Origin of the sequence: Streptomyces manipurensis (assembly GCF_049570255.1) — a bacterium.
Taxonomy (GTDB): domain Bacteria; phylum Actinomycetota; class Actinomycetes; order Streptomycetales; family Streptomycetaceae; genus Streptomyces; species Streptomyces manipurensis.
Genome location: NZ_CP186950.1, coordinates 7574402 through 7684091 on the forward strand (window position 1 = coordinate 7574402; position 109690 = coordinate 7684091).

A 109690-nucleotide genomic window follows, 5' to 3' on the forward strand; every position below is an offset into this window, starting at 1 on the left:
TCAAGCCGGCCGACGGGTCCCGCGGCCCCGACCGTCCCATGGCCAAGGTCAAGCAGCCCGCGTTCGCCGAGGACGAGCGCTTCGACGGCGCACGCCCCCACCGGGTGCCCACCGACGGTGCGGCGGGCGTTCCCGGCTGGCTGCTCGCCCACGGCACCGCCCTGCTCACCCCGGCCCGCGCCGCGTCCGCGGTGAGCAAGCTGGGACCCCGTACGGACGCCGCGGAGCTGGCCGCCGAGATCGTCCGGGACGCCGCCGAGGACACGGACCACGAGGTCGGCGGCCTCGACCCGGCGACGCGGCGGGCCCTGGAGGCCGCCCTGGGTGCCGGAGCGCTCGCCCTGGCCCGCTTCGACGCGGCCGACCGCGCAGGCCGCTGAGGCGGGCCCTCAGCCCCGTACGGGACCGCTCGGCGCGGGACCGTTCGGCGGCAGCCGGGAGTCGACGCCGATCCGGGCCGCGAGCAGGGCGATGTCGTCGTCGGCGGACGCCGGGACCAGGTGGGCGATCAGCGAGTCGCACAGCTGGTCCAGGGGCTGGAGCGGCTCGGTGAGGAGCCCGGTCAGCTCGCCCAGGCGCTCGTCGATGTCGCGGGTCCGGGCCTCGATCAGCCCGTCCGTGTAGAGCACCAGAAGACTGCCCGGGGGCAGGGTGATCTCCGTGGTCGTGAACGTGATCCCGCCGACCCCCAGCGGGGCGCCCGGCGGGGTCCCGACCAGGTACACGGTGCCGTCGGGCTCGGCCACCGCGGGCGGCGGATGCCCGGCCCGGGTGACCGTGCACTGCCCCGTCGCGGGATCGCACACCACGTACAGGAACGTGGCGAGCATCGGCTCCGCCAGGTCGGCGAGGGTCGCCTCCAGGTGCTGGAGCAGCGCCGCCGGCGGCATGTCGAGACGGGCCAGCGCACGGACCGTCGCGGACAGCCGGCCCATCACCGCGGCCGCGGCGATGCCGTGTCCCATGACGTCGCCCATCAGGAGCGCGGCCCGGCCCCCGGAGAGCGGCAGCACGTCGTACCAGTCGCCGCCGACCTCGTTCACGTCGCTCGCGGGCAGGTAGCGGTGCGCGATCTCGATGCCGGGCGGCGGCGTCACGTGCTGCGGGAGCATGCTGCGCTGGAGGACCACCGCGGTCTCGTGCTCGTGGTGGTACAGGCGGGCGTTGTCGATGCCGATGGCGGCCCGCGCGGCCAGCTCGCTCGCCAGCGTGACGTCGTCCGACCCGAACGGGCCGTGCGGCCGCGTGCGGTAGAAGGTCGCGACCCCGAGGACCAGACCGCGCGCGATCAGCGGCACCATCAGGAACGAGTGCACGCCGATCTCGATCAGCTGGGCGGGCCGGGGGGTGTGCCGGGCCGCGGAGGCGACCGCCTGCGCGTCGAGGTGGGCGATCAGAAACGGCTGCCGGGCCGCGAGGGCCTGCGTGTACGGGGCGGTCGAAGGGAAGGTCAGGGTCCGGCCGAGCGGCGCCAGGACCTGCGTGACCGCGGAACCGGTCAGCGGCGCCCTGCCCAGACGGCGCAGCGCCACACCGCCGGTCAGCCCCATGCCCGGCTCGTTCCCGCGGGCCAGGGAGTCCAGCACGTCGACCGTGACCGCGCTCGCGAGGTGCGGCACGGCGAGGTCGGCCAGCTCCTGCGCGGTGCGCTCCAGGTCGAGGCTGGCCCCGATGCGGGAACTGGCCTCGTTGAGCAGGGCGAGCCGGCGGCGGCCGGCCTCGGCCTCGGTGTGGTCGCGCTCCTGGTCGGTGATGTCGAGGAGGGAGGCGATCACCCCGATCGGTCGGCCACCGGGATCCTCCACCCGGACGTACGAGCACGCCCACACCCGGTCGTGGGCGGGATCGGCCGGCGTACGGCCGGTCCGGCGCCGGTCCAGGACGGGCTCGCCCGTGTCCAGGACCTGCCGCATCGCCTCCTCCATCTCGCCCGCGTTCACCTCGGGCAGCAGCTCGGCCAGCCGCCGTCCCACGTGGGCCGACTCCGCCATCCCGTTCATGGCCTCCAGCGCCGGATTGACCTGGAGGAACCGCAGCTGGGTGTCGAGGATCCCGATGCCCACCGGCGAGCGGGCGAACAGGCCGTCCCACACTGCGGATGACCCCCGGATCCGGCGGGCCGCGTGCGCGTCCGCGGCGAAGACCAGCACGGCCGAGGCGCCGTGCCGCCGGTCGGGGACGGGGCAGGCCCAGATCTCCAGCTCCAGCGGGTGCCCGGCCCGGTGCCAGGCGGTCACGGTGCCCATCACGCCCCGGCCCGACGCCGCCGTCTCCCACAGGGTCCGGCCGAGGCTGCGGTCGGCGCCGGGGTGCAGGAGGTCGGCGATGTGCCGCCCGAGGACCTCGGGCGGGGTGTAGCCGAGCAGCTCCTGCGCGCCGTGGTTCCAGCGGACGACGGTGCCTTCGCTGCTGGTGGCCACCAGGGCAACGGGCAGGGCGCCCAGCCATCCGCCGGCGTCCTGCGCGGCGCTGATGACCAGGTCCTCCAAGCCCCTCTCGTCATGCATCCCGCACCCGCTCCTTCCGGGCGGTCCCGGCCTCGTGGCGCGGCGGCGCCGGACAGCGGCGCAGCCCCTGTCCGCCGCCCGCCCGGTGCGGCCCGCGTCTGCGTTTCGTCATCACCTTCATGGTCGCGCGGCCCGCCCCGGCGCGCCGTGCAGGACCCGCCGGGTTCACCCGGTGCGCGCCCGCCCGCCGCGGCGGGTCACCCGGCGGGGTTCATCCGGTCGGCCGAGCACAGCGGGCCCCCCGCGCCGCACCGGGCCACGCTGTGGGCAAGGACCGACTCCACCGCACAGACGAGGACCGCACCATGTCCCACAGGCGACGTATCGGCATCACCGCGGGGGCCGTAGCACTGCTGCTGGGCGCCACAGCGTGCTCGGGTCTGGGGCGCAGCACCGTCGGCCAGCTCAGCTTCCGCGGCCACGACTCGCCGGTCGAGATCAACTACAACAACACCCTCGTCACCGGCTGCCACCGGATCGCCATCCCGGACGGGGCCACCCACGTCGAGAACAACACCCTCGTGGACGTCATCCTCTACCAGAACTACGACTGCAAGCAGAACGACGAACCGAACAACGAGATCTACGTGGCCACGACCCTCTCGAACGTGACCGCTCCCAGGACCCGCCCCTGGCGGAGCTTCAGCGTCGTCCACTGACGCGCGGCGCCGCGGGCGCCCGGTCCCGTACCGGCCCGGGCCCTGCCGCGGGAGCGGCCGGGTCAGGCGGACTCCGGCCGCGCCGCGCGGCGGATCGCGTCCAGGGCGCGCCCGACGTCGGCGTCGGTCGTGGACCAGTTGCTCACCGAGATCCGCATGACGCGCCGGCCGTGCCAGGTGGAGCCGCTGATCCAGGCCGTCCCGTCCTCCAGCACCCGGGCCAGCACCCGTTCGGTGCGGGCGTCGTCGCCGAAGTCGGCGCAGACCTGCGTGAACACCACGTCGTTGAGCACCCGTGCTCCGTCGATCCCGGCGATGCCGTCGGCGAACGCGCGGGCGTGCCGGCAGAGGCGGTCGACCAGGTCGGCCACTCCGGAGCGGCCGAGGGAACGCAGCACCGCCCAGACCGGGAAGGCCCTGCCGCGCCGGGAGAGTTCGGGGACCTTGTCGACGGGGTCGCCCTGTTCGTGCTGGATCAGGTAGTCGCCGCGCAGGCCCATCGCCGCCCGGAGCGCGGACGGGTCGCGCACGACCGCCAGGCCGCAGTCGTAGGGGACGTTGAGGGTCTTGTGCGCGTCCGTGGCCCAGGAGTCGGCGCCGCCGCAGTCCCGCACCAGGTGCGCGTGCCGGGGGGACGCGGCCGCCCACAGGCCGAAGGCACCGTCGACGTGGATCCACGCGTCGGCCGCGCGGGCGGCCCGTACGGTCTGGGTGAAGGGGTCGAAGGCGCCGGAGTGGATGTCGCCCGCCTGGAGGACCACGAGCGTGGGGCCCGGCCCGGCCTCGTCCAGGGCCGCGCTCAGGGCGTGCGGCAGCATGCGCCCCTGATCGTCCGCCTCCACCAGGCGGGGCGTGCCGAGCCCCAGGTAGCGCAGGGCCAGGTCGACGGCCATGTGGCGGTCGCGGCCGGCGAGCACGCGGACGGCGGGTCCGCCGGCGAGCCCGTCGCGGGCCACGTCGCGGCCGGCGCGCCGCAGGACGGTGTCCCGTCCGGCCGCGAGGCAGGTGAAGTTCGCCATCGTCGCGCCGGTGGTGAAGCCGACGGCGCTGCCGCCGGGCAGGCCGAGCAGGTCGAGCAGCCAGGCGCCGGCGATCTCCTCCGCGGCGGTGTAGGCCGGGGAGACGGTGCGCATCACGCAGTTCTGGTCCCAGGCGCTGACCAGCCAGTCGGCGGCCAGCGCGGCCGGTTCGGTGCCGCCGACCACGAATCCGTAGAAGCGGCCGCTGGGGAAGGCGGTGAGCCCGGGTTCACAGGCCCGGGCCAGCAGGTCGACGACGTCGGCGGGGGCGCTCGGACCGGCGGGCAGTTCGGCGCCGAGCGCGCGCACGGTCTCGTCGACCGATGCCCGTGCGGGTATCCGGCGGTCGGGCAGGCTCGCCAGCCAGCGGACGGCATGCTCGTGCGCCCGCCGGAGCGCGGCCTCGCGCGCGTCCATACCTCGGACTATGGGACCGGACCCGCCGCCCCGCAAGCGGCGGCCCGTGCTCCCGTCCGTCCCCCGGCGGGCCGGATCAGATCTGGACGGCGCTCTGGTCGAGGGAGTCCAGGGCCGCGGTCCACGGGAAGGGGGCGGGCACCTCCGCGGGGCTGTTGTCGTGCTGGAGGAGCCGGACGCCGGCGCCTCGCAGGGTGGCGAGGGAGACCTCGTACTGGGGGTGCGCGGTGAGGGCGGAGTTGGCGCACGCGACGGCGGTCGAGGGCGTGCTGTTGCCGAGCGCCTCGGCGGCGAGACCGATGGTGAGGCGGTCGGTGAGGCCGAGGGCCCAGGCGTTGACGGTGTTGAAAGTGGCGGGGGCGTAGAGGAGGGCGTCGGGCGCGGGCCACAGGTCGGGTTCACCGGGCATCCGGTACTGCCAGCGGACGGCGTGGCCGGTGAGGGCGGCGAGTCCGTCCAGGCTTCCGGCCAGCCAGTGCGCGGCGGTGGGGGTCAGTCCCAGGCACACGTCCCAGCCCCGGGCCTGGGCGTCCTCGATGACGGCGGCGACGTCGAAGACGGGTGGTGCGGCGGAGCAGAGCAGGTAGAGGGATTTCGTGGTCATGCGGCATTATGATCATATTGATCAACCTCAAGTAAGGCTGAGGCGCACCGTTCAGGCCCGTCGGACCGCATCCGTCGGCCACGCGCCGCCGAGCCGCCGGTACGAGACAGTGGTGCTGTGGTCGATGTCGACGCGGTGACGACCGAGCTGTACGGGCTGCTGCCGGAGGAGTTCACGGCGGCCAGGGACGCCCGCGCCGCGGCGGCCCGCCGGGACGGCGACCGCGCCGCGGCCGAGGCCCTCGCGGCCCTGCGCAGGCCGACGCTCGCCGTGTGGGCCGCGAACCTGCTGGCCCGCGCCGAGGAGGACCAGGCCCGGCGCCTGCTGGAGCTCGGGCAGGGGTTGCGCGACGCGCACCGGAACCTGGCGGGGGAGGAGCTGCGGACCCTCTCGCACCAGCAGCACGTGGTCGTCGCGGCCATGGCCTGCGAGGCCTGCCGGCTGGCGGGCGAGGCCGGCAAGCCCGTGTCCGGGAGCGTCCGGCACGCGGTCGAGCAGATCCTCCGCGCCGTTCTCACCGATCCCGCGACCGCCGAGGCCTGGGCGCGCGGCGTCCTGGCCGAAGCCCCGCCCCCCGTCGTCGGCTTCGCCGAAACGGCGCCCGCCCCCGGCACGCTCCCGCGCCCGGCGAAGCGCCGTACGGCCGGGGCTCCGGAGGTGGAGACCCCGGACCCGGAGGCCACGGATCCGGAGAGCCAGACCCCGAAGACCTCGGCCGCGAAGGGCCGGGGCCGGAAGGCCCGGGACGCTCAGGCCAAGAACACAAAGGCCCGGGACGCGAAGGCTCGGGAGCGGGCCCGCGCCGAGGCGGACCGTGCCCTCGCGGCGGCCGAGCGCGCGGACGAGGCGCTCGCGCGCGCGGAGGCGGAACGCTCGCGGGCCCACGGTGCCCTGGCCGCGGCCGACGCGGAACTGGCCGGCCTCCGCGCCCGCCTCGACCGGGCCGGCGCCGAGCGGGACCGGCTGGCCGCTGCCGCCGAGGACGCCGACCGCCGCCGACGACAGGCCGACGGGGAGGCGCGCACGGCACGTACGGCGGCAACCGCGGCCCGGCGCGCCGTGGCGGACGAGGCCCCCTCCGGCGGCTGACGTTCCGCCCCGCCCCGGACGGGCCACGCCCCCGCCGTCCGGCGGTCGTTGGACCTTCCACCGACGGGGTCGCACCCGCATGGTCGGGAACGCGCCTTGCCCGCGGGGGCGCGGAGGCACTGGAATACCACGATCGAGTCGGTTCGGCGGCGCCCCGCGCCGGCCGACCGGCCTCCGCTTCGAGACGCGGACGGAGGGAAGGGCATGGCATCCGTCCTCGAGGGCTGTACACCCTGGCCCCGGGAGTTCGTCGACCGCTACGGGGCGGCCGGCCACTGGCGCGGCAACACCCTCGACAACCTGCTGCGGGGCTGGGCCCTGCAGTACGGGCCGAGGACCGCGCTCGTGCACGGCGACACCCGCATCACCTACGCGCACCTCAACCGGCGCGTGGACCGCCGGGCCGCCGGATTCCGGCTGCGCGGAATCCGGCCCGGCATGCGGGTCGTCGTACAGCTGCCGGACGTCCCCGAGTTCGCCGTCACCGTCTTCGCCCTGATGCGGGCCGGCGGATCAGGTGGCCTTCCTCATGGTCGCGGACGGGGCCGTCACCGGGCCGCGACCCCTGCTGGTGCCGCGCACCCACGACGACCACGCCTACCAGGCACGCGCGGCGGCCGCTGCCGTCCCGCTCACCGCGGACGACGTCCATCTCGTCGCGCTGCCCGCGGAGTCCGCCCTCGCCCTGGGCTGCCCCGGCATCATCGGCACCCTGTCCGTCGGCGGCACCCTGTCCGTCGGCGGCACCGTCGTCCTCGCCGAGGACCCCGGCCCCGACACCTGCCTGACGGCCCTGACCCGCGAGCGGGTCACCGTCGCCTCGGTCGCCCCGGGCGCACTGCGCCGATGGCTCGACGCCCTGCCGGGCTCCGGAGCGGACACCCGGAGCCTGCGGCTGGTGCAGACCGGCGGCGGCGAACCCCTGGACCGGGCGACCGCCGGACGGGTGGGCGCCGCACTGGGCTGCCCGCTCCAGGAGGTCCACGGCGGACCCGAGGGGCCGCTCGTCCTCACCCGCCCCTCCGGGGACCCGCTCACCGCGCGCGGCCGGTTGCTCTCGCCCGACGACGAGGTCCGCTTCGTCGACGCGAACGGCGCGGACGTGCCCGACGGGACCCGCGGCGCACTGCTCGCCCGCGGCCCGTACACGCCGCGCGGCTACTACCGGGCTCCCGACCACGACCGCCGCCGCTTCACCCCTGACGGCTGGTTCCGCACGGGCGACCTGGTCCGGCGCGCTCCCGACGGCAGCCTGGAGCGGGCCGGCCGTACGGAAGGGGCCGGGGCCGGAAGGGCGTAGGGTCATGCGCATGATCACTTCGACGCAGTTCAGCGAGGCCTTCCTCGACGAGGCCGAACGGCACGCGGCCTGGGGCGCCGCCCAGCTGGAGGCCCTGACCGGCTTCCTGCCCGAGGGCCCGTGGACGGCCGACCTCCCGTCCTGCCTCTACCGCCAGGGCGGGCTGGAACTGCGGATCGCCGTACTCGGCACGTACGACCTGAGGGAGCAGTCCTGGATGTGGGGCTGGGCCAACCCCGGGCTGCGCGGCACCGAGGTGGTGGCGCTCACCGCCGGGATCGAGCGCTACGGACGAGGGCTGGGGATAGCCGAGTTCACGGAGGAGGTGCTCGACCTGTCCGGCTTCGCCGACCCCCGGCGGGCGGCGGAGACCCTGGCCTTCGCCGGCATGGGCGTGGCGGAGGCACCCGGCTACCTGGGCATGGAGGCGGGGCCGGACACCCGGGTCTACTTCCTGCCGGACGACCCGCAGGTCCCGGGGGCACAGCTCGACGCGGTCGCACTCCCGCGGGAACTCATGACCGGTGCGGGCCTGTTCGGCCGCTCCGCGCGACGCGTGGTGCGCGGATACCTGGACCACCACGGTGTGGTGGTGCGCGAGGAGGCGGACCGGATGGTCGCCGAACTCCCGGGCGGCGGCTCGGCGGAGGTCGAGTTCGACGCCGTGGGCCGCATCGGGGGCGTACGCGTGACGGCGGTCTGAGCGCGGCCCCCCGGAGGGTGACCGGGGGAGGGGAGGCGCGGGAGAGGTAGTTTCGTGATCATGGAAAGACCGATACGCACCCCCCTCACCGATCAGGCCCCCGCCGACCCGGCAGCCCCCGACGACCTCCTGGCCTCCCAGCCCGTCGGGTACTGGACGGGCCTGGCGCACGCCGCGGTCATCCGCCAACTCCGCGACGCCATGGCCCGGATCGACGTCACGCAGCCCCAGTACTGGGTGCTCAACCGGGTGGGCGGCGGCGCGCCGGCACCGACCCGCGAGGAAGTGGGCGCCGGACTCACCCCGTTGGCCGACGGACCCCATGAAATCGCGCGTGTGGTGGACCAGTTGCTGCACCGGGGGTGGCTGTCGTCCGACGACGGCGGGCGCCTGTCCCTCACGGCGGCGGGGGAGTCGGCCCGGGTGCGGCTCCGGTCCCTGGTGACCGAGATGCGCGCGGTCGTGCACCAGGGCATCAGCGACGACGAGTACGTCACCACCCTCAGGGTCCTGCGCAGGATGATCGCGAACGTCGAGGCGGCCACCTGAGCGGCGCCGTGAGCGCCCGGGGGCACGAAAAACAAAAGACGAGACGGTTCGGTTCGCAGTAGGCTGATCCCATGCGTGTCCACCACCTCTTCCCCTGAGCCCGGAACACCGGACGGGCGCGGCCCACGCCGCCCCGCCCGGCCCCACCGTGCCCGGAAGCAGGCCCACGCACCCAGAGGACCCCCATGAGCCCCAGCGCCCCCACGAGCCGCAGCGCCCCCACGAGCCACGTCGCCCTCACCGCCACACGGGCCACCCCCGTCGCACAGCTCGCCCTCAGCGGCGTCACCAAGGCCTACGGCGACCGGCTCGTCCTGGACCAGGTCTCCTTCAGCCTCCGCCCCGGTGACAAGGCGGCCGTCATCGGCGAGAACGGCTCCGGCAAGTCGACCCTGCTGCGGCTGATCGCGGGCACCGAGTCCCCCGACCACGGCCACGTCACCCTCGCCTTTCCCGGCGGCACCGGCCACCTCGGACAGACCCTCGCCCTCGGCCCGCGACGCACCGTCCAGGACGCCGTCGACCTGGCCCTGCACGAGCTGCGGACCCTGGAGGCCCGCATCCACGCCGCCGAGCACACCCTCGCCGACGCCGGCCCCGCCGAGCTCGACGCCTACGGGGAACTGCTCACGGCCTTCGAGGACCGGGACGGCTACACCGCCGACGCCCGCACCGACGCGGCCCTGCACGCACTCGGCGTCGGACACATCGGCCGCGACCGCCCCCTGGGCACGCTCTCCGGCGGCGAACAGTCCCGGCTCGCCCTGGCCTGCGTACTCGGCGCCGCACCCGAACTCCTGCTCCTGGACGAGCCGACCAACCACCTCGACGCGCCCGCCGTGGCCTGGCTCGCGGACCGGCTGCGCGCGCACCGCGGCACGGTCCTCGTCGTCACCCACGACCGTGCCTTCCTGGACGCCGTGGCCACCACCGTGCTGGAGGTGGACCGGGACCGGAGGGCCGTGACCCGGTACGGCGACGGCTGGAGCGGCTACCGGGCCGCCCGGGCCGCCGCCCGCCGGGGCGAGGAGCAGCGCCACCAGGAGTACGTCGACACCCTCGCCCGGACCCGGCAGCTCGTCGACACCTCCGGACAGCGGCTGTCCAGCACCGGCAAGGACCCGCGCGAGGGGTTCGGCAAGCACCGCCGCTCCCACGAGGCCAAGCTCTCCGGCCAGGTCAGGGCGGCCCGCCGGAACCTGGAGCGCCTCCTGAGGGAGCCGGTCGCGGCCCCGCCGGAGCCCCTGCGCTTCGCCTCCCGGATCGACCGGGACGCCACGCCCCTCCCCGAGGACACCCCCTACGTCGCGGAACTGGCCGGCGTCGCGGTCGACGGGCGGCTGTCCCTCCCCGAACTGGCCGTCGGCCCCGGCGCACGGCTGCTGATCTCCGGCCCGAACGGCGCCGGCAAGTCGACCCTGCTCCGCGTACTCGCGGGCGACCTCACCCCCGACCACGGCACCGTGCGGCGCCACACGTCCGTCGGATACCTCCCGCAGGAGGTCGCTCCGGACCCGGGCTGCGGGACGCTCCTGCACGCCTTCGCCGCCGGACGCCCCGGGGACCCCGAGGAGCACGCGGAGGAACTGCTGTCCCTCGGCCTGTTCCGCGAGGACGACCTGCGCGTGCGGGTTGCGGCCCTCTCGGTGGGCCAGCGCCGGCGCCTGGACCTCGCACGGCTCGTGACGCAGCCGGCCGGACTGCTCGTCCTGGACGAACCGACCAACCACCTGGCCCCGGCCCTCGTCGAGGAACTGGAGGAGGCGCTGACCGCCTTCCCCGGTGCGGTGGTCGCGGTCTCGCACGACGAGCGGTTCCGCGCGTCCTTCACCGGTCCGCGGCTCGAACTGCGCGCCGGTGTGCCCGTCGGCGATCCCGTACTGCGCGCGTAGGCCCGCCCGTCAAGTCCCGAAATCTCGGAACGTGACCTGATCGCGGCGCCGGGGCCTACTCGAGTCACGGACCCACGCGCACCGCGTGGGGGCCGGATTTCCCCGACCCACGCGTCCAGGACGCGGAGGTATATTGGCGATTAGGAGCGAGAAAATGCGAATAGCCATGAATCTCCCTATGGCCCATGGCGGGGGGAGAGTGTCGTGACTTCCCTGCCTCCTCCTTCAGAGCGCCCCACCGGACCTCCGTCCGGCCCGCTGTCCGGCCGCCCCACGAGCGAGCTGCCCCCACCGGCACCCCCCGGCCCGCCGCCACCGGGCAGCGGCCCCCACGGCCCGCCGGGGGACCCCGGTGAACCCGAGCCCGGCCGCGGGGGCCCGCGCCGCGGATGGCGATCGCGCAGGACCGTCCTGAGCGCAGGCTCCGCGGTGGCCATCGCGACCGCAGTGGTGCTGTTCACGATGATGGGCGGCAACAACGCGGTCGGCGGCGAGGTGTTCCTCCAAGCGGCCTCGGAGGCCGGCCCCGACCCGTTCACCGCCTCCACCGCCGCCGCGGCACAGGACACCGGGGTGACGCCGGTCGCCGCCGCCGAGCCGCAGCGGAGCACGACGTCCGGCGCCCGCACCCTCGAGGTCAACGGTTCGTACCCCGGCCTGTACGGGGGCACCCGGAACCTCGTGAGCTGCGACGTGGAGAAGCAGATCAAATTCCTCGCCGAGCACCCGGACAAGAGCCGGGCCTTCGCCGCCCCGCTCAACATCCGGCAGTCCGAGGTCCCTTCGTACCTGCGGTCGTTGACGCCCGTCCGGCTTGGCTGGGACACCCGGGTGACGAACCACGGGTTCAAGAACAACGGGCCGACCAGCTACCAGGCGGTCCTCCAGGCCGGCACGCCGGTCCTGGTCGACGACCGGGGCGTACCGCGGGTCCGCTGTGCCTGCGGAAACCCGCTGGCTCCGCCCGTCGCGGTCAAGGGGAAGCAGACGTACAGCGGAAAGGAGTGGCAGGCCTTCCGCAGGGCGGACCTCGTCGCGGTCAAGCCGGCTGCCGAGCCGGTGAAGAAGGTGACGATGTTCGACCACGACCGGAAGGACTGGTACGAGCGCCCGAGCGGGGACGCCCAGGGCAAGCACGACCACGAGGTCCCCGCGCCGAAGGGCCAGACCGCGGACGCGCCGTACCCGGTGCTGCCCCCGGCACACCCGGCCCCGGTGGAGAAGCCGGCGGACCGGGACCGGGGCAGGCACCCGGAGCAGGAGCCGGAACAGGTCCCGCAGAAGCCGGACCGGCCGGAGCAGCCGGACCGGCCGGAACAGCCCGAGAAGCCGGAGAAGCCGGCCGAGGAGCCGGACGGGATCCCCCCGAAGGTCCCGGACAAGCCGGACCGGCCCGAGAAGCCGGCGGAGGAGCCCGACAAGGTCCCGGACAAGCCGAAGCCGGAGAACCCGGACAAGCCCAAGGAGCCTCCGGCGAAGGAGCCGGACAAGCCTGCGGAGCCCCCGCAGAAGCCGGCTGAGCCTCCGGCCAAGGTGCCGGAGAAGCCCGCTGAGCCTCCGGAGAAGCCTGCGGAGCCGCCCGCCAAGGTGCCCGAGAAGCCCGCGGAGCCTGAGAAGCCCGCTGAGCCTCCGGCCAAGGTCCCGGACAAGCCTGCTGAGCCGGAGAAGCCGGCCGAGCCCCCGGCCAAGGAACCGGAGAAGCCGGCCGAGCCCCCCGCGAAGGTCCCGGACAAGCCTGCGGAGCCTGAGAAGCCGGCCGAACCTCCGGCCAAGGAACCGGAGAAGCCCGCTGAGCCTCCTGCCAAGGAACCGGAGAAGCCTGCCGAGCCCGAGAAGCCTGCCGAGCCTCCCGCGAAGGAGCCTGCGGAGCCTCCGGCCAAGGTGCCGGAGAAGCCTGCGGAGCCTGAGAAGCCCGCTGAGCCTCCGGCGAAGGTGCCGGACAAGCCTGCTGAGCCCCCGCAGAAGCCTGCTGAGCCTCCGGCCAAGGAACCGGAGAAGCCGGCCGAGCCTCCGGCGAAGGTGCCGGAGAAGCCCGCCGAGCCCCCGGCCAAGGTGCCCGAGAAGCCGGCCGAGGCGCCCGCTCAGGAGTCGGGGCAGAACCCGGGCCAGGACTCGGGGCAGAACCCCGGGCAGGACTCCGGTGACGGCTCGGACGGCGGTGGCGGCGGGAGCGGTGACGGCTCCGGGTGACCCGGCCGGTCCGGGCAGAGCGCGGGATCGGTCAGGATCGGAGAAGCGCCGGGCCCGCGCCCGGACCTAGCGTGGTGGGCATGGAAAACATCGCATCCGTGACCCTGGACGTGGCCGACATCGAGGCCGCCGAGCGCTTCTACTCCGCCGCCTTCGGCCCGGACACCCCGCTCCGTTTCCGCGCGTCCCAGGAGCCGAGCACCGGCTTCCGCGGCTTCACCCTGGCCCTGACGGTGCCCCGGCCCGCCGACGTCGACCTCCTCGTGGACCGTGCCGTCGCCGCGGGCGCCACCGTGCTGAAGCCGGTCACGAAGTCGATGTGGGGGTACGCCGGCGTGGTGCGGGCCCCCGACGGGGCGATCTGGAAGATCGCCACCTCGGCCCGGAAGAACGCCGGCCCCGCCACCGGGCGGATCGACGCCTTCGTCCTCCTGCTCGGCGTCGCGGACGTCGCCGCGAGCAAGCGCTTCTACACGGAGCACGGCCTGACCGTGTCCAAGGCCTTCGGCCGCGTGTACGCGGAGTTCGACCCGCGCACCGGCCCCGTCACCCTCGCGCTGTACCGGCGGCGCGCCCTCGCCAAGGACCTCGGCGTCGCCCCCGAGGGCACCGGATCGCCCCGGCTCACCGTCGGCGGTTCCGGAACCGGTTTCACGGACCCGGACGGCTTCGCCTGGGAGGCGGCCTCGCCCGCCCTGAGCGCCTGACCGCCCCGGCGCCCGCGCTCGTGGCGGACGGGTGGTACCGCCCCGGCACGGCGTCCGCCGCCGTCTCCGCCCGGCGGGCCCGGCGTGCGGTCCACGGATGAGCACGATCAGACGTGTCGTCGGCGGTGCCCTCTTCCACGTACCGCACCCGCACCGGCCCGAGCAGCCGCATTCCGGCCCGGGTCCGGGCGCGGCGGCCCGGACCGGAGCCGTCACCGCGGTCTCGGCGGCGGCCCTGTTCCTGCTCGGCGTGAACACCACCGGCATCAACACCGCCCTGCGGGCCATCGCCGCCGACCTCGGCGTCGGCACCACCGCGCTGGGCTGGGCGGTCGGCTCCTACATGCTCGCGGTCGCCGCCCTGGTGGTGCTCGGCGGCCGGCTCGGCGACATGGCGGGGCACCGCTTCACCCTGGTGACGGGCTCGGCGGTGTTCGCCGTCGGAGCGGTCGTGGCCGCCGCCTGCGACGGCGAGGGCATGCTGATCGCGGGCCGGGTGCTGCAGGGGGTCGGGGCGGCCGCGCTGATGCCGTCCACGATGGCCGTGCTGCGCCTGACCTGGCCGCCGGAGCGCCAGGGTGTGGCCCTCGGCCTGTGGGGTGCCGTCGAGGGGCTGGCGTTCGCCGTCGGCCCGCTCATCGGCGGGGCGTTCACCGACGGCCCGTCATGGCGCTGGCTGTGGTGGACCGGAGCCGTCTGGGCCGTGCTGGTCGGCTGCGCGGCGGCGGTGGTGCTGCGGCCGCTGCCGCGCGGTCCGGCGAACGCGGGGTCGACGTTCCCGGGGTGCTGCTGCTGTCGGTGGGGCTGACGGCCCTGCTGGTCGGGCTGCAGCAGATCCCCGCGTGGGGTGCCGCGTCGGCGGCCACCGTGGTGTCCTTCGTGGTGGCGGCCGTCGCGCTGGCGGCGCTCGTACGGGTCGAGGCGCGGCGCTCCGCCCCGCTGCTGCACCTCTCCATGCTGCGCAGGCCCCCGCTGCTCGCCGCGTGCATCGGCACGGCGGTGAACACCCTGTTCCTCATCGGCTTCCTGTACTTCTTCAACCTCTACGCGTTGTCCCCCGACACCCTCGACTACTCCGCCGTGCGGGCGAGCCTGGCGCTCCTGCCCTACGGGGTCTGCGTGTTCGCGGTGTCGATGGCGATCGGCCCGCTGTGCGACCGGGTCGGATACCGGTGGCCGGTGGCCGCCGGCACGGCCCTTTGCGGCGCCGGCGCCCTGTGGCTGGCCGGTGTGGACGCCGACAGCGGGTACGGGGCCGTGTGGCCGGCTTCGCTCGTCCTGGGGGCGGGAGTCGGCATCACCCTGTCCGCGCCGTCCGCCGCGGGCCTGCGCGCGCTGGACAGCGCCTTCTCCGGCGAAGCGGCCGGCATCATCAACGTGGTGCGCTACGTGACGGCCGCCCTGGTCGTGTCCGCGGGAACGCTGGTCTTCCTCGGCGAGGGAGCCGCGCGGCTGGGCGCCGTCCTGCGCGGGGCGGGTGTCGCGGAGCCCGGAACGCACACGACGGACCAGCTGCTGTCGGGTGCGGCCCAGCCGGGCGGGCAGGCGGCCGGCCCGGCGGTGCGCGAGGCCTTCCACCGGGCGACGGCCGCCGGCCTGGCCGAGGGTTTCTCCTCGGTGATGCTGTGGCTCGGTGTGCTCGCCCTGGCCGCGATCCCCGCATGGCTGATGTTGATGCCGGGGCGGTCCCGCTCCGCGGACGGGGACGCCGCCTCCGGCTGAGCCGCCGGGACCGGGCCGGGGAACCGCCCTCGGAGCGGGAGGGCGGCGCCGGGGCCGGTGCCCGTCAGGCGGTGCCGACGGCCAGCGGGCCCCCGTCGGCGAAGGCGAGGCGGGCGAAGCGTTCGCCGATGAGCCGGTGGGTGGCCGCGTCGGGGTGCAGGGCGTCGGGCAGCGGAAGCTCCGCGTGGTCGGCCGCACCGTACAGGTCGAGGCCGTTCAGGTGGTGCAGGTGCGGGTCGGTGGCCGCCCGGCGGCCGACGATGCGGGCCAGCTCCTCCCGGATCGTGCCGAGCGTCAGCTTCCCTGCGGCGGTCTCCGCGGGGTCGCCCGCCGCGACGAACCGCAGCCGTCCCTCACGCAGCGCGCCGGGGTCGGGGGCGCTGGGGCCGGGGGTGTCCTCGTGGATGGGGCAGTGGATCGGGGAGACGACGAGCAGCGGTGTGTCCGGGTGCCCTTCGCGGAGGGTGTCGAGGAAGCCGTCCATGGCGGGTCCGAACGCGCGCGACCGCATCAGGTCGAGGTTCACGAGGTTGATGCCGATCTTGACGCTGATCAGGTCGGCGGGGCAGTCGCGCATCGCGCGGGCCGTGAACGGGTCGAGCAGGGCGCTGCCGCTGAATCCCAGATTGACCAGCTCCACCCCGCCGAGGGCCGCGGCCCGCGCGGGCCAGGTCCCGGTCGGTGTGGCGGCGTTGGATCCATGGCTGATGGAACTGCCGTGGTGCAGCCAGACCTTGCGGCCGCCCGGGGGCGGAACGTGTACGGGGGCGTCGGTGCGCAGGGCGACGAGCAGGGTGGCCTCGTCGTGCGGCAGCCAGATCTCGACGTCCTTGTCGTGGGCCGGCAGGCCGGTGAAGCGCAGTGTCCGCACCGGCCCGGGCCGGGTGCGCCCGGCTCCGGTCGCCAGGTCGACGGTCAGGACGTCACCGTCCGGGGCGACGGCCCGGCCCGTCAGCCGCCCGTCGACCAGCAGCTCGTACACCCCGTCGGGGCGCGGCGGGGTGCCCGGATAGACGCGTTTGGTGGCGATGACGTCGAGCTCGACGGTCGTGGCGCCGGTCCGGAAGGCGAGCCGCACCCCGGAGGGCTGGGACTGCGCCATGGCGAGCTGGGCGTCGGGGATCTGCCGCCGGGCGGTGGCGGGCAGCCGGTGGGGCAGGACGCCGCGATCGGTGTGCTCCACGTCGAGCGCGCCGCGCAGGAGGCGGGCGGTGACGGGGGTGGTGGTCCAGGAGCGCTCGGTGTTCATGGCCTCGGTCGATTCGACGGGGACGGGTCGGTGGGAGAGGCGCCGGCCGCGCTGCCGGGGGTGCCGGGCCAGGTGCGCAGCAGGACGTCGAGCGCGCCGAGGATCTCGGTCCAGCTCTCCTGCGCGTCGGGTGCGCTGTGGCTGAAGCCGCCCGCGCCCTCCAGCTCGACGTAGCCGCTGAACACGCTGCCCAGCAGTCGCACGGCATGCGTGGCCTGCGGCTCGGGCAGGCCGTAGCCGTGCAGCACCGCCCGCATCATCTGCGCGTGCCGTACGCCGGCACTCGTGGCGGCGGTCTGCGGGTCCAGCCGGAAGCGGCCGGCGGCGAAGCGGCCGGGGTGGGCGCGGGCGTAGTCGCGGTAGACGTTCGCGAACGCGGTCAGGGCGTCCTTCCCGGACCGTCCCGCCACCGCCGCGGACACCCCGTCGGCCATCTCCTCGAGGGCGAGGAGCGCGATCCCGGTGCGGAGCTCGTGGGCGCTCTTCACGTGCGAGTACAGGCTGGCCGTCCGGACGCCGAAGCGGCGGGCGAGCTCGGCCGGCGTCACCCGGTCGAAGCCGATCTCGTCGGCCAGCTCGGCCCCCGCCGCCACCAGACGTTCCGTGGTCAGCCCCACCCGTGCCATGCCCGTCCTCCGTATCGCACCCGACGCTTCCTCACGTGAGTATGCATTTGCCTAACAGTATTAGGCAAGCCGGAAAAAGCGCGGGTGGGCCACGGACCGCGCCCGCTACGATCGGCGCCTCACCCGATCAAGGCGGCCCGACGGAGGCACCGATGACACAGGCCCCCTCGCGGACACCCGCCCATCCCGGCCGGCTGGAAGACGGGCATCCCTTCCGCCAGTGGAAGACCTGGCGCATACCCGGGACCGAGCTCACGCTCACCGGGTACTCACGCGCCAATGACAAGACCTTCTTCCACGTGCCGGAACTGCGGTGCGCGCTCGACGCGGGGCTCGCCGAGGGCCGGCAGCCCGAGACCGTCTTCCTGACCCACACCCACCACGACCACTCCAAGGACCTCGACTACCTGGCGGCGAGGCCCGCCGGGGTGGACGTCCACCTGCCCGCCGCGGCCGTCCCGTACGTGGAGACCTTCCTGCGGGCGTCCGCCGAGCTCAACCACGGCACCGCCTACGACCCGGCCCTCGCCGCGAACTGCCGCCTCCACGGGGTGCGCGGGGGCGACGAGTTCACGTTCGGGCGCCGCGGCCACCGCGTGCGCGTGGTGGAATGCGTCCACAAGGTGCCGTGCGTGGGGTACGCCTTCGCCGAACGCCGCCGGACCCTGCTGCCCGAGTACGAGGAGCTCAGGCGCCGATACGCCGAACAGGGCCGCGGCGGAGCGGAGTTCGGGCACTTCCTCGCGCAGCGGCGCAAGGAGGGCGCCGAGGTCGAGCACGAGGTGGACAAGCCGTTGTTCGCCTTCCTCGGCGACACCCACGTGAGCGTCTTCGCGGACAACCCCTGGCTCTTCGACTACCCGGTGGTGATCACCGAGTGCACCTACCTCGACGACGCCGAACTGGAGCGGGCCGACCGGGTGGGACACACCGTCTGGAGCCGTCTGAAGCCGGTGGTCGAGGCGCACCCCGAGACCCTCTTCGTGCTCACCCACTTCAGCCTGCGCCACTCCGACCGCGAGGTCCTCGCCTTCTTCGGCGAGGACAAGCCCGACAACGTGCTGCTGTGGGTGCACCCGGACAGCCGGCTGCCCGAGCAGCACCAGCACGGCGCCTCCCGGGCCTGACGGGGCACGGCGGCCGGCACCGTCCGCCGCGCCACACCGGGACGCCGTGCCACCGGGTCGGCGGGACCCACGGGTTCCGCCGGCTCAGCCGGCGGCCAGGGTGTCCCGCAGCCGCCGGGCCTCCTTCAGCAGCCGCGAGGAGCCCGGCCGTTGCGCCAGCGCCGTCACCTCGGGCAGGGCGCCGCGCGCACCCGACAGGTGCGCGGCGTCCGCCGCGACGCCCAGCAGCAGGCCGTGCACCTGCGCGGGCGTGCACGCCAGCAGGCCCGGCAGGGCGGGAGCCAGCACCGCCCACACCGCCGGAGCGCCCTGCGGGGCCGCGACGGCCGTGCGCAGCGACTCGCCCAGCAGGGTGGCCTTCAGGGTGCCCAGCCCGACCAGTTCGACGAGTTCGCGCCCCAGCAGTTCCCCGTCCAGTGCGCCCCGCGCACCCAGCCGGACCAGCGCTCGCACGGCCTCCTCCCGGTCCCGCTCGGGCGCCGACGCGAGCCCGTAGGCCACGGCGAGGTGCACGGCCGGTCCGGCCGGACCGTCCGCCGCGGCCAGCGCCTCCAGGAAGCCCGGGGCGCCGGGGCCGTTCTGGTCCGCCGCGGACGCGACGCCCGTCAGCAGGCGCGCCGCGGCGATCTCCGGATGCCACGGCAGCACGGCGACCGTGTGCGCGTCCCGGTCGTCCGGCATCGAGGCGTGCGCGCAGCCGATCTGCGGCTCGAACGTCCGGAACAGCGACCAGAACCGGCGGGGGAACGCGCCCCGGCCCTCGATCGCCTCATGTCCGACCAGGATCCGGCGGCCGGCCCGCGCCCCGCGCCGCCTGCTCGGACGTTCCGCCGCACCCGACTCGCGGTCCCGCCACCACACCGGCTGCGGCAGGCCGCCCCCGCGCAGCCAGTCGGCCACCCGCGGTGCCTCATCCGTCCCCAGCCGCTCGGCCGCCCGGACGGCTGCGGGATCGACGGGTCCTCCGCAGCGCAGCAGGGCCTGTCCCAGGTCCGCCGGCCCCGGCCGCACCCCGAGCCGCGCGTACTCCGCGAGCCGCCGCACCAGGTCGTGCGGCTCCACCGCACCCGTCGCCCGGCTCGGGGCGGACAGCAGGAACGGCACCGTGTCCCCGGTCCGCACGCGCGCGGTCACCTCGACCGTCCGGGCGTCCGCGACGTAGTCCAGGGCCACGTGCTGGCACAGCTCCAGCCAGCCCCCTCCGGCGTTCTCCCAGTACTCCTCGGCCCGCACCGGCCCCACCGCGGCGGCCACCAGAGCCCCGACGGACCACACCGCGCGGTGCGGACGCACCCGCTGCTCGCGCGGTATCCCGCCGAGCGCGGCGGCCAGCGCCTCGCGGTCCGTATGACAGTGGCCCACCACCGCGTTGAGCAGGCGTTCGTACGTGACCACACCGGGATCACGGCGGTCGGCCAGCACGGCCGCGACCTTTTCGGCGAGCGCACCCGGTGCGGGCGCGGCGCATTCCCCCTCGATCATGTCCCGCAGAGTAGGGGGAGCCACCGACACCCCGGTGACCGGGGCACGCACGAGGCCGCTCCGAAGGCCCCTCTGAGGGAGCGTCGGACGCCGCGCGCACGCGTCCGGCGGGCCGCGGCCGGAGCACGGGTAGCCGGCCAAGGCGGGGGTACACGCGCCCGCATGACATCGAGATTCGCGCGGTGGCGCGGTGAAGGGCCGGACGCGTCCGACGCGCCGGCGGAACGGAGCGAGGCCGTCGTCGGGGCCGGGCGGCCGCCGGTGCATCCGGCCGTACGGGCGCTCGCCATGGTGGCCGCCTTCTTCGGGACCGTCCTGTTCAGCGTGGTCCTGGCCCGGCTGACGCTGGAACCGTCCGCCGCCTCGGTGGCCCTCGTCCACAGCAACGTACGGCCCGGCCATTCGATCAACGCCTACCTGGAGGGGGCGTCGACCCTCGAAGCCGCCCGCCAGCTGGGCGGGAACCTGCTGCTGGGGGTCCCCTTCGGCCTCCTGCTGCCCGTGCTGCTGCCTCCGGCACGCGGGCTGCTCAGGGTGGCCGTCGTGACGGTCTGTCTGATGACCCTGGTCGAGCTCACCCAGGGAGCCCTGGTCACCGGCCGGGTCTTCGACATCGACGACGTCATCCTCAACACCTCCGGCGCCCTGCTCGGCTATCTGCTGGTCGGCCGCCGGCTGGGGCGGGCCGTGCACCCGCGCCGCCACCACTGGTGGCACCGCCTGACGCGCCGTCGGCAGGAGGTCCCGGCGCCCCGCCATTCGGCCGACACCGTGGTGGAGGGCAAGGCGGCCGCCGGGTAGGCGACGTGCATGAACCCTCACGCTCACAGTGCCCGCACGAAGGTGGTCACGGCGTCGGCCGCCACCTCGGCGGGCTGGCTGAAGACCCTGGACCGGCTCGAGAGGACCACCGTCGCGGACCCCGCGGTGCGGGCCCTGCAACGGCTGGTGCGGTCCATCCCGCTGGGTGACGTACGGGACCTCCTGCGCGGCGGCCCGATCGGCCACCCGCTGCACCCGGTGCTGGTGCAGGTGCCGGTCGGCTGCTGGCTCTCGGCCGCCGTGCTGGAGGTCGTACCGGGTACGCGGCGGGCCACCACCACCCTCATCGCCGTGGGGCTCGCCGGTGTGGCGCCGGCGGCGGTCACCGGATGGGTGGACTGGGCCGACCTGCCGCCCGAGGAGGCCCGGGTGGGACTGGCCCACGCCGTGTCGAACGCCGCCGCGGTCGGCTGCTACGCGGTCTCCCTGGCGGCCCGCCTCGGGGGCCGCCCCGGGAAGGGCCGCCTGTGGTCGCTGGCCGGTCTGGCGGCGGTGGCCGTCACCGGCGCGCTCGGCGGCCACATCGCCCACCGCCGGGCCCTGGGAGCGCGTACCGCGGCGTGACGGGGGAGGGGCGGCGCGGGCGGTACTCCGGTGAACCGGGCCGCCCGTAGGCTGTGCCGCGGGCGGCGCTCCGGAACCCTTTCGCGTGACATACCGTCCGCGGGCGGCGGGGGCCGCCCCCGTACGTAAGGGCACGACCGACGAGGGGGCCGGAATGCCGGCGGAGGACGAAGACGGCCACGGCACCGCCGGTCACGGCGCGGACCGGCCGGGGCACGGGATGCTCCACCACGTGGAGATCTGGGTGCCCGACATCGACCGGGCCGCAGATTCCTTCGGCCCGCTCCTGGAAGCTCTGGGGTACACGCCGTTCCAGAGCTGGGACGGCGGACGCAGCTGGCGGCTCGGAGCCACCTACCTGGTCTTCGAACGCTCCCCTGCCCTCACCGCAGACCGCCACGACCGCTGCCGACCGGGCCTGAACCACCTGGCCTTCCACGTCGAGGACGCCGACACGGTCGAGACTCTGGTGACCCTGGCCCGGCGGCACGGATGGACGCTGCTGTTCCCCGATCTGCACCCGCACGCCGGGGGCGAGCGGACCTACGCCGCCTACCTGGAGAACGAAGACGCCTTCGAGATCGAACTCGTCGCCCTCCCCGCACCCCGCCCGGAGCTCCGCCGGCACCCGTGACGGGCACCCCCTCCGGGATGGCACACTGCGCCACGGCTGTGGTCCGTCCGCGCGGACCGCTACGACCTTCCCGCCGTCGCGTCCCGAGAGGTGCCTCCGTGTCCCAGCCCGTCACCGTCGAGGTCACCGTCCGGGGCGTCGCCCGCACCGTGCACCGCGAGCAGATCGAAGCCGCGGCGTCCCGCCTCACCCCCGTCCACGGCAGCACCGCGCTCCACCACTCCTGGTACGCGCTGGTCGGCGGCGGCCTGCACTACGTCGGAGCCCTCGCCGCGGCCGCCGGTGCGGACGTGGACGTCAGGACCGCCCGTCTGCTGCTGCACGACCTCGGATTCCCCGTCATGGCCTATGCGTGGACCCGGGCGACCGTCGCGGCCCCCCACCCCGACCACGGCTGACCCGGACGTGGCCCCCGGCCGGCGCCCCAGGCCTGCCGTGCCGGCCGGGCTAGGAGGGGGCCAGGAGGACGGCGCGCTCGACCGCGGCCGTCGTGGCGTCCGCGTCGGCCACCCCGTAGTAGATCATCCAGGCCGAACGGGCCCCCTCCTCGGTGAGTTGGCCGAGCCCCGCGACGGTCCTGCCGTCCTTGCGGAACATCCCGCCCTCCATGTCCCCCACCTCCACGTCCCCGCCCTCGCCCATGGACGCGTACTCCCAGCCGAGCACGGAGCGGTAGGAGGCCGCGGCGGCGGGGACGCCAGGGGCTCCCAGGTCCAGCCAGCAGGGGGATCCCGGCACGAAGTCGGTGGTGATCATGACTGTTTCCCTTCCGGAGGTCGCCGTGACCCCAGCCTGACACCGGCCGCCGGCCCCAGCCCCCGGCCCGGAGCCGTCCCACATGCCGGACGACGCCGGACCCGGGTGCGTGAGCCGCCGGGGACGGGGCATGCGCGTGCCGTAAGGACAGTTCGGGTTCCACGGAGGAGCTGAGACATGAGCAACGCCAACGCCAACGACGACATGTGGGCCTACCGGTCCGGCATCGTCCACCCCACGGGCGAGGACCTGACGGGCTACCGGGTGGAGGCCACCGACGGCCACATCGGCAAGGTGGACAAGCACTCCCACGAGGTGCAGGACGCCTATCTGGTGGTCGACACCGGAGTGTGGATCTTCGGCAAGGAGGTCCTGCTCCCGGCCGGGACGATCACCGCAGTGGACCGGGAGAACAAGACGATCCACGTGGAGCGCACCAAGGAACAGATCAAGGCGGCACCGGAGTTCCACCACGACAACCACCTGCGCGACCCGGACTACCGCCAGGAACTCAGCAAGTACTACGGCGTCACCGGCTCGCTGGGTTCGATGGGCCGCCCCATCATCTGACGCTGCCGCCGGGTGCTCACAGCAGCTTCGACAGGTCCACCGAGTCGGACGCGGGCGGCGGCTTCGCCGACACGGGCTCGTCGAAGGCGGAGAAGGTGGCGTCCACCCGCTCCCCGGAGGTGTCGGACCCCTGGATCCGCAGCAGGTACGGCTGGTCCTCGGTGGAGACCGCGAACACCCCGGACTTGCCGTCGCCCGTGCTGCTCACCGTGATGGCGGGGCGGCCGTCGACGGTGGTCCGCGCCCCCTTCTGCAGACTCGCGTCCGCCGGCTTCGCGGAGAACTCCTCCCGGAAGAAGTCGAGGTCGCAGAAGTCGGCGAAGTCGCTCAGCAGCGGGCTGCTCGTCGTGCCGTGCAGATAGCGGCCGTTGATCAGCGCGACCGCGTCGTCCGCGGCGGCCGGGGGCACCTGGGAGCGCAGCAGGTCGTCGTCCAGTTTCATCCACACGTCGTCGCCCCGCTTGATGACACTGGCCTTGCCCGCCCCGCCGGGAGCGGTGACGGTGCCCACGCAGTCGCCGGCCTCGTCGAAGCGAAGGTCCAGGCCGGTGGTGCCGTTCTTGTCGGACACCTTGGCCACCATGCGCATGGACGTGAGGTCCGCCATCGCCTTGCGGGAGGCGTCGGCGATGTCCTGGGCGCTCTTCCCGGCGAGGCCGTTGTCGTCGGCCGCCGCGGTTCCCGCGCCGAGGGCCGCGCACACGATCAGACAGACGGTTCCGGCGGCCGTGCGGCGGGCCGCGGCGGCCCTGGCCGCCTTGGGCGCGGTGCGCGCCCTGGGTGCCCTGGGTGCGGACATCCGGCATCACCTCCTCCGGACGTCTCCGCGGGGCATCGGTCACGGCCTCCGGGGCGTCCGGTCACCTGATCAGCGTAGGCCCGCTCCGGGGAAGGCGCAGGAGGGGATCCGTCCGGGCCCGCACGGCCCCCTCGTGCCGGGCCTCCGGATCGTGCAGAGTGGTGCCCGCACCGCAGCCCGTGTCACCGCGGCACCCGACCCCCGGAGTTCCCCAGTGCCCACGACCGCCGAGCCCCGGGGGACGGTCCCCGCCCGCCCCGAGTCCGTCCGGACCGAGGGCGAGGGTCCCGTCCGTACGGTGATCCTCAGCCGCCCGGAAGCCAGGAACGCCGTCGACGGTCCGACCGCGGCCCGGCTCGCCGACGCCTTCCGCGCCTTCGAGGCGGACCCCGAGGCCTCGGTGGCGGTCCTGTGGGGCGAGGGCGGCACCTTCTGCGCGGGCGCCGACCTCAAGGCCGTCGGCACCGACCGCGGCAACCGGGTCCTGCCCGAGGGGGACGGCCCCATGGGACCCACACGACTGCGCCTGACCAAGCCGGTGATCGCCGCGATCGCCGGGCACGCGGTCGCGGGCGGACTCGAACTGGCCCTCTGGTGCGACCTGAGGGTCGCCGAGGAGGACGCGACGTTCGGGGTGTTCTGCCGCCGCTGGGGCGTCCCGCTCGTCGACGGCGGGACGGTGCGCCTGCCGCGCCTGATCGGCGAGAGCCGCGCGATGGACCTGATCCTCACCGGCCGCCCGGTCGGGGCCGACGAGGCGCACGTCATGGGGCTGGTCAACCGGCTCGTGCCGCACGGGGAGTCGCGCCGCGCCGCCGAACGGCTGGCGCACGAGATCGCGGCCTTCCCGCAGCTGTGCCTGCGACACGACCGGCTCTCCGTCCGCGAACAGCACGGCCTGACCGAGGCCGAGGCGCTCGCCGGGGAGTACCGCCACGGTCTCGTCCCGCTCACCGCGGGAGAGACCCGGGACGGGGCCGCCCGGTTCGCGGGCGGCGCCGGCCGGCACGGCTCCTTCACCGGCTGACAGGACCTAGTCTTCTGAGTCGGGAATTCTGTTCAGATATGAGGCGAGGCGTTCGAGGATCTCGTCCGCGGTCTTGGTCCAGATATAGGGCTTGGGGTCGGTGTTCCATGCTGCGATCCAGGCCCGGATGTCTTGTTCCAGGGCCTGGACGCTCTTGTGGACGCCTCGGCGTATCTGCTTGTTCGTCAGCTCGGCGAACCGGCGTTCCACCAGGTTGAGCCAGGACGATCCGGTCGGTGTGAAGTGCAGGTGGAACCGGGGGTGGGCCAGCAGCCAGGTCTTGATCGCCGGGGTCTTGTGGGTGGCGTGGTTGTCCAGCACCAGGTGGACCTCGAGACCGGTCGGTACTTCCTTGTCGAGTTTGGTGAGGAACTTCTTGAACTCCTCAGCGCGGTGGCGGCGGTGGAGTGAGCCGATCACCTTGCCGGTGGCGACCTCGAGGGCGGCGAAGAGGGTGGTGGTGCCGGCGCGGACATGGCCGTGCGTGACCCTTTGCGGGACGCCGGGCATCATCGGCAGGGCGGGCTGCGAGCGGTCCAGGGCCTGGATCTGCGACTTCCCGTCCACGCAGAAGACCAGTGCCCGCTCGGGCGGGTCCAGGTAGAGCCCGACGACGTCGTGGACCTTGTCGATGAAGTACGGGTCGGTGGACAGCTTGAAAGTCTCCGAGCGGTGAGGCTGCAGGCCGAAGGCCCGCCAGATCCGCGAGACCGTCGACTGCGACAGGCCTGTCTCCTTCGCCATCGACCGTGTCGACCAGTGCGTCGCGTTCTTCGGGGCGGACTCCAGCGTCCGGGCGACCAGCGCGGCCACCTGCTCGTCCGTGACCGACCGGGGGCCACCCGAACGTGGCATGTCGCCCAGGCCGGCGATCCGATGCTCGACAAACCTTGCCATCTGAACAGAATTCCCGACTCAGAAGACTAGAGGGCCAGGCGGTAGCGCACCTCGGGCAGGGACACCCCGTCGTACTCGTCCGCCTGCACGGCGCCGTCCGCCGCGTAGCCGGCCCGTTCGTAGAAGCGGCGCGCCCGGGCGTTGTCCTCCAGGACCCACAGCAGCAGCCGGCCGAGGCCCAGCTCGCGGGCTCGCGCGTGCACGGCCTCGATCAGGGCGCGGCCGACGCCGGATCCGACGAGGGCGGGCAGCACGTACAGGGCGTACAGCTCGCCCGTACGCGTACCCGTACCGGCCCCCTCGTCAGGGCCGGGCCCCAGACAGGCCCAGCCGACGACCGCCCCGCGCGCGTCGACCGCCACGAGGTCGTACACGCCGCCGGGGGCGCTCGCGAAGCGCCGCCTGCGCTCGCGGGCGTCCTCCTCGACGGTCATGCGCTCCAGCCAGGTCCGCGGCACGATCCCGGCGTACGCCGTACGCCGTCCGCCACCCGGTCACCCGGATCGCGGAGACGGCCTCGATGTCGGTCCCGGTCATCGCCCGTACGGTCACCATCCGGGCAGCATAGGGGAACTACGGGAACCGGCCCCGGTCAGCGGTGCAGCTGACGGGTCCAGTCCGCCGGGACCCGGCCGGCCGGTCCAGGAGCCGGCTGGTCCGCCGGGCGGGCGCCGGGGGGAGCCAGCTCCGGCCCCGCGTCGTACAGGGCGTTCGTGTCGTAGTTCCAGAACCACTCCTCGCCCGGCTCGAAGCTCTGGACCAGCGGATGGCCGCTGGACTTCCAGTGCGCCGTGGCGTGCTGGGCCGGCGAGGAGTCGCAGCAGCCGACGTGGCCGCACTGCGCGCAGCGCCGCAGGTGGAACCACCAGCCGCCCACCGCGTCGCAGTCGGTGCAGCCGGAGCCGGAGGGCGGGACGCCCGGGGCGATGCCGTCGATGTCGGTCATGCGGTCTCCTCGGCGGTGTCGTGGACGGATGCGGAATCGGACGCGGGCCCGGGCTCGGGCGCGGTCAGCGGCAGCAGCACCTGGAAGCGGGTGTCGCCCGGCTCGGACTCCACCTGGAGGCTGCCGTGGTGCTTGCTCACGACGATCCGCCAGGAGATGTCCAGGCCGAGTCCGGTGCCCTCCCCGACCGGCTTGGTGGTGAAGAAGGGGTCGAAGATGCGGCTGCGGATGTCCGCCGGGATGCCCGGCCCGGTGTCGCGGAACTCCACCAGGAGCCGGTCGCCCTCCCGGGCCGTGCGCACCGTCAGCGTGCCGTCGCGGCCGGTGCTCCCGATGGCGAACACCGCGTTGTCGATCAGGTTCGTCCACACCTGGTTGAGCTCCGCCGGATAGGCCGGCACCGGCGGCACGGACCGGTCGTAGTCCTTGACCACGCGCACGTTGGAGCCGATCTTGCCGGACAGCATCAGCAGGGTGCTGTCCAGGAGTTCGTGGACGTCGACGACCCGGTGGGGAGCGCGGTCGAGTTGCGAGTACTGCTTGGCCGCGTCCACGAGGTGGGAGATGCGGCTGGTGGAGTCGTCGATCTCGTCCATCAACAGCTCGGTCTCGACGGTGTAGTTGAGCCAGCCGATCGCCCCCGGCAGGAGGTCCTCGGACACGGACGCCGCGACCTGGTCCAGCCAGTCCGTGTCCAGTCCGGCCTGCACGAACGTCGGCGCGATCCGCCAGCCCTCCACGATCCCGTGGTCGTCGAGCCAGTCGGACAGCTCGTCCTCCCGGTCCGAGGCCTCCAGCGGGCTCAGCGCCGTCGCCTTGGCCACCCGCTCGACCGTACGCTCCTGGATCTCGATCAGGTCCGCGATGGACTCGCGGGAGAACTGGCCCTGCGAGATGTGGGCCAGCTTGTGCCGCATCTTCCCCACCCGCTCGCGCAGCGTGGCCGTGGCCCGGACGGCGGCCGCGGCCGGGTTGTTCAGCTCGTGGGTCAGCCCCGCGGACAACGAACCCAGCGCCAGCAGCCGTTCGCGCTGCCCGATCGCCCGCTGGGTGTTCTTCGAACCGAAGAAGAGACCCTCCAGCAGGTGCGCGGCCATCGGGAACCACTCGCGCATGATGTCCGCGAACGACTGCGCGGGCAGCACGAAGAAGCGCGTCCGCTCGGTCACCCGCATCGAGTTGGTGTACGTCTGCGGCACCCGGTCGCCCAGGTAGGCCTGCATCGCCCCCGCGTACACCCCCCGCTGGGAGGTGCGGCTCACCTCGACGTCGTCCCCGCCGACCCGCCGGGACAGGACGACGGTGCCCTCGATCATCACGTAGAAGCAGGTGGCCGGATCGCCCTCGGTGTACACCGGGCCCTCCTCGAACCGCTCCACGCGCCCCTCCCCGCAGAGCCGCCCGAGCTGCTCCGGCGTCAGCTTCTCGAACAGGAACAGCGAGGCGATCTCCTGCGGGCTGCAGGGCATGACCTGCCCGCTCATGACTGCTCCAGGTACCGGTGGACGAGCATCACGGCCATGGCTCCCTCTCCGACGGCCGACGCGACCCGCTTCGCGGACTGCGAGCGGGCGTCACCCGCCACGAACACGCCGGGAACATTGGTCTCCAGGTGGTACGGCGCGCGGTCCAGCCCCCACTCGCCGGGCGGACTCCCGTCCGCCGTCAGGTCCGGCCCGGCGAGGATGAAGCCGTGCTCGTCGCGCAGCACCGTCCCGTCCAGCCAGTCGGTCAGCGGAGCCGCGCCGATGAACACGAACATCCACTGGGCATCGACGAGTTCCGTCGAGCCGCTGTCCACGTCGCGCAGCGTCAGCTGCTCCAGGTGCCCGTCGCCGTGCGCCTCCTCCACCACGGTGCGGGTGCGCACCCTGATGTTCGGCGCGTCCTCGATCTGCTGGATCAGGTAGTACGACATCGACGCCGCCAGCGACTCCCCGCGCACCAGCAGCGTCACCGACTTCGCGCCGCGCGCCAGGTACATCGCCGCCTGGCCGGCGGAGTTGGCGCCGCCGACGATGTAGACGTCCTGCCCCTGGCAGGAGGCGGCCTCGGTGAGCGAGGAGCCGTAGTACACCCCGCAGCCGGTGAGGGAGTCACAGCCGGGGGCCCGCAACTGCCGGTAGGACACGCCCGTCGCCAGGATGACGCTGTGCGCCGCGATCGCCGACCCGTCGGAGAAGCGGACGACGCGCGCCGCGCCGTTCGCCTCCAGGCCCGTCACCTCGCGCGCGGTGAGGATCTCCGCGCCGAACCGGCCCGCCTGCCTGCGGGCCCGCTCGGTCAGCTGGGCACCGGACACGCCGTCCGGGAAGCCGAGGTAGTTCTCGATGCGGGAACTCTGGCCGGCCTGCCCGCCGGTCGCCGACCGCTCCACCAGCACCGTCCGCAGCCCCTCGGAGGCCCCGTACACGGCGGCGCCGAGACCGGCCGGGCCGCCGCCGATGACGACCAGGTCGTAGAAGTCCGCGGCCGGAGTGGTCGCGAGCCCCACGTGGGCGGCCAGCTCGGCCGCCTCCGGCTCGACCAGCGCGGTGCCCTCCGGCGTGATGACCAGGGGGAGCCGCTTCCCGTCCGCGCCCGCGGCCTCCAGCAGCCGCTGCCCCTCGGGCTCGTCGGAGGAGTACCAGCGGTACGGCACCTGGTTGCGCGCCAGGAACTCCCGTACGTGCGAGGACCGCGCCGACCAGCGGTGGCCGACCACCTTCGTGGCGGGCACCGGCCGGTAGTCGCTCGAACGCCAGGCCGTGAGCAGGTCGTCGACGACCGGGTAGAGCTTCTCCTCCGGCGGGTCCCACGGCTTGAGGAGGTAGTGGTCGAGGTCGACCACGTTGATCGCGTCGATCGCCGCGTTGGTGTCGGCGTACGCGGTCAGCAGCACGCGCCGCGCCCCCGGATACACCCCCAGGGCCTGTTCGAGGAAGTCGATGCCGTTCATCTGCGGCATGCGGTAGTCGGCGAGGATCACCGCCACCAGATCGCCCCGCAGCTTCAGCTCGCGCAGCGCCTCCAGGGCGGATTCGCCGGACTCCGCGCGCACGATCCGGTATCCGGCGCCGTAGCGGCGCCGCAGGTCACGGGCGATCGCCCGGGAAACCCCCGGATCGTCGTCCACGGTCAGGATGACGGTCCGCGCTGCGTCGGCGGCCTGAGTCATGCGTACGTCTCCACCCCGGGTGTCGTGGGCGGGCACGGAGGACCGGCCCGCGCCGTTTTCCCGCCCATCGTATGTTCGATCGTCCGGGTCCGCCCCAGGGCGCGGCGGACCGTGCGCTGCGGGTGCAGGGCGGTTCGCTCTCGGTCAAGTGCGACCGCTCGCGGTCGCCGGACGGGGACGGAGGGTGACCGGATCGGGCCGCCCGGGACCCCCGTAGGGTGGCCGTACTGATCGCGTGCCGCCGAACGGAGTTGCCGCTGTGTTGACCGCCTTGACGGGTGCCTTCGGGGACCGCGCGGACGCGGTGTCCGTCGCGGGCCGCAGCACGTCCTACGAGGAGTTGCTCGGCGCCGCCCGCGCGGTGGCCCGCGATCTGGCGGATACCGGGACGACGGCGTTCGCCGTGGACGCGACGGCATCCCTGGAGACCGTGGCGGCCGTGGTCGGCGGCCTCCTCGCCGGTGTGCCGTGCGTCCCACTGCCGCCCGACGCGGGACCCGCGGAGCGGGGCCACATCCTGCGGGACTCCGGGGCCCGCGTCGTCGAGGTGGACTTCGCCCGGCGGTCCGCCGCCGGTCCGGAGCTCCCGCCGCCCGGGTCGGACGGCGCCGCCCTGATCCTCTACACCTCGGGTACGACGGGCCCGCCCAAGGGCGTGGTCCTCACCGGGTCGGCGATCGCCGCGGACCTGGACGCGCTGGCCGGAGCCTGGCAGTGGGACGCGGACGACACCCTGGTGCACGGACTGCCGCTGTTCCACGTCCACGGGCTCGTCCTCGGCGTACTGGGTGCCCTGCGCACCGGGAGCCGGCTCGTGCACACCGGCCGGCCGAGCCCGCAGGCGTACGCGGCGGCGGGCGGCAGCCTGTACTTCGGGGTGCCGACGGTGTGGTCCCGCGTCGCCGCCGATCCGCGGTCCGCGGCGGCGCTCGCCGGAGCCCGGCTGCTGGTGTCGGGCAGCGCGGCCCTGCCCGCGCCGGTCTTCCGGGACATGGAACGGCTCAGCGGGCACCGCGTCGTGGAGCGGTACGGGATGACCGAGACGCTGATCACGGTCAGCGGCCGCGCCGGAGGCCCGGCCCACCCCGGTACGGTCGGCACGCCGCTCCCGGGCATCACCACCCGCATCGCGGCGGAGCCGGGAGCCGAGATCGGCGAACTCCAGCTCACCGGGCCGACGTTGTTCGCCGGCTACCTGGGCCGGCCCGAGGCGACCGCCGCCGCCCACACCCCTGACGGATGGTTCCGCACGGGCGACATCGCCGCCGTCGACGAGAGCGACGGCACACACCGGATCGTCGGCCGGGCCTCGACGGACCTGATCAAGTCGGGCGGGTACCGGATCGGCGCGGGCGAGGTGGAGAACGCCCTGCTGGACCACCCCCGGGTCAGCGAGGCCGCCGTGGTCGGCGTCCCGGACACCGACCTGGGCCAGCGGATCGTCGCGTTCGTCGTGGCGCAGGGGGTCACCGGGGGAGAGCTCACCGACTTCGTCGCCGCGCACCTGTCGGCGCACAAGCGGCCCCGGGAGGTCCGCTTCGTCGCGTCGATCCCGCGCAACGCGATGGGCAAGCCACAGAAGCGGCTGCTCCTGGAGGGCTGAACCGGCACGGGCCGAACCCCCACGGGCCGAACCGCACTCCCGTCACACGAGGGCGGCGTGCCGCGGCAGGTCGCCGCGGCACGCCGCCCTATGCGGGGCCGGGTCGCCACAGGGGCGCCCGGACGGGGTCAGCGGCCGCCGTCGCGCCGGCCGCGGTTGTCACGGTTGCCCCAGGAGTCACTGTCGACGAGGTTGCCGCGACGGTCGCGCAGGGTCGCCGTGTCGTTCCGGTCCCAGATCTGCTGACGGCGGTTCTGGTAGACGTCACGCTGGGTGTTGCGGCCCTGCCCGGTGTGCACGCGGACGCTGGAGCGGCCGTCGAGGCGGAAGCCGGAGAAGCGGTAGCGGTTGCCGTCGCGGTCGCTGAGGGTGAACCCGCTCAGGTCGACGCCGTGGCGTCCGTTGTTCCGGATCTCCACCCACTCGCCGTTGAGCGCGCGGTTGGACCGGTCGCCGCGGCCGCCGGCGTCGTGCCGGACGTCGCTGATCACGAGGGACTGCGACCCGCGGTGGTCGCGCCGGTGGTCACCGCGCCGGTCGTCGGCGGAGGCCGGGACGGCCGCCGCGACGGTGAGGGTTCCGGCGGCCAGGACGGCGGCGAGGGTACGGCGCGTGGTGGCAGAGACGGTCATGGGCACAACCCTTCACGATGGGCCCCGCCGGGGGACGGGGCCCCGGGCGGCGGCTTCGAACGGTTCCCGGCGTCCGGCCGGGCAGGCACACTCTGGCGCCCCCCCATCCACGAAAGCCACCAGATCTGCCCGTGTTGCCCCATGCGGATATTTCCGTGACGCTCGCCTGTACCGGGCACCGGTCAAAGCGGGGTTGACCGCGACCGCGTGCGGCCCCGGTGCCACCCGGCTTCCCCCGGGCCGCCGCCGCGGCGGCGCTTCGGCCGAACGGGTTCAGCCGCTCGTCACAGCGTCGCCGGCCGCGGGCCGGCTGCCCCAAGCGGTGATCATCCCGGGCGACATCGCCGCGCAGTCGGGGGAGCCGAGGTACCGGATCGCCGCGTCGACGCCCGCCTCGTCCACCAGCCCGGTGGCCGTCATCGCCTCACGGGCGCGGTCCCAGGTCTCCGCCCAGAAACGGCTGATGGGACTGCCCGGCACGAGGGGCGGCACGTACAGCTCGGCCGCCGTGGAGACCAGCCCCAGGTCCCGCAGCAGCTCCGGGTAGCGGGGCACCCAGGAGACGTCGGTGCCGATGGTGTCGCGCAGCCCCTGCCACATGGCCTGCACGGCCACGGTGTACGGGCTCCCCGGGACCGCGTCCGTCGTCAGGTCGGCCGCGTCGCTCAGCACCAGCACCCCACCCGGAGCGAGCAGCCCGGCCAGCCGGGCCATCAGCTCCCGGCGGGCGGGCAGGTGCATCAGTACGAAACGGGCATGGACCAGGTGGAAGCGCCCGGGGTCGAAGCCCGGTTCGCAGACGTCCGCCTCCAGGACCTCCAGCCCGGACCGCGGGTGGGCGGCGAGGAAGCGGACGTCGCGGTCCACCGCCAGCACGCCGTCCACCCGGAGCTCGTCGAGGAGGCGCCGTGCCACGCTGCCCGTGCCGGCCCCCACGTCGAGACAGCGCCAGCCGGGCCCCGCGCCCAGCTCCCGCATCCGTGCGAGGGAGACGTCGTCGTAGGCGAGGGCTCCGAGGTCGATCCGCTCGTCCTCGCCGGCCTGCCCCGGAGGGAAGACCGTCTTGCCGTACCGGCCGGGGCCGGCCGGAACAGGTGGGTACACGGCTGGCCACCGCCTCCCTGCGCGCAACGGGCCGGGTGGGCCCGCCGGCAGTGCCCGGCACGGGCCGGGACCACCGCCGGAGGGTCCCGTCACTCCAGTATCGGCCGGGGCCCGGGAAGCGCCCGGCGAGCGGGCTCAGGAACCGACGGGGACCGCGTCACGCAGCCGCGCGGTCCGCAGGGCGTCCGCCCACCACACGAGGTCGTCGGTCATGGCCGCGGCCGCCTGTGCTGCACCGTCCCCGTCGAGCGGCCGGCCGTCGTCGCCGAACGGGAAGCGGTGGAAGCTGACCGTTTCGCGGATGGTCGTGGCGTGCAGCTCGGCGAGGACCGGACGCAGCTGCTCGACGGCGCGCAGGCCGCCGGAGAGCCCGCCGTAGGAGACGAAGCCGACCGGCTTGCGGGTCCAGACCGGCCCGGCGATGTCGATCGCCTGCTTCAGGGAGGCGGGGAAGGAGTGGTTGTACTCGGGGGTCAGGATCACGAAGCCGTCCGCGTCGGCCAGACGCTGCACGAACGCCCGGGTGCGGGGAGCCAGATCGGTGGTCCAGTGGGCGGGGAGATCGGCGTCGAGGAGGTCGAGGGTGTCGAGTTCGATGTCGGCGCGGGCCGCGGAGACGGACTCGAACCAGCGGGCGACGACGGGGCCGAAGCGGCCCTCCCGGGTGCTGGCGACGACAAGTGCGATACGCAGTGCGGAAGTCATGCACCAGGTCTATTGCCTCAAGTGCGGTTGAGGTCAACTCCGCCTGGTCCGCGGCCGCGGGACCGCCGTCCACGCACCTCGCGCCCCCGGCCGCGAACCCCGCGCCCCCGGCTTGTGACTCGTGAGTACTGCACATCCCACGAGTGACGCAGGTGACTGTCGCCGCCCCCGCCCGCCGTGACACCTTCGGGTCTGCCGCCGACCGAGGGAGCAGGAGTGAACAAGGGGTACGCCGCCTACTGCGACGCCGACCGCTGGTTCTACGACGCGCCGTACCTGCGGGCCGGGGAGAGCTACCCCGCCGCCCTCGCCCCCGCCCCCGAGGGATGGCGCACGCACCGCACCGGCGACTGGCTGGCCCTGCGGCCCGAAGGTGCCGAACTCCCCTCCCAGGGCTGGAAGATCCACGTCTCGGCCACCCTCGACAACGCCGAGGGGACCCTGACGACCGTCCACGACTACTGCACGGCCCGGCGGATCGCCTTCAAGTTCATCCCGAGCCGGTACCTGCTGCACCTGCGCAATGCCAAGTACGCCGACCGCGCGGCCAGCGGCAAGTTCATCACCGTCTACCCGGCCGACGAGGAGCAGTGCCGCACCGTCGCCGAGGACCTCGACACCGCCCTCGCCGGCGCGGCCGGCCCGTACATCCTCAGCGACCTGCGCTGGGGAGCCGGACCGGTCCACCTGCGCTACGGCAGCTTCACCCTGCGCCACTGCTACGACGAGCACGGCGAACTGGTGCCCGCCGTCGAGACCCCCGACGGACGCCTCGTACCGGACCGCCGCGGCCCCGCCTTCCACCTGCCCGAATGGCTCGAGGTGCCCGCCTTCCTGGAGCCCCACCTCGCGGCGCGTTCGGCCGTCACCCTCGCCGGCCTCCCCTTCACGGTGGAGCGGGCCCTGCACTTCTCCAACGGCGGCGGCGTCTACACCGGCAAGGACACCCGCACCGGCGAGAACGTGGTCCTCAAGGAGGCCCGCCCCCACGCCGGACTCGCGGCCGACGGAGCCGACGCCGTCACCCGGCTCGAGCGCGAACGGGCCGCGCTGGAACGGCTGGACGGGCTCGACTGCGTACCGGCCGTGCGCGGGACCTTCGACGTCGGCGACCACCGCTTCCTCGTCCTGCAGCACCTGCCGGGCAAACCCCTCAACACCTACTTCGCCCGCCGCCACCCGCTCATCGAGGCCGACCCCGACCCGGCGGAGCTCGCCGCCTACACCACCTGGGCCCTGACGATCCACCAGCGGGTCACCGAAGCCGTCGACGCCGTGCATGCCCGCGGGGTGGTCTTCAACGACCTCCACCTCTTCAACATCATGGTCGCGGAGGACGAGAACGGCGAACCCACCGTCGCGCTTCTGGACTTCGAAGCCGCCGCACACGTCGACGAGGGGCTGCGCCAGACCGTCGCCAACCCCGCCTTCGTCGCACCGGCCGAGCGGCGCGGCTTCTCCGTCGACCGCTACGCCCTCGCCTGCCTGCGGCTCGCCCTCTTCCTCCCGCTGACCAGCCTGCTCGTCCTGGACCGTGCCAAAGCCGCGCACATCGCCGCCGTCATCGCCGAACAGTTCCCCGTGCCGCAGCAGTTCCTCGACGAGGCGGTCCAGGAGATCCTCGCCGGCACAGGCACAGGCACAGGCACAGGCACAGGCACAGGCACAGGCACAGGCACAGGCACAGGCACAGGCACAGGCACAGGCACAGGCACAGGCACAGGCACAGGCACAGGCACAGGCCGCACCGCGCCCGCCGATCCGTACCTGCCCGCCGACCCCGCCGACTGGCCGGCCGCCCGCACCTCGCTCACCGCCGCACTGCGCGCCAGCGCCACCCCCGGCCGCGAGGACCGGTTCGTCCCCGGCGACATCGCCCAGTTCGCGACCGCCGGCGGAGGCACCGCCTTCGGCCACGGCATCGCCGGAGTGCTCTACGCCCTCGCGGAGACCGGCGCCGGCCCCTGGCCCGAAGCCGAGGAATGGCTGCTCGACCGCACCGCCCGGCCACTGTCCGGCACCCCGCTCGGCTTCTACGACGGCCTGGCAGGCACCGCCTGGACCCTGCACCGCCTCGGACACCACGACCGGGCCCTCGCCCTCACCGACCGGCTGCTGCTCCAGCCCTGGGAGAGCACCGGACCCGACCTCCACGGCGGACTCGCCGGCATCGGACTGGCCCTCGACGCCCTCGGCACGGCCCGGGGCGAGAGCACCCTGCACGCCGCCGCCCTGCGCTGCGCGGAACTCCTCGCCCGACCCGGCCACCGGCCGGGGCGCGCCGGGCTGCTGTACGGCAACTCCGGAGCCGCCCTGCTCTTCGTACGGCTCTACGAGCGCACCGGGGACAAGGAGCTGCTGGCCCAGGCCGCCCAGGCCCTCCACCGCGACCTCGACCGCTGCGTCACCAGCGCCTACGGCACCCTCCAGGTCGACGAGGGCTGGCGCACGATGCCGTACCTCGGCGAAGGCAGCGCCGGCATCGGCATGGTCCTCGACGACTGGCTCCTGCACGCCCCCGACGACCGCTTCGAACAGGCCCGCCGCGAGATCGTACGGGCCGCCCAGGCCACCTTCTACGCCCAGCCCGGCCTGATGCGCGGCGCCGCCGGAATGATCCTGCACCTGGCCCGGACGACCACCCCGGGCCCGGACACCGGCCCCGGCGCCGTCGCCCGCCAGATCGAGGCGCTCTCCCGGCACGCCGTGCCCTACCAGGGCCATCTGGCCTTCCCTGGCGAACAGATGATGCGCCTGTCCATGGACCTCACCACGGGCACGGCCGGAGTCCTCCTCGCCCTCGGCAGCGCCGCGCCCGGCGGGCGCGCCCAGCTGCCGTTTCTCCCGCCGCCGCGCCACCGCGCCGCGGCCCCAGAACCGGTCCCGTCCGGGACCGAGATCCACCGCACCACACGACAGAAGGAGAAGAACCCGACATGACGCTTCTTGACCTGCAGTCGCTGGAGACCCCGAAGGAAGAGACCACCGAGGCCGCGATGACGGGGGGCGGCAGCCGGGCCAGCCTGCTGCTCTGTGGTGACAGCAGCCTGAGCATCACCACCTGTAACTGACCGGGGTATCCCGAAGGGCCCGGGCGGACCACCGCCCGGGCCCGTCCCGCACCCCTGGAGGCAACCGCCCCATGAGCCCATCCGACGCGGCCGCCGCCCCGGACCGGGAGCCCGCCCCGCAGTCGGCCCCGGCAGCCGATGCCGAACTCGCCCGCACCGCCGACCGCGCCCTCGTGGCCGCCGCCCGGCACAGCGCGGGCCGCACCGCGGCCGTTCTCGGATGCACGCTGGCGGGCGCCGCCGCGGCCCTCGCCGAACCGGCCGTCCTCGGCCACGCCCTCGACCTCCTGCTGCGCGGGGACCCGGCCGGCCCCGCCTGGACCCTCCTGTGCGCCGCCGTCATCGCGGCCGACGTGGCACTGGACGCGGCCGCCGCCCGCCTCACCGTCGAGGTGGACGGCCGTTCCACCGCCCGGCTGCGCCGACTCGGACTCGCCCGACTCCTGGGCACCTTCCCGCACCACGCGGCCCGTTCCGCACCGGGGGAGACCGCCGCCCGGCTCACCGCCCACGCCGCCGAGGCCGGGAAGGGCCCGGCCGCGGCCGCCCACGCCGTCGCCGCACTGCTGCCACCCGCCGGAGCGGCCGTCGCACTCCTGCTCATCGACCCGTGGACCGCACTCGCCCTGCTGCTGGGCCTCCCCCTCCTGGTCCTCCTGCTGCGCGCCTTCACCCGCGACACCCACACCAGCGTCGCCCGCTACCAACAGGTCCAGCTCGACACCGCCGGACGGCTCGCCGAGGCCATGGCAGGCGCGCGCACCATCGCCGCCGCCGGAACCGCCGCGCGCGAACGCGCCCGGATCCTGTCCGGTCTGCCCGAACTGGGCACCGAGGGCCGGCGCATGTGGCGGGTCTACGGCCGCACCACGGCCCGCTCCGCCACCCTCATGCCCCTCCTCCTCTACGCCGTCCTCGCCGTCGGCGGCATCCGGCTCGCCGCCGGGGCCATCGGCGTCGGCGAACTCCTGGCCGTCCTGCGCTACGCCGCCCTCGCCGCCGGAGTGGGCGCCGTACCGGCGGCCCTGGCAGCCGTCGTCCGCAGCCGGGCGGCTGCCCGCCGCACCGCGGCTCTGCTGGCCCTCCCCCCGCTCGGCCATGGCCGCGCACGCCTGCCGGACGGCGGCCCCGGCACCCTGGAACTGCGCGGCGTCCACGTCGTCCGCGGCGGATCGCCCGTACTCCACGACATCAGCCTGGTGATCCCCGGCGGGACCACTGCGGCCCTGGTGGGCCGCTCCGGCGCCGGCAAGTCCCTGCTCGCTGCGGTCGCGGGACGGCTCACCGACCCCGACCGGGGCCTGGTCCTGCTGGACGGCGTCCCCCTGGGCGACCTCGCGGCCGAGGAGCTGCGCCGCGAAGCCGGCTACGCCTTCGACCGGCCCGCGCTCGTCGGCGACACGGTCGCCGCCGCGATCGGCCTCGGCGCGGGCCCCGCCCCCGCCCCCGCGGCCGTCCGGGCCGCCGCCCGCGCCGCGGGCGCGGACCCCTTCGTCAGCCGCCTGCCCCACGGCTACGCGACCCGTCTCGCCGACACCCCCCTCTCCGGCGGCGAAGTCCAACGCCTCGGCCTGGCCCGGGCGTTCTGCCACGCCGGCCGGCTCCTCGTCCTCGACGACGCCACCTCCAGCCTGGACACCGTCACCTCCCGCGAGGTCGAACGCGCCCTCGCCCACGAGGTCCGGCCCGGCACCCGGATCGTGGTCGCGCACCGGCTGTCCTCCGCGGCCCGCGCCGACCTCGTCGTCTGGCTCGACCACGGACGGGTGAGGGCCGTCGGCACGCACGAGGAGCTGTGGCGGAGCCACCGCGGCTACCGGGAGGTCTTCGCCGCCGCGGAACCGGCCACGACCCCCACCGCACCACGACACCCGGGCGCGAAGGAGCCGTCACGGTGAACGAGCACGCCGCCCGGCAGGGCGTGGCGACCGAAGGCCGCCGCTTCCTGCGGGCCCGCACCACCGTCCTCGCCCGGCTCGCCGCCTGGTCGCTGCTGGAGGCCGCGCACACCTTCCTCGGCGGCTACGGCGTGGCACGCGCCCTCGACGACGGCTTCCTCGCGGGCAGCCCCACCACCGGACTGGCCTGGCTGGCCGCCGCAGCAGTGGGCGCGCTCCTCGGGGGACGGGCCCTGCGGGGGGTCTTCGACGCCCTCGCCGACCTGGTGGAACCCCTGCGCGACGGCCTGGTCCGCAGGGCCGTGCGCCAGGCACTGGACCGGGCCCTCGCCGACCCGGCGCGCGCGCCGGGCAGCGGCGCGGTCTCCCGGCTGACCCAGCAGACGGAAATGGCCCGGGACTCCTTCGCCGGGCTGGTCCTCACCGCCCGCTCCTTCGTCTTCACCGCCGTCGGAGCCGTCGCCGGCATGGCCGCGCTGGCCCCGGTCCTGCTGCTCGTCGTACTGCCCCCGCTCCTGCTGGGAGCCGTCGCCTTCCTCGCCACCCTCCGCCCGCTGGCCGCCGTGCAGCGCAGCTCCCTGGACACCGACGAGGCACTCTCGGACCGGGTGGGCGAACTGGCGCACGCCCTGCGCGACATCGTCGCCTGCGGCGCCGCACCGACGGCCGGGGCCCGGGTGGAGCCCCTGATCGCCGCTCAGGAGGCACTCGCCCGCAGGACCGCCCGCTGGGCCGCCCTGCGCACCCTCGCCCTGGGCGCGGCGGGCCGGCTGCCGGTGGTCGCACTGCTGGCCGCGACGCCGTGGCTGCTCGCCCGCGGAGTGACCGCCGGCACCCTGGCCGGCGCCTTCACCTACCTGGTCACCGCGCTGCTGCCCGCACTGGCCGCATTGATGACGGCCCTCGGCTCGGCCGGAACCCGGCTGCTGGTCGTCCTGGAGCGGTTCTGCGACCCGGCGCCGCCCGGTCCGGCTTCGGGAGCCGCCCCCGCGCCCCCGGCGCCGCCCGCCACCCCTCCCACCGGCCCGCCCGGCCCCCGCACGGCCGCGCCGGCCGCCGCCGAACTGCGGGGCGTCACCTTCGCCTACGGCCCCGGCGCGACCCCCGTACTGGACCGCCTCGACCTCGTGGTGCGGCCGGGGGAGCACCTCGCCGTCGTCGGGCCCAGCGGCATCGGCAAGTCCACCCTCACCGCGCTGCTCGCCGGGCTGCTGCCCCCCGGCGAGGGGAGCGTCCTCGTGGCCGGAGCGCCCGCCCGCCGCCCCACCGGAGCGCCCGGACCCGACCCGCGGCGGACCCTCCTCCCGCAGCAGGCCTACGTGTTCACCGGGACCGTCCGGGAGAACCTCACCCTGTTCTGCCCGACCACCGAGACCGCCGCCCCGGAAGACGCCCGGCTGCTCCGGGCCGTCGACGCCCTCGGCCTGCACGACCTGCTGGAGCGGCTGGGCGGCCTGGACGCCGAGGTGTCCCCACGGCTGCTGTCCCGGGGGGAGGGCCAGCACCTCGCCCTCGCCGCCGCCTACCTCTCGCCGGCCCCGCTGCTGCTGCTCGACGAGGCCACCTGCCACCTGGACCCGCTGACCGAGGAACGCGCCGAGCGGGCGCTCGCGGACCGCCCCGGCACCCTCGTCGTCGTGGCCCACCGGGTCTCCTCCGCGGCCCGCGCCGACCGGGTCCTCGTACTCGACGGGGCCCGGGCCGTCTGCGGCACCCACGCGGAACTCCCGTACCGCTCGGCCCTGTACCGGGATCTCGTGGGGCACTGGGGGGCGCCCACCACCGGATGAGGCCGCAAGGCCGGGCCCGCGGTCAGACCCAGCCCTCCTGCCGCGAGATGCGGATCGCGTCGATGAGGTTGCGCGCGCCCGTCTTGCGGGTCGCCGCGGCGATGTAGTTGCGCACCGTCCCGCTCGCCAGGTGGAGGGTACGGGCTATCTCGGCCACGGAATCCCCCTCCGCGGCCCGGGCCAGCACACTGACCTCGCGGGGACTGAGCGGGACGGGGTCGGCCCGCATGAAGGCGGACGCCAGCGACGCGTCGACGAAACGTTCCCCCGCGGCGACCTTCCGCACAGCGCGGACCAGACGACCGGGCGAACCGTCCTTGTCCACGTACCCGCGCGCCTCGGCCCGGAAGGCCCGGTGCAGGGACCCGGGTGCCCCCGCCGACGCGAGCACCAGCATGGGGGAAGGCACCACCCCGCCCCGGCACTTCGCACGCCGCTCCCCGGTCAGCACGGTCGTGGTCCCCGGACAGTCCAGGTCCACGACCGTCACGTCGGGCCGTAAGGACTCCGCTTCGCGCGCGGCCGTGCGCCAGCCCGCCGAACGGACCTCGAACGACCCCTCGGATCTCAGCAGGGCGGCCAGCGCGGACCTGACCAGACTGACGCTGTGCAGAACGAGAACCTTCGTCATCGCGTGCCCCTCCTCGGTGGACGAACCGACAGCACCACGCGGCTGCCCCGGCACAGGCGTTCCGGAACGTCACCGCGGGGGGCGTGGGGGCGCACAACCACAACTTGGCGGGATGACGGAGGTCCCGGCGGCCGGATTCCTTCCCGGACCGCCGGAACCGGCACCCGCCGTCAGGGCAGCAGACGCGCCGGAAGGTATTCGGGGAAGGCCGAGGCCTGCTCCTGCGTGGTCCGGTCGACCAGGTCCCACACCGGGTTGCGCACGTGCTCCGGCTCCGGCTCCGGCTCCGGACCGACCTCCTGCGAGGAGGTCCCGAGCCGGGTGGCGACCTCCTTGCGGAGCGTCGGCAGCAGCGCGTAGAGACGGTCGCCCGGACAGGAGGTGGCGTTGAAGTCGCGGTGGCCGTAGATCTCCGACGCCGGCAGACCGTACTGCGCGCAGATGTGCGTGCACAGGTCCGCCAGCGCCGAGAACTGCGCGGCGGGCGGGGCCAGCGAGGTGTACGTGCCCTCGTTCTCGATGCCGATCGAGAGCGTGTTCTGCCCGACGCAGTGCGCCGCCCGCACCTGGCGGGTGCCCGCGCGCAGTTCCGCCAGACTGTGGTGGCGGCCCTCCAGCACGAAGGCCCCGCGGCTGATCGTGAAGTGCTGGCCGGTGTCGATCCAGCCCTGGGCGTCCATGTGGTACGTCTGGATCGCCTTGGCCAGGGCGTACGCGCGCTGCCGCGAGTAGTCCGTCACGTTCGCCGTCGCCGTGTGGTGGACGATGATCCGCTCGGGCCGGTTGCCCAGGATGGCGACCGCCTCGGACGCTGCCCGCGCCCCCCAGGTCGCGCACCCGATGATGTCCGGGACGGCGGCGGCCTGCGCCCGCCCGGCCCCGGCGAGGGGCAGCGCCGCCCCGGCCGCCAGGGCGAAACCGCCCGTGAGGAGGGCCCGCCGGCTGTACTGCGACGCTCCGGGCGCCGAGGGCCGGGGCCGTAGGAGGAAGGTCATTCACTGCCCGTTTCGTAGGAGGGTGCCCATTGAAGGGACTCCCGCCGCACGGGCCGCGCCGACACACCGCACCGGGGCCGGACAGGCCCCGGCCGGCCGCGTCACCTCAGCCGCACGTACGTGCCACCCGCTCCAGCTCGTCCGCCCACACCCCCGCGTCCCGTGGACCGATGTGCGGCACGGCCAGCGGCCGTACGCGGAACCGGTTGTGGGGAGTCGTCAGGTCCGCCTCACGGATCATCAGGTCCTGGAGGGCGGGCGGGACGGCCCGGTCCTCGTCGAAGCGCAGGTACGTACGGGGCACCCGCCCCCACCGGCCGGGCAGCCCGCGGGCGTCGGCGGCGCCGATGGCCGCCGACTCGTCCGGTTCGAGGATGTTCAGGAGCGTGCGCACCTCCGCGTCCGACCAGTCGGCCGCCAGTGCCTCCTTGACCGCGGCGAAGAACGCCGGGTCGCCGGAACGCCAGTTGACGCGGTTGACCCCCAGTTCCGGAGGGGTCCTGAAGCCGGGGATCCGGAACAGGGCGCTGGAAGCGGCCTCCGGGGTCGTCATCAGCTCCACGACCGAGCGGTGCCGCGTGGGGCAGAACGCGGACGCGTACACCAGGTGGGAGATCAGCTCCGGCACCTCGTTGGCCACCGCGTTCAGCGTGACCCCGCCCAGGCTCTGGCCGACCAGCACGACCGGACCGCTGCGGTGCGCGGCGCGCACCGTCCCCACCACGTGGGCCGCGAAGTCCGCCAGCGTCACGGCACCGATCGGCGAGGGCTCCGTGGCGAGCCGCTCCAGGTCCTGCGGCGCCTGGTAGGAGACGGGGAAATAGGCGCCGGGCCCGTGTCCGGGCAGGTCCACCGCGACCGCCCGGTGCCCGCGCAGGCCCAGCTCCCGCAGGACCGGGCTCCACCCGTAGGAGTTGCTCCCGGAGCCGTGGACGAGCACGAAGACGGGAGCGCCCCACCGCCGCGACCGCTCCCGCCCCGGCGGCGGCTGCCCGCAGGAGCCCGCGCCGTGACCGCCCGCCGGGACGCTCCGCGTCACCGATGTCACTCACACCACTCACGTTACGCATGAGCAAGACCCTAGGCACGGGCCCGGACATGACCGGCTGGTTCCGGACACCCCGATGCCCCGGCCAGGCTCGGCCCGGCCCGTGGCGCCCGGCTCGCCCCGGCTCGGTCAGCGGGGCGTGGCCGGGCGGGACCACACCGCGCCGCGCGCCTCGTACTCCAGCATGGTCTCCAGGCCCGTCGCCGCGTCGGCGCCCAGTTCCCGCCGGACCAGCCACAGGGCGAGCTCCAGGCCCGAGGTGATGCCACCGGCCGTCACCAGGTCGCCGTCGTCCACCACGCGGGCGTTCTTCAGCACACCGCTCTGCCGCTCCAGCTCGGGCGCGCCCGGTGGTGGGTCGTGCAGGGCTGGCCGCGGGTCAGCCCGGCGGCGGACAGCAGCATGACGCCCGTGCACAGCGCGGCGACGGTGAGCCCCGGCCGGGGTGCCGCCTCCAGTTGCCCGCGGCAGGGTGCCCCGCCGCATCTCCGCCCACACCCCCGGGTCCTCCCGCCGGGCGTACCCACCACCCGGCACCACGAGCACGTCGGCCTGCCGCGGGTCCCAGCCGTGCTCCACGGCGAGGCGCGTCCCGTACGTACCCGGGCCCGGAGGCGGCGACGTAACGGACCTCCACCGTCCGGTCCGTGAAGAAGCGGGCGGCCGAGAACACCTCGTAAGGGGCGGCGAAGTCGAGCTCCTCCACCCCGTCGAACCGCACGACGTGCACCCTCAGGGGTGCCCCGGCGCCCGCGGCCGCCGGTGCCGGCGCGGCCGAGGCGGCCGGGCCCGTGCCGAGCACGGCCGTCCCGGCGATGGCAGTGGTGGCACCGAGGGCGGTCGAGGCTCATGTGGAAACTCCCCGCAGGGGTCTGAACGGATCGGTCGCGGTTCGCGGTGGCACCTCGGCGAGGGGGTCGCCGGCCCGAACGACCCGGTTCCGCGGGGCTCCTGTGGCCTCACTCACGGAGCCGGTCGGTCCAGGCCAGGTCGGGAGCCTGCTCGACCGTGCTGGTGCCGCTGCCCTCGTGCGACTCCCAGCTCCATGTCTCCTCCAACCGGAGCCTTCCGTCCGGCAGTTCCACGACCCGCGAGACGCAGTGGCCGGAGGCGGTGGTGCCGTCGAGCCGGAGCTGGACGTAGCGGAAGTCGACCGTGTCGTCCGTCCGCGTGCCGACCAGGTGCCCCCTGACCACGTCCCCGCCGCGGTAGTCGGCCCAGACCGCGCCGTCCCGCTCGTGGTACGCGAAACGGGTCTGCCGGCCGACCTGGCCGGGCGCCTGATCGGCGACCGGCACGAACACGAGGCCGTCGAGCGAACGCGGCATGGATGACTCCCCACTGGAGGCGGCCGGCGCCCCCACGGAGCCCCCGCCGCACCGACTGTCCGACTCACCCTAGGCGGGCCCCGCCGCCCGGCCCGGACCGGGGGCTGCGGCCGGGTCCGGGCGGGTGACGTCCGGGCGGCCGTCGGCCGCGTACGGCCTGCTCCGGGCGGGTGCGCGCGAGCATGCACGGGTGCGCCCGTCGCCTCGCCGCCCGCCATCGGGCGGACCCGGGCGGAAGAAGGAGGAGCGATGCCGGACCAGGACCCCGCCGAGCGACCGGTCACCGAGCTGGACGCCCGCTACAGCTCCGCGCTCAACCCCCGCCCGGGTGCCGAGGACGTCACGGCCACCGACTGGTCCGTGGCCCGCCGGATGCTGGAGTCCGCCGAGATCTTCTGGCTGTCCACCACCCGGCCCGACGGCCGGCTGCACGTCACCCCCGTCATCGCGGCCTGGCACGACGGGGTGCTGTACTTCTCCACCGGCGGGGAGGAACAGAAGGCGAAGAACCTGGCCCACCAGGCGCACTGCGCCCTGACCACCGGACGGAACGCGCTCACCGAAGGCCTCGACGTCGTCGTCGAGGGAACGGCGGAACGCGTCCGCGACGCGGCGGCGCTGGAGGAGGTGATCCGGGCGTACGAGACCAAGTACGGCCGCCACATCACCTCGCCCGAGGGCACCTTCCACGGGATCGGGGACGCCTTCCGGTCCGGCGCGGCGCTGGTGTTCGCCGTGGCGCCGGCCACCGCGTACGGCTTCGGCCGGGACGACGGCGTCTACAGCCACACGCGGTGGACGTTCTGAGCTCAGCTCCCGGACGGCCCGACGACCGCGCCGCCCTGCCGGACGTGCGTGCCCCAGTCCACGATCCGCACGGCCGCCCCGGCGGCCTCCTCGCCCCGGCAACGGGCGTGGTGCCGCTGCACGATGGCGTCCAGGTCGAGGTGCGGGCCGAAGGCGGGGTGGGCCGCCAGCCGCCGCGCGTAGGCCCACACCCGCGGGTGGTCGGTGATGCGGTAGACGGCCGCGGCGTCCAGGTGCCAGCGGTGGACGGTGTCCAACTGCACCAGCGCCACCCACACCTGCACGTCCGCGGCGCTGAGGCCGCCGTCCAGCACGTGGTCCGAGGAGCCGAGCAACTCCTCCAGGGTGCCCAGTGCGCGCAGCAGGGCGGCGAGGGCGGCGTCCCGGTCGGCCCCGTCGATACCGGACCGGCCCGCGCGCTGCGCGGCCTCGTGGATGCCCTCGTCACAGAGGCGGCCGAGCGCCTCGATGCGCTCCTCGGAGCCGGCGGGGTGGAGGTCCGGGCCGGCGGAGCCGAAGCGGCGGACGAGGTCCTGGAGGATGTCGGGTGCGTGCGTGCTGACGATCCGTCCGGTCCAGTCGTCGCTGAGGACGGGGGCCGCGGCCGGTCCGGGGTGCTGGTGGGCACTGGACTCGTACAGGGGGCGCAGTGCGAGGTGGCCGCCGTCGTCCGCGTCGGGCACCGGACGCAGCACGGTGACGGGCAGGACGTCCTGGAGGCCGAGGAGGCTGTGGGTGACGGCGATCCGCAGACAGTCGGGACAGGAGGGCGAGAGGTGGAGCCGGTAGCGGTGGGGCACGGCAGGGTAGCCGCTGTGCGCGTCACGCCCGATCCTGCTGCGCAGGGACGGCACGGTGTGCGGGGAAGTGGCGTACATACGTCTCCCTGGGAGTGCTCGGTCACGGGCCGGGGGCGGGGCCGAACGCCCGCTGGTTTCCTACCAGTTCGCTAGGATTCGCCGTTCTGGAGTCTCGGTGCGCCTCGTGCCCCTGTCAAGGGTGCCGGGTGCGGGCGGCTTCGACAGGGGCACGAGGAGAGGGGCGCGGGCCCCGGGGCGCCGGTGGGCGCCGGTGTGGCGCCCACCCGCCCGTGGAGCGGTGGGCGGGCCGCGGGGTTACTTGGCGGCGAGGCCGGCGTCGGTGACCTCGGGCTTGCCGGCGGCCTTGAGGACCTTGTTCAGGAGGGTGAGGTCGTAGATGCCGGTGAGTTCGGGCTGTTCGATGAGTTTGGCCTTGACGGCGTGGTCGGCCTGGGCCTTGAGGGTGGAGGCGAGGGGGTCGTCGGTGACGAGGATGCTCTGCCAGGCGGGGTCGATGATCTTGGCGTCGAGGGGCTTTCCGCTGTCGGCGGCGAGTTTGGCGTTGGCGGAGGCCTTGGCCTTGTCGGGGTTGGTGTTGATCCAGTCGTTGGTCTTGACGGTGCCGCGCAGGACGGCTTCGACGACGTCGGGGTGTTCCTTGAGGAACTTCTGGCTGACGATGATGTTGGTGATGACGAACTTCTTGTCGGGCCAGAGGGTGGTTTCGTCGAGGAGGACGGTGCCGCCGTCGGAGACGAGTTTGGAGGCGGTGGGTTCGGGGACCCAGGCGCCGTCGATGGAGCCCTGCTTGAAGGCGTCGGGGGTGACCTTGTTGTCGGTGCGGACGACGGAGACGTCGCCCTTGCCGGATTCGGGGTCGACGGTCCAGCCCTTGTCGTTGATCCAGTTGAGGAAGGCGACGTCCTGGGTGTTGCCCTTCTGGGGGGTGGCGATCTTCTTGCCCTTGAGGTCGTCGAGGGTTTTGATCTTGTCGGGGTTGACGACGAGTTTGACGCCTCCGGAGGCGGATCCGGAGATGATGCGGAGGTTGGAGCCCTTGGACTTGACGTAGCCGTTGATGGAGGGGGAGGGGCCGATGAAGCCGATGTCGAGGGAGCCGCCGTTGAGGGCTTCGATTTCGGAGGGGCCTGCGTTGAAGGACTGGGGCTTGACGGTGGTGGCGCCGAGTTCCTTCTGGATGAGGCCTTCCTGGAGGCCGACCAGGGCGGTGGCGTGGGTGAGGTTGGGGAAGTAGCCGATCCGGACCTCGGGGGCGGACAGCTTCTCGCCCCCGCCGGTGGCGGCGGCCGGCTTGGTGTCGCCCCCGCCCTTCGCCTCGGAACCGTAACCGCAGGCCGTCAGCAGGAGGGGGAGAGTTGCCGCGACGGCGAGTGCACGCAGTGAAGTGATCGGTCTCGAGGCAGACACGGAGGTGTCCTTTCACGGGGTGGGTTGGTCTTCGGGGACGTACGTGAGCGGCGCGGTACGAGGTCGTCGGCGCGCGGTGCGGCCACTGCCGGCGGACACCGGTGGGACCGCGGCGGCAGGGTGTGCCGGAGGTGGAGGGGGTGCCGCGTCGGCGGCGGCGTGGAGGCCGGCCGGGACCCGCGCACGGCGCGCCCGGCGGGTGCCGGGGCGCGCGGGGCGTCGGGGCGGGAGACGGCGGAGGGTGGCGGCGCCGGTGCCGGCGGCCCGTCCTGGGCCGCGGCCCCGCTGAGCCGGGGCGGGCGCCGGACCGGATCCGGGCCCGGTGTCAGGCCGTTCGACAGATGGAGCTGGACGTACGGACCAGGTCGATGTGCCGGCGGGTGGTGAGCAGGGGCAGCGAACGGGCTGCGTCGCACTGCGTCCGCATGGTCCCCCCTGAATCCCTAGTTTTCCTACCTGGCTGGTAGGCATCTTGACAGACGGCGGCAGCCGCCCCAAGAGGGCGTTCACATCGTGGACGAACTCGTCTCGCGATCCGGGAAGTCGCAGCTGGGAAGGTGTGCCCGCAAGGGGGCCGAGGGTTCGCCGGACCGGGTCAGGGATTGGTCCAGGCGTCGGGAACGTGCGTCAGGGCCGAGACGTCTGCGGGCAGTTCCGACGAGGCGACGTCCGCCAGGGAGACCCCTTCGAGGATCTCGCGCACGTTGGACCGCAGGGCGATCCACAGGGGGAGCAGCGCCTGCGCGGGGCCGGTGTAGGAGAGGTCCGGCGGCCGGACCCCCCGGACCGACACGAGCGGCCCGTCCACGACGCGGATGACGTCCGCGATGCTGATGTCCCCGGCGGGCTTGGCCAGCCGGTAGCCGCCGTTCCCCCCGCGCTGGCTGAGCACGAGCCCGCCCCGGCGCATGTCGTTGAGGATGCCCTCGAGGAACTTGTGCGGGATGTCCTGGGCGTCGGCGATGGCCTCGGCCTTCACCGGCCCGCCGTCCCGGGACGCGGCGAGCTGCAGTGCGGCGCGTACCGCGTAGTCCGCCCTGGCTGAGATCCGCATGCGGACATTATCCCGTACGGGCGGGCCGGTGCCGTAACCGGCGGCCGGGCCGCGGCGGACGGCCCGCCCGCCGGGCGCGCCAGGGCGTCCGGCAGGCCGGCCGGCGGTGTCAGTGGAACGCGGCCGCCACCGCGCGGTGGGATCCGTTGAGGTAGTGCTCGCCGATCGAGCGCAGGCGGTGCGCGGCCGGGCGGTGGGCCGTCAGCACGCGCGCGTTGCGCCAGAAGCGGTCCAGGCCGGGCGCGTCAGCGAGCTCCAGGACCCGCGCGGTGATCTGCAGGGCGGCCTGTGAGGTCACCGTCTCGGCCGTGGCCACCAGCGCCGCGACGCCCGCCGGTTCCTCCGCGTCCAGGCGCCCGCCCGCGTCGAGGGCACGGGCCGTCACCTCCGTCGCCCGGTCGACCACGGCGCTCGCGGTGTGGGCGGCGGAGGCGAGTTCCCCGTACGTGAGCAGCAGGTCGGCGTCCTCACCGGGCGGCCGTCTGGCCCGCCCGCCCCTGCTGAGGTCGCGCGCCTCGGTGAGGGCCCCGTCGGCGATGCCGAGGCCGACGTGGCACAGGGCGAGCCGCAGCGCGGGTTCGGCGAGCGCGGTGAAGGGGGCGCTCGATTCCTCGTCCTGGGGTCTGCGGCCCAGTACCTGGCCGGTTCTGACGGCGACGCGGTCGAGGGCGACCTCGCCCGCGCCGGCGACCCGCTGCCCGAGGCGGTCGGGGGCGCTCTCGACGCCGACGCCGCGGGCGTGGGCCGGGACCCGTACCACCAGGACCTCACCGGTCACGGCGCAGACCGCGTCGAGGACGATCTGGTCGGCCACCGCCACGGCGGTGTCCAGGGCCCGGCGCCCGTTCAGCACGTACCCGCTGTCGCGCGGTCTCAGCACGAGGTCGGGTCCGTCCGGATCGCCCTCGGGCGCCGGCGCGCGGACTGTGCCGGCCCACAGCCACTCCTCGCGCACCGAGGCCTCCTCCAGGAGGGCGGCCTCGTGGTGACCCGCGTAGAAGCGGCCGCTCCAGGAGTGCACGTAATGACGGGCCAGCAGGTCCCCGACGGCGCTGTCGGCCGTGGCGATCTCCCGTACGACGGCGCAGGCGGTGCGCCAGTCCGTACCCCGGCCCGGGCCGGGCGGGGTGAGGGCCGCCAGCAGGCCGGCCTCGCGCAGCCGGGCCTTCTCGTCGACGGGCGGAAGACCGGCCCGGTCGCGGGTGATGGCGTCCGCGGCGAGGTCCTCCGCCACGTCCCGCGCGGTCCGCAGCAGCGTGCTCGGTGTCGTCGGCACGGGCGTCACCGACAGGCCGGGGTGCCGTGGCGGAGTGCGGGAGCGGGAGGCAGCGGGGAGCCCGGTGGAACGGCGGTGGTCATGTCGGAATCTCCGGAACGTCGGCGGACGGTGGTGGGCGGTGCGGATGACGGTGCGGGTGCGCGGCAGGCCGTCCGGGGCGCGTCGGGGCGGGCCGTCCGAGTCAATCCCATATTTCCCATCGGATTGATAGGGATACTCGCGGACGAGGAGGGGGCCAGCAAGACCATGGTCGGATCGTGGACAAGCGCGTCTCGTATGAAGAGACGTCATGGCTCGAGGGAGGCCGCCGTGTCCGGAGATGGATCCGCCGCCACGGGGTATGCGGAGGGGAGTGGACGGGCCGTAGGGGCCCGCGAAGGAAGGGGCCCACCACCGATGACCCAGGAGACGGACGCGGCGAACGCACCGCACGAGCCGACACCGCGGGAGCGCACCGCGCGTGACCGGGTGCGCCGACGGGCCACGGGCATGACGCACCACCAGAGCGCCGAGGCACTGGAAGCGGCCGAGGAGGCCGCGGGGGACCTGGCCGCGGCCGACCCCGGCACACGCGCCGAAGTGGCGGAATGGCAGCGCATCACCGACCTGCTCTTCGACCACGGCGGCCCCTACACGCCGGAGACCGACGCCTTCGTGCAGGGGCAGCTCACCGCCCGGGACAACCGCAGGGCGGCCTGCTGACGGTTGCCCGCGAAGGCGCCGGGTCCCCCGGGCGGGGCGCCGGAGGCCCCGGGCCGGCGGCCTACGCCGTCGCGCGCAGACGGGTGGCGGCCGCCTCCGCCTCCCGTACGACCCGTGCGGTGTCGACGTCGACCAGTCGCCCGCCCAGCTTCAGGGCCCGCCCGTCCACGAAGACGGCCTCGACGTTCTCCGGGCGGCCGTTGAAGACGAGCTGCCCGATCCAGTCGAAGCGCGGGGCGAAGTTGAGGGCGGCGGGGTCGACGACCTGCAGGTCGGCGCGTTTGCCCGGGGTCAGGGAACCGACCCGGTCCGCGATGCCGAGGGCCTCGGCGCCGCCCAGGGTCGCCATCCGCAGGACGTCCGGGACCTGCGGGAAGACGCCCGCGTCCGTGGCGCGGGCCCGCTGCAGGCCGATCGCCGTCTTCATCAGCGCGTGGAAGTCGGAGCTGTCGTTCGTCCCGCCGTCCAGCCCCAGCCCCACCTTCACGCCGCGCCGCGCGAACTCGCCCAGCCGCATGACGCCCGAGGCCAGGCGCATGTTGCTGAGCGGGCAGTGGGCGGCCCGTACGTCGTGCTCGGCGACGGCGGCGATCTCGGCGTCCGTCAGGTGGACGGCGTGGTTGACGAGGAGCTTCGGCCCGAGGGCGCCGATGTCGGCGAGCACCCCCATCGGGTCGTCGGCGCGCTGCTCGGGACGTTCCAGCACATGGGAGTTGAGCATGACGCCGAGCTCCTGGGCGGCCTCCCAGTGCGCCCGGTTGTGGTCCTGCACGGCGCGCGCGGCGTGCGTGGCGACCTGGAAGGAGCCGAGCGGCACCGGATCGACCAGCTCCCGCTTGACCTTCGTGAGCAGCACCGCGTCGGGCTTCGACGGGAACATGGCGTAGGTGAAGCGCACGCCGGTGCCGGCCAGGGCCCGGACGTAGCTCTCGACGAGGTCGTAGGAGAAGATGTCCACCCAGTCCACCAGCGTGGTCACGCCCGACTGGACGGCGTCGAGGGCGGCGAGCCGTACGAAGCTGTGCACCGCCGACGGCGTCAGCCGAGCGCGCTGGGGGTCGGTACACCCCGAGAACCAGCCGAACAGGTCGCGGTCGGTACAGCCGCCGCGGATCACGGCCTGCCACAGGTGGGTGTGGGCGTCGACGAACCCCGGCAACACCAGCTTGCCGGAGACGTCCACCACCGAGGCTCCGGGCGGCCGGGGCAGCCCCGCGCCGACGGCGGCCACGGTGCCGTCCCGCAGCAGCACGTCGGCGTTCTCCACGGTCCCGAGGGGGCCGCTGCCGACGGCGGGGTCCATGGTGAGGACGAGGGAGGCACCGCGGAGCAGGACGGGCCTCGCGCCCGTGAGATTCCGCTGCCCGGCGGCCGGGTCGGGTGCGGCGGGGCGGTCGCGCACCCCGAGGAGGAGCGGCGTGGTGGCGGCGAGACCGAGGCCGGCCAGGAGAGCGCGCCGGTGGGGCGCCGGCGGGGGAGTGGGGGTGGACTGCATGGCGTGGTACCTCCCGAGGTCGCGAAACGGAAGGCCCGCCCGGTCCCGACGCTCTGACGGTGCGTCGGGACCGGGCGGGAGGTCACACGCAGTCTTCCCGGGGGAGGCCGCGTCGATAGGCGGTGGTGGAAAACTCTTTCCGTTCCAGACGCGTACCGGCCAACTTCCGTTCGGCGGGCGGCGGGACGGGCCGCACGCGCCTCAGAGGGGCTTGCGCCACACGGAGACGTGCCGGGTGGAGTCCTGGGTGAACGGCGCCCCGTCCCAGTCCGCGACGCGCCGTTCCCGCTCGAGGCCCGCGATCCGCGCCATCAGGTCCAGTTCCGCCTGCCGGGCGTACCGGAGGCGGGAGCTCTCGCGGCGGTAGCGGCCGTCCTCGCCGTCACGGGTGAGGTGGTGCGAGACGAGGACCTGCTCGACCAGGTCGAAGGTGTCGAAGCCGACGTGCCCCTCCGAGACGTCGAACGGCACCGCCGCCTGCCCGGGCGGAAGCAGTCGCAGCGGCGGTACGCCCAGCTCGATGACGAACCGTCCCCCGGGCGCCAGATGACGTGCGGCGTTGCGGAAGCAGCCTGTCCGTCCTGCGTCAGCAGGTTCGTGATGGTGTTGTAGACGAGGGCGAACTCGCCCGGGACGACGGTGCTCGCCATGTCCCCGAGCACGACCGGCAGCGCGTCCTCGCCGGCCTTGCGCCGCAGGACCGCCGCCATGTGCGGGGACAGCTCGATGCCGGTGACCGGCACGCCGCGCTCCCGGAGCGGTACGCCCACCCGCCCCGTCCCGATGGCGAACTCCAGCGCCCGTCCGTCCCCGGCGAGTTCGGCGAGTAGGTCGAGGGTCGGTCCGAGGACCTCCGCCGAGGACATCCCGGTCTCTTCGGCGTCGTAGCGTTCGGCGGTCGCGCGGGCCCTGCGGGATCGGTGGGACCGGGGCCGGCCGGGGGCCGGGCCCGGCCGAGGGGAGGCCGTCCGGGCCCGGGGGGTTCGGGCCCGGGCCGGGGCAGGTGTCAGAGGACGTGGCCGACGTGGGCCAGTGCCTGTTTCAGCAGGACGCCGTGACCGCCCGCCATCTCGCTCTGCACGGCCGCGGAGCCTGCCTCCTGCGGGCTGAACCAGGCCAGGTCCAGGGCGTCCTGACGGGGCCGGCAGTCGCCGGACACCGGCACGATGTAGGCGAGGGACACGGCGTGCTGGCGCGGGTCGTGGTAGGGCGTGATGCCCGCCGTGGGGAAGTACTCGGCGATGGTGAAGGGCTGCAGGGATGCGGGGACCCGCGGCAGGGCCACCGCCCCGAGGTCCTTCTCCAGGTGGCGCAGCAGCGCGTCCCGCACCCGCTCGTGGTGCATGACGCGGCCGGATACCAGGGACCGGCTGACCGTGCCGTCGGGGCCGATGCGCAGGAGCAGCCCGATGCTGGTCACTTCGCCGCTGTCGTCCACGCGCACGGGCACGGCCTCGACGTACAGGATCGGCATCCGGGCCCGGGTCATGTCCAGCTCGTCCGTGGTGAGCCAGCCGGGTGTGGTCTCGGTGATGTCAGACATCGCCTGATCATACTTTCCGGGCCGGGTTCCGGCCCAGGTCCCGTGTCCGCCGGGCGGGTGGCAGTTCGTCTGCCCGCCCCCCGTCCGCCCCCGGTTCCCGTCGCCGCCCTAGCCGCTGTCCCCGCCCCACCCGTCCGTTCCCGCGCGGAGATCGATTGTCAGTGGCGGGTGCGAGTATCGGAACATCAAGTCGGAAGAGGGGGAGCGGCCATGTCCGGTATCCAGAATTACATCAATCACGTTGCTCTTGTCCTGGACGCGAGTTCGTCCATGTCGAAGCTGAGCTCGAAGGTCGTCGAGGTCGCCGATCAGCAGATCGCCTATCTGGCGCGCCGGTCGCAGGAACTGGACCAGGAAACCCGCGTCACGGTCTACGTGTTCGCGGACAAGGTCGAGTGCATCATCTACGACAAGGACGTGCTGCGGATGCCGTCCCTGAAGCAGCTCTACCGCGTCGGCGGAATGACGGCCCTGCTGGCGGCGACCTTGAAGTCGCAGCGGGAGCTGGCCCAGACGGCCCAACTCTACGGCGACCACAGCTTCCTGACGTTCGTGCTGACCGACGGCCAGGAGAACGCCAGCCACCGCTGCCCCGACGCCCCCACCAGGGACCCGCGCGAACTGGTGCGCGCCGTGGCCACGATGATCGAGACCCAGCAGGACAACTGGACACTCGCGGTGCTCGTCCCGGACCAGATGGGCAAGCGCGAAGCCGTCCAGTGCGGTTTCCCCAAGGACAACGTCGCGATCTGGGACGCCACGAGCACGCAGGGCCTGGAAGAGGCGGGACAGGTCATCCAACAGGCCACCGAGAAATTCATGGTGGGCCGCACGAAGGGAATTCGCGGATCGCGCGCGGTCTTTTCCACGGGCGCCGAAGCGGTGAACAAGGAAACCATCGAGGCGGCCGGTCTGACCCCCGTGGATCCGGCGCAGTACGCGCTGATTCCCGTCGCCCGGGACGTGGCCATCCGGGAATGGGTCGTCGAGTCCGGCCACAGCTACCGCACCGGGTGCGCCTTCTACCAGCTGAGCAAGTCGGAGAAGATCCAGGCGCAGAAGCAGATCGCCGTGCTGGAGAAGAAGACGGACCGGGTCTACACCGGCCCCGCTGCCCGTGCCCTGCTCGGTCTGCCCAGCGCGGAGGCCCGGGTCAAGCCCGACCAGAACGACGACTTCACGATCTTCGTGCAGAGCACCAGCGTCAACCGCAAGCTGGTCCCGCAGACCCGGCTGCTCGTCATGATCTGATCCGCCGCCGCGGGCCCCCGGTGCTCAGTCGGAGCGTACGGGGGCCGGGTCGGCCACGGACAGCGGCTCGGCGATGTCCTCCAGCGAGCGGCGTTCGGCCTTGACGGCCAGGAACACCGCCACGAGGCCGGCCGCGCACATCAGCGCCGCGCCGATCCGGAAGGCCAGCGCGGTGTCGCCGACGACCCCGGATTCCGTCAGGTCGGCGAAGATCAGCGGTCCGCTGATGCCGCCGGCCGCGGTGCCGAGGGCGTAGAAGAAGGCGATGGCCATGGCGCGGGTCTCCATCGGGAAGACCTCGGAGACCGTCAGGTAGGCGCTGGAGGCGCCCGCCGACGCGAAGAACAGCACCACGCACCAGCAGGCCGTCATCGTCGTCGCCGTGAGCGACCCGCTGTCGAACAGCCAGGCCGTGACGAACAGCAGCACACCCGAGAGCAGGTACGTCGAGGAGATCATGATCCGGCGTCCGACGGTGTCGAACAGCTTGCCGAGCAGCAGCGGCCCGAGGAAGTTGCCCGCCGCGATGACGGCGAAGTAGTAGCCCGTGTTCCCCGTCGGCACGTCGAAGAACGTGGTGAGGATGGTCCCGAAACCGAAGGTGATCGCGTTGTACAGGAAGGCCTGGCCGATGAAGAGCGACAGGCCGAGGAACGCGCGGCGGGGATAGCGGCCGAAGACCGTCCGGGCGATCAGCGCGAAGCCGATGCTCTTGCGCTGGTGGATGGTGATCTCACCGGCCGGAGGCGGCAGGGGCCTGCCCTTCTCCTCCTCGATCCGCTGCTCCACGGACGACACCAGCTCCTCGGCGTCCTCCGCCCTGCCGTGGATGAACTGCCAGCGCGGACTCTCCGGGACGTGCCGCCGCACGAGCAGGATGACCAGGCCGAGGACGACGCCGAGGGCGAAGCTGAGCCGCCAGCCGAGGTCCGCGGGGAAGATGTCCGTGTCGAGCATCACCACGGACAGCAGGGCGCCGCCGATCGCGCCCAGCCAGTAGCTGCCGTTGATGATGAGGTCGACCCTGCCCCGATACAGGGAGGGGATCAGCTCGTCGATGGCCGAGTTGATGGCCGCGTACTCCCCGCCGATGCCGAAACCGGTGAGGAAGCGGAACAGGAAGAACCACCAGGACTCGAACGACAGCGCCGTCATCGCCGTCGCGCTCAGGTAGACGGCCAGCGTCACCATGAAGAGCCTTTTGCGGCCGTAGCGGTCGGTCAGCCAGCCGAAGAAGAGCGCCCCGGAGCAGGCGCCGGCCACGTAGAGGGCGGCGGCGATCCCGGTGACCTGGGCGGCGGTGATGTCGAGGCCGCTGCCCTCCTCGGCGAGCCGCCCGGCGACGTTGCCGACGATGGTGACCTCGAGCCCGTCGAGGATCCACACGGTGCCGAGGCCGATCACGATCATCCAGTGCCATCGTGACCAGGGCAGCCGGTCCAGACGGGCCGGAACGGCCGTGGTGACGGTGCCGGTAGTGGCCGGCACGGAGTCCGGCGATGCATCGGATGTCATCGTTCCCAGTTCCTCTTCTCCGGATCGTCCCCCCGCTGCCGGTTTCCCCCGGACCCGCCGGACATGCGGCCCCGGACCACTCGCCGGGGTGGGGCAAGTCCCAGCTTGCGCGCAGTTTTCGGACACGCCCGACACGACACACCCGGCGCCCCGCCCCCGCCCGGCCCCGGTCGCTTCCCTCCTGCAACCGCTTGGCCCGGGAGGCCCGGACAGCGGGCCGGAACCGGCCGTCGCACCGCCCGCCCACCCGCAACACCCCGCACGGAAACGTCCGATTATCGATCCTCGCAGGGGAACACGGCTGCGTTCACGGTCGGTTCACAGAAGGGAACCGGGGGCGGGTCCGACCCGACTCGTTCTCGACCGGCACGCCACTGCAAGGAGAGCCCGTGCGCATACTTTTCACCGGACCGCCCTCGGCCGGCCACCTCTTCCCGATGATCCCCACCGCCCAGGCCCTGCGCGCCGCGGGCCACGAGGTGCTGTTCGCGAGCGCGCAGCCCCTGAACGCACTGCGCCAGGCGGGCTTCCCGGTCGTCGAGATCGGCGACGGACGCACCCTGCGTGAGATGTTCGAGGAGTCCCTCGGCGACGAGGTCGGCTACGTCGCCCACGACATGACCACGGACCAGATCCTCGACCGGGCGGCCCGCGGGTTCGCGCAGGTCGCCCGGCCCACCGTGGCCGGGCTGCTGGACGTCGCCGAAACCTGGGGGGCCGACCTGCTGGTCCTCGACTCCTTCCAGGCGGCGGCCCCGCTGGTCGCCGCCAAGCTCAAGATTCCGGCGGTGATCCAGAACTTCGGCCCCACCCCGGGGCTCGGCATGGTCGCCCGGCTCGCCTCCCACTTCACCGAGGTCTACGAGAAGTACGAGGTCTCCGGGCCCGCCCCGGCCACCCCGCTGAACATCGTCCCCGCCTCCCTCGGCGGCGACCCGGGAGGGCTGCGCATGCGCTACCTCCCGTACAACGGCGGCGGGATCGTCCCCGTCGAACTGCTGCGCCCCGCCGGCCGTCCGCGGGTCGCCGTGACCCTGGGCACGGTGCTCACCGAGATGGACGGCGTCCGCGCCATCACCCGTCTGACCGAGGCCGCGGCCTCGGTGGACGCCGAGTTCCTGCTCGCGGTCGGCGACGCCGACCTCGCCCCGCTCGGCACCCTCCCGGACAACGTCCGCCCGCTGCCCTGGGTCCCGCTCGCGGAACTGCTCACCGCCTCCGACGCGCTGGTCCACCACGGCGGGTCGGGCACCCTGCTCACGGCGCTGCAGGCCGGTCTGCCCCAGCTCCTCCTGCCGCAGGGCGCCGACCACTTCGCGAACGCCGATGCCCTCACCGCGAGCGGCGCCGCCCTTCGCTCGGCCTCCGACGACGTCGACAGCGGCCTCCTGACCCGGCTGATCACCGACACCGGCCTGCGCGGGGCCGCGGCCCGCCTGCGGGCGGAGAACGCCGCACTGCCCAGCCCCGCCGAGACGGTTCCGGCACTGGAGGCCCTGGCCGCCGAGAGGAACTGACACCGGCACCGGCCCCGCGGTCGGCCGGACGGGGGTGTACCTGGGTACACCCCCGTCCGGCAGCCACCTCCAGGGCCCGCCGGGCTCCCCACCGGCAGAGTCGGAGTCGGGGGCGGGACCACCTGCGCCCCACCGATCCACGGGGAGGCCGGTACACGATGGAGGACCGTACGCAGGGACGGCGGCAAGGGCCGCGGACGGGACCGTGGGCGGGCGAGGCGGGGGTCTACCTCGCGATCGCGTTCACGGCGGCGGGTCTCCTCGGAGCCCTGCAGCCCGCGACCGGCATCCCGCCCGAGGTCCTGCAACTGACCCAGCTCGGACCGGTCTTCGCCGTGGCCGGCGTGGCCCTCCTGTGGCCCGCGCGCATCGGTGACAGGCTCGCCGGCGCACTGCCCGCACTGCCCGCCCGGCGAGGCGTACGGGCGGGCAGCACCCGAGAACGAGCGGCGCGCACCGCGGAACGCACCCCTCCGGGCGCCCCGGGGCGGGCACCGGCGGCCCGCCGTGCCGCGGCCCTCCTGCTCACCCCCTTCGTCGTCATCGCCCTGTGCGCCGGCGGAGTGCTGGGGACCCTCGGTGCGCTGCCCGGCACCACATCCCCCGCCCTGGGCCACCCTCTCCTCCTCGTCGTGGCCGCCCAGTTCCTCGGTGCCTGTGCCGAGGAGATCGGATGGCGCTGCCACCTCCAGCCGCTGCTGCGCACCCGCTTCGGCCCGCTCACCGCGTCCGTCCTGGTCGGCGTGGCATGGGGGCTGTGGCACGTGCCCGTCCTCACCCGGCAGCCCGCCTACGCGGCCGGTTTCCTGCTGGGCGCCGTCGCCCTGTCGGTGATCCTCGGCCTGGCGCTGGACGGGATGCCGAGCAACCGGCTGCTGCTCGCGGGCGCCTTCCACACCCTGGTCAACCTCGGCATGCTGCGCGTCACGGACGAGGCCTCCGCCGACGCCACGCCCATGCTGGTCTTCGGAGCGGCGTGCGCGGCCGCCGCACTCCCGTGGATCGCCCATGCCCACGCCCGGGCCCGCCGGGCCTCGCCGGAGCCGGAAACGGCGGATACGATCACCGCCGCACCAGCGCACCGGACGCGCTGACATGACGGAACGACAGGTGGCCGTGGACCAGAGGGAGACGCGCACGGGACCGCGGGCCGCGCTGGCCGCCGTGGGCCGCTGCGAGCTGCTCTCGCTCGCCGCCTTCGCGGTGTCCGGGGCCGGCGCCCTCGTCGTGGCCGCCCTGCTGCTCCTGCCCGTCGGCGTCGGACTCCTCCTTCTTCCGTCCGCCGCCGGGGCCCTGCGGCGCATGTCCGACGGCCACCGCGACCGGACGGCCCGGTGGACGGGGACCGTCATCAGCCCGCCCGGCCAGCTGCCGGGCCCCGCGGCCCCGGACGGCAGCGGGGTCGGCCGTGCCCGGCGCTCCCGCGCGCTCCTCGGCGACGCGGGCTTCTGGCACGACCTCCGCTGGGCCTGGGCCGAGCCGTGGACGGGAGCGCTGCTCGCCGCGGTCCCGCCGGCCCTCGTCGTCTTCGGGCTCTTCGGCGCCGTGGTGCAGCCGTTCGTCTGGCGGGCCTTGGGCGAGGACAACTGGTACGCCTTCATCCGGGTCGACTCCCCGGCGACGGCGGCGGCCGCGGCGCTGCTGGGTGCCGGTCTCGCCGTCGCCGGGGTGGCGCTCGCCCCGCGGGTGCTCCGCCTGCACGCACGCTGGAGCCGGCGGCTCCTGGCCGCCCCGCACACCACCGAACTGGTCCGCCGGATCGAGCACCTCGCCGGGTCCCGCGCTGCCGTGCTCGACGTCCAGGCCGCCGAGCTGCGGCGCATCGAACGCGACCTGCACGACGGGGCGCAGGCCCGGCTGGTCGCCCTCGGCATGACACTGGACGAGGCGACCCGGCTCCTCGACACCGACCCGCCCGCGGCCCGCGCACTGCTGCGCGAGGTACGGGCCACCTCCCAACGGGCCCTCCAGGACCTGCGCGAGCTCGTCCACGGCGTACTGCCCCCGGTCCTCGCCGACCGGGGGCTGGGCGACGCGGTGCGCTCCCTGGCCCTCGACAGCCACCTCGACGTGCACGTCGAGGCCCTCCTGCCCGGCAGGCTTCCCGCCCCCGTGGAGTCCGCGGGCTACTTCGCCGTCGCCGAACTCCTCGCCAACGCCGCCAAGCACTCGGGTGCCTCCGAGGTCCGCATCGGCCTGGGCCACGCCGACGGTGTCCTGCGCGTGACGGTGGCCGACGACGGACGCGGCGGCGCCGACCCCGCCGGGAGCGGCCTGCTCGGCGTGCGCCGCCGGCTGGACCCCTTCGACGGAACCCTCGTCCTGCACAGCCCGCCGGGCGGCCCGACCACCGCGACCCTGGAGATACCGTGCGCGTCGTCCTTGCCGAAGACCTCTTCCTCCTCCGGGACGGGCTGACGCGCACCCTCCAGGAACACGGCTTCGACGTGGTCTCCGCCGTCGACAACGGTCCCGCCCTCCTCCGGAGCCTCCTCGACGACGCACCGGACGTCGCCGTCGTCGACATCCGACTCCCGCCCACCTTCACCGACGAGGGACTCCAGGCCGCCCTGGAGGCCCGCCGGGTCCGGCCCGCCCTGCCGGTGCTGGTCCTCTCCCAGTACGTGGACCAGCTCTACGCCCACGAACTGCTCGCCGGGGGCGAAGGGGCCATCGGGTACCTGCTCAAGGACAGGATCACCCGCACCGACCAGTTCGTCGAAGCCGTACGGACCGTGGCCTCGGGCGGCACCGTGATGGACCCGCAGGTCATCGCCCGGCTGCTGGCCCGCAGCGACGCCCGCGGCACCACGGCCGACCTGACCGCCCGGGAGCTGGACGTCCTGCGGCTCATGGCCGAGGGACGCTCCAACGCCGCCGTCGCGCACACCCTGTTCATCAGCGAGAGCGCGGTCGCCAAGCACACCGCGGCGATCTTCACGAAGCTCGGGATCGAGCCCTCCTCGGACGACAACCGCCGGGTGCTGGCGGTCCTGGCCTACCTCAAGCGGTGACCCGGCCGGCCTCCGGGCGGGTCGCGCGGCGCTAAACCGCCGCAGGATCCTGCCCAAAAGGTGACTTTCTGTGGTCAGAACCGGTCGGATACCAATGGTCCGGCGCCTGGCACGGCCCGCCGACCGTCGGCGGCGATCCCAGAGCGCCCAGGAGGGAACGTCCCGTGATCCGCGCCCGTTACGCCGCCGCCCTGGCCACCATGGCCGTCACCGCCCTCGCGGTCACCGCGAGCCCCGCCTCCGCCGCCCCCGGTGACACGGTCACCAGCTGCTCCAGCTCGCTCACGCCGGGAGGCTGGGTGGACGTCCAGTGGTGGAACAGCGGCGGATGCGGATCCGGCTTCACACCCAACACCAAGAGGATCATGGACCTCCAGGGCTACCCCGTCGGCACCCAGGTCAACGCCTGCGCCTCCACCTGGCCGCCCGCGGGCTGGACCATCACCAGCACCTACTACTCCAGCGGCTGCCGATACTCCGCCGTCCCCAGCCTCAGCCCCAACACCTGGACGCTGAAGCGCACTTCGTAGAGCACCCGCCGGCCGCCGCCTCCTGCTCAGGTCGCAGTCGCGGCGGCCGGAAATCATCATCAGGGAGCACCATCGGAACCCGTCGCCCGACCAGGATGGCGGTCATGGCACACGACATCGCACCCCTCGTCCAGCAGACCGCCGACCGGCTGGCCGGGAAGCAGGTCGGCGCGGTGGTGGCCGCGGTGACACCCGGCACCGTCGAGATCCGCGGCGCCGGCCGCACCGCCGCGGGCGGCGGGAGCACGCCCGGCCCCGACACCCTCTTCGAGATCGGTTCGGTCACCAAGACCTTCACCGCGCTGGCCCTGGCCCGCATGGCCCGCGCCGGCACGGCCGGCCTGGACGAACCGCTCGCCGACCTGCTGCCCACGACGGCGTCCGTCCCCTCCCGGGACGGCCGGCAGATCACCCTCCAGCACCTGGCCACGCACACCTCGGGCCTGCCCCGTCTCCCCAAGGGCATGCTGCCCACGCTGCTCCTCCGCCCGACGCATCCCGACCCGTACGCGCACTGCACGGCCGACGCCCTCCTCTCCGGGCTGGCCCGCACCCGGCTCGGGGCCGTACCGGGAGAGCGGTTCCGCTACTCCAACCTCGGCGCCGGCCTGCTGGGCCTCGCCCTCGCCCGCCGCGCCGGAACGGAGTACGAGGCCCTCGTCACCCGGGAGATCTGCGCCCCGCTGGGCATGACCGACACCGTCGTCACGGTGGACCCCGCCCGCGCGGAACGTTCCGCGCAGGGACACAGCCGCCGAGGCCGCCCCCGCACCCCCTGGAACCTCGCCGACCTGGCCGGAGCAGGCGCCCTGCGCTCCACGGCCACCGACCTGGTCGCCTACGCGCGGGCGCAGCTGGACATCGGCCCCGTCCCGCCAGATCTCGCCGAGGCGATCCGCACGAGCCGAGAGGTGCGGCACCGCACCAGCCCGTTCGCCTGGGTCCACCTCGGCTGGACGGCCCACCGCCTCCACCCCCGGCAGGGATCACACCTGCAGATCTGGCACAACGGAGGCACCGGGGGCTTCTGCTCCTTCATGGGCTTCGACCCGGAGAAGGGAATCGCCGTCATCGCCCTCGGCAACACCCAGCACCCCGTGGACCGGCCGGCCTTCGACCTCCTGCGCACCCTGCAGACCGAGCACGCCGTCCCGGGCTGACCGTCCCGGGGTGTGCACGGGACGGACGCTCACACCGTCCCGGGCACCCCGGCAGCCGCACCACGCCGGTTGAAGGGCAGCCGCCCGAGTGCGAGCGCCATCCCGCAGGTGTCGGTCAGCGCCGAGAAGACCAGACCGCCCCCGACCGCAGCCGACAGCAGCGAGAACCCCGGGTGGAGGACCAGCCCCAGCACCACTCCCAGCAGCACGAGCGCGCCCGCCGTGAAGCGGACCTGGCGCTCCATCGCCCAGACCGCCCGGCCCCGCCCGCCGTCCGGATACCCCAGGCCGTGCCCGGCGGCCGCCCAGGCCACCGTGCCGCCCGCCAGGCTCGACGCGGCGACGCCACGCGAGGCCAGGGCCGTCACCGCCTGCCGGGACCGGGCTCCGGAGGCGCACACGAGGAGCAGCGGCCCGCCCCCGGAGGCCTCCCGCAGTCCGGGCACGCTCCGGGTGAGCCGGTCGAGCGGCACGTTCACCGCGCCCGGCAGATGGCCCGAGGCGAACTCGGCCGGCGTCCGGACGTCGACGACCGTCAGCTCACCGAGCCGCGCACGCGCCTGGCCGACGTCGAGGGAGGGGGCAACGCTCATGGCGGACCTGGTCCTTGCGGTGGGGGAGGGGGAGAGAGACGGCCGGAAGGGCCCTGCCCGGGATGCTAGGCCCGGGCCCGGCCGTCCGGGCCGAACACCGCCACCCCGCCACACGACCGCCATGCTCCGGAAACAACCCCGCCGCCCGGGGGACCCGCGTCACCAGGTGACGTACAGCGCCTCCGGAGAACGGTGGATCAGCGTGGGCAGCATCCGCGGCGGTGGCCGGTCCCGGTCGAGCCGCAAGCCCGGCAGGCGCTCCGTCAGCAGCTCCAGGGTCAGCCGGAGCTGCTCGCGGGCGAGCCGGGACCCGGGACACCCGTGCGGCCCGTACCCGAAGGCGATGTGCCGCCGGTCCACGGGCCGGGTGATGTCGAACTCCCCGGGCCGCTCGTGCCGCTCACCGTCACGGTTGGCCGCGCCGTACGCCACCAGGACCGCGGCCCCCGCCGGCAGGTCCGTCCCGGCGAGGGTCACCGGCCGCGTCGTGATCCTGCGGAACGCCTGGATCGCGGTGTCGTGGCGGGCCGCCTCCTCCACCGCCGCCGGGATCAGCGCGGGTTCGGCGCAGAGCATCCGCCACTGCCGCCGGTCCTCCTCACCCAGCAGGTGCATCAGGGCCGTGCCGATCAGGGCGCCGGTCGTCAGGAACCCGGCGATGAGCAGGTTCTGCAGACTCGTCACCAGCTCGTGGCGCTGCTCGAGGGTCAGCTCGCCGCCTCCGGGCGCGAGGGCGGCCACCAACTGCGAGCACATGTCCTCCCGGGGCCGCGCCCGGCGCTCCCGCACATACCCGTCGAGCAGGTGCTGCAACGCCACGACGTCCTCCGCGGCAGCCACCTGCTCCGCCGCCGGGAGCGGCCGGAAGAGCAGCTCCTCGGCCCGGTAGCCGCCGTGCACCGCCGCCGGCACGTCCGCGGGGTCCAGCCCGATCAGCCGGCCGACGACCAGCCCCGGCAGCCGACGCGCGTAGTCCGCCACCAGCTCGGCCGACCCTCCGGCGGCAAAACCCTCCACCAGCTCCCGGGCGACCCGCCGCGCGTACGGGACCAGCGCCGCCACCCGGCCCGCGGACATCCCCCGGTTCAGCGGGGCCCGGTGCCGCCGGTGCGCGGCGCCGTCGGAGGACACCACCGTGGGCCGGGGCCCGAACCCCCGCGGCAGGACGCCGAGCGCCGCTTCGGACAACGCCACGTCCGGCAGCAGGGAATTGGCCGAGGAGAACTCCTCCGCGCGCAGCAGCACCTCCCGCACGTCACGGTCGCGCGCCACCAGCCAGGCATCGCACTCCGGCACGTACGTCAGCCCCTCCGACCGGCGCGCACGCTCGTAGAGCGGATACGGGTCGCGGTACCACGCGTCACGCCGCGCCTGGACCTCATCCGATGCCACCGCAGCCTCCGCACCCCGCCACTCGGCCGGTGCCATCGCCCCGGCCGCCCGCCGGTCATCCTGCCCGACCCCGCGCGGCCCCGGAAGGGCGCCCGACCGGCGGGCGCGCCCCGTTCAGCGCGGCTCCGGGCCGCCGGGGGAGCGGTGGGCCCGCCAGTCGGCAAGACCGCCTGCGCCCAGCAGGTCGACCTCGGTGGTGAGCCCGTCGCGGTGCGGGACACTCAGCTCCCGGCGGGCGATACGGGCGACGATCGGGGGGAAGAGCGGGCGCAGGGGCTGGCACCAGCGCAGCCAGGGCGGCGCGTAGACGGCCGCCGAGCGGTGCGCGATCCCGTCGGCCAGCCAGCCGGCCACCTCCTCCGGTGGCCGCACCCGCCGGGCGAAGCCCGGCTGGTGGCGGCGCAGGGCACGCAGCACCGGAAGGTCGTCGACCCCGCTGGTCATGTCGGTGCCGGTCCAGTGGACGTACGCGATGCCGACGGCCACCCCGTCGGGCTCCACCTCGCTGCGCAACGCCAGGGCGAAGGACTCCACGCCGGCCTTGGAGGCGCAGTAGGCGCTCATCATCGGGGCCGAACCGAGGGCGGCGGTCGAGGCGACCTGGAGGAAGTAGCCGCGCGTACGGGTGAGCTGGGGGAGGAACGCCCGGGCGGTGTTGGCGGAACCGGTGAGGTTGACGTCCACGACCCGCTGCCACAGGTCGGCCGGAGTGTGCGCGAAGGGGCCGCCCACGGCGATGCCCGCGTTGGCGACCACGGCGGAGGCCGGTCCCAGGACGTCCTCCACCTGCCGGGCCGCGTCTTCCAGGGCGGCGGCGTCGGTGACGTCGGCTTCGATGCACAGGCTCCGGTTCGGCAGGGTCCTCGCCGTTGCGCGCAGCGAGGCCTCCTCGCGGCCCAGCAGGGCCACGACCATCCCGGCCTCGGACAGGTTCCGGGTCAGGGCCGCACCGATTCCCCGTGCGGCGCCGGTCACGACCGCGACCCGGCCGCGCGGTGGTCTGCGGCGGCCGCGCCGGCCGCCCGTGGTGACGCTGGGCATTCGCCGCTCCTTGCTGGTGGGTCCGGATTGCGGGCATGCGGGGTCGATTCTTTGCTGTGCGGGTGCGGGGCCGGTGAGGGGTGTCTCCTCGGCTCGCGCGTGCGGCGGGGTTCGTCCTGTGCGGGGTGGTCGCGCCCTCGTCCTGCGGGGGACACCCCTCCCCGTCCCCGCACCGACAGCACAACCGGACGTCGTACGGCCAGGGGGTCGGTCCGGTGGTGTCGAAGCACGGGCCGTGGGGTGGGGACGCGGTGGAGTGTCCCCGCAGGACGAGCGCGCGACCCAGGCCGCCTCAGGCCGACCCACCCGCACGCGCCGAGCCGAGGAGACACTCCACCGGGGCCGCACCCCACACCCCCACCACCGACACCCGCACCGAAACCCGGCCCCACCGGCAGAACACCGACCCGGCGAAGCCAGACCCATCCCGCCGACGCCCAGCGCGCAGCAAGGGGCGTCCGCCGGAATCGTGGCCCGGTGCGGACGCCCCGTGCGTCCCGGGGTGGTCGGGTCAGTTGCCGATGCCGGCGGTGCCCACGCCCGAGTTGCCGATGCCGGCGGCGCCGAGCCCGGAGTTGGCGAGGCCGGCGGTCCCGATGCCGGAGTTGAGGACACCCGCGTTGCCGATGCCCGTGTTCAGGATGCCCGCGTTGCCGATGCTCCAGTTGGCGATGCCGTGGTCGCCCACGCCGGAGTTCCCGATGCCCGAAGAACCGACACCGTCCGCGGACGCCGCGGCGGACCCACCCAGGACCAGGACCGCGGCGGCGCCCAGCGTTGCCGTGAATCGGAGAAGACGGCTGCTCATTGCATTCCTCCTGCTGTTGGAACGGATCGCCCCATCTCTAACATTCGGAGGATTCACGACCCGGGCACTGCCGCCCCGCGGTGCCCGTGTCGCTCCGGGTGGCGTACACGCGACACCCGGACAGGTCGCGGGGAACGCAAAAGCCGGGGGCCGACAGCTCTGCGGCTGTCGGCCCCCGGCTTTTCGGCGATCCGGGAGTCAGAGGCGGTGGGGGCCTTCGTAATAGCCGCCGATCCGCCCGTGGAATTCGATGGCGCCCAGGTGTTTCTCGCGGTCGAATTCGGGAGCGTTCCTGATCTGCTCCTTCGTCCGGTCCACGTGTATCTTCCGCTCGCCGGGGTCGATCTGGATGACCGTGCCGGCGGGCAGCAGGACCTCCTTGCCGAAGATCCAGGGACCGGTGTCGATCACGAGGTAGGAGGAACCCACCTCGTCGGAATGCTCGTCCACCGCGCCGATCGAGCCGTCGACCGCCTCGACCGTGTAGCCCGTCAGATCCTCGCCGCCCACACGGCCGGACGTTTCGCGGTAGCCCCACACGTCCTTCATCACGAGAAAACCACTCCTTCGGTCAGCGTTGGTGTCGAGCGGCCGCTACCAGCGGTACCACCGACCGCTCGAACCCTTGGGGCGGGCGACGAAGCCCACGAGCCAGAGCACGAGGACGGCGAGTGCCACCCACCACAGGACCTTCATGGCGAATCCCGCACCGAAAAGGATCAGGGCGAGAAGGAGAACGAGAAGCAGGGGAACCATAGTTATCAACCTCCGTGGCTTCGAGTGCCCCGCGCGTCCGGTGGCATGCACGCGAAGTTCGGAGGTTCTTCGGCGGATCCGACGGGCATCCGACCGGGTCGGCCCGCGCGGGCCGCGGGCCGGGATTCACCGTGTGTCCGGCGGCTCGTCGAGAGCGGCGAGGCCCCGGCTCCAGCGCTCCCGGCGCTCGGCCGGGGTCTGCTCCCACCACGGGGTGCCGCGCTCTCCGAGCGCCACCTTCGCGGTGTGGACGCGGGCCCGGGCGGCACGCTCGGCGCCGGCGTCCCGGGCGCGGAGGGCGGCGGCGACCGCACGTCGGGCCGCCATCAGGTGGGTGCGCAGCCGGGCACCTTCCGCCTCGGGGATCCGCGGATCGGTCGCCCGCCAGCGGCGGCCCCCGATGACGACGTGATGGCCGTCCGGCGTGGTGGCGGGGCGGGGCTTCGGCGTCACGGCGGGCACGCGCCCGTTTCCGCTCGCTCCATGGCGGGCCCCTCTCGTACCGTCCGGACGGCGGGAGGCGGCGTCGGGCGACGCCCGCTCCGGCCCGCCCGCCCGGAGACGGTCGGCGCTGTGCGCCTGCCCGGGCCCCGAGGGCGGAAACCGGCGGGCCCCGGAGCGTTCGGCGGGCCGGGTGTCCGGGGCCCGTGACACCCGGCCGGGGGAGGGGTCAGGCGTCGGTGCGGACCGCCGCGAGGGCGTTCCTGACCTCCTGCACCACGCGGGCCGCGTCGGCCGCGTCGTGCACCACGTCCGTGCTGTTCATGTCGATCACGAGGACCTCGCTGGCCGAGTAGTGCTTGTGCACCCAGTCGTCGTAGCCGGCCCACAGCGTCCGGTAGTAGTCGATCAGGCTCTCGTCCTGCTCGAAGTCCCGGCCCCGCAGTCCGATGCGGTGCAGCACCGTCTCGAAGTCGGCCTTCAGGTAGACCATGAGGTCGGGCGCCTTGCGGTACGGCAGGCCGTCGATCTCGCGCATCATCTCGTTCAGCAGGCCCTCGTACACCTGCATCTCGAGGGAGCTGATCCGGCCCAGGTCGTGGTTGACCTTGGCGAAGTACCAGTCCTCGTAGATGGAGCGGTCGAGGACGTTGTCACCCTGCTTGTAGGCCTCCTTGATCGACGCGAAACGCGTCTGCAGGAAGTACAGCTGGAGCAGGAAGGGATAGCGTCTGGCCTGGATCTCCTCGGGGCTCGCGGTGTAGAAGAGCGGAAGGATCGGGTTGTCGTCCACGCTCTCGTAGAAGACCTGGCTGCCCAGTTCCTTGGCGAGCAGCTCCGCCACGCTCGTCTTGCCGATTCCGATCATGCCGCCGACGCAGATCACTGGCATACCTCACTTCTCCCTGGTGGTCTTCTGTTCGCGGGCGTGTGGGCGGGGCAGCCCACACCCCGGGGGCGCGCGCCGGCAGCGCACGCTCCTTCGGGAGCTTCATGATCAGCCTCATGCGGTCCTCGTCGGGACCGGAACCCGTGACACGGGCCGCTCTCGTCGACCGGCCCGCCGGCCCCTCCGCGGCGGCCGCACACGGCGACGCGCCACGGCCCCGCGGCCGGCTTGAATCTTAGATGACGAACTGCGGCCCGCTTTCCCCGTCGAGCCCACTCCGGGGCGGGCAGGGCCGGCACCGCCCGCCCCGGCGTGGGCTCGACGGGTCGGACACGTGTTCAAGATCCGTTAGGGTGCTCGGTACGTCCGGGCCGAGTGCACGCCCGCACGGGGATCAGGCGGGAACCGGGGGGACCGGCAGTGAGTACGGCCAGAGCGCGCGCCAACGAGGACGAGGCGGGCTTCTCCGCCACGGTGAACGCCTTCTTCGACACCCTCATGGGAGACGCCCGACCCGGGCAGGACGAGCGCCCCGACGACCGCCTCATCGCCGGGATGCAGCGGGCCAGGACACTGCTGGGCCTCGCCGCCGCCGTATGGCTCGTCCTGGCATACCCGCTGACCGCGGGCCGGCAGGACTTCATCCTCGGCAAGCTCTTCGAGCTCGCCGTCTCCTGCGTCATCCTCCTGACGGCCAGCACCATCGGCATCGTCACCTTCCTCGCCGCGGGCACCCCCGACCGGCGACGGGACTTCACCAGGCGCCTGCTGGGCCCCTTCGCCTCCCTGCTCGCGCTCGCCCTCGGGCCCACCGTGTTCTGGCTGTCCTTCAAGGGGCTCAAGGGCGAACTCCTCGACGGCAGCGACACCACGGGCTTCTTCGCCGCGATCGTCGGCCGGGGCGTCCTGTCCGCCCTGCTCGGCCTCCTGGCCCTCGCGATCTGCTGGCTGCTGGCCTTCGCCCTGTTCCTGGCGTCGATCCCGTACACCCTCGTCGTGGCCTACGCCTGCATCGCGACCTGCTTCCGCGCCTCCGACGTCCACCAGCTGCTCCCGGCGCTGCTCTCGCCGTTCCTGATGTGGTCGCTGTTCGTCTTCCAGACCGTCAACGGCCCCGACATCGCCGCGCCGCCCGAGGTGCTCTACACCTTCCTGCTCGGCGGCCCCCTCACCGTGACCGCGCTCTCGGTCTGGGAGGTACGGCGCCTGCGCAGCCGCTGGGGGATCACCCTGCGCGGCGCACTCGGCCGCTGACCCCGCCCCACCGGGCCGGCCGCGCACCGTGCTCGGGGCGTCCGGCAGAACGAACGTCCAACCGAAGAGGGGGACTTGGGATGGACGCGGAACTGGTGGCGCTGACCTCGTCGGCGGCGACCACGGTGGTCGGGCTGCTGGCGACGGACGCCTGGGAGCAGACCAAGCTGGCCGTCGCCCGCCTCTGGGGGCTCAGCCGTCCCGAGCAGGCGGAGACGGTCGAGGCGGAACTGGTCGAGACGCGCGCCGAACTCCTGGCGTTCCGCCGGGGGACGGTGACGAGGCGGGCGAGGAGGACCTGACCGCCGCATGGCGTGCGCGCCTGCGCCGCCTCCTGGCAGCCGACCCCGCACTCGAACGCGACCTGCGGGAACTCCTCGCCGAACTGGCCCCGCCGACCGCCGCGCCCCGCCCCGCCTCCCGGATCGACATGCGCGCCACCGCCGCGGACGAAGCCCGGATCTACATGTCCGGGGGCGACATGCACATCACCGGTCAGTGACCTCCTCCGAGGGCGAGCGGGAAGGCGCGCCGGAGGTGCGGATGGAGGCGTACGCCTCCGACTCCGGACCGATCTACCTGGCCGCCGGGAGCCAGCACGTCGCCGGCCGCGACCTGCACCTGCACTACTGGGACGGCACCCACCGGGTGGACCGCACCCGGCCGGGGACCGGCACGGGCGACGACTGCCCCTACCCCCGCCTGAGCGCCTTCGGAGTCGAACAGGCGGCCTGGTACTTCGGCCGGGACCCGCTGCGCGCCCGCCTCACCGCCCGGCTCGACGCCTGCCTGCGGGAAGGCGGCGCGCTCGCCGTCGTGGCGCCCTCCGGCGCGGGCAAGTCCTCCCTGCTGCGGGCCGGCCTGGTGCCCGACCTCGCCGCGGGCGCGTTACCGGGCTCGCGGCGCTGGCCCAGCCTGGTGTTCACCCCGACCGCCGACCCGATGCGGGCCCTGGCCACGCACCTGGCCGCCCTCACCGACGGCGACCCCGAGCAGACGGCGGCGGACCTGCGCTCCGCACCGGACGAGGTGGCCGCCCGCCTCAGGACCGCACTCGCCGCCCGCCGGGCCGGCCGCCTGGTCGTGGTGGTCGACCAGGCGGAAGAACTCTTCACCCTGGTCGCCGACGCGGAGGTACGACGCCGGTTCACCACCGCGCTCGACCGGCTGGCCCGCGCCGGCGGACCCGCCCTCGTCGTCTACGGCCTGCGGGCCGACTTCTACGCCCGCTGCGCCGACCTCGGGCCCCTGCGCACCGCGCTGGAGCAGCGACAGGTCCTCGTCGGCCCCATGACCGGGACCCAGCTGCGCGAAGCCGTCCTGTTCCCCGCCCGGGCCGTCGGCCTGGAGGTGGAGGACGGCCTCGTCGAACTGCTGCTGGCCGACCTCGCGGTCCCCGCCGGCGGCGACGGAGACCACGACGCCGGCCTGCTCCCGCACCTGGCCCACGCCCTGCGGCTGACCTGGCAGCGCCGCCACGGAAACCGGATGAGCGTGGACGACGCTCCACGCATCGGGGCTGCCCTACCAGGACACCTGTGCGCGATGAGCTCCCGTCCGCGCCCCGCGGGGTTTGAGAGCGCCGGATGCGAGCAGAAGCGCGTCACGACCAATCCGGTGCCACGACGAGGAGGTCACCATGTCGGGTGAGCAGAAGGCCAAGGCGCACGTCGAACAGGCCAAGGGGAAGGCCAAGGAAACGGTCGGCCGGGCCGTCGGCAACGAGCGGATGACCGCCGAGGGCAGGGCGGAGCAGGCCAAGGGCGATGCACGCCAGGCCAAGGAGAAGATGAAGGACATGTTCCGTCGCTAACGGATTCTCCTGCACGCACCACGCCCCGCGCGGGCGCCGGACCGTCCCCGGTCCGGCGCCCGCGCGCCCGTGTCCCCTGTGCGCGGACCGCTCAGGGGGCGGCGTCGCCCCGCTCCCGCTCCACGCGGAGCAGTTCCGGCAGGTCGGCCAGCCGGTCCAGGCCCCGGACCGGCTGCGCGGTCCGGGCATTGTGCAGCAGGCGCTCCCGATGCCGGTGCAGGAAGGACCAGTACCCGGTGGTGAAGGGGCAGGCGTCCGCCCCACTGCGCGAACCGGGACGGTAGCGGCAGGGCCCGCACAGGTCGCTCATCCGGTCGATGTAGGCCCCGCCGGAGGTGTACGGCTTGGTCGTCATCCGGCCGCCGTCCGCGTACTGCGACATCCCGACCACGTTGGGCAGCATGACCCAGTCGTAGCCGTCGACGAACGACCGGTGGAACCAGTCCGTGAGCGCCGCGGGGTCCCAGCCCCGCTGGAGCGCGTAACTGCCCAGCACCATCAGCCGTGGGATGTGGTGGGTCCACCCGGTGTCCGCGACCTGGCGCAGCGCGGTCGACAGACAGCGGGCCGTCACGGCGTCCGCGTCCAGCTCCGTCCACCACCGCGGCAGCGGGCGGGTGGCCCCCAGGACGTTGGACGTCCGGTACTCCTCACCGAAGTGCCAGTACAGATGCCACACGTACTCGCGCCAGCCGGCGATCTGCCGTACGAAGCCCTCGACGGAGTTCAGGGGCGCGGCGCCGGACCGCCAGGCCGCCTCGGCGCGCTCCACGCACTCGGCCGGATCGAGCAGGCCCAGGTTGAGGGACGAGGACAGCAGACTGTGGCTGAGCACCGGGTCGGCCGCCAGCATCGCGTCCTCGTGCGCCCCGAACCCGGCGAGCCGGTGCTCCACGAACCGCCGCAGCGCCGCGAGCGCCTCGCGCCGGTCGGCCGGGAAGAGCCGCGGTCCGTCCCGGCCGACGAACGAGACCTCGCCCGACCGCTCCCAGTGGTCGAGGTCCTCGCGGACACCGGCGTCGATGTCGTCCTCGTGGGGCTGGTACGGGGCGGGCGCCCCCAGGGTCCTCGCGCCGCGCGGCGGTGGTTCGCGGTTGTCGTGGTCGAGGTTCCACTTCCCTCCGGCGGGTCCGTCCCCGTCCATCAGGATTTGGAGCCGCCCGCGCACGTGGCGGTAGAAGTTCTCGAGCCGGAGACCGCCGTCGCGATGCCCGGCCGCCCACGCCGCGAAGTCCTCCCGGCCGAGCAGGAATCCGCGGGCCGGCAGGACGGTGACGTTGCCGAGGGAGTTCACCAGTGCCGCCGCCGCCCGCGAGGTCGGGTGGTGCACGGTCACGGGGGAGTCGCCGACGGCCTGCCGCAGGCCCTCGCGGTAGGTGTCGGCCCGCACGTGGACGACGCGGTCCCCCAGCTCGGCCGCCCGATGGCGCATCGCCGAGAGCAGCAGGTGGGCCTTGGCCCGGTGGAAGCGGCGCCTGCGGAACACCGCCCGCGACTCGATCATCACCACGGGGGCGTCGCGCGGCACGCCGCCTTCGCCCGGGGCGGTGAAGGCCGGGCCCAGCTGATCGCCGAAGAGCCAGTGCGCGCGCGTCATGCAGCCGCCGTTCCTGCGGTGTTCCGGGAGGGACGGGGCCCGGAGGGCCCGCGGGGCCTCACCGTAGCCTCCCCGGGCGCGCCTTCCGCTCCGGCGCGCTCGACCCGGACGGCGCGCGTGGGCGGACCGGCGGAGCCGCCCGGCAGCGCATCCGCACGCGCCGCCCGGCCCGAAGAAGGTGGGGGAAGGAGAACCGATGACGGAACGGGACGCACCGGAGGCGCGGGAGGCCGACGCGCGGCAGGGCGACACGTGGGAGGTGGCACCCGACGCGGGGCGGCCGGACGGCCGCGCCTGCGACCACCTGGAACTCCTCGTCACCCCGTGGCACTCACCGGCCCTGCCGTCCGCCGGGTGCTCGGGGTGCCTCCCGCTCGGCTGGACCTGGGTACGCCTGCGGCAGTGCGTGACCTGTGGATACCTCGGGTGCTGCGACAGCTCCAGGGGCCGCCACGCCCACGCCCACCACGAGGAGACCGGACACCCCGTCGTGGTGTCCACCGCCCCCGACGAGGACTGGGCCTGGTGCTACGACGACGAGGTCTTCCTCGTCCGCGCCGGTGGGCACCGTCCCGGTTCCGTCACGGCCCGCGGCAGGCGGTGACACGGCCCGGCCGCGGGTGGAGAATCGAGCGCACGACACCGGGCGGGGGCCCGGACCGGGGGTGGGGGAGTGCGCATGGGCCGGGCATTGCGGTGGGGACTGACCGTACTGGTGGCGGGATTCTGGCTCTGGTACGCCTCCTACTACACGACGATCGCGGTGTGGGAACTGCGCAAGCTCTTCGCGTGGTTCGCACTGCCGCTCCTGGCCGGCGCCCTCTGCCTGGCGGTGGCGCTCGCCGTGCGCCTGCTGCGCCGCCGCACGGACCGCACCGGCGGCGGAGGCAGCGCGGGCCCCGTCCTGGCCTGGCTGGGCGGCCTCGGGGCGCTGGTGCTGGCCGTCGGCTGGCTGATGTACGGGGCCTACCTCCAGGACCGCGCGTACATGGCGACCGCGCAGATCGTCACCGAGCCGGTGCCGGGGCTGTCCGCCCGCTCCCCGTACGTGGTCGGCAAGGCCCAGGCGGCGCCCCACCTGGGGGACGTCACCGGGGAGATCGCCGACATCACCTACCTGCCCGACTCCGACCGCTTCGGCGCCCTCGTGGAGCGGCGTGGCTGGCTCGCCGGGTACGAGGTGGGCCTCGTTCAGGAGGTCCCGCTCGGCGGCAGCGGCCGCAGCCAGGAACGCTGTCCCTTCGACGTGGAGAAGGCCGACGCCCGGATCGGCGGCTGGTTCGGCCACAACCTCGGCCGGAAGATCTCCGCCGAGCGCCGGTGGGTCCGGTTCGACGCCGACGACGCCTACGTGACCTGCCGGAGCGGAACCCCGGTCGTGGTCGTTCCGCTCAAGCGCCAGACCGGGCTCCTCGTCGTGACCGAACGCCCGGCCGGGGTGGCGCTCTACGACGGCCGGACCGGCGAACTCACGCTCACCTCCGACACCACCGCCGTGCCCGGCCCCTCCTACCCCCTCAGTCTCGCCGCCCGCCAGCGGGAGGGCACGGCGGCGGTGGGCGGATTCAGCGACTGGTGGTTCGAACGCAGCGGCTGGGACGCCTCCGAGGACGGCGCCAACGAGGGCAACGAGTCCGAGTTCACCCTGCGCCACGCCGACACCTCCGGCGGCAGCGCCTACGTCACCCCCCTCACCCCCCAGGGCGACGCGGGCTCCGTGGTGGCCGTCTCCACGGTTCCCACCCGCCACCGGGGAGGCACCCTCGCCCCGATGACGGTCCACCGCCTCAGCCCGTCCTGGTCGTCACCGAAGGCCCTCGTCGCCCTCATCAAGGCCGAGTACCGGGACGTCTGCTGCTACAACGACGACCAGGTGTTCGAGGTGGTCCCGACGGGCGGCAGCACGTGGACGGCCACCATCGGCAGCGAGCAGAACATCCGCTACCGGGTCGAGGGCAGGGGCCCGGTCGACGGGCGCGAGGCCACCTGCCTCAAGGCGGCCGACGGCGCCCTCATCCGCTGCGCGCACGCGGCCCCGGGCTCCCCCGAGGAGCAGGAGCTCCAACGCCGCGAGCAGCAGAAGCAGCAGGACGCGGCGAAGGGCGGAGGCGATACCGGTGACCTCACGCGCCTGACCGACGAGCAGCTCGCGGAACTCCAGCGCCGCCTCGGCGACGAGTTCGTCCGGCGGTTGAAGAGCGGCTGAAGAGCGGCTGACACGAGCCGGGGAGTGCGTGCGGACGGGTCAGATCCCCAGCGCGTCGAAGGCCGCGTCGAGGAACCCGTCCGGCAGCCCGGTTCCGGCCCAGGTCCAGTCGCGCGGGCCGGCCGCCTCGGCGGCCTCCTCGACGTCCGCTCCCGCACGCGCGGGGTCCGGCGCGGGCAGCGCCAGTGCGACCACGGCCCAGGACGCCAGGGCGGCGACGTCCAGGTACTGCCACCATTCGGCGTCGTCCCACCCCCGGCGTTCGGTGGCGTGCCGCTGCCAGGCCGTACGCAGCAGCGCGCCCAGTGCGGCCCGCGGATCGTCCGCGTCGGCCTCCACCGCGCACCCCACGGCCCGCAGCACCTCCAGCTCGGAGGCCCAGGGATGCACCGCGAAGAACTCCAGGTCCCCGCGGAGGGTGGGCCGCACCGGCCGCCCCCGGCCCCGGCCGCCGCGCCCCGCCGGAGCCCACAGGCCCGCGGGTCCGTCGCCCAGCCCGGTGGACCGGGCCCGCGCCGCGACGTCGCCGAGCACCGCGTCCCGCCAGCCGAGCCCGTACGCCGTGCGCGCGGCGAGGACCGCGTGGATCTGCTCTTCGGTGCCCGGCGCGTCGAGGACGGCGTCGTCGCAGCCGCCCCACGACACGGCGAGCGCCGCGGTGACCGACTCCCTGCACCGGCCGTTCAGATCGTCCGGCGGCACCAGGGTCCAGGGCAGCAGCGCCCGATAGGTCCCGTCCCACAGCTCCCGCACGCCGGTCGCCTCGGTCACGGCCCCGCCCCTGTCGTCCGATCCGGCCGGGCGGCTCCGGCGTCCGCCCCACCTGCGATTGTCGGTGACCCGTCGCTGCGCGCGGCCGGCACCCCCGGCGGCGCCCCCGCCCCGGCGGGGTGGCCGGACCGGGTGCCGGAGCCGTAGCGTGGTGCTCCGGGAGGCCCGCCATGGACACGCACGGCAGGGACACGCAGGACGCGGGCACGGCCCGGACGGAATCGGTGTGGGACTACCCCCGGCCGCCCCGCCTCGAGCCCGACACGCGACACGTGCTGGTACGCCACGCGGGCATCACCCTGGCCGACTCCCGCCGCTGCCTGCGGGTGCTGGAGACCAGCCACCCGCCGGTCTTCTACATCCCGCGCTCCGACGTGCGCACGGACCTCCTGCGTGCCTCGGGACACGGGAGCATGTGCGAGTGGAAGGGCGCCGCCACCTACTGGGACCTCGCCGCGGGCTCCGGCCTCCCGCCCGTGACCGACGTCGCCTGGAGCTACGAGTCCCCGGCCCCCGGCTACGCGCCGATTACGGGCCATCTCGCCTTCCACGCCGACCGGGTGGACACGTGCACGGTGGACGGTGAACGTGCGCGGGCGCAGACGGGCGGCTTCTACGGCGGCTGGATCACGAGCGAGATCACGGGTCCCTTCAAGGGGGAACCGGGCACCCACGGCTGGTGACCCGGGGGGCCGCACCGGCACCCCGGCCCACCGGAGCCGCCCGCGCGGATCAGGCCCGGCCGCGGGCGTCCACCACCGCCAGCAGCTTGCCGCTGGTGGGACTGCGGTCCAGGGCCGCCCCGTCGACGGCCTCCACCACCAGCTCGAGCATCCCCTCCGACACCGCGGAGCGGAGCTCCCCGCAGCCCGCGAGGAGTACCTCACGGAGCCGCCCGGTGTCGGTGGTCCCGGCCCGTTCCACCCGTACGGTCAGCCGCTCCCGCGCCTCCCCGCCGTCCAGCCGGACCTGCAGTTCACCGCGGTGGCCGCCGGGACCCTCGGCCAGCTCCTGGAGCTGCCGGTGGTTGAGGAAGTACGTGGCCACCCGCATCACGTCACCGGTGCGGCCGCGCAGTTCGAACCGGGGCGAGTACCGTCCGCACGGACAGCGGCCCGGCACCTCCCGGCCGAGGTCGCCGATCACGTACCGGCCCAGCCGCTGGCCGCGCCGGGCGTGCGTGCTGAACACCAGCCGTCCCGTCCCGCCCGGAGCCACCGGCCGGTCCTCCTCCAGCTCCAGGATCTCCATGCCGTGCAGGTCGGCGTGCAGGTGGTGGACGCCGCCGGAGCTCTCGGTGCACTGGTAGCCCAGCGGTCCGAGGTCCGTGCTGCCGTACGTGATCGAGCGGATCACCTCGATGCCGAACCGGTCCCGCAGGGTGTGCTGCTGCTCCCGCGTGAAGTGCTCGCCGCCGTAGAACACCTTGCGCAGACCGCCGTACGCGCGCAGGGCGTCACCCTCGGCGTGCAGCAGCTGCCACAGGTAGGACGGCATACCGAACAGGGTGTCGGCCCCGTGGTCGATCAGTGCCTGCGCCGTGGCCCGGTGGTCGGGCCCGGCCGACAGCGGCAGCTGCACCCCGCCGAGCCGTTCCAGCACGGAGAAGAAGCTGATGAAACTGCCGTACATGGAGCCGCAGTAGAAGAGGTTGGCCGTGCGGTCCCCGACCGGGTCGTAGCCGGCGGCCAGCAGGCCGCGCGCGGCGGCGTGCATCTGCGTGTCGTAGTCGTCGTAGCTGAACACCGACAGGGCCGGGGCACCGGTGCTGCCCCCGCTGCGGAAGTACAGCTCGGCGTCCGCCCGCGCCAGGCGCCGGCCCGGCTCCTGCACGTCCTCCTTGCCGACCAGCGGTCCCGTCGGCGCGGGCAGGACGACGGGGCGCGCCAGGTCGTCCAGGCAGGCGACCGAGGCGAAGGCACCGGGGTCGGCCTGCACCGCGACCCTGCGGCTGTAGCGCTGCAGGGCGTAGACGCCGTCGTGCGGTTCGCCCGCGTAGCCGGCGTGCATCGCCCCGACCGGTGTCACACGGGTGACGCCCGCCGCCAGGGCCGTGCGCGCGAGTTCGGCGACCTCGGCCGGGCTCCCGGCCAGGCCCGCCGTCTGCAGGTACCGTCGCATCGGGCGCAGCGTGGCGATCAGCCGCTTGCGAGGCAGCGGCTTGACCCACACGCTGCGGTGCAGCGGCGAGGCCGTGAGCGGCGAACGGGTGTCGGCCATGACCCGCCACGATCCGTCCGGCGCCGAGAACACCCGGGTCAGCCCGAGGTGTTCCTCCAGCCGGGCCACCAGTTCGGTGGTGGTCAGCTCGGCCGCCTCCGCGGCGTCCTGGCCGTCCGGCGAAGCGGCACCGGCGGCCGGCGGCCGGGCCGCCAGGATCCCGGCGAACCGCTCGGCGAACGCGAACAGCGCGTCCCGGTCCTCGGTGTCGAGGTAGACCACCTGGGGGCTGGAACAGGCCTGCTGTTCGTACAGGCACACGTCGTCCGCGAGCGCTTCGAGGGTCTCCGGCCGCGACCAGGTCTCCTCGGTCAGGTACGCGAACGAGATCCGGTGCCCCCACTCCACCAGCCGGCAGCCGGCCGGAACATGGGCCGCGACACCCTCGACGGCCGCCTCGCCGCCCCAGACGGCGACCACGTCGGCCGGCGCGCACATCAGGCGCAGCCAGTCCTGCCGGGACGAGGAGAACCGCAGGACGACCACCCGCGCGGCCAGGGCGCCGCTCGGGTCCAGCGCCGCGAGCTCGGCCATCAGGTGCTGGGTGAGGAGGGTGTCGGCGCCGCTCGTCTTCAGGACGTTCACGTTCCCGGCGAGCAGGCCCTCGACGATGCTCAGCGGCGCCACCGTCGCCGCGTTGCCCGGGGCGATGTGGGTGACCAGGCCGACGGGCGCCCAGGCCTCGTAGACCGTCTCGCGGGGATCGGCACGGTTGAGCCGGCTCGGCGTCGCCCCGCCCAGCTCGCTGCGCAGCTTGCGGGTCAGCTCCCGCCGGTCGAGGTGCCCGCCGAGCTCGGCCAGCAGCGCCGGGTCCTCGCCCTCGGGCAGGTGCGCGGCGAGCCGCGCGTGCACGGGGTGCGCCGGGTCCCGCAAGGCGGCGGCGAGCGCGTCGCAGGCGGCCAGCACGGTCTCGGTGTCCAGCTCGGAGGCCAGCGCGGCCTCCACGGCGGCGGGCAGCTCGGCCAGCCGGCGCCCGGCCTCCTCGTCGCCGATGAAGGAGCCCTGCCAGTAATGGTGCTGCACGGTCATGGTCACGCCAGTCCCTTCATCAGTTCCGCTGCGGCCACCGCGCAGCTGCGGTTGCGGCTCACTCCGGCACGTCCGTGCACGGTGAACCAGGGGGTCTGCAGCGCGCAGCCGCAGGCCTCGCCCGGCTGCAGCGAGGCGAGGTCACCCATGACCACGCTCTGCGCCGGGACGGAGGTGATGTACGGCGACACCAGGTGCAGGTAGCCGCGCTCCCCGTGGGGCAGGGGCTCCAGGTTCCGGGTCGAACGGATCGTCACCCTGGACCAGACGGGCGCGTGCAGCCGGTGGTGGTCGCATTCGATGTACGGGATGCAGTGCTCCACCGACCCGAAGGTGTCCCGGATCCGGTCGCCCGGGATGCCGAGCTGCTCCGTGACGCGCGCGTACAGCTCCTCCTTCTCGATGCGCCGGTCGGCGTGGCCCTTCCAGCCGCCGCCGAGGACGACGAGCGAGCCCTCGGGCAGGGTCAGCGGAGGCATCCCCATGGCCCGCATGCGCTCCAGCGTGAAGAAGAGGAACGCGGGGAAGCCCAGGATCCGGACCGGCGCGTCCTCGTCCGCGAAGCGCCGCAGGGCGGCGATGCAGCCGAACGGGTCGAACTCGTGGTCCCCGCCGGTGTTCCGCAGGGCGTACTCGACGCTGCGCGCCGGGGCGAAGTCGCACAGGTAGTTGTCGGTGAACGCGGTCCCCAGGTTCAGGGAGGGGGCCGGCTCGTAGCTGTAGAGGAGGTAGTTGACCTCCTGGTCCGGTGTGATCCACCCGTTGCGCTCGAAGATGCGGGCGACCATGCGCTGCGCCGAGCGGATGGTCCAGGTGTCGAAGAACATCTGCGACTTCTGGCCCGTGGTGCCGGAGGAGGTCAGGTGCAGTTCGACGTCCTCGCGGGGGACGGAGAGCACCTCGTGGCGCTTGAAGAAGTTCGCGTGGACGAGAGGAGTCCGGTACGGCTCCGCCACCGGGGTCGCCTCGTGGAGCGAGCGGAAGAAGGGGGAGCGCTCGGTGTGCCAGGCGTGGGACTCGGCCATGGCGGCCGCGAACAGGTCGTCGACCTCGCTGCCGTGGGCGTACGGATCGGTCAGGTCGCACAGGCGCTGGACGTGGGCCAGCCGTTCCGGGTCGGGCACGGTGACCGGTGCGAGATGCGGGTTGGTGGGGTTCACGGGGCAACCTCGGATGTGGTGGGCAGGTGTGTCGACGCCCAGGCCGACACGTAGCAGTCCAGATAGGGCTGGAGGGGCGGCTCGACGGCGACGCCGCGGAAGTCGATCCGCTCGCTCGAACGGGACAGGACGGCGTAGTCGTGGAAGCCGTCCCCGTCCGCTCGCATCGCGGGGTACAGGGCCCCGGCGACGAACCCCTGGGCCAGGAAGGCGGACAGGGCCTCCCCGTGCGCGAGCGGCACCAGGGCCTCGACGTATCCCGCACCCGCGCGGGCCAGGGCCCGCGTGACGGGTTCGAGGTGCGCGGCCGCGGCGGCCGGATCCGGATGGGCGGACAGCAGGGAGCAGTAGCCGCCGGCCCGGTTGAGGTAGGCGTACACCTCGAAGCGCCCGTCCTCGGGGGTGAGGAGCACGTTGGGGGTGTGCAGCGGGTAGAACCAGCCCTCCGCGTCCGGGAACCGCTCGCGGAAGCGGCGGCGTACGAAGGCGGGAGCCTCGATCAGCTCCAGCCGTTCGCCCCCGCCCCGGGGGGAGGGGACCGGCGGTGCCTCGGGCGCGGACCGGACCCCGGCGTAGCCGATCCCGAGGGCGGCCTCCGAGGTGCGCACCAACGGCATCAGCGCGGCGGGCACTTCGGCGACCGGCATCCGGCGGTCGAGCACCCCGGGGGAGTGACGCGCGTAGAGCGCGAGGCTCTCGCGGCTGCGCAGATCCACCGCGTTGGGCAGGATGCCGAGCGGACGGAAGCCGTTGCGCGCGACGACCCGCTGGGGACCGGCCCCGACGGTGCGCACGGTCGCGTACACCGAGTCGAGCCGCGCGGTGTCCAGCATCTGCGCGCACAGCGCCTCGGTCAGGGCGCCGGCCAGTCCGCCCGAACGGTGCTCGGGGTGCACGGCGATGCCCTCCAGCCGGCCGATGCGGCTGCCCGCCTCGCCGTGGATGGCGGCGGACGCGGTCAGGGCGCCCGTGCCGGGGCACCGGGCGACGAGCCACAGGGAGTGCGGGTCGTCCATGAGCCGGGCCATCTCGGCGGGGTCGGTGCCGAGGGCCACGGGGTAGTGCGGTCCGTAGACGGCGTAGTAGAGCTGGCGCAGCTCGGCGATGTCCGCGCCGGTGGCCCGGCTGATGACGGGGTTCACGCGGTGCCTCCGACGGGTTCCGGGGCGGCTCCGGCCGCGGGTTCGGCTGCCGGCCCGGGCTCGGGCCCGGCTGTTGTTCCGGGCTCTGGGTCGGGGTCGGGTGTGCGGGACCCCAGCAGGGCCAGGGCGCAGACGGCGGGCAGCAGGCCGACGCCCTGCACCAGGCACAGCGTCCGCGGCGAGAGGAAGTCCCCCGCGAAGCCGAACACCAGGGACGCGACGGGAAGGGACGCCCCCAGCACGGCCTGCATCACGGCGAAGAAGCCGGGCTTGTCGGCGGCCGGCACCAGCCGCTGGAAGAGCGCCACGAAGCGGACGCTGACCGCCCCCGCGCACCAGCCGGCCACCATCAGGCAGCCCGCCATGACGGGCCGCAGCGGCAGCAGTCCGGGCAGGGCCAGGGCCGCGGCCATCAGAGCGAGGCACCACGCGCCCGCCACCGTCGGACGCCCCGGCACGCGGGTGCCGGTGAAGGCCCCGATCAGCGCGCCGGCCCCGAGGGAGGCCTCCAGCAGGGCGACCGTGCCGCCCCCGCCGTGCAGGACCGAGCGGGTGTAGAGCGGGATGACGACGAACACGGCGGCGGTGAAGAGGTTGGCCGCGGTGAAGCAGACCAGGATCCGGCGCACGTGGGGCAGTTCGCCCAGGATGCTGCGCAGCGACCGCGGCCCGGGGGCCCCGTGGGAGCCGTCCGGGGCCGCCGCGCCGCGGAAGCGGGCGCTCGCGACGAGGAGGGCGGCGCCGGCGTACGCGGCCGCACAGCCGGCTGCCAGCCCGGCGACACCGGCCCGGTCGACGGCCAGGGCGCCCAGCAGCGCTCCGCCCAGGCCGGCCAGGGACTGGGTGGACAGTTCGAAGCCGGTGGCCGCCTCGATGTCGGCGTCGTCGACGAGCTCCGGCACCGACGTGGTCAGGCAGGGGTCGAAGAACGCCTGGCACGTGGCCAGGGCCAGGCCGGCCGCGTACACGGCGGCGAGCGCCGGCCCGTCGCCGTACGCCCACAGCGCGAGGACACCCGAGGCGGTCGCGGCCAGGGCCGCGGCGGTCCGCAGCACGGACCGGTGGGCGAACCGGGCGACGGCCCGGGCCACCACGGGAGCCAGTGCCACGGCGGGCAGCGTGCAGACGGCCATGAACAGGCCGGAGGCGAGCCCGGGGGAGTCGCGTACGGCGTGGGCGACGAGCCACCACGACACCCCGACCTGGAACATGCGCACGGCGGCCTGGGTGAGGACCTGGCCGAGCCACACGGCCGCGAAGGCCCGGTTGCGCAGTACCAGCGGGGCGCGCCGCCGGGGGGCGGGGGCGAGGGGGCCGGTGGGTCCGGAGACGGCGGTCACGCGGTCGGCCTCTCGTCGAGGACCCGCACGAGCTTGCCCGAGCGCGGGTTGACGGCGAGGTCGCGGTGACGCGCCCACTCCACGGTCAGCGGGTGGACGAATCCGGCCCGCACGCTGTCGGGGTACAGCGGGCGTACGGCCTCCAGCTCGGCGACGACCGCCCGTGCCAGGGCCTCCCGCGCACCCGCCTCCGGGTCTGCGGACCCGTCCGGGCGCGCATCGGGACGGCCGTCCGCCCCCTGGTCGGTGCCGGGGGCGGCGGCCAGTCGCAGGACCAGTCCGTCGCGGCCGTCCCAGCGGCGGACGACGAGCTGCATGCCGACGACCCGCCCGGCGGTGTCCACCGCGGCGACGGCGTCCTGCGCGTCCTGGGTGTAGAGGGAGACGGGTCCTACGCGGACGCCCTCCTCGGCGCGGCCGAGGATCCGGAAGTGCCCCGGCCCGGTGCCCGTCCACTCGGCGCGGTCCCCCGCGGGGTAGCGGATGATCGGCATGAGGCGGCGGAAGAGGCTGGTCACGACGACCCGGCCGGGCCGGCCCGGTTCGGTGACGGGCTCGCCGGTGGCGTCGTCGAGGATCTCGACCAGCGAGTACGGCGTGAAGGCGCGGTGCACCCGTGCGTCGGCGCCGGGCACGGGCCGGCCGAGCAGGCCCGCGTCGACACTGGCGTAGCCGACGGAACGGACCTGTGCGCCGGGGAAGGCGGTGGCCAGCAGGCGCCGCTGGTCGTCGAAGAGGGCCTCACCGCCGAAGAGCAGCAGCTCGACGGAGTCGAGCCGGGTGCCGGTGGCCACGGCCTGCTCGGCGAGCCGGCACAGGGTGGTGGGCGTGCCGGCGAGTACCTGGGCCGACAGGTCGCGCAGGGTGGGCAGCGTCGACTCGAGCGGCGCGCCGCCACCGATGGGCAGCCGCACGTTGTCCACGGGAGCGTGGGCGAGCGAGTCGAGCACGAAGAGGAAGCTGGCGTAGAGCTCGCCGGCGTAGAAGAGGTCGGCCACCCGGTGACCCGGCCGCAGGCCGGTGTCGACGAGCCCCTGGCCGAAGGAGGTGACGAAGGTGCGCCACTCGTCACGGGTGTAGACGGAGAACTTGGGGGACCCGGTCGTCCCGCCGGTCTTGTAGACCGTCGCCTCGCTGAGCGGGCCGGTCAGCACGCGGCTGTCCTGCAGCGTGTTGGCCGCCCAGAACTCCTTCTGGTCGACCACGGGAAGGTCGGTGAGGCGGTCTACGTGCGGCGGCAGGGATGCGTAGAGGTCCCGGTAGTAGGGCGAGTTGTGACGGGCGAAACGTATGAGGTCCGAGAGCTGCTGGGCGGACATGGGCCTTTGCCTAGGTGACGGAGACGGTACGGGAGGCACGGCGGGACCCGGCGCGGGAGCGTGAACTCCACTGCGGGGTCGGGCCGTTGTGCGGGGGACCCCCCGGCGCCCCTGCTTCCCGCGAAGCACGTCCGGAACGGACGTGCAGAACTGACGTGCGGTCATGATGATGAAACATCAGCGCACTTTCACCAAATTAGCCAAGTATTTCCGGCCAGAGCGGCCATAAGCCGCAGTCCTTGCGGTTTCAACCAGATGGCCGGACCGCGGGTGGGGCTGCCGGTGCGAGACTGGTCGGGTGACGGACGGCGACACCCGGAGGGACCGGCGCCTGGAGCGGGCCATCCTCGAACTGCTGGAGCAGCGGGGTCCCGCGGCGACGATCTGCCCGTCCGAAGCCGCTCGAGCGGTCCACGCGGAGGCGGGCGGCGGTGACGGGGGCGACGGCTGGCGCGGGCTCATGGAGCCGGCCCGGGACGCGGCGCGGCGCCTGGTGGCGGCCGGCGAGGTCGAGATCACCCAGGGCGGACGTGTCGTGGACCCGTCGCGGGCCCGCGGTCCGATCCGGATCCGGCGCGCCCGCTGAACGGGGCCTCGGGGCGACCGTGCCCCGCACGCCGCCGGAACCCTGCCGGCCCGGTGCGCGGCCCGCGCCGCCCTGCGCGGATCGGCGCGAGCGTCCAGTATGGAGACGGCCCGCCCGGCCTTCCCGGCGGACGGCCCGCCACTGCACACCCCACTGCACGTCCGTACGTCCTTGTCCCCGACGTCCTGGAGGATCGACCGTGAGCGGTGACAGCCAGAGCAGGGAAGAGGCCCGGCAGCTCCGCCGGCAGGCCGAGGAGCTGGAGCTTCGGGCTCAGCGGGCCGACGACGCCGGAGAACGCCAGCGGCTGATGGCGAAGGCCGTCCGGATCCGCGCGAGGTGCGAGGAGAAGGGCGGCCCCGAGAGCGCCACCATGGACCCCATGTAGGGGTTCGTGGCCGTACGGGCGGTTCAGCGGCGGCGGCTGCGCACGCGGCCGCCCCAGCCCCGGCCCACGCCGGCGACGTGCAGGGCGAGCGCGGTGAGACCGAGCAGCATGAAGTTGGTCGAGCTCAGGACGTCGTTGGTGGATATGTGCGCCGCGTTGATGAGGAACGCGATGAAGAACAGCACTGCGGCGACGACAGCCGGCATGGTGGGCCCCTTCCGTAGGTGACTGCCGTGTGCCCCGCCGGAGCAGAAGCACGCACCGGGCCCGCGGGCCGGCCACCGTAAAGGGCCGCGGCCGGCCGGGTGGTCAGCCGGCCGGCGTATCGGGGGAGTGCCGCAGCCAGGTGTATGCGACGGGCTGCGACGCGTTCCAGGCGTCGGCCAGCTGCGCCTCGACGGGGACGAAACCGGCCCCGAGGTAGCAACGCTGTGCGGCGCCGTTGTCCGGATGGACGCGCAGGAAGACGTCGGCATGGCCGGTCTGCAGCGCACGCGCGAGGAGTCCGGCCACCAGCGTCCGCCCGATGCTCCGGCCGCGCAGTTCCGGCGCCACGATGATGCGGGCGAGCTCGACCTCGTCCTCGTCGGCGTCGATCCAGAGCTCGCCGTAGCCGACGGGCTCACCGCCCACGAAGAGCAGGTGGGGACGTACGTCGCCGTCCCCGTGCCAGTCGAGCACGGCCCGCGGGGGCAGCGGGAACTCCCGCGCCCCGCACCACAGGGCCAGTTCGGTGGCGGAGGTGGCCCAGCCCGCCACCGTGGCGGCATGGGCGGCGTGGGCGGGGGAGAACGGAAGGAGGTCCATGGTCTGTTTCTCCGGTACGGGCCGGGTCTCCGGCCGGTGCGTCGGCGCCGCCCGGGTGGGCGGCGGGGCGCCGGGCCCGGGAGCCGGCGCATGCCGACCGTACGCGTCGCGGCGGATCGCCTCACCCGGGTTTCGGCGGCGCCCGCGGAGCCGCGGCCGGTGGCGGCACAGGCTCGGTGTGCATACTGCTGGACATGAGGTCTTCCGTCGCCGCGCGCATCCACCTGCTGATCACCAGCGTGCTGGTGACGTCCGCGACGGCGTGCGGGGTGTGCGTCGGCCTGCTGCTGGGCGGCCGGCTCACGGCCGCCCTCGCGGGCGGCGCTGCCGGGCTCGGGGCCGGCATCGGCGCGTTCCTGTCGCGTCGGCACGTCTTCGCCTACCTCCGGCCCGAGGCGCCGGCATCGCCGTCGGCGATGCCGGCGCCTCGGGCCGCACCCGTGCCCGCGCCGGCGGCCGAGCCCGCCGGGCCTTCGCACGTACGGCTGCCCGTGCCCGCGGGCGCTGCCGAGGCCGGGCCCGACGCCGCGGGCCCGCAGGACCCCTCGGTCCACGCGGACCCCTCTGCCTCCTCGGACCGCTCTGCGCCCTCGGATCGGGCGGATGCCACGGGCGGGTACGCCGAAGGACTCGCGGACGCCGTGGTGGTGAGCATCGCGACCTACCAGGCCGCGGCCTTCCCCCTGACCGCCCTCGGCGTGAGCGACGAGGAGCGCGCCGCCCGCCGCGCGTTCGCCTACCGGGTGTGCGCCCAGGAGGGCCTGCCGCCGGCCGTACGGGTGTCGGCCGCCGCCGCCCTCGAAGCCGTCGACCAGGGTGTCGACGCCGGACGGGCCCACGCGGCGATGAAGGCCCTCTCGCTGACGGTCTACGACCACCGCGGAGCCCGCTGACCCGGTCCCCGGCGCGTCCCTTAGGGTGACCCCCGGGGGCGCGCACCCCTGTGCGGTCCGGTGCCAGAACCGTGAGGGGCAGGTCGAGTTGGTGGAGTCGATGCGGCCCGGTGACCCGTCGGAGATCGGCGGTTACCGTCTGCTGGCGCGGCTGGGCGAGGGCGGCATGGGCGAGGTGTTCCTCGCCCGGACGCGCTCGGGCCGCCCGCTCGCCCTCAAGACGGTGCACCGTGAGCTGAGCGTGCAGGCGGGCTTCGCCGAGCGCTTCGACCGCGAGATCCGCACCAGTGACCGGGTCCGCGGCCCCTGGACGGTCTCGGTCGTCGACTTCAGTCCGCCCGGGGCCGCACCGCAGTGGCTGGCCACCGAATACGTCGCCGCGCCGTCCCTCGCCGACTGGGTCGGGCACCACGGCCCGCTGCCGCTGCCCGCGCTGACCGCCCTGGCGCGCGAACTGTCGGCGGCGCTCGTCACCGTGGGCGCGGCCGGTGTCGTGCACCGCGACATCAAACCGGCGAACGTGCTGCTCGGTGCCGAGCGGCCCTTCCTGATCGACTTCGGCATCGCCCGCGCCGCTCGCGACGCCCGCTACACGCAGACGGGCACCGTCATCGGAACCCCCGGCTACCTCGCGCCGGAGCAGGCCACCGGGGCCGTGGCGTCGGCTCCGGCGGACGTGTTCTCCCTCGCCGCCGTCCTCGTGTACGCCGCCACCGGCCGCAGCCCCTTCGTCGACGAGGCGGCCGAGCTGGGGCTGCCCGCCCTGCTCTACCGGATCGTCCACGACGAGCCACGCCTGGACGGGGTCCCGGAACCGCTCGCGGCTCTGGTGGCGGACTGCCTGGCCAAGGACCCACAGGCCCGCCCGACCGCCGAGCAGGTGCGGGAGCGCCTCGCGGCCGCGCCGGGCGAGCCGGACTGGAGCGGCGCGGCGCCGCCCGCCCTGGCCGAGGACATCGCCCGGCGCGAGAGCGCGCTGCGCGCGCTGCTGGCCCCGCCGGCGGAGACCGTGCCGGTGCCGCCCGCGGAGGGCGGTGCATCCGTGGCACCGGAGCTCCGGGGTGCGAGCACGGCCGGGGCCGGGGCCGCCTTCCCCGGCCCCGGCCCGGTGCCTCCCGTACCGGCGACTCCGCCCGCCGCGTGGCCCCCGGGGACGGCGCCCGCCCCGCCGCGGGGCCGGTGGGCGGCGGCGGCCCGTGGCCGGGTGATCGGTGCGACCGCGGCCGCCGTCCTCGTGGCCGGCCTGGCCGCGCTGCTGGCCGTACGCCTGGTCCCGGACGGCGACCGGGACCGCGGCCGCGCCGGTACGGGCACCGGGTCCACGCCGTCCCCGGTCGCGTCGGCCCCGGCGACGGGTACGGCAGCCGGGGCGGGCACGCTGCCCTCCGCCTGGGTGGGCACCTGGACCGGCACCGGACCGGGGACACCGGACGCGGACGGGATCACCCGGGCCCGGGTGGGCGCGTTCTCCGTCACCGTCACCCTGAACCAGGGGAAGGTGGGCGAGCTGGTGGGCCGCCAGGTCAGTGACGCCAAGGAACTGCTCACGGGGCGCAACCTGGGCTGCACGGAGGCCCTGCAACTGCGTCAACTCCGCGATGACACCGCCGTGTTCGAGGCCGCGACGAGCCACCCCACCGACCAGAACGTCGTGTTCGAATGTCCCCGCGGCAACCTCTACGTCCTGACGATGACCGAACCGGGCCGGGTGGTGACCCTGGAGTCGGAGGGCGCGCAGTCGGCGGGCGCCCCGTCCTCCTTGACCAGAAGCCCGTGACCGCGAGCCGTGACCCCGAGCCCGTGACCGCACGGGGAGGGTGCGGGGTGGGCGACGGGCGCGCCGGACGGGGCGGTGCCACGCTGGGAGGGGAGCCGCGCCGCCGCCGCCCCGGACCTCCGGTGGCCTGCGGGCGCCCCCGGCCCTCTTCCCGGAGGTGAACCATGGCCCGCACCATGGCCCGAACGGTGACGGCGAACGGTCGTCCGGCCCGGTGCCGGACCCTGCTCGTGGCGGCTGCCCTCCTGGCCGGAGCCGGCCTGCCCGCCCTGCCGCTGACGGGCGCGAACCCCGCGGCCGCCGCGGCCGCGCCGGACCGGCCGGCCGCTGCCGCCCCGGCGCCCCCGTGCGGCGCCGACCGGCTGACGGCGGGTGGCGCCGAGCGGCAGGGGACGACCGGCTTGCGGATCACCGTGGTCAACGAGGGCCCGGGGCCCTGCGTCCTCACCGGGTATCCCGCTCTGGCCCTGGCCGGGCAGGGCGCACCCGGCCGCGGCAAGCCGCTCGCGGTGACCCCGCTGGGTGCCGCCCGCCCGGTGCAGCTGGCCGCCGGGGCCGCGGCGCAGACCCGCATCTCCTTCACCCCCGTGCTCGGCGAGGCGGACGGCTACTGCGCCTCCGGAGCCGAACCCTTCGCCGCGCCCTCGATGGTCGTCGGCGTCGCCGGTGCCCGGATCCAGCTCGGGCCCGACGACGGCGGCAACTTCGCCCTGTGCGGCACGGGCGTCCGCGCCACCGCCTTCCGGCCGGCCTCCTGAGACGTCTGTGACTCCGCCCACCCTCCCTTGACCGGGCAAGGAAGGCATACCTAAGTTCGATTCATGGCCCCCCACGACCCGTCTCCTTCGCCGCAGCCCGACCCCTCCGTCGGGGCCGGCCTCGTCGACTTCGCCGTCGACCTCACCTCCCAGGAGGTGCTGCGGCGCGCCCAGGTGATGGAGGCCATCGGCCCCGACTGGGACCCGGTGGAGGTCCTCCTCGGTGAGGAGGCCGCGTACGACCTGCTGTACTCCGGGCTCGACGCCGACCAGCAGCGCCTCTACGACGAACTCGTCGCCTCCGGGGTCCTGCCCAGGCGGGGAGACGGCCTTGCTGCCTCTTGACCCGCAGGCCGACCCCGGCCGCCGCGCCTGGGTCGCCTGCCCCCGCTGCCGGGACAGCGCCGACTGCGAGCCGTGCGGGGAGCGCCGCAGCTGCTCCGTCCACTGGCGCTACCTCCTCACCAACACGGGCAGCCTCCTGCACCTCCAGTGCCCCGGCTGCACCCACGTCTGGGTCCACGAATCGGGGTTCGGTGCGACCCGCTCCCACTGGAACCGTCTCGACCCGACGCGTCCCCACCACTGACCCGCCCCGTCGGCCGACCGCTCGGCCCGCCGACCCCACCGCCGCCCCGTGAACGGTGTCGTGCCACCCGGTGACGCATTGTCCCAGTAATGTCACATTTCGCACCTTTTGGTACTACGACCTCGGGGATGTGCGTTGCGTCGACTCACCGTTTCCCTCACGCTGCTGGCCGTCGTCTCCACCGGCACCCTCTCGGGAGCCCGGGCCGTCTCCGCCGGTGCCGGCCCCGCGGCCGGTGAGCTGCGGCGCGGAACGAACATCCTCGTCGTCGGCATCGACAGCCGCGCGGGCCTCTCGGCCGCCGAGAAACGCCGTCTGCACGTGGGCGGCAAGGGCTGCAACTGCACCGACGTGATGATGCTGGTCCACCTGTCGCAGGACCGGCGGCGGGCGAGCGTGGTGTCGATCCCACGGGACTCCTACGTCGAGTACGCGCCCCTGCCCCCGTCCTCGTCGCCGGCCTCGTCCCCCGCGCCGTCGCCCGACGATTTGGGAGCTCCGGCCGCAGCGCGCAAGGGGAAGATCAACGGGGCCTACGCGCTGGGTGGCGGCCCCCTGACGGTGAAGACGGTGGAGAAGGCGACCGGCCTGCGCGTCGACCACTACCTGGAGACCGACTTCGCCGGGTTCGAGAAGACCGTCGACAACCTCGGCGGTGCCACGGTCTGCACCGACCGTCCGCTGAAGGACGAGAACTCCGGCCTGGACATCGCCGCCGGCGTCCACCACACCAACGGCAACCAGACCCTCCGCTACGTCCGCGCCCGGCACGTCAACCTCCGCCCCGGGGACCTCGGCCGGGTGCGCCGCCAGCAGCGCACGGTGAACGACCTGCTGGCCCGCTTGACCGGGGACGGAGCCCTCTCGAGCGCCCCCCGCGCCGCCGCCACGGCCCGTACCCTGCTCAAGACCGTACGCACCGACCCGCACACGGGCCTGTCCGACCTGATCGGCCTCGGCCTGGCGCTCGGCCGCCTGCGCGCCGACCGCACCGAGTTCGCGACCGTCCCCATCCGGCTGTTCGACCACCGGGTGCCCGGCGTCGGCTCCACCCTGGTGTGGGACGAGCCCCGCTCGGCCGCCCTGTGGGACGCCCTGCGCGCCGACCGGCCCATCACCGGCGACCCCGGGATCCAGCCCGTCGCCCAGAACCCCGCGCCCACCGATCCCGCCCGCATCCCGGTCGGGGTGGACGATCCGGCCGTGGCCGACGCCCTGCGCGCGAACGGCTTCGCGGTCACCGACACCTCCGCCGCGGCCCCGGCCGTACGTCCCGCCGGCGGCCCCGTCATCCGCTACCCGGCGGGCCGCGAGGAGGACGCCGACACCCTCGCCGCGGCGCTGCCCGGAGCCCGGCTGGCGGCGCTGCCCGCCGGAGCCGCCTCGTTCACGGTGTCGGTGGGGGCGGAACCCGTCCAGGTGCGCGCCGTGACGTACGACCGCAACATCGCCGACGGCGCACCGGTCACGTCCGCCACCCTGCGCTGCCCGGACCTGCCGCCCCGGGCGCCGGCCGGCCCGCAGCAGCGGTAGGCGGGGCGGAGCACCGCGGTAGGCGGGCCGGGGCGCCGCGGTAGGGGGCAGGGCCGCCGGCCGAAGCCCCGGGCGCGGCGCCGCCGCCCGAGACCGACCCGATGCAGACGCCCGACCGGAAGAGGAGCAGCCGATGCGTCTCTACGCCCAGACTCCCGGGCGGCGGAACCGCCAGATCCTCGCTGACCTGATCGCGGCGGCCGTGATCGGCGCAGCGGTGTGGTTCGCGCTCGCCGTGCACGACGCGATCATGCTGCTGGCCGAGCCGGGACGCAGGGTGGAGAGCTCCGGGGAGAGCCTCGCCTCCGCCCTCGTCGACGCGGGCGAGACGGCCTCGGGGGTGCCCCTCGTCGGCGACCTCCTGCAGAAGCCCTTCCGGACCGCGGCGGACGCCTCGACGGGATTCGCCGACGCCGGCCAGTCGCTCCAGGACGTCGTCGGCCAGGTGGCCACCCTCGCCGCCCTCGCCCTGATCGTCTTCCCGGTGGCCTTCGTCCTGCTGCTGTGGCTGCCGCTGCGCCTGCGGTGGATCCGTCGCAGCGCGGACGTCCGCCGCCTCTTCGACGCACCGGGCGGCGCCGACCTGCTCGCGCTGCGCGCCCTGAACGGGCCGCCGGGCGACCTCCTCACGGTCTCCGGCGTTTCCGTCTCACCGGCCGGGCTGGCGGACGGCTGGCGCCGCGGCGACCGGCAGATCGTCGCAGCGCTCGCGGAGGTCGCGCTCGGGCGCGCCGGACTGCGGCCCTGAGGGGGGTGGCGGGGCGGCCGCCACCCGTCACCACGGGCGGGGCGGCCTCAGTAGACGAGCTTGTACGTGACGTCCTTCGGCACCGGCGCGGGGGCCGTGTCCGTGTACACCAGCCGCATCTCCGTGAACCGGTGGGTGTCGGGGCGCTCGGGCCACGGCTGGGGCTTGGTCAGCGTCACCGTGACGGGGTAGGAGCGGAACCGTCCCGCGGCGCAGTTGGGCCGGCAGTCGTTGACGAGGTCCGTTCCGGTGGCCGTGGCGGTCTTGGGTCCCCACGTCCTCCAGTCCAGGTCGACCAGCTGGTTGTTGCCGTCGCCGCAGGCGAGGAGGTACTCGGCGGGCCGTGTCTGGGGCTGCTCGAAGCAGTCGACGACCACGAGCTGCGGTGCGGGCATGGGGGCCGCGGCGGCCGCGGGGAGGGCGGCGAGCGGCAGGGCACCCGCCACGAGCACGGCCGCGCCGCACATCAGACCGGCTGCCCGTACCCGTCCCCGGATCCGGGGGCGCCGTGCCGTGCCTGTGGCGGCATTCCTGGTTTTCCTGGCTGTCCTGACGGTGTCGGGGATGTCCACGGTGCCTCCTGCCTACTGCGTACCGCTCGCCTCGCCTGCTGTCTCCGGCCGCGCCGAGGCGGAAGGGGCACAGCCATGCCCAGCTTCGCCGATCGTGGGTGGGCCCGCACCCGGTGGGGTGTCGGCGCCGGGAACGGGCCGGCGTCGGGGTGCGGGCCGGGGGCCCTGGCCGCACGATGGGCGGGTGTCCCCGCCCGCTCTTCTCGGTCAGGAGTCGTTTGATGCTGGAGCGTACGTTGCGCAAAGGTCGTACCGAGGTCACGTTCGTGCTGCCGGCCGATGTCCCGCCAGGGCCGGTCAGCGTGGTCGGTGACTTCAACGGCTGGCAGCCCGGTGTGCACACGCTGGAGCTGCGCAGGGACGGCAAGCGCGCGGTGACGCTGACGCTGCCGAGTGAGAGCGCGCATTCGTTCCGTTACCTGGCGGCGGGTGATTACTGGTTCAACGACGAGAGCGCGGGGGACCGCGAGGGCTCCAACAGCCGCCTCCACACCTGATCGCAGCAGCCCGCCGGGTCCCCGTACGCGCAGGACGCGTACACGGGGACCCGGCGGGCTGCTGCCGTGGGTGGGTGGGCCGTGGGTCGGGCGGGTCAGAGGCCGAGGGCGATGGCGAGGCGGGTCAGCTCGGCGGTGGTGTGGACGCCCAGCTTGCTGCGGATGCGGCGCAGGTAGGCGTCGACGGTGTGCTTGGAGAGCCCCATGTGGCGGGCGGTCTGCAGGTACGTGTGACCGGCGGCGATGTGGCGGAGGGCTTCCTCCTCGCGGGGGGCGAGGGAGACGGCCTGCGGCTCGGCCTGCTGGGCCTGCTGCTGGGGCTCGGCGAGGGTGAGGCTCATGGGATGTCCTCCGGCGGTGCGGGTGGGCCATCACTGCTCACGTCCTCGGAAGCAGTCGGGAACATCGGGCGAAATGTCCCCTTTGGATTACTTCGAGCTTGGCGGCGCGATTTCGCGGCCCTGTCCGCCGTCTGTCACAGGCGTGTGACAGCGATGCGGACGGGGAACCCCTGACGGGGGCGCCCGGCGGGCGAACTGCCTGGTGGGCGGACTGGCAGGTGGCTGGGCATGCCGCCGCCGGCAGACGGCCCCGACAACACGATGCGACCGACGGACATCCCTGCGTCACCTCAATGCCACCGCAGGTCGTGTCGAGAGCGTTCAGGAGGGCACGGGCAGGAGCTGGACCAGGCCGACCCGGTGCTCCTCGTCGACTGTGGTGTGCGCGGCCCGGATCCTCCAGCGTCCGGCTGGCAGCGGGACCGCCGCCTCGGCGGGCATCCCGCCGTCGGGGTACTCGACACCCAAGTCGGAACCCGCTCCGGCGGAGTCCATGAGCACCGCCGGACCGTCCGACTCCCAGGTGCCGCACTCCTCCCACACCGTGGCCGGGTCTGCGAGGGCGGCATCTGCCGCGGCTCTCACGCCCCGCTCGGAGCCGGCGGCGAGCCACCGCAAGAAGGTCCGGCTCTCGGGCAGATAGCAGCTGGTGGCCGGTTCGTCCGCGAGTACCAGTGCCTGCGCACCGTTCTCACCGACGGGAATCACACCGGCCAGATCCTCCAGCGCGCAGGCACGGTCGTAGTCGTCCGGAGCGGTGCCATCCCCCGCCATGACACCACTCTCGGTGCAGCCGCCCCAGGAGGCCAGGGCCGAGACGGGGACAACGATCAGAGGGCCGCCCATCGACTCCACCCAGACAGGGGAAGGACGGGAGGCAGCGTCTGCGGTCGACGAGGAGGGGTTCATGCCGCCAGTGTCGCCTCACCCACCGACAACACCCGCTTGCTCAGGGAGTGAGGCGCAGCAGTGGCGGGGCAGCCTCTAGCATCACCTCCCGTGATCACAGTCGTCGTTACCATCGCGCTGGCCTTCGCCGGTTATGTCGCCACCTACCTCAACGGCTTGCGCATGTCACAGCGCCAAGAACGCCTGGCTCGCCTGAACCGGCAGCTCAGCGATTTCTACGGACCGCTGTTCGCCCTCACGGAAGCCAACGGCCGCATCTTCGCCGCGTTCAGGGAACGCAACGCCCGCCCAGACGGCAGGTCGCCCTTCGCGCACGAGACACCGCCGACCGAGGAGGAACTCGCCGAGTGGCGCTTGTGGGTGAAGACGGTGTTCCTCCCGAACATCCAGGCGATGCGCGACCTCGTCATCAAGCGCGCCGACCTCTTGAGCGAACCGGAGATGCCGCCGATCCTGCTCCAGCTGTGCGCACACGTTTCCGGCTACGAGATCACGGCCGCCCGGTGGGAGCAGGGACGCTACGACGAGCACCAGTCCGTGGTCCCCTTCCCCAGCGAGGAGATAGCCGCGTACGCCCGGCAGGGGTTCGCAGGTTTGAAGCAGCAGCAGGGCCGCCTGCTCGGGCGACGGCAGGCCGGCTGACCCGGAGGAACGCCCCCCGCAGCCTGCCGACCGCCCAGAGCAAATCCGCGGGAGCCGAAGGCTCTCCGGCGACAAGACTGCACCGGTGAACACCCTGCCACCGCCCCGTGACCCGCGCGCCCGCGACCTCGTACTCGACTACGCGGACATGCACGATCTGGTTGCCGATCTGGCTCTGCCCGGCGGCGCATCGATGTACGTCATGAGTGCGCTGGAAACCTCCCGCGACCTCATCCGGCACTCCTCCTACAGGTACGAGTTCGCCACCGTCGCCGTCACGCACTCCCTGTTGGCCCTGGAACACGTCCTCGCCGAGCGTCTGGCCACGAACGAACCGCTCCACACCCTCATCGAGCGAGCCACCGGAACAGGCCTCATCACCGCTGAACTCGCCGCCGCACTCGACCGCGGCCGACTGCTGCGCGACGAGCTCGGGCAAGGTGCCGAGTCGAGTGCCGCCCTCCGCCCACTCCGGGCCGTCACCATGGTGCGCGCCGTCTTCGACGCCGTCTCCCTGCTCCTTCGCCCACCGTCCACGCCAGAGGCGACAGCCACCGCCCCGGGCGGAGCGCAGCCTGCCGGGGACCTCGCCCGGCTGTGGGAGGCCCACCTGCGCGCACTGTTTCCCGACGGCTTCCGCGGCGTGGACTCCGACGGCGTGGACCTGCTCCTCCTCGACGCCGATGTCGCCGGCCTCGTACAGAGGGAGCTGACGGGCGGACTCGACGACAGAGGCCTCGCCCACCTCTGGGGCTGCATCGCCAACCTCGACAAGGTCATCCCTCTGATCAACGAGGAGTACTGCGCTTCCTACTTCACGAAGCTCCGCACGATGGCCCAGGTCGCCGCAGCACCCCACACACCTCCAGCGAGTTGACGGCCGGACGCGAACCGGAGGCCAGCGGCCTTCCCGCGACGCAGCATGAAATCCGCTTCCCGGAACGGTTCTTGGCCTGCACGATCACCTCGGACGCGAGCTGTGCAGGACTGCTCGTGCGTGCTCTTCCTCGGCCTTCTCCAGCGCGCTGATCGTTCGGCGGCGCCAACGTACGCTGACTGCAATGACAATCATGCCACCCAGCAGGCTGAACAGCGGAACGCCCCAGGCTGCGGCCACAAACAGAGTTCCGAGCGATTCCATCACGCCCCCTCTCAGGGCGACAGTACTCCGCAAGGAGCCGCGCCAGGTCCACGGGGCGGTTGAAAGCCGGAGGCGAGAGCGGCGCACCGAACGCCGTACTCGGTGGAGCACCCGTGCAAGTACGACGACACGTGCACTGGAAGTGGTTGGCGCGGCACACCGCGGCACCACCAAGGCCTTGGCTGTCTCGGACCGCTGACTCATCTCTCCGACGGGCCGGCCCTGTTGTCAGGTTCGGTCTGCCCGCACTGCGACACGGAGGCAGGCCGCCGATCGTCCTATCGGGCTGCCGTGGCAAGCCGCGCGCTTCCGGCCGGCTGGGCGATCGAGGACGGTGTGGGCGCTCGCTTCACGGACGGTCTGCTGACGGACTCCGTGACGCGCACGCCTCGGGCCTGCCCGTATCGGCTAGAGCCCGGGAAGGATGGCGGAGTACACGAGCAGGCCATGCAATGCCGCCTGCTCCCTGCCGGACAACAGCCCACGTTGGGCTGACGCGGAGTTCGTGCCGGGCGTTCCACAGTCGTCCGGCGAAGTCGGTCATCGGCTGCGGCGGGGGTATGCCGCTTCCGTCGTGTCTCCGTGACATGCCGGCCTCTAGAGGCCCAAATCCACAACGAAGCCCGAAAAGGTAGGCGCCACCACCCGCCACCGACACATGCTCGGGTCTGCCCGGAAGTCACTGCCTACGACGCGAGGCTCTGAGGGGTCGGACCGATAGTCGAGTGCCAGGGCTCCGTCGTCGCCGGGGTTGCGGGTGATGGCAATCAGCACAGCCTGTTCTGCATCGAGCCACGGTAGCTCGAGCGGGATGGCTGCCCTGCTTCCACGTGCCACGCGGAAGTAGGTGGAGTGTGGATCGTCGGCGAGCAGGTCCATTGCTTGGGACGCGAACGTCATCTGCTCTGGGCTGCACACGAAGGAAAGCGGGTCTTCGAACCACGGAATGACCTTCGTCAGGATGGCATCGCCCGGGTGACGCCAGAGGCCGCGATCCATGAGGGACGCCAGTTGGTTAGGCAGAGCAAGTCCGCGGACTATCGAAGGCGTCATGGCCCACAGCCTCGCACGCCAGGTCACACCACAGCGTTGGGCTGACGCCAACAAGAAGTCAGAACCTGGTCGTGCTCGGTTGTGTGAGGCTGAAGCGGAGTTCGGTCACTGCGGCGGCAAGGTCGGCTGGCATCTCGCCCTCCATGGGCAGAGCGCATGACAGGAACAACCGCACTGCCCGCACCAGTTCGTGCGGTGTTCCCTCGTTCAGGGCCTGGCCGACCGCAGACAGAGGGGTGACGATCTCGATTTCCACGGCGTCCGGCAGAGCGTCCAGGTATTGGTAGTCCTCTGTGAGGACGAGGTTCACGATGTGGGTCGCCGCCTGCCGAGTTCTGTGGTCTGCGCTCATGGCGGGCAGTATGCACGAGCAGGGATTCCGCCGGAGCACGTCCAGCCTGTTTCCATGACCCATCGAGCAGCGCTCTCATCGATCGCTACCTCCTGGTGGCGGGCCTGGCCGTGGAGCCCGGGGTTGTCCGGTGTCATCACGGGTTGGGCGTTGGCCGCTCTTCATGTCGGTGGAGGCGCGAGAGGCGAAGCTGGCCCTCGGCGCAGATTTCTGGGTCGGTGTCAGTGGTCAGTGATCGGAGTTGTGTGATCAGCTCGGCGCCGTCTTCTCGGGTTGTCCAGCGTGGGCCGCAGTCGAGTTCGGCGGCGAGCTGGTCGGCTGTTGCTTCGTCGGATGCGGTGTAGGACACCGGCAACGCCTTCGATGTGTGGTGCCGCGGCACGCCGTCGTCCCGCGGCTGCTCTCATGTGCCGGGCCGGGGAGTCGGCGTCGGTGATGGAGCGGCGACGCTCGTGTTCTGCGAAGGCTTCCATGGCGTCAGGGTGCCGGCCGGATGTCTCGTTCGGGCTTCGCCGAGGCGACGACGTTGTCGTGTGCTGGTTGGTGCGTCGCGGTGTGTCGCGGTGGTGCGGGGGTGTGGGTTTCGTGTGGTGTCCGTCTTGGTGGCTGGTGTGGTCACCGTTCGGTGGCCAGTGAGCCCCCGCCAACCTGAAGTCGCAGTTGGAGTCGGGTGCCACGGGCGGGAACGGTGCGGAGCTTGATCAGGATTCGCCGGTACTTGAGATGGGCGAAGCAGTGCTTGGCCGGTGCCCATCCGGTCGCGAGGACGCGGTGGGCTTCCTTCTGGACCGGGGTGAGCTTCTGAGTGCGGCCGGTCGGCCGGGGTAGACGGCTGACCGGCCCGCCCATCGGCGCGGCCAGAACTCAGGAGAGGACACGATCAGCGTGAGCGACGCCGAGCACCGGAAGCAGACCCCCGACGGAGCGGCCGAACTCCTGGTTCGCTGCCTGGAGAACGAGGGCGTCGAGGTGGTGTTCGGCGTACCCGGCGAGGAGAACATCCGCTTCACCAACGCCCTCGCCCGCTCGGAGAAGATCCGCTACGTCCTCACCCGGCACGAGCAGGCCGCGTCCTTCATGGCGGAGATGCACGGCCGGCTCACCGGCTCGGCCGGCGTGATGTCCGCGACGCTGGGTCCCGGCGCGATCAACCTGATGCTGGGCGTCGCCGACGCCATGACGAACAGCACGCCCGTCGTCGCGATCACCGCGCAGGTCGGCAAGGAGCGCAACTACAAGGAGTCCCACCAGTTCGTGGACCTGGTGAGTATGTTCGCCCCGGTCACGAAGTGGTCGGCGGAGGTCCCGGCCACCCAGGCCATCCCCGAGATGGTGCGGCGCGCGTTCAAGACCGCGGAGTCCGAGCGGCCCGGCGCCGTCTACCTCGCCGTGCCCGAGGACGTCGACGCGGCGACGGACGGCTCGGACCTGCGCCCGCTGCGCAGGAACGTCGTACAGCCCGAGGCACCGTCCCCGAAGCAGATCGAGCGAGCGGCGGAGTTGCTGCGGGAGGCCCGCCGACCGGTGATCCTCGCCGGACACGGCGCGGCGCGCGGCGGCGCCGCGGAGTCGCTGACGGCGTTCGCCACCGCACTCGACGTGTCGACGGCGACCACCTTCCACGGCAAGGGCGTTCTGCCCGACGACCACCCCTGCGCGACCGGCACGTTCGGCTTCATGCGGCGCGACTACACCAACTTCGGGTTCGAGCAGGCCGACGTCATCATCGCCGTCGGCTACGAGCTGCAGGAGTTCGACCCGTCCCGGATAAACCCGGACGGTGACAAGAAGATCATCCACATCCACCGCGTCCCGGCGGAGGTGGACGACAGCTACTCGGTCGACGTCGGCATCATCGGCGACATCTCGGCCTCCCTCGACGCCCTCGCCACCGAACTCAAGGGCCTGCGCTGGACCATCGACGACGCGGACACCACGGCCACCCGCGCGCTGCTGGCCAAGGAACTCGAGCAGGGCGCCGCGGACGAGCGCTACCCGCTCGCCCCGCAGCGCGTCATCGCCGACACCCGCGCCGCGCTCGGTCGCGACGACATCGTGCTGGTCGACACCGGCGCGCTGAAGATGTGGATGGCCCGGCTCTACCCGACGTACGCGCCGAACACCTGCCTCATCTCCAACGGCTTGTCCACCATGGGCTTCTCGCTGCCGGGCGCGCTCGCGGTCCAGCTCGCCAGGCCGCAGACGAAGGTGCTGGCGGCGGTCGGCGACGGCTCGTTCCTCATGCACTCCCAGGAGATCGAGACGGCGGTCCGCGAGAACATTCCGCTGACCGTGCTGATCTGGGAGGACAACGGCTACGGGCTCATCAAGTGGAAGATGGACCTGGAGGTCGGGGAAAACTCCAACACCGACTTCGGCAACCCGGACATCGTCCAGTACGCCCGCAGCTTCGGCGCGAAGGGCTACCACATCGAGTCCGCCGGGGACCTGCTGCCGACGCTCCGTGAGGCACTGGCGGACCCGGGCGTGTCGATCATCAACTGCCCGGTGGACTACGCCGAGAACATGAACCTCATCAAGCACCTCGGGCACCTCGATTCGGCGCTCTGACCCGCCCGCGGCGCGGCCCGACCCCCGCACGGGCCGCGCGACGGCCCTCCCGCAAGGGCGGTGCCGACTGGTCTCCGGCATCGCGTGGCATTTCCGCGGCGCGGGGTAGACGGCCAGCGTGAGGTTCGAACGGTCGAGGAGAGGAACGATGGTGATGCGTGCTCGGAGCATAGGTGCGGCAGCCGCCACGGGGTTGGCGTTGGTGGCCGCCCGTGACCTCGTGCAGAAGAAGCACGCGCTGCTGAGGAACTTCCCCCTGGTGGGACACGCCAGGTATGTGCTGGAGACGATCGGCCCCGAGCTACGGCAGTACATCGTGACGTCCAACGACGAGGAGCGTCCCTTCAGCCGTGACCAGCGCAGCTGGATCTACGCGTCGGCGAAGGGGGAGAACAACTACTTCGGGTTCGGCACCGACAACGACATCGAGCACGAGCAGGGGCATGCATACGTGAAGCAGCGTACGTTCGCCGGTGCGCTGCCCGATCCGAGCGACCCGCAAGCGGCGTTGCCCTCGGCCAAGGTGCTCGGCGGGCCGCGCGGCCGCGCGAAGGCGTTCCGCCCGGCGAGCGTGGTCAACATCTCTGCGATGAGCTTCGGCTCGCTGTCCGGCGCGGCCGTCACGGCGCTCAACAAGGGCGCGGCGCTGGCCGGGACGATGCAGAACACCGGCGAGGGCGGGCTGTCGCCCTACCACCTCAACGGCGGGGACCTCGTCCTCCAGATCGGTACGTCGTACTTCGGCTGCCGCAACGAGGACGGGACGTTCAACCTCGACAAGCTCAAGTCCGTGGTCGCGGACGCGCCCGTCAAGGCGATCGAGATCAAGCTCTCGCAGGGCGCGAAGCCGGGGCTCGGAGGCATGCTGCCGGGCGCGAAGGTGACCGACGAGATTGCCGAGATCCGCGGCATTCCCGCGGGCGAGGACTGCGCTTCGCCGTCGCGGCACACCGCGTTCCACGACGTGGACTCGATGCTCGACTTCGTGGAACTGCTGGCCACGGAGACCGGATTGCCGGTCGGGATCAAGAGCGCCATCGGGGAGATGGACTTCTGGGAGGAACTCGCCACGCTGATGGAGCGGGGTGAGCGAGGGGTCGACTTCGTGACCGTCGACGGTGGGGAAGGCGGCACCGGGGCCGCTCCCCAGATCTTCGCCGACTCGGTGTCGCTGCCGTTCCGCGTGGGCTTCTCCCGCGTCTACGGCGTGTTCGCCGAGCGGGGCCTGACCGACGACATCACCTTCATCGGCTCCGGCAAGCTCGGCCTGCCCGAGAACGCCGTCGTCGCGTTCGCCCTCGGCGTCGACATGATCAACGTGGGCCGTGAGGCGATGCTGTCCATCGGCTGCATCCAGGCCCAGAAGTGCCACACCGACAAGTGCCCCACCGGCATCGCCACCCAGAACCCGTGGCTGGCGCGCGGCATCGACGCGCCCTCGAAGGGCATCCGGGCCGCGATGTACCTGCGCACCCTGCGCAAGGAGCTGCTCAAGGTCTCGGGCGCCGTCGGTGTCCCCCACCCGTCGCTCATCACCCCCACCGACATAGAGATCCTGAACGGCGACTACGACGCCCGCACCCTGGGGAGCGTGTACGGCTACAAGGACGGCTGGGGCTCGCTCGGGCCGGAGCTCGCCCATGACATAGCCGAACTGCTCACCCCCTGAGCCGGCCACCCGGCCACCTGTCTTCAACCGCATGCCCTGCGCAGCACGCCCACCGAGTGGACGGCGGTGCGGGCAGCGAGCTTGCGTCAAACTTGAATTCACAGGTCAAAGGGCTGGTGTGACCGCTGCACGTGGGTGCTCACGCTGGTGGGCCTGGGCCTGGGCCTGGGCCTGGGCCTGGGCCTGGTCGTGGCGGGCGGTGTCTGCGATGCACCGTGGGCAGACCCTGCCCACTTCGCGGGCCGTATGGAAGGTTGCTGTGTGGATTCAGCGCCTGTCGCGTCGGGCGGCAAGTGCGTGCTTCGGCGGCCTGGCGGGTGGGCCCGCTTGCGACAGGGGCAGGGGTGCTGGGCTTGAACTCGTGTTGTTGGTCTTGGCTTTGGCTGTGTTTTCAGGATGGCTGCTCTACGGTTCTGTGCTTTCCAAGCGCGAGGCGACGAGCGTCACGAAGTGCTGGAGGACGGCGAAGGGGAGGGTTTGCGTCGCGTCGAAGTAGACCTCTGGTGGTTTGTTCTCCGCGGGTGGGTGGACAAGTACCGTCACGGCTGTTGGTCCTGGAGTGGGCAAAGTGGGTGCAGAAGGGGTTCCGGCTGGAATCGCGCGGGCTTCACTGAGTTCGTAGTGTGTGGTGCGGTTTTCGGTTGTGCCTGTTTCGGTGGTGAGGGCACAGAACAGGTCGCCTTCGTATTCCCAGGTCAGCAAGGACATGGCGATGACGCTGCCATACCTGGCGCCGTAAGCGGTCAGATGTTTTCGTCACGGCGTGGGTCAGGGGCCGGATCCATGCTCAAGCCAGTGGTCGCCAAGCAGCGGTCGAGCACCTCCGGCGAGTACTGGAGCATCGTGAGTTTGTGTTTCACCGCGTGGTGATCTGGCCGACGTCAGGAGCGGCGAGGGTGGCGATGCCCCGCTTGACCAGCAACAAGAAGTCCTCCTGCGGGTTGAGGCCAGGGGGTGGACCGGCAGCTGGAAGATGGTGAGCAAGCCAGCATTTGCCTCGAAGAACTCTCGCAGTGGTGTTTCTGTTTGGGTTTTGGCGGTTGGTTGTGGGTGTGGGTGTTTCTGGTGGGTGTGGCGGGCCGGTGGGTCGTTCTGGTGGGTGTCGCTGTCCGTCGCTGGTTTGGCTCCCGAAGTACTTCCAACGCCAGTGGCGGGGGTTGGGCGGGGTTCAGGTGGTGCGTGTGTGGCAGCGGCATGTCTTTGGGCCGGCATGCCGCTGATCGGCTTGCGCCCGGTTGCCGTAAGCCCGGTGCGGAGCTGACGCGCGTTTTCCTAGCCCGGTTTCGTTGCCGGGTGGAGTGGGCTGGCGGTTGTGCTCGAGTTCCTCAAGGCAGCGGTCACGGTTATGAGTCCAGTCACCGGCCGGTCGTCACATGTCAGATCTCGAAATGAGGTCTTGGACGGCGCTGCGTGGGTGGCGTGTTGCGTGTGGTCGTGTGCCGGTCTGTGTGTGGGGTGGTTGCGGCAGTGAGGGGCGAGACCACTGTTTGGTGGTTATGGGTTGGTGGGGTTGGTGGTGAGGGTGGTGGTGTAGATGGGGTTGTTGTTTTGGTGGGCGGTGATGGTGGTGTGGGTGGGGGTGTGGGTGGTGGTGGTGAGGGTGGTGGGGGTGTGGAGTTCGGCGTAGGTGTGGAAGTGGGTGGTGATGGTGGTGGGGGTGTAGGGGTGGGGGTGGTGGAGGTGGTGGGTGGCTTGGCGGGCGGCTTCGATGAGGACCATGCCGGGGTGGTGGTCGTTTGTGTGTTCGAAGAGGATGGGGTGGGTGAGGTCGGGGGTGAGGGTGAATTGGTGGGGGTTGTGGGTGGGGGTGAGGATGACGTCGTGGGGGTGGTGTCGTCCGGTGGTGGTGGGGGTGAGGGGGGGTAGGGGGGTGTGGTGTCGGGTGGGGTTGGGGGTGGTGGGGGTGTGGGTGGGTGGGGTGGTGTGGGGGCGGCGGAGGCGGTTGTAGGTGGTGGGGGGGATGGTGGTGAAGTGTGCTGTGCCGTGGCCGGTGGTGTGGTTGCCGCGGTGGAGGGTGGCGTGGAGGGTGCCGGTGAGGCGGTTGCCTTTGCGGGTGAAGTCGGTGCAGGTGGCGGTGATGGTGAGGTCGGTGGGGGTGGTGCCGATGTGGAGTTGGTCGGGGTGGGTGGTGAAGTCCAGGCTCCACAGGAGGATGTGGTGGTCGAGGGGGACGCCGTAGGCGGTGTGGCAGAGGTAGAGGCCGCTTTGGCGGATGGTTTCGCCGACTTGGAGGGGGTCGTGGCGGGTGCCGTCGGGGCTGGTGAAGAAGGTGTGGGCGCGGGGCCACTGGCCGGTGAGGGTGAAGGTGTGGGGGCCGGTGCGGTGGCAGCCGGTGAGGAAGACCTCGGCGTGGGAGCGTCGGTGGACGTATTCCCTGGGGACGGTGGTGGTCAGGGTGCGGGGGGTGGTGTGCCGTGTCCAGGGTTCGCCCGCGGGGGTGAGGGGCGGGGCGGGTGTGTTGTGGCGAATCGTCAGCATGGTCATGGGACCTTCTCCCGCAGAGCCGTTCGACGGATGGGTCGGGTTGCGTTCGCGAGACGCAAGATACGTACTCTCCGGTTTCTTTTGCAAGGGATTCGGTGGGTGGGGATGTGGGGTGCCGGCGGGCCTGCCCGGGGGTGGCGGGGGGCCGGGGGTGGGGGTGCGTGGCGTGGACCAGGGAATTCGGGCGGGGTTGTGGCCGGTGTGACGGGCGGCTCGTGGCTGGTGTTCGTGGGTGGTTCTTCGGGTTGAATGCCCTGGTCCGCAAGGGCGTTGCCGTCTGGTGTTCAGGTGGGCGGGCGGGGTGGGGGTGTGTGGGGGCGGTGTCGGGGGCGGGTGGCGGGCCCGGTGTCCCGGAAACCATTGGCATGCGGGGCGGGTCGTGCCAGACTCGGGGCCGCCGCCGGTGAATCAAGAACCGGATGGGCGGTTTTGAAATGCGGGGTGTGGACGGGTTGTCGCGCCCTGTTGCCGAGTCCGCCGCCCTTGTGGAGTGTTGTTGTGATGAACCGTCGTCAGTGCCCGGTCGAGATCGATGCGGCGGGGTCGGATGTGCATGCCGAGGCTGCTTTGATCCGTGGGCGGGGGCCTGCGGTGCGGGTGGTGCTGCCGGGTGGGGTGGGTGCGTGGGCGGTGAACGGTCATGCGGAGATCCGCAGGCTGCTTGCGGATCCGCGGGTGTCGAAGGATGCCTACCGTCACTGGCCGGCGTGGATCGACGGTGAGGTCGGTGAGCGGTGGCCGCTGGCGATCTGGGTGTCGGTGCAGAACATGATCACTGCGTACGGTGCGGAGCATGCCCGGTTGCGCAGGCCGGTGGCGGGGGCGTTCACCACGCGTCGGGTGGCGTCGATGAGACCGCGGATCGAGGAGATCACCGGGGAGCTGCTGGAGTCGTTGGCGGCGGCTCGGCCGGGTGAGGTGGTGGATCTGCGGGGGCGGCTGGCGCACGAGTTGCCGACGCGGGTGGTGTTCGAGCTGTTCGGGATACCGGAGCGGTCCTGGGCCCCGCTCCACAAGATCATCAAGGGGTTCTTCGACACGGGTATCAGTGCCGAGGACGCGCAGCGCAATGCCGCGGACCTGGATGTGACGATGGCGGATCTGGTGGCCTACCGGCGTGCGCATCCGGGGGACGACCTGACCAGCGCGCTGATCGCGGCCCGCGACGGCCACGGGGACGGCCGCCCCGGCGGACACGGCCCCGGCGGAGACGGTTGCGGTGGGGAAGGCCCCGGTGGCGACGCCTCCGGTGGGGACGGCGGTTGCGGTGGGGAAGGCCCCGGCAGGGACGGTCGGGCCGCCACCGCCACCGCCACCGCCGCCGGCGGTTCGGGTTCGGGTGCGGGCGGTCAGGGCCCGGGCGGCGTCGGGGGCTTCGGCGGGGACGGCAGTGGCGTGGGTGTGGGTGGCGGGGTGGGTCCTGGTGGTGGCCGTGGCGGGGCGGCGGGGTGGGGTGGGGTGGGGCAGGGGGGCTGTCCTGTCGGCGGCGGCGGTGGTGGTGGCGGTGTGGCTGCTGGTGGTGGCGGTGTGGGGCGGGGGATGAGTGAGAAGGAGTTGCTGGACAATTTGATCTTGTTGTTCACGGCGGGTTATGAGACGTCGGCGAATTTGATCTGTACGGCGTTGCACCGGTTGCTGGCGGATCCGGGGCAGTTGGCGGCGGTGCGGCGGGGGGATGCGTCGTGGGAGGACGCGGTGGAGGAGGCGTTGCGGGTGGATGCGCCGGCGTTCTACGGGTTGCTGCGGTTCGCGGTGGAGGACATCGACATGGGGGAGGGGGTGGTGATCGGGCGGGGTGATCCGATCATCGTGTCCTTCGGTGCGGCGGGCCGGGATCCGGCGGTGCACGGTGCGGATGCGGACCGGTTCGATGTGCTGCGTCCCACGCGGGGGCAGCATCTGTCGTTCGGGTTCGGTACGCATCACTGTCTGGGGGCGGCGCTGGCGCGTGCGGAGTGCGCGATCGCGTTGCGGCGTTTCTTCGAGCGGTTCCCCGATGCGGTCCTGGCCCAGGAGACGCCCCCGGACGGTGTGGCCGGGGAGGGTGTGGTGGGTGGGTTGCCGCGGGTGGAGTCGTTCATTTCCAACGGGCTGGCGCGGCTGCCGGTGGTGCTCGGGGTGCCGGCCGGCGGTGGTGGTCGCTGACGGCTCGGGTGGGGGTCGGGTGTGGGTGGGGTGTGGGTGGTGTCGGGCGTGCTTGAAAACAATCGGACCTTCTGGTTGGTTTTAATGGGGGTGTGGATCGGCGGCAACCGGTCCGCAGGCAACGGCCCATGGACAACGGAGGCACCCGTGGCACGGCAGGAGCGTGCGGTACGTACGCGACGCGCGATCTTGGAAGCGGCGGCGGCGGTTTTCGACGAGCGTGGCTATGACGCTGCGACGATCGCGGACATCCTCTCCCGGGCGGGCGTCACCAAGGGTGCCCTGTACTTTCACTTCTCCTCCAAGCAGGAGCTGGCGCAGGGTGTGCTGGACGAGCAGTTCGCCGAGGGCGGGGTCCCGCACCGGGAGAGCAAGCTGCAGGAACTCATCGATGTGGCGATGGTTCTGGCGTTCCGGATGAAACGCGATCCGATGCTGAGTGCGGGGGCGCGGCTCTCGCTGGGGCCGGGGATGCGTGACATCTTCGGCGGGGGGTCGGTGCCGGGGTGGATCGAGTTCACCCGGACGCTGCTGCTGCAGGCCAAGGAGCAGGGCGAGCTCCTGCCGCACGTGGATCCGGCCGAGACGGCCTGGATCCTGTCCGCGTGCTGGACCGGCGCCCAGATCTACTCCCAGACCCTCAGCGACCGGGCCGACATCGAGGAGCGGGTCTCCGCCGTCTACCAGCACATCTGCCCCAGCATCGCCACCCCGGCCGTTCTGGCCCGCCTGGACATGGCCGCCGACCGCGGTGAGCGGGTCGGCGCCGAGATGGGCCTCACGCCCGGCAGCGCCGCCCTGCCCCCGCAGCCCCAGCCCGCCCTCTCCTGACCCCCTGGCCCGCCTTCCCCCGCCCCCGGCCGGTGCCCGTCAACCCCCCTGCAGGAAGCCCTCGTTCCCGCGCGGGGTCTTCGGGCCCGGAAGCCCCGGGACCGCCGCCCGGACGAGGCCTTCCTGCACGGGGGTTGCGTGCGGGGGCGGGCGCCCGTACCGCTGAGGGTCTGCCGGCCGCTCACCTGCGCAGCAGCCGCACAGCGCCGGCCCGACGGGCCTCTCGGCCGGAAGGCCGACCGGCCCAGTGGCATCCGGCCCGGCCCGGCCCGGCCCGCCCCGGTCCGGCGCGGCGCGGTCCGGCGCGGCGCGGCCCGGTCCATCGCGGTTCGGTGCGGTGCGTCGCGGTTCGGTGCGGTCCTGCGGCCGCAGGGGTGTGGATCCCCCGCTCCCTGTGCGGCCGCGCGGTTCCGGGCGCCGTGCGGGCTCCCGGAACCGCTGCGCTGCGAATCGCTGCCCCCTGCCCCCTGCGCCGCGTGCCACCGCCGCCCGTGCCCGCAGCGGGTTCTCACACAGGTCAACGAGCCGGCGGAGCCTCGGGGTTGTGGCCGTCGGGCTGGTGGTGGGCCTGCGGTCGCTGTGCCTGCCGCCACTGGGCCTGTGGCCTGCGGAGGGTGCTTGCGGCGTGCCGCCGGGCCTGCGGGGGCCGTGGGCTTCGCGCCACGGCGACAGGGGGGCGGGGGAGAGGCGGGCGGCCGGTGCTCCGGGTGTGGTGTGCGGCCCGCAGTACGGCCGTACGGCAGTCCGTGCTGGTGGTGCCGGTCCCGAGGACCTGGCCGAGCTGCGCGCCCTGCATGTGCGGACGGCCCGGTACGGGGCCCGGTCCGGCTGCGGTCCCGGTGGGACGGGCGGCTCACGGTACGGCAGTTCGCGCTGGTGGAGACCGTGTCCGAAGCCGTGCCCGGGCTGTGGCGAGAGCCGGTACGCGGCTCGGTCCGGCTGCGCCCCGGTGGGGTGGCCGCTCGCGTACGGCGGTCCGTACCGGCGCAGGCCTGCGCCGAGATGCCGTGCAGGGCAGCTCCCCGCCCCGCGCCGGAAGGCACGGAGCGCGGCCAGGTCCGGCGGGGCCTTCGGCCCGCGCCCGGGGCCCGCTCCCGGGGCCCGGGGGCCGGGGACAGCCCGTGCCGGAGGATCGAGGCCGTGCCTGCCCGGGGCTGCACCCCTGCCTGCGCCTGCGCCTGCGCCTGTGCGTCTGCCTGCCTGCCTGGTCCCGTCCCGGCCAGGGAGGCGTTCTTCCTGCCCGGTCCAGTCCTGGGCGCGGAGGCGCTCTGCCTCGCCTCGCCAGTCCAGGCCTTCCCGGGCCAGGGGGGTGGGGTGTCGGGGTGGGGCTGGGTCGGGTTCGGGTAGGGGGTGGGTGGTGTGGGGTGGTTTCCGGTGTGGCTCCAGCGGGACGCGAGTGCGGCTCCGGTGAACCGGCCGACCGTGGACCGCGAAGATCTTCAGTCCCTTGTGTGCAAACCGCGTTGGCGGTTTGTGGAGTGTCCATGGTCAAGCAGGAACGCGGTGAGCGTACGCGGGAAGCCCTGGTGCGTGCCGCGGCGGAGGTGTTCGCCGAGCAGGGGTATGTCACCGCGTCGATCGCGGCGGTCAGCCGGCATGCGGGCATCAGTGCCGGGGGGCTGCATTTCCATTTCGCGAGCAAGCCCGTTCTGGCGGGGGCGGTTCAGGACCGGGCCGCGCAGGTGCTGCGGCAGGTGACGGCGGTCGCGGGAGGGGCGG

Annotated in this window: 109 protein-coding genes and 4 pseudogenes (2 of these 113 cut by a window edge); 57 read left to right on the top strand and 56 right to left on the bottom strand. The window is 73.7% G+C overall.

From position 1 onward, the window contains the following. Nucleotides 1-380, top strand: partial view of an RNA ligase family protein gene (locus ACPU2J_RS34535; protein ID WP_423834832.1) — the final stretch only. It extends 625 nt beyond the left edge of the window; 380 of the gene's 1005 nt are visible here — the last part of the coding sequence; the start codon falls outside the window, past its left edge; its stop codon occupies nt 378-380. Between the two features lie 9 nt (nt 381-389). Here ACPU2J_RS34535 and ACPU2J_RS34540 read toward each other — a convergent pair whose 3' ends face one another. Next, the gene (locus ACPU2J_RS34540; protein ID WP_423834833.1) at nt 390-2507 is read right to left on the bottom strand and encodes a SpoIIE family protein phosphatase; all 2118 of its coding nucleotides are present in this window, start codon (nt 2505-2507) and stop codon (nt 390-392) included. A gap of 305 nt (nt 2508-2812) precedes the next feature. Here ACPU2J_RS34540 and ACPU2J_RS34545 point away from each other — a divergent pair, with 305 nt between their 5' ends. Further along, nucleotides 2813-3166, top strand: coding sequence for a hypothetical protein (locus ACPU2J_RS34545; RefSeq protein WP_361595667.1), 354 nt, complete (start codon nt 2813-2815; stop codon nt 3164-3166). Nucleotides 3167-3228: 62 nt separating this feature from the next. Here the strand turns inward: ACPU2J_RS34545 and ACPU2J_RS34550 are convergent, their stop codons facing one another. Both ACPU2J_RS34550 and ACPU2J_RS34555 read right to left on the bottom strand, forming a co-directional pair. After that, nucleotides 3229-4602: a pyridoxal phosphate-dependent decarboxylase family protein gene (locus tag ACPU2J_RS34550; protein WP_423834834.1), complete on the bottom strand. Its 1374-nt coding sequence runs from the start codon at nt 4600-4602 to the stop codon at nt 3229-3231. A 76-nt stretch (nt 4603-4678) separates the two neighbouring features. Further along, nucleotides 4679-5206, bottom strand: coding sequence for a flavoprotein (locus tag ACPU2J_RS34555; RefSeq protein WP_420078127.1), 528 nt, complete (start codon nt 5204-5206; stop codon nt 4679-4681). A gap of 117 nt (nt 5207-5323) precedes the next feature. Between ACPU2J_RS34555 and ACPU2J_RS34560 the strand changes: the two genes are divergently transcribed. The 10 genes and pseudogenes from ACPU2J_RS34560 (at nt 5324) to ACPU2J_RS34605 (ending at nt 15358) form a co-directional block, all read left to right on the top strand. Then, nucleotides 5324-6295: a hypothetical protein gene (locus ACPU2J_RS34560; protein WP_423834835.1), complete on the top strand. Its 972-nt coding sequence runs from the start codon at nt 5324-5326 to the stop codon at nt 6293-6295. A gap of 204 nt (nt 6296-6499) precedes the next feature. Beyond that, nucleotides 6500-6748 (top strand): annotated as a pseudogene (locus tag ACPU2J_RS34565) (AMP-binding protein); the annotation flags it as partial. A gap of 76 nt (nt 6749-6824) precedes the next feature. Then, nucleotides 6825-7595: an AMP-binding protein gene (locus tag ACPU2J_RS34570; protein ID WP_423834836.1), complete on the top strand. Its 771-nt coding sequence runs from the start codon at nt 6825-6827 to the stop codon at nt 7593-7595. Nucleotides 7596-7605: 10 nt separating this feature from the next. Continuing rightward, entirely contained in the window at nt 7606-8298 is a 693-nt protein-coding gene (locus ACPU2J_RS34575) for a DUF6882 domain-containing protein (RefSeq protein ID WP_423834837.1), read from the top strand. Between the two features lie 60 nt (nt 8299-8358). Then, nucleotides 8359-8847 carry a MarR family winged helix-turn-helix transcriptional regulator gene (locus tag ACPU2J_RS34580; RefSeq protein ID WP_420078123.1) on the top strand — a complete coding sequence of 163 codons (489 nt, stop codon included), beginning with the start codon at nt 8359-8361 and terminating at the stop codon, nt 8845-8847. Between the two features lie 185 nt (nt 8848-9032). Continuing rightward, a complete protein-coding gene (gene abc-f, locus ACPU2J_RS34585; RefSeq protein WP_423834838.1) occupies nt 9033-10739 on the top strand; it encodes a ribosomal protection-like ABC-F family protein in 1707 nt (568 codons plus the stop codon). A 429-nt stretch (nt 10740-11168) separates the two neighbouring features. Further along, nucleotides 11169-12929, top strand: a complete 1761-nt coding sequence (locus tag ACPU2J_RS34590; protein WP_423834839.1) for a DUF6777 domain-containing protein — start codon at nt 11169-11171, stop codon at nt 12927-12929. An 80-nt stretch (nt 12930-13009) separates the two neighbouring features. Next, nucleotides 13010-13636 (top strand): VOC family protein, encoded by a 627-nt coding sequence (locus ACPU2J_RS34595; protein ID WP_423834840.1) that lies wholly within the window; start codon nt 13010-13012, stop codon nt 13634-13636. A gap of 97 nt (nt 13637-13733) precedes the next feature. Next, nucleotides 13734-14444, top strand: a complete 711-nt coding sequence (locus ACPU2J_RS34600; protein ID WP_423834841.1) for an MFS transporter — start codon at nt 13734-13736, stop codon at nt 14442-14444. Beyond that, complete coding sequence (locus ACPU2J_RS34605) at nt 14420-15358, top strand: MFS transporter (protein WP_423834842.1); 939 nt, start codon at nt 14420-14422, stop codon at nt 15356-15358. The genes ACPU2J_RS34600 and ACPU2J_RS34605 overlap by 25 nt, the downstream gene beginning before the upstream one ends. Before the next feature lie 64 nt (nt 15359-15422). On the opposite strand, the gene ACPU2J_RS34610 is transcribed toward ACPU2J_RS34605, so the two are convergent. Next, complete coding sequence (locus tag ACPU2J_RS34610; protein WP_423834843.1) at nt 15423-16607, bottom strand: GDSL-type esterase/lipase family protein; 1185 nt, start codon at nt 16605-16607, stop codon at nt 15423-15425. Continuing rightward, on the bottom strand, nt 16604-17233 hold the full coding sequence (locus ACPU2J_RS34615) for a TetR/AcrR family transcriptional regulator (protein ID WP_420078117.1): 630 nt from the start codon (nt 17231-17233) through the stop codon (nt 16604-16606). Before ACPU2J_RS34615 ends, ACPU2J_RS34610 begins: the two co-directional genes overlap by 4 nt. Nucleotides 17234-17385: 152 nt before the next feature. Between ACPU2J_RS34615 and ACPU2J_RS34620 the strand changes: the two genes are divergently transcribed. After that, nucleotides 17386-18360: an MBL fold metallo-hydrolase gene (locus tag ACPU2J_RS34620; RefSeq protein ID WP_423834844.1), complete on the top strand. Its 975-nt coding sequence runs from the start codon at nt 17386-17388 to the stop codon at nt 18358-18360. A gap of 84 nt (nt 18361-18444) precedes the next feature. Here the strand turns inward: ACPU2J_RS34620 and ACPU2J_RS34625 are convergent, their stop codons facing one another. Further along, nucleotides 18445-19842, bottom strand: coding sequence for a hypothetical protein (locus ACPU2J_RS34625; RefSeq protein WP_423834845.1), 1398 nt, complete (start codon nt 19840-19842; stop codon nt 18445-18447). Between the two features lie 162 nt (nt 19843-20004). Here ACPU2J_RS34625 and ACPU2J_RS34630 point away from each other — a divergent pair, with 162 nt between their 5' ends. The 4 genes from ACPU2J_RS34630 (at nt 20005) to ACPU2J_RS34645 (ending at nt 22260) form a co-directional block, all read left to right on the top strand. Further along, nucleotides 20005-20643: a VanZ family protein gene (locus ACPU2J_RS34630; RefSeq protein ID WP_420078114.1), complete on the top strand. Its 639-nt coding sequence runs from the start codon at nt 20005-20007 to the stop codon at nt 20641-20643. A 9-nt stretch (nt 20644-20652) separates the two neighbouring features. Then, nucleotides 20653-21228 (top strand): DUF2231 domain-containing protein, encoded by a 576-nt coding sequence (locus ACPU2J_RS34635; protein ID WP_423834846.1) that lies wholly within the window; start codon nt 20653-20655, stop codon nt 21226-21228. A gap of 154 nt (nt 21229-21382) precedes the next feature. Beyond that, the gene (locus ACPU2J_RS34640) at nt 21383-21862 is read left to right on the top strand and encodes a VOC family protein (RefSeq protein WP_420078112.1); all 480 of its coding nucleotides are present in this window, start codon (nt 21383-21385) and stop codon (nt 21860-21862) included. Between the two features lie 98 nt (nt 21863-21960). After that, a complete protein-coding gene (locus tag ACPU2J_RS34645) occupies nt 21961-22260 on the top strand; it encodes a hypothetical protein (RefSeq protein ID WP_423834847.1) in 300 nt (99 codons plus the stop codon). 70 nt (nt 22261-22330) lie between these two features. Here ACPU2J_RS34645 and ACPU2J_RS34650 read toward each other — a convergent pair. Next, nucleotides 22331-22618 (bottom strand): annotated as a pseudogene (locus ACPU2J_RS34650) (VOC family protein); the annotation flags it as partial. Nucleotides 22619-22795: 177 nt separating this feature from the next. Between ACPU2J_RS34650 and ACPU2J_RS34655 the strand changes: the two are divergent. Next, nucleotides 22796-23188, top strand: a complete 393-nt coding sequence (locus tag ACPU2J_RS34655) for a PRC-barrel domain containing protein (protein WP_420078111.1) — start codon at nt 22796-22798, stop codon at nt 23186-23188. A 16-nt stretch (nt 23189-23204) separates the two neighbouring features. On the opposite strand, the gene ACPU2J_RS34660 is transcribed toward ACPU2J_RS34655, so the two are convergent. Beyond that, the gene (locus ACPU2J_RS34660) at nt 23205-23987 is read right to left on the bottom strand and encodes a hypothetical protein (protein WP_420078110.1); all 783 of its coding nucleotides are present in this window, start codon (nt 23985-23987) and stop codon (nt 23205-23207) included. A gap of 214 nt (nt 23988-24201) precedes the next feature. Here ACPU2J_RS34660 and ACPU2J_RS34665 point away from each other — a divergent pair, with 214 nt between their 5' ends. After that, nucleotides 24202-25014, top strand: a complete 813-nt coding sequence (locus tag ACPU2J_RS34665; protein WP_423834848.1) for a crotonase/enoyl-CoA hydratase family protein — start codon at nt 24202-24204, stop codon at nt 25012-25014. Nucleotides 25015-25020: 6 nt separating this feature from the next. Here ACPU2J_RS34665 and ACPU2J_RS34670 read toward each other — a convergent pair. From ACPU2J_RS34670 to ACPU2J_RS34690, 5 genes and pseudogenes are all read right to left on the bottom strand, one after another. Further along, nucleotides 25021-25905, bottom strand: a pseudogene (locus ACPU2J_RS34670) (IS630 family transposase); the annotation flags it as partial. Between the two features lie 32 nt (nt 25906-25937). Continuing rightward, nucleotides 25938-26369, bottom strand: a complete 432-nt coding sequence (locus ACPU2J_RS34675) for a GNAT family N-acetyltransferase (RefSeq protein ID WP_423834849.1) — start codon at nt 26367-26369, stop codon at nt 25938-25940. A 134-nt stretch (nt 26370-26503) separates the two neighbouring features. Next, the gene (locus ACPU2J_RS34680; protein ID WP_423834850.1) at nt 26504-26857 is read right to left on the bottom strand and encodes a UBP-type zinc finger domain-containing protein; all 354 of its coding nucleotides are present in this window, start codon (nt 26855-26857) and stop codon (nt 26504-26506) included. Continuing rightward, a complete protein-coding gene (locus ACPU2J_RS34685) occupies nt 26854-28341 on the bottom strand; it encodes an ATP-binding protein (RefSeq protein WP_423834851.1) in 1488 nt (495 codons plus the stop codon). Before ACPU2J_RS34685 ends, ACPU2J_RS34680 begins: the two co-directional genes overlap by 4 nt. Beyond that, entirely contained in the window at nt 28338-30014 is a 1677-nt protein-coding gene (locus tag ACPU2J_RS34690; RefSeq protein WP_423834852.1) for an FAD-dependent oxidoreductase, read from the bottom strand. The genes ACPU2J_RS34685 and ACPU2J_RS34690 overlap by 4 nt, the downstream gene beginning before the upstream one ends. A 259-nt stretch (nt 30015-30273) precedes the next feature. On the opposite strand from ACPU2J_RS34690, the gene ACPU2J_RS34695 reads away from it, so the two are divergent. Next, nucleotides 30274-31617 (top strand): AMP-binding protein, encoded by a 1344-nt coding sequence (locus ACPU2J_RS34695; protein WP_420078105.1) that lies wholly within the window; start codon nt 30274-30276, stop codon nt 31615-31617. A gap of 128 nt (nt 31618-31745) precedes the next feature. On the opposite strand, the gene ACPU2J_RS34700 is transcribed toward ACPU2J_RS34695, so the two are convergent. The 3 genes from ACPU2J_RS34700 to ACPU2J_RS34710 form a co-directional block, all read right to left on the bottom strand. Continuing rightward, nucleotides 31746-32249 (bottom strand): lamin tail domain-containing protein, encoded by a 504-nt coding sequence (locus ACPU2J_RS34700; RefSeq protein WP_420078104.1) that lies wholly within the window; start codon nt 32247-32249, stop codon nt 31746-31748. A 273-nt stretch (nt 32250-32522) separates the two neighbouring features. Beyond that, on the bottom strand, nt 32523-33353 hold the full coding sequence (locus ACPU2J_RS34705) for a class I SAM-dependent methyltransferase (RefSeq protein WP_423834853.1): 831 nt from the start codon (nt 33351-33353) through the stop codon (nt 32523-32525). A 135-nt stretch (nt 33354-33488) separates the two neighbouring features. Next, nucleotides 33489-34058, bottom strand: coding sequence for an NADPH-dependent FMN reductase (locus ACPU2J_RS34710; protein WP_420078102.1), 570 nt, complete (start codon nt 34056-34058; stop codon nt 33489-33491). Nucleotides 34059-34274: 216 nt separating this feature from the next. Here ACPU2J_RS34710 and lanKC point away from each other — a divergent pair, with 216 nt between their 5' ends. The 4 genes from lanKC to ACPU2J_RS34730 all read left to right on the top strand — a co-directional run bounded on the left by lanKC (nt 34275) and on the right by ACPU2J_RS34730 (nt 40817). Continuing rightward, nucleotides 34275-36998 carry a class III lanthionine synthetase LanKC gene (gene lanKC / locus ACPU2J_RS34715; RefSeq protein ID WP_423834854.1) on the top strand — a complete coding sequence of 908 codons (2724 nt, stop codon included), beginning with the start codon at nt 34275-34277 and terminating at the stop codon, nt 36996-36998. Beyond that, complete coding sequence (locus tag ACPU2J_RS34720; RefSeq protein WP_361606983.1) at nt 36995-37129, top strand: SapB/AmfS family lanthipeptide; 135 nt, start codon at nt 36995-36997, stop codon at nt 37127-37129. The genes lanKC and ACPU2J_RS34720 overlap by 4 nt, the downstream gene beginning before the upstream one ends. A 71-nt stretch (nt 37130-37200) precedes the next feature. Next, nucleotides 37201-39027 (top strand): ATP-binding cassette domain-containing protein, encoded by a 1827-nt coding sequence (locus tag ACPU2J_RS34725; protein WP_423834855.1) that lies wholly within the window; start codon nt 37201-37203, stop codon nt 39025-39027. Continuing rightward, nucleotides 39024-40817, top strand: a complete 1794-nt coding sequence (locus ACPU2J_RS34730) for an ATP-binding cassette domain-containing protein (protein WP_423834856.1) — start codon at nt 39024-39026, stop codon at nt 40815-40817. Before ACPU2J_RS34725 ends, ACPU2J_RS34730 begins: the two co-directional genes overlap by 4 nt. A gap of 22 nt (nt 40818-40839) precedes the next feature. On the opposite strand, the gene ACPU2J_RS34735 is transcribed toward ACPU2J_RS34730, so the two are convergent. The 5 genes from ACPU2J_RS34735 to ACPU2J_RS34755 all read right to left on the bottom strand — a co-directional run bounded on the left by ACPU2J_RS34735 (nt 40840) and on the right by ACPU2J_RS34755 (nt 44819). Next, on the bottom strand, nt 40840-41448 hold the full coding sequence (locus tag ACPU2J_RS34735; protein WP_361606992.1) for a response regulator transcription factor: 609 nt from the start codon (nt 41446-41448) through the stop codon (nt 40840-40842). 170 nt (nt 41449-41618) lie between these two features. Beyond that, nucleotides 41619-42443 carry a peptidoglycan recognition protein family protein gene (locus tag ACPU2J_RS34740; protein ID WP_420078098.1) on the bottom strand — a complete coding sequence of 275 codons (825 nt, stop codon included), beginning with the start codon at nt 42441-42443 and terminating at the stop codon, nt 41619-41621. A 106-nt stretch (nt 42444-42549) separates the two neighbouring features. Beyond that, nucleotides 42550-43482 carry an alpha/beta fold hydrolase gene (locus ACPU2J_RS34745; RefSeq protein WP_423834857.1) on the bottom strand — a complete coding sequence of 311 codons (933 nt, stop codon included), beginning with the start codon at nt 43480-43482 and terminating at the stop codon, nt 42550-42552. 138 nt (nt 43483-43620) lie between these two features. Further along, on the bottom strand, nt 43621-43809 hold the full coding sequence (locus tag ACPU2J_RS34750) for a hypothetical protein (protein ID WP_423834858.1): 189 nt from the start codon (nt 43807-43809) through the stop codon (nt 43621-43623). Between the two features lie 641 nt (nt 43810-44450). Then, nucleotides 44451-44819, bottom strand: coding sequence for a hypothetical protein (locus ACPU2J_RS34755; RefSeq protein WP_420078096.1), 369 nt, complete (start codon nt 44817-44819; stop codon nt 44451-44453). Nucleotides 44820-45068: 249 nt separating this feature from the next. Between ACPU2J_RS34755 and ACPU2J_RS34760 the strand changes: the two genes are divergently transcribed. Then, complete coding sequence (locus ACPU2J_RS34760) at nt 45069-45626, top strand: pyridoxamine 5'-phosphate oxidase family protein (RefSeq protein WP_420078095.1); 558 nt, start codon at nt 45069-45071, stop codon at nt 45624-45626. Nucleotides 45627-45628: 2 nt separating this feature from the next. Here the strand turns inward: ACPU2J_RS34760 and ACPU2J_RS34765 are convergent, their stop codons facing one another. From ACPU2J_RS34765 to ACPU2J_RS34785, 5 genes are all read right to left on the bottom strand, one after another. Further along, a complete protein-coding gene (locus ACPU2J_RS34765; protein ID WP_423834860.1) occupies nt 45629-46504 on the bottom strand; it encodes a glutathione S-transferase C-terminal domain-containing protein in 876 nt (291 codons plus the stop codon). 237 nt (nt 46505-46741) lie between these two features. Continuing rightward, nucleotides 46742-47854 carry an ABC transporter substrate-binding protein gene (locus tag ACPU2J_RS34770; RefSeq protein ID WP_423834861.1) on the bottom strand — a complete coding sequence of 371 codons (1113 nt, stop codon included), beginning with the start codon at nt 47852-47854 and terminating at the stop codon, nt 46742-46744. 325 nt (nt 47855-48179) lie between these two features. Further along, entirely contained in the window at nt 48180-48281 is a 102-nt protein-coding gene (locus ACPU2J_RS34775) for a putative leader peptide (protein WP_361606591.1), read from the bottom strand. A gap of 168 nt (nt 48282-48449) precedes the next feature. After that, nucleotides 48450-48908 carry an RrF2 family transcriptional regulator gene (locus tag ACPU2J_RS34780; protein ID WP_361606539.1) on the bottom strand — a complete coding sequence of 153 codons (459 nt, stop codon included), beginning with the start codon at nt 48906-48908 and terminating at the stop codon, nt 48450-48452. A gap of 109 nt (nt 48909-49017) precedes the next feature. Beyond that, nucleotides 49018-50184, bottom strand: coding sequence for an acyl-CoA dehydrogenase (locus ACPU2J_RS34785; RefSeq protein ID WP_423834862.1), 1167 nt, complete (start codon nt 50182-50184; stop codon nt 49018-49020). A gap of 399 nt (nt 50185-50583) precedes the next feature. Between ACPU2J_RS34785 and ACPU2J_RS34790 the strand changes: the two genes are divergently transcribed. Further along, nucleotides 50584-50889: a hypothetical protein gene (locus tag ACPU2J_RS34790; protein ID WP_420078091.1), complete on the top strand. Its 306-nt coding sequence runs from the start codon at nt 50584-50586 to the stop codon at nt 50887-50889. Nucleotides 50890-50950: 61 nt separating this feature from the next. Here ACPU2J_RS34790 and ACPU2J_RS34795 read toward each other — a convergent pair whose 3' ends face one another. The 3 genes and pseudogenes from ACPU2J_RS34795 to ACPU2J_RS34805 form a co-directional block, all read right to left on the bottom strand. Continuing rightward, complete coding sequence (locus ACPU2J_RS34795) at nt 50951-52384, bottom strand: amidohydrolase family protein (protein WP_423834863.1); 1434 nt, start codon at nt 52382-52384, stop codon at nt 50951-50953. A 201-nt stretch (nt 52385-52585) separates the two neighbouring features. Continuing rightward, nucleotides 52586-53289, bottom strand: a pseudogene (locus ACPU2J_RS34800) (class I SAM-dependent DNA methyltransferase); the annotation flags it as partial. A 101-nt stretch (nt 53290-53390) separates the two neighbouring features. After that, complete coding sequence (locus tag ACPU2J_RS34805; protein WP_361606554.1) at nt 53391-53927, bottom strand: NUDIX hydrolase family protein; 537 nt, start codon at nt 53925-53927, stop codon at nt 53391-53393. 210 nt (nt 53928-54137) lie between these two features. On the opposite strand from ACPU2J_RS34805, the gene ACPU2J_RS34810 reads away from it, so the two are divergent. Continuing rightward, nucleotides 54138-55178, top strand: a complete 1041-nt coding sequence (locus ACPU2J_RS34810; RefSeq protein ID WP_420078088.1) for a VWA domain-containing protein — start codon at nt 54138-54140, stop codon at nt 55176-55178. A 24-nt stretch (nt 55179-55202) separates the two neighbouring features. On the opposite strand, the gene ACPU2J_RS34815 is transcribed toward ACPU2J_RS34810, so the two are convergent. Continuing rightward, nucleotides 55203-56693 carry an MFS transporter gene (locus tag ACPU2J_RS34815; protein WP_423834864.1) on the bottom strand — a complete coding sequence of 497 codons (1491 nt, stop codon included), beginning with the start codon at nt 56691-56693 and terminating at the stop codon, nt 55203-55205. Nucleotides 56694-57082: 389 nt separating this feature from the next. Between ACPU2J_RS34815 and ACPU2J_RS34820 the strand changes: the two genes are divergently transcribed. The 6 genes from ACPU2J_RS34820 to ACPU2J_RS34845 all read left to right on the top strand — a co-directional run bounded on the left by ACPU2J_RS34820 (nt 57083) and on the right by ACPU2J_RS34845 (nt 62914). Next, a complete protein-coding gene (locus tag ACPU2J_RS34820; RefSeq protein ID WP_423834865.1) occupies nt 57083-58210 on the top strand; it encodes a nucleotide disphospho-sugar-binding domain-containing protein in 1128 nt (375 codons plus the stop codon). Between the two features lie 158 nt (nt 58211-58368). Then, nucleotides 58369-59304, top strand: a complete 936-nt coding sequence (locus ACPU2J_RS34825) for a CPBP family intramembrane glutamic endopeptidase (protein ID WP_423834866.1) — start codon at nt 58369-58371, stop codon at nt 59302-59304. Between the two features lies 1 nt (nt 59305). Continuing rightward, the gene (locus ACPU2J_RS34830) at nt 59306-60628 is read left to right on the top strand and encodes a histidine kinase (RefSeq protein WP_423834867.1); all 1323 of its coding nucleotides are present in this window, start codon (nt 59306-59308) and stop codon (nt 60626-60628) included. Continuing rightward, nucleotides 60580-61224, top strand: coding sequence for a response regulator transcription factor (locus tag ACPU2J_RS34835; RefSeq protein ID WP_361606573.1), 645 nt, complete (start codon nt 60580-60582; stop codon nt 61222-61224). Before ACPU2J_RS34830 ends, ACPU2J_RS34835 begins: the two co-directional genes overlap by 49 nt. A 164-nt stretch (nt 61225-61388) precedes the next feature. Further along, the gene (locus tag ACPU2J_RS34840) at nt 61389-61754 is read left to right on the top strand and encodes a hypothetical protein (protein WP_361606576.1); all 366 of its coding nucleotides are present in this window, start codon (nt 61389-61391) and stop codon (nt 61752-61754) included. Nucleotides 61755-61858: 104 nt separating this feature from the next. Beyond that, on the top strand, nt 61859-62914 hold the full coding sequence (locus ACPU2J_RS34845) for a serine hydrolase domain-containing protein (RefSeq protein ID WP_423834868.1): 1056 nt from the start codon (nt 61859-61861) through the stop codon (nt 62912-62914). Between the two features lie 29 nt (nt 62915-62943). Here ACPU2J_RS34845 and ACPU2J_RS34850 read toward each other — a convergent pair whose 3' ends face one another. From ACPU2J_RS34850 to ACPU2J_RS34885, 8 genes are all read right to left on the bottom strand, one after another. Next, nucleotides 62944-63507, bottom strand: coding sequence for a rhodanese-like domain-containing protein (locus tag ACPU2J_RS34850; protein ID WP_420078082.1), 564 nt, complete (start codon nt 63505-63507; stop codon nt 62944-62946). Between the two features lie 159 nt (nt 63508-63666). Further along, a complete protein-coding gene (locus ACPU2J_RS34855; protein WP_423834869.1) occupies nt 63667-64899 on the bottom strand; it encodes a cytochrome P450 in 1233 nt (410 codons plus the stop codon). 114 nt (nt 64900-65013) lie between these two features. Continuing rightward, entirely contained in the window at nt 65014-65940 is a 927-nt protein-coding gene (locus tag ACPU2J_RS34860) for an SDR family oxidoreductase (protein ID WP_423834870.1), read from the bottom strand. 511 nt (nt 65941-66451) lie between these two features. Next, nucleotides 66452-66748: a hypothetical protein gene (locus ACPU2J_RS34865; RefSeq protein ID WP_423834871.1), complete on the bottom strand. Its 297-nt coding sequence runs from the start codon at nt 66746-66748 to the stop codon at nt 66452-66454. Between the two features lie 198 nt (nt 66749-66946). Next, nucleotides 66947-67297: a PRC-barrel domain-containing protein gene (locus tag ACPU2J_RS34870; protein ID WP_423835043.1), complete on the bottom strand. Its 351-nt coding sequence runs from the start codon at nt 67295-67297 to the stop codon at nt 66947-66949. Nucleotides 67298-67342: 45 nt separating this feature from the next. Then, complete coding sequence (locus ACPU2J_RS34875; RefSeq protein ID WP_361605867.1) at nt 67343-67504, bottom strand: hydrophobic protein; 162 nt, start codon at nt 67502-67504, stop codon at nt 67343-67345. A 126-nt stretch (nt 67505-67630) separates the two neighbouring features. Next, a complete protein-coding gene (locus ACPU2J_RS34880) occupies nt 67631-67957 on the bottom strand; it encodes a hypothetical protein (RefSeq protein ID WP_423835044.1) in 327 nt (108 codons plus the stop codon). A gap of 217 nt (nt 67958-68174) precedes the next feature. Continuing rightward, nucleotides 68175-68837: a deoxynucleoside kinase gene (locus ACPU2J_RS34885; RefSeq protein WP_420078078.1), complete on the bottom strand. Its 663-nt coding sequence runs from the start codon at nt 68835-68837 to the stop codon at nt 68175-68177. A 417-nt stretch (nt 68838-69254) separates the two neighbouring features. On the opposite strand from ACPU2J_RS34885, the gene ACPU2J_RS34890 reads away from it, so the two are divergent. The 4 genes from ACPU2J_RS34890 (at nt 69255) to ACPU2J_RS34905 (ending at nt 71901) form a co-directional block, all read left to right on the top strand. Continuing rightward, the gene (locus ACPU2J_RS34890; RefSeq protein WP_420078077.1) at nt 69255-70088 is read left to right on the top strand and encodes a hypothetical protein; all 834 of its coding nucleotides are present in this window, start codon (nt 69255-69257) and stop codon (nt 70086-70088) included. Nucleotides 70089-70168: 80 nt separating this feature from the next. Beyond that, nucleotides 70169-70390 (top strand): hypothetical protein, encoded by a 222-nt coding sequence (locus tag ACPU2J_RS34895; protein ID WP_423834872.1) that lies wholly within the window; start codon nt 70169-70171, stop codon nt 70388-70390. 196 nt (nt 70391-70586) lie between these two features. Further along, nucleotides 70587-71738, top strand: a complete 1152-nt coding sequence (locus ACPU2J_RS34900; protein ID WP_423834873.1) for a hypothetical protein — start codon at nt 70587-70589, stop codon at nt 71736-71738. Further along, the gene (locus ACPU2J_RS34905) at nt 71728-71901 is read left to right on the top strand and encodes a CsbD family protein (protein WP_361605849.1); all 174 of its coding nucleotides are present in this window, start codon (nt 71728-71730) and stop codon (nt 71899-71901) included. The genes ACPU2J_RS34900 and ACPU2J_RS34905 overlap by 11 nt, the downstream gene beginning before the upstream one ends. A gap of 91 nt (nt 71902-71992) precedes the next feature. Here the strand turns inward: ACPU2J_RS34905 and ACPU2J_RS34910 are convergent, their stop codons facing one another. Next, entirely contained in the window at nt 71993-73498 is a 1506-nt protein-coding gene (locus ACPU2J_RS34910; protein WP_423834874.1) for a cryptochrome/photolyase family protein, read from the bottom strand. Between the two features lie 196 nt (nt 73499-73694). Here ACPU2J_RS34910 and ACPU2J_RS34915 point away from each other — a divergent pair, with 196 nt between their 5' ends. Beyond that, complete coding sequence (locus ACPU2J_RS34915) at nt 73695-74102, top strand: UBP-type zinc finger domain-containing protein (RefSeq protein WP_423834875.1); 408 nt, start codon at nt 73695-73697, stop codon at nt 74100-74102. A 75-nt stretch (nt 74103-74177) separates the two neighbouring features. Continuing rightward, on the top strand, nt 74178-75704 hold the full coding sequence (locus ACPU2J_RS34920; RefSeq protein WP_423834876.1) for a hypothetical protein: 1527 nt from the start codon (nt 74178-74180) through the stop codon (nt 75702-75704). A 39-nt stretch (nt 75705-75743) separates the two neighbouring features. On the opposite strand, the gene ACPU2J_RS34925 is transcribed toward ACPU2J_RS34920, so the two are convergent. Further along, the gene (locus tag ACPU2J_RS34925; protein ID WP_423834877.1) at nt 75744-76475 is read right to left on the bottom strand and encodes a hypothetical protein; all 732 of its coding nucleotides are present in this window, start codon (nt 76473-76475) and stop codon (nt 75744-75746) included. Between the two features lie 170 nt (nt 76476-76645). On the opposite strand from ACPU2J_RS34925, the gene ACPU2J_RS34930 reads away from it, so the two are divergent. After that, nucleotides 76646-77158, top strand: a complete 513-nt coding sequence (locus tag ACPU2J_RS34930; RefSeq protein ID WP_420078071.1) for a DUF427 domain-containing protein — start codon at nt 76646-76648, stop codon at nt 77156-77158. 49 nt (nt 77159-77207) lie between these two features. Here the strand turns inward: ACPU2J_RS34930 and ACPU2J_RS34935 are convergent, their stop codons facing one another. From ACPU2J_RS34935 to ACPU2J_RS34955, 5 genes are read right to left on the bottom strand one after another with little or no spacing between them, the layout of a single operon-like run. Continuing rightward, complete coding sequence (locus ACPU2J_RS34935; RefSeq protein ID WP_423835045.1) at nt 77208-79724, bottom strand: acyl-CoA reductase; 2517 nt, start codon at nt 79722-79724, stop codon at nt 77208-77210. 2 nt (nt 79725-79726) lie between these two features. Beyond that, entirely contained in the window at nt 79727-80884 is a 1158-nt protein-coding gene (locus ACPU2J_RS34940; RefSeq protein WP_423834878.1) for an acyl-protein synthase, read from the bottom strand. Further along, on the bottom strand, nt 80881-82026 hold the full coding sequence (locus tag ACPU2J_RS34945) for a GNAT family N-acetyltransferase (protein WP_420078069.1): 1146 nt from the start codon (nt 82024-82026) through the stop codon (nt 80881-80883). Before ACPU2J_RS34945 ends, ACPU2J_RS34940 begins: the two co-directional genes overlap by 4 nt. Next, nucleotides 82023-83366 (bottom strand): MFS transporter, encoded by a 1344-nt coding sequence (locus ACPU2J_RS34950; protein WP_420078068.1) that lies wholly within the window; start codon nt 83364-83366, stop codon nt 82023-82025. Before ACPU2J_RS34950 ends, ACPU2J_RS34945 begins: the two co-directional genes overlap by 4 nt. Beyond that, complete coding sequence (locus ACPU2J_RS34955; RefSeq protein ID WP_420078067.1) at nt 83363-84685, bottom strand: phenylacetate--CoA ligase family protein; 1323 nt, start codon at nt 84683-84685, stop codon at nt 83363-83365. Before ACPU2J_RS34955 ends, ACPU2J_RS34950 begins: the two co-directional genes overlap by 4 nt. A 298-nt stretch (nt 84686-84983) precedes the next feature. Between ACPU2J_RS34955 and ACPU2J_RS34960 the strand changes: the two genes are divergently transcribed. Both ACPU2J_RS34960 and ACPU2J_RS34965 read left to right on the top strand, forming a co-directional pair. Further along, on the top strand, nt 84984-85271 hold the full coding sequence (locus ACPU2J_RS34960; protein WP_420078066.1) for a DUF3253 domain-containing protein: 288 nt from the start codon (nt 84984-84986) through the stop codon (nt 85269-85271). 199 nt (nt 85272-85470) lie between these two features. Next, complete coding sequence (locus ACPU2J_RS34965) at nt 85471-85659, top strand: DUF6381 family protein (RefSeq protein WP_361605816.1); 189 nt, start codon at nt 85471-85473, stop codon at nt 85657-85659. 23 nt (nt 85660-85682) lie between these two features. Here the strand turns inward: ACPU2J_RS34965 and ACPU2J_RS34970 are convergent, their stop codons facing one another. Then, the gene (locus tag ACPU2J_RS34970; protein WP_361605813.1) at nt 85683-85865 is read right to left on the bottom strand and encodes a hypothetical protein; all 183 of its coding nucleotides are present in this window, start codon (nt 85863-85865) and stop codon (nt 85683-85685) included. Nucleotides 85866-85968: 103 nt separating this feature from the next. Beyond that, nucleotides 85969-86466, bottom strand: coding sequence for a GNAT family N-acetyltransferase (locus ACPU2J_RS34975; RefSeq protein ID WP_423834879.1), 498 nt, complete (start codon nt 86464-86466; stop codon nt 85969-85971). Nucleotides 86467-86660: 194 nt separating this feature from the next. On the opposite strand from ACPU2J_RS34975, the gene ACPU2J_RS34980 reads away from it, so the two are divergent. The 7 genes from ACPU2J_RS34980 (at nt 86661) to ACPU2J_RS35010 (ending at nt 92764) form a co-directional block, all read left to right on the top strand. Then, nucleotides 86661-87359 (top strand): hypothetical protein, encoded by a 699-nt coding sequence (locus tag ACPU2J_RS34980; protein ID WP_420078064.1) that lies wholly within the window; start codon nt 86661-86663, stop codon nt 87357-87359. Nucleotides 87360-87459: 100 nt separating this feature from the next. Next, nucleotides 87460-89136 carry a serine/threonine-protein kinase gene (locus ACPU2J_RS34985; protein WP_423835046.1) on the top strand — a complete coding sequence of 559 codons (1677 nt, stop codon included), beginning with the start codon at nt 87460-87462 and terminating at the stop codon, nt 89134-89136. A 164-nt stretch (nt 89137-89300) separates the two neighbouring features. After that, nucleotides 89301-89894, top strand: coding sequence for a DUF4232 domain-containing protein (locus ACPU2J_RS34990; protein ID WP_420078063.1), 594 nt, complete (start codon nt 89301-89303; stop codon nt 89892-89894). 63 nt (nt 89895-89957) lie between these two features. Then, on the top strand, nt 89958-90239 hold the full coding sequence (locus ACPU2J_RS34995; RefSeq protein WP_365081905.1) for a DUF6400 family protein: 282 nt from the start codon (nt 89958-89960) through the stop codon (nt 90237-90239). Beyond that, nucleotides 90226-90483, top strand: coding sequence for a hypothetical protein (locus ACPU2J_RS35000; RefSeq protein ID WP_361607123.1), 258 nt, complete (start codon nt 90226-90228; stop codon nt 90481-90483). Before ACPU2J_RS34995 ends, ACPU2J_RS35000 begins: the two co-directional genes overlap by 14 nt. Nucleotides 90484-90618: 135 nt before the next feature. Then, on the top strand, nt 90619-92016 hold the full coding sequence (locus ACPU2J_RS35005) for an LCP family protein (RefSeq protein ID WP_420078062.1): 1398 nt from the start codon (nt 90619-90621) through the stop codon (nt 92014-92016). A gap of 133 nt (nt 92017-92149) precedes the next feature. After that, complete coding sequence (locus ACPU2J_RS35010; RefSeq protein ID WP_420078061.1) at nt 92150-92764, top strand: hypothetical protein; 615 nt, start codon at nt 92150-92152, stop codon at nt 92762-92764. Between the two features lie 47 nt (nt 92765-92811). On the opposite strand, the gene ACPU2J_RS35015 is transcribed toward ACPU2J_RS35010, so the two are convergent. Beyond that, entirely contained in the window at nt 92812-93336 is a 525-nt protein-coding gene (locus ACPU2J_RS35015) for a hypothetical protein (RefSeq protein ID WP_420078060.1), read from the bottom strand. Between the two features lie 221 nt (nt 93337-93557). Between ACPU2J_RS35015 and ACPU2J_RS35020 the strand changes: the two genes are divergently transcribed. Next, nucleotides 93558-93833, top strand: coding sequence for an isoamylase early set domain-containing protein (locus ACPU2J_RS35020; protein ID WP_361607135.1), 276 nt, complete (start codon nt 93558-93560; stop codon nt 93831-93833). 95 nt (nt 93834-93928) lie between these two features. On the opposite strand, the gene ACPU2J_RS35025 is transcribed toward ACPU2J_RS35020, so the two are convergent. Next, a complete protein-coding gene (locus tag ACPU2J_RS35025; RefSeq protein ID WP_420078059.1) occupies nt 93929-94174 on the bottom strand; it encodes a response regulator transcription factor in 246 nt (81 codons plus the stop codon). 321 nt (nt 94175-94495) lie between these two features. Next, complete coding sequence (locus ACPU2J_RS35030) at nt 94496-95083, bottom strand: Imm21 family immunity protein (RefSeq protein WP_423834880.1); 588 nt, start codon at nt 95081-95083, stop codon at nt 94496-94498. Nucleotides 95084-95173: 90 nt separating this feature from the next. On the opposite strand from ACPU2J_RS35030, the gene ACPU2J_RS35035 reads away from it, so the two are divergent. Next, nucleotides 95174-95725, top strand: coding sequence for a hypothetical protein (locus ACPU2J_RS35035; RefSeq protein WP_401169997.1), 552 nt, complete (start codon nt 95174-95176; stop codon nt 95723-95725). Nucleotides 95726-95810: 85 nt separating this feature from the next. Then, on the top strand, nt 95811-96602 hold the full coding sequence (locus ACPU2J_RS35040; RefSeq protein ID WP_423834881.1) for a hypothetical protein: 792 nt from the start codon (nt 95811-95813) through the stop codon (nt 96600-96602). A gap of 84 nt (nt 96603-96686) precedes the next feature. On the opposite strand, the gene ACPU2J_RS35045 is transcribed toward ACPU2J_RS35040, so the two are convergent. The 4 genes from ACPU2J_RS35045 to ACPU2J_RS35060 form a co-directional block, all read right to left on the bottom strand. Next, nucleotides 96687-96866, bottom strand: coding sequence for a hypothetical protein (locus tag ACPU2J_RS35045; RefSeq protein WP_423834882.1), 180 nt, complete (start codon nt 96864-96866; stop codon nt 96687-96689). 597 nt (nt 96867-97463) lie between these two features. Next, the gene (locus tag ACPU2J_RS35050; protein ID WP_420078058.1) at nt 97464-97865 is read right to left on the bottom strand and encodes a hypothetical protein; all 402 of its coding nucleotides are present in this window, start codon (nt 97863-97865) and stop codon (nt 97464-97466) included. Nucleotides 97866-97977: 112 nt separating this feature from the next. Next, nucleotides 97978-98271 carry a hypothetical protein gene (locus tag ACPU2J_RS35055; RefSeq protein ID WP_423834883.1) on the bottom strand — a complete coding sequence of 98 codons (294 nt, stop codon included), beginning with the start codon at nt 98269-98271 and terminating at the stop codon, nt 97978-97980. Between the two features lie 136 nt (nt 98272-98407). Further along, entirely contained in the window at nt 98408-98620 is a 213-nt protein-coding gene (locus tag ACPU2J_RS35060; RefSeq protein ID WP_423834884.1) for a hypothetical protein, read from the bottom strand. A 536-nt stretch (nt 98621-99156) separates the two neighbouring features. On the opposite strand from ACPU2J_RS35060, the gene ACPU2J_RS35065 reads away from it, so the two are divergent. Next, nucleotides 99157-100842 carry an acetolactate synthase large subunit gene (locus ACPU2J_RS35065; RefSeq protein ID WP_420078053.1) on the top strand — a complete coding sequence of 562 codons (1686 nt, stop codon included), beginning with the start codon at nt 99157-99159 and terminating at the stop codon, nt 100840-100842. A 154-nt stretch (nt 100843-100996) separates the two neighbouring features. Further along, nucleotides 100997-102511 (top strand): FMN-binding glutamate synthase family protein, encoded by a 1515-nt coding sequence (locus ACPU2J_RS35070; RefSeq protein ID WP_423834886.1) that lies wholly within the window; start codon nt 100997-100999, stop codon nt 102509-102511. A 405-nt stretch (nt 102512-102916) separates the two neighbouring features. On the opposite strand, the gene ACPU2J_RS35075 is transcribed toward ACPU2J_RS35070, so the two are convergent. Beyond that, nucleotides 102917-103219 carry a hypothetical protein gene (locus ACPU2J_RS35075; RefSeq protein ID WP_420078051.1) on the bottom strand — a complete coding sequence of 101 codons (303 nt, stop codon included), beginning with the start codon at nt 103217-103219 and terminating at the stop codon, nt 102917-102919. 786 nt (nt 103220-104005) lie between these two features. Then, nucleotides 104006-104995: a ScbA/BarX family gamma-butyrolactone biosynthesis protein gene (locus ACPU2J_RS35080; protein ID WP_423832403.1), complete on the bottom strand. Its 990-nt coding sequence runs from the start codon at nt 104993-104995 to the stop codon at nt 104006-104008. Nucleotides 104996-105496: 501 nt separating this feature from the next. Here ACPU2J_RS35080 and ACPU2J_RS35085 point away from each other — a divergent pair. From ACPU2J_RS35085 to ACPU2J_RS35095, 3 genes are all read left to right on the top strand, one after another. Continuing rightward, nucleotides 105497-107140 (top strand): cytochrome P450 family protein, encoded by a 1644-nt coding sequence (locus ACPU2J_RS35085; protein WP_423832402.1) that lies wholly within the window; start codon nt 105497-105499, stop codon nt 107138-107140. 147 nt (nt 107141-107287) lie between these two features. Next, nucleotides 107288-107971, top strand: a complete 684-nt coding sequence (locus ACPU2J_RS35090; RefSeq protein WP_420078045.1) for a ScbR family autoregulator-binding transcription factor — start codon at nt 107288-107290, stop codon at nt 107969-107971. Between the two features lie 1484 nt (nt 107972-109455). Next, on the top strand, nt 109456-109690 hold the 5' portion of the coding sequence (locus ACPU2J_RS35095) for a ScbR family autoregulator-binding transcription factor (RefSeq protein WP_423832401.1). The gene runs 431 nt beyond the window's last position; 235 of the gene's 666 nt are visible here — the first part of the coding sequence; the start codon lies at nt 109456-109458; its stop codon lies off the right edge, out of view.

What these genes read in the sequence shown, in the direction of transcription:
- ACPU2J_RS34815 (WP_423834864.1), bottom strand. Translation starts at nt 56,693, where the DNA reads ATGACATCCGATGCATCGCCGGACTCCGTGCCGGCCACTACCGGCACC.
- ACPU2J_RS34545 (WP_361595667.1), top strand. Translation starts at nt 2,813, where the DNA reads ATGTCCCACAGGCGACGTATCGGCATCACCGCGGGGGCCGTAGCACTG.
- ACPU2J_RS34555 (WP_420078127.1), bottom strand. Translation starts at nt 5,206, where the DNA reads ATGACCACGAAATCCCTCTACCTGCTCTGCTCCGCCGCACCACCCGTC.
- ACPU2J_RS34845 (WP_423834868.1), top strand. Translation starts at nt 61,859, where the DNA reads ATGGCACACGACATCGCACCCCTCGTCCAGCAGACCGCCGACCGGCTG.
- ACPU2J_RS34990 (WP_420078063.1), top strand. Translation starts at nt 89,301, where the DNA reads ATGGCCCGCACCATGGCCCGAACGGTGACGGCGAACGGTCGTCCGGCC.
- ACPU2J_RS34810 (WP_420078088.1), top strand. Translation starts at nt 54,138, where the DNA reads ATGTCCGGTATCCAGAATTACATCAATCACGTTGCTCTTGTCCTGGAC.
- ACPU2J_RS34570 (WP_423834836.1), top strand. Translation starts at nt 6,825, where the DNA reads ATGGTCGCGGACGGGGCCGTCACCGGGCCGCGACCCCTGCTGGTGCCG.
- ACPU2J_RS34735 (WP_361606992.1), bottom strand. Translation starts at nt 41,448, where the DNA reads ATGACGAAGGTTCTCGTTCTGCACAGCGTCAGTCTGGTCAGGTCCGCG.
- ACPU2J_RS34580 (WP_420078123.1), top strand. Translation starts at nt 8,359, where the DNA reads ATGGAAAGACCGATACGCACCCCCCTCACCGATCAGGCCCCCGCCGAC.
- ACPU2J_RS34775 (WP_361606591.1), bottom strand. Translation starts at nt 48,281, where the DNA reads ATGCGGACGCAGTGCGACGCAGCCCGTTCGCTGCCCCTGCTCACCACC.
- ACPU2J_RS35075 (WP_420078051.1), bottom strand. Translation starts at nt 103,219, where the DNA reads ATGTCCTTGCTGACCTGGGAATACGAAGGCGACCTGTTCTGTGCCCTC.
- ACPU2J_RS34640 (WP_420078112.1), top strand. Translation starts at nt 21,383, where the DNA reads ATGCCGGCGGAGGACGAAGACGGCCACGGCACCGCCGGTCACGGCGCG.
- abc-f (WP_423834838.1), top strand. Translation starts at nt 9,033, where the DNA reads ATGAGCCCCAGCGCCCCCACGAGCCGCAGCGCCCCCACGAGCCACGTC.
- ACPU2J_RS34935 (WP_423835045.1), bottom strand. Translation starts at nt 79,724, where the DNA reads ATGACCGTGCAGCACCATTACTGGCAGGGCTCCTTCATCGGCGACGAG.
- ACPU2J_RS34550 (WP_423834834.1), bottom strand. Translation starts at nt 4,602, where the DNA reads ATGGACGCGCGCGAGGCCGCGCTCCGGCGGGCGCACGAGCATGCCGTC.
- ACPU2J_RS34885 (WP_420078078.1), bottom strand. Translation starts at nt 68,837, where the DNA reads ATGCCAGTGATCTGCGTCGGCGGCATGATCGGAATCGGCAAGACGAGC.
- ACPU2J_RS34955 (WP_420078067.1), bottom strand. Translation starts at nt 84,685, where the DNA reads ATGTCCGCCCAGCAGCTCTCGGACCTCATACGTTTCGCCCGTCACAAC.
- ACPU2J_RS35020 (WP_361607135.1), top strand. Translation starts at nt 93,558, where the DNA reads ATGCTGGAGCGTACGTTGCGCAAAGGTCGTACCGAGGTCACGTTCGTG.
- ACPU2J_RS34860 (WP_423834870.1), bottom strand. Translation starts at nt 65,940, where the DNA reads ATGCCCAGCGTCACCACGGGCGGCCGGCGCGGCCGCCGCAGACCACCG.
- ACPU2J_RS34910 (WP_423834874.1), bottom strand. Translation starts at nt 73,498, where the DNA reads ATGACGCGCGCGCACTGGCTCTTCGGCGATCAGCTGGGCCCGGCCTTC.
- ACPU2J_RS34920 (WP_423834876.1), top strand. Translation starts at nt 74,178, where the DNA reads ATGGGCCGGGCATTGCGGTGGGGACTGACCGTACTGGTGGCGGGATTC.
- ACPU2J_RS34825 (WP_423834866.1), top strand. Translation starts at nt 58,369, where the DNA reads ATGGAGGACCGTACGCAGGGACGGCGGCAAGGGCCGCGGACGGGACCG.
- ACPU2J_RS34595 (WP_423834840.1), top strand. Translation starts at nt 13,010, where the DNA reads ATGGAAAACATCGCATCCGTGACCCTGGACGTGGCCGACATCGAGGCC.
- ACPU2J_RS34740 (WP_420078098.1), bottom strand. Translation starts at nt 42,443, where the DNA reads ATGACCTTCCTCCTACGGCCCCGGCCCTCGGCGCCCGGAGCGTCGCAG.
- ACPU2J_RS34620 (WP_423834844.1), top strand. Translation starts at nt 17,386, where the DNA reads ATGACACAGGCCCCCTCGCGGACACCCGCCCATCCCGGCCGGCTGGAA.
- ACPU2J_RS34905 (WP_361605849.1), top strand. Translation starts at nt 71,728, where the DNA reads ATGTCGGGTGAGCAGAAGGCCAAGGCGCACGTCGAACAGGCCAAGGGG.
- ACPU2J_RS34975 (WP_423834879.1), bottom strand. Translation starts at nt 86,466, where the DNA reads ATGGACCTCCTTCCGTTCTCCCCCGCCCACGCCGCCCATGCCGCCACG.
- ACPU2J_RS34780 (WP_361606539.1), bottom strand. Translation starts at nt 48,908, where the DNA reads ATGCGGATCTCAGCCAGGGCGGACTACGCGGTACGCGCCGCACTGCAG.
- ACPU2J_RS34630 (WP_420078114.1), top strand. Translation starts at nt 20,005, where the DNA reads ATGACATCGAGATTCGCGCGGTGGCGCGGTGAAGGGCCGGACGCGTCC.
- ACPU2J_RS35055 (WP_423834883.1), bottom strand. Translation starts at nt 98,271, where the DNA reads ATGAGCGCAGACCACAGAACTCGGCAGGCGGCGACCCACATCGTGAAC.
- ACPU2J_RS34790 (WP_420078091.1), top strand. Translation starts at nt 50,584, where the DNA reads ATGACCCAGGAGACGGACGCGGCGAACGCACCGCACGAGCCGACACCG.
- ACPU2J_RS34795 (WP_423834863.1), bottom strand. Translation starts at nt 52,384, where the DNA reads ATGCAGTCCACCCCCACTCCCCCGCCGGCGCCCCACCGGCGCGCTCTC.
- ACPU2J_RS34615 (WP_420078117.1), bottom strand. Translation starts at nt 17,233, where the DNA reads ATGGCACGGGTGGGGCTGACCACGGAACGTCTGGTGGCGGCGGGGGCC.
- ACPU2J_RS34985 (WP_423835046.1), top strand. Translation starts at nt 87,460, where the DNA reads ATGCGGCCCGGTGACCCGTCGGAGATCGGCGGTTACCGTCTGCTGGCG.
- ACPU2J_RS35025 (WP_420078059.1), bottom strand. Translation starts at nt 94,174, where the DNA reads ATGAGCCTCACCCTCGCCGAGCCCCAGCAGCAGGCCCAGCAGGCCGAG.
- ACPU2J_RS34680 (WP_423834850.1), bottom strand. Translation starts at nt 26,857, where the DNA reads ATGACCGACATCGACGGCATCGCCCCGGGCGTCCCGCCCTCCGGCTCC.
- ACPU2J_RS34930 (WP_420078071.1), top strand. Translation starts at nt 76,646, where the DNA reads ATGGACACGCACGGCAGGGACACGCAGGACGCGGGCACGGCCCGGACG.
- ACPU2J_RS35045 (WP_423834882.1), bottom strand. Translation starts at nt 96,866, where the DNA reads ATGGAATCGCTCGGAACTCTGTTTGTGGCCGCAGCCTGGGGCGTTCCG.
- ACPU2J_RS34805 (WP_361606554.1), bottom strand. Translation starts at nt 53,927, where the DNA reads ATGTCTGACATCACCGAGACCACACCCGGCTGGCTCACCACGGACGAG.
- ACPU2J_RS34690 (WP_423834852.1), bottom strand. Translation starts at nt 30,014, where the DNA reads ATGACTCAGGCCGCCGACGCAGCGCGGACCGTCATCCTGACCGTGGAC.
- ACPU2J_RS34625 (WP_423834845.1), bottom strand. Translation starts at nt 19,842, where the DNA reads ATGATCGAGGGGGAATGCGCCGCGCCCGCACCGGGTGCGCTCGCCGAA.
- ACPU2J_RS34755 (WP_420078096.1), bottom strand. Translation starts at nt 44,819, where the DNA reads ATGCCGCGTTCGCTCGACGGCCTCGTGTTCGTGCCGGTCGCCGATCAG.
- ACPU2J_RS34865 (WP_423834871.1), bottom strand. Translation starts at nt 66,748, where the DNA reads ATGAGCAGCCGTCTTCTCCGATTCACGGCAACGCTGGGCGCCGCCGCG.
- ACPU2J_RS34710 (WP_420078102.1), bottom strand. Translation starts at nt 34,058, where the DNA reads ATGACTTCCGCACTGCGTATCGCACTTGTCGTCGCCAGCACCCGGGAG.
- ACPU2J_RS34610 (WP_423834843.1), bottom strand. Translation starts at nt 16,607, where the DNA reads ATGAACACCGAGCGCTCCTGGACCACCACCCCCGTCACCGCCCGCCTC.
- ACPU2J_RS34760 (WP_420078095.1), top strand. Translation starts at nt 45,069, where the DNA reads ATGCCGGACCAGGACCCCGCCGAGCGACCGGTCACCGAGCTGGACGCC.
- ACPU2J_RS34575 (WP_423834837.1), top strand. Translation starts at nt 7,606, where the DNA reads ATGATCACTTCGACGCAGTTCAGCGAGGCCTTCCTCGACGAGGCCGAA.
- ACPU2J_RS34540 (WP_423834833.1), bottom strand. Translation starts at nt 2,507, where the DNA reads ATGCATGACGAGAGGGGCTTGGAGGACCTGGTCATCAGCGCCGCGCAG.
- ACPU2J_RS34660 (WP_420078110.1), bottom strand. Translation starts at nt 23,987, where the DNA reads ATGTCCGCACCCAGGGCACCCAGGGCGCGCACCGCGCCCAAGGCGGCC.
- ACPU2J_RS34895 (WP_423834872.1), top strand. Translation starts at nt 70,169, where the DNA reads ATGGACGCGGAACTGGTGGCGCTGACCTCGTCGGCGGCGACCACGGTG.
- ACPU2J_RS34850 (WP_420078082.1), bottom strand. Translation starts at nt 63,507, where the DNA reads ATGAGCGTTGCCCCCTCCCTCGACGTCGGCCAGGCGCGTGCGCGGCTC.
- ACPU2J_RS34980 (WP_420078064.1), top strand. Translation starts at nt 86,661, where the DNA reads ATGAGGTCTTCCGTCGCCGCGCGCATCCACCTGCTGATCACCAGCGTG.
- ACPU2J_RS34685 (WP_423834851.1), bottom strand. Translation starts at nt 28,341, where the DNA reads ATGAGCGGGCAGGTCATGCCCTGCAGCCCGCAGGAGATCGCCTCGCTG.
- ACPU2J_RS35030 (WP_423834880.1), bottom strand. Translation starts at nt 95,083, where the DNA reads ATGAACCCCTCCTCGTCGACCGCAGACGCTGCCTCCCGTCCTTCCCCT.
- ACPU2J_RS34655 (WP_420078111.1), top strand. Translation starts at nt 22,796, where the DNA reads ATGAGCAACGCCAACGCCAACGACGACATGTGGGCCTACCGGTCCGGC.
- ACPU2J_RS34600 (WP_423834841.1), top strand. Translation starts at nt 13,734, where the DNA reads ATGAGCACGATCAGACGTGTCGTCGGCGGTGCCCTCTTCCACGTACCG.
- ACPU2J_RS34870 (WP_423835043.1), bottom strand. Translation starts at nt 67,297, where the DNA reads ATGAAGGACGTGTGGGGCTACCGCGAAACGTCCGGCCGTGTGGGCGGC.
- ACPU2J_RS34765 (WP_423834860.1), bottom strand. Translation starts at nt 46,504, where the DNA reads ATGTACGCCACTTCCCCGCACACCGTGCCGTCCCTGCGCAGCAGGATC.
- ACPU2J_RS35085 (WP_423832402.1), top strand. Translation starts at nt 105,497, where the DNA reads ATGAACCGTCGTCAGTGCCCGGTCGAGATCGATGCGGCGGGGTCGGAT.
- ACPU2J_RS34635 (WP_423834846.1), top strand. Translation starts at nt 20,653, where the DNA reads ATGAACCCTCACGCTCACAGTGCCCGCACGAAGGTGGTCACGGCGTCG.
- ACPU2J_RS34915 (WP_423834875.1), top strand. Translation starts at nt 73,695, where the DNA reads ATGACGGAACGGGACGCACCGGAGGCGCGGGAGGCCGACGCGCGGCAG.
- ACPU2J_RS34830 (WP_423834867.1), top strand. Translation starts at nt 59,306, where the DNA reads ATGACGGAACGACAGGTGGCCGTGGACCAGAGGGAGACGCGCACGGGA.
- ACPU2J_RS35070 (WP_423834886.1), top strand. Translation starts at nt 100,997, where the DNA reads ATGCGTGCTCGGAGCATAGGTGCGGCAGCCGCCACGGGGTTGGCGTTG.
- ACPU2J_RS34700 (WP_420078104.1), bottom strand. Translation starts at nt 32,249, where the DNA reads ATGACCGTCTCTGCCACCACGCGCCGTACCCTCGCCGCCGTCCTGGCC.
- ACPU2J_RS34970 (WP_361605813.1), bottom strand. Translation starts at nt 85,865, where the DNA reads ATGCCGGCTGTCGTCGCCGCAGTGCTGTTCTTCATCGCGTTCCTCATC.
- ACPU2J_RS34725 (WP_423834855.1), top strand. Translation starts at nt 37,201, where the DNA reads ATGAGCCCATCCGACGCGGCCGCCGCCCCGGACCGGGAGCCCGCCCCG.
- ACPU2J_RS34720 (WP_361606983.1), top strand. Translation starts at nt 36,995, where the DNA reads ATGACGCTTCTTGACCTGCAGTCGCTGGAGACCCCGAAGGAAGAGACC.
- ACPU2J_RS35080 (WP_423832403.1), bottom strand. Translation starts at nt 104,995, where the DNA reads ATGACCATGCTGACGATTCGCCACAACACACCCGCCCCGCCCCTCACC.
- ACPU2J_RS35050 (WP_420078058.1), bottom strand. Translation starts at nt 97,865, where the DNA reads ATGGATCGCGGCCTCTGGCGTCACCCGGGCGATGCCATCCTGACGAAG.
- ACPU2J_RS35010 (WP_420078061.1), top strand. Translation starts at nt 92,150, where the DNA reads ATGCGTCTCTACGCCCAGACTCCCGGGCGGCGGAACCGCCAGATCCTC.
- ACPU2J_RS34875 (WP_361605867.1), bottom strand. Translation starts at nt 67,504, where the DNA reads ATGGTTCCCCTGCTTCTCGTTCTCCTTCTCGCCCTGATCCTTTTCGGT.
- ACPU2J_RS34995 (WP_365081905.1), top strand. Translation starts at nt 89,958, where the DNA reads ATGGCCCCCCACGACCCGTCTCCTTCGCCGCAGCCCGACCCCTCCGTC.